127 protein-coding genes, 3 tRNA genes and 3 pseudogenes (1 of these 133 only partly in view) are annotated in these 104,964 nt (G+C 68.4%); 59 read left to right on the forward strand and 74 right to left on the reverse strand.

What is annotated here, in order from left to right; translation table 11 throughout:
• A pseudogene (locus LPA46_RS14845) lies at positions 1–115 on the forward strand (IS630 family transposase); the annotation flags it as partial.
• Positions 116–125: 10 nt separating this feature from the next.
• Here LPA46_RS14845 and LPA46_RS19265 read toward each other — a convergent pair.
• The 3 genes and pseudogenes from LPA46_RS19265 to LPA46_RS14855 form a co-directional block, all read right to left on the reverse strand.
• A pseudogene (locus LPA46_RS19265) lies at positions 126–254 on the reverse strand (transposase); the annotation flags it as partial.
• A 155-nt stretch (positions 255–409) separates the two neighbouring features.
• Entirely contained in the window at positions 410–1,312 is a 903-nt protein-coding gene (locus LPA46_RS14850) for a Vms1/Ankzf1 family peptidyl-tRNA hydrolase (RefSeq protein WP_230893162.1), read from the reverse strand.
• A gap of 246 nt (positions 1,313–1,558) precedes the next feature.
• Positions 1,559–2,893 (reverse strand): NAD(P)/FAD-dependent oxidoreductase, encoded by a 1,335-nt coding sequence (locus LPA46_RS14855; RefSeq protein ID WP_230893163.1) that lies wholly within the window; start codon positions 2,891–2,893, stop codon positions 1,559–1,561.
• 81 nt (positions 2,894–2,974) lie between these two features.
• Here LPA46_RS14855 and LPA46_RS14860 point away from each other — a divergent pair, with 81 nt between their 5' ends.
• Entirely contained in the window at positions 2,975–3,151 is a 177-nt protein-coding gene (locus LPA46_RS14860; protein WP_230893164.1) for a hypothetical protein, read from the forward strand.
• A gap of 1 nt (position 3,152) precedes the next feature.
• Here the strand turns inward: LPA46_RS14860 and LPA46_RS14865 are convergent, their stop codons facing one another.
• The gene (locus LPA46_RS14865; RefSeq protein ID WP_230893165.1) at positions 3,153–3,491 is read right to left on the reverse strand and encodes a DUF5802 family protein; all 339 of its coding nucleotides are present in this window, start codon (positions 3,489–3,491) and stop codon (positions 3,153–3,155) included.
• Between the two features lie 116 nt (positions 3,492–3,607).
• Between LPA46_RS14865 and LPA46_RS14870 the strand changes: the two genes are divergently transcribed.
• The 4 genes from LPA46_RS14870 to LPA46_RS14885 are packed head-to-tail and all read left to right on the forward strand — an operon-like array spanning position 3,608 to position 8,205.
• A complete protein-coding gene (locus tag LPA46_RS14870; protein ID WP_230889290.1) occupies positions 3,608–4,258 on the forward strand; it encodes an ArsR/SmtB family transcription factor in 651 nt (216 codons plus the stop codon).
• Positions 4,259–4,305: 47 nt separating this feature from the next.
• On the forward strand, positions 4,306–5,595 hold the full coding sequence (gatD, locus tag LPA46_RS14875) for a Glu-tRNA(Gln) amidotransferase subunit GatD (protein ID WP_230893166.1): 1,290 nt from the start codon (positions 4,306–4,308) through the stop codon (positions 5,593–5,595).
• A complete protein-coding gene (locus LPA46_RS14880) occupies positions 5,592–6,515 on the forward strand; it encodes a GNAT family N-acetyltransferase (protein WP_230893167.1) in 924 nt (307 codons plus the stop codon). The genes gatD and LPA46_RS14880 overlap by 4 nt, the downstream gene beginning before the upstream one ends.
• A gap of 46 nt (positions 6,516–6,561) precedes the next feature.
• Positions 6,562–8,205, forward strand: coding sequence for a potassium channel family protein (locus tag LPA46_RS14885; protein WP_230893168.1), 1,644 nt, complete (start codon positions 6,562–6,564; stop codon positions 8,203–8,205).
• On the opposite strand, the gene LPA46_RS14890 is transcribed toward LPA46_RS14885, so the two are convergent.
• From LPA46_RS14890 to LPA46_RS14905, 4 genes are read right to left on the reverse strand one after another with little or no spacing between them, the layout of a single operon-like run.
• Positions 8,206–8,961 (reverse strand): glycerophosphodiester phosphodiesterase, encoded by a 756-nt coding sequence (locus LPA46_RS14890; RefSeq protein WP_230893169.1) that lies wholly within the window; start codon positions 8,959–8,961, stop codon positions 8,206–8,208.
• Positions 8,961–9,233, reverse strand: coding sequence for a ubiquitin-like small modifier protein 1 (locus LPA46_RS14895; RefSeq protein ID WP_230893170.1), 273 nt, complete (start codon positions 9,231–9,233; stop codon positions 8,961–8,963). The genes LPA46_RS14890 and LPA46_RS14895 overlap by 1 nt, the downstream gene beginning before the upstream one ends.
• Positions 9,234–9,293: 60 nt before the next feature.
• A complete protein-coding gene (locus tag LPA46_RS14900; RefSeq protein WP_230893171.1) occupies positions 9,294–10,445 on the reverse strand; it encodes a potassium transporter TrkA in 1,152 nt (383 codons plus the stop codon).
• Complete coding sequence (locus tag LPA46_RS14905) at positions 10,445–11,662, reverse strand: potassium channel family protein (RefSeq protein ID WP_230893172.1); 1,218 nt, start codon at positions 11,660–11,662, stop codon at positions 10,445–10,447. The genes LPA46_RS14900 and LPA46_RS14905 overlap by 1 nt, the downstream gene beginning before the upstream one ends.
• 82 nt (positions 11,663–11,744) lie before the next feature.
• On the opposite strand from LPA46_RS14905, the gene LPA46_RS14910 reads away from it, so the two are divergent.
• A complete protein-coding gene (locus LPA46_RS14910; RefSeq protein WP_230893173.1) occupies positions 11,745–12,908 on the forward strand; it encodes an NAD-binding protein in 1,164 nt (387 codons plus the stop codon).
• Here LPA46_RS14910 and LPA46_RS14915 read toward each other — a convergent pair whose 3' ends face one another.
• Genes LPA46_RS14915 through LPA46_RS14940 form a run of 6 tightly spaced genes read right to left on the reverse strand, consistent with a single transcriptional unit; the run spans position 12,909 to position 18,853 of the window.
• On the reverse strand, positions 12,909–14,351 hold the full coding sequence (locus LPA46_RS14915) for an HPP family protein (protein ID WP_230893174.1): 1,443 nt from the start codon (positions 14,349–14,351) through the stop codon (positions 12,909–12,911). It abuts the gene before it with no gap.
• A 45-nt stretch (positions 14,352–14,396) separates the two neighbouring features.
• Positions 14,397–15,125: a nucleoside phosphorylase gene (locus tag LPA46_RS14920; RefSeq protein WP_230893175.1), complete on the reverse strand. Its 729-nt coding sequence runs from the start codon at positions 15,123–15,125 to the stop codon at positions 14,397–14,399.
• Positions 15,126–15,169: 44 nt separating this feature from the next.
• Positions 15,170–16,105: a WD40/YVTN/BNR-like repeat-containing protein gene (locus LPA46_RS14925; RefSeq protein ID WP_230893176.1), complete on the reverse strand. Its 936-nt coding sequence runs from the start codon at positions 16,103–16,105 to the stop codon at positions 15,170–15,172.
• A gap of 36 nt (positions 16,106–16,141) precedes the next feature.
• Positions 16,142–17,032, reverse strand: coding sequence for a carbohydrate kinase family protein (locus LPA46_RS14930; RefSeq protein WP_230893177.1), 891 nt, complete (start codon positions 17,030–17,032; stop codon positions 16,142–16,144).
• 23 nt (positions 17,033–17,055) lie between these two features.
• Positions 17,056–17,874 carry a DUF63 family protein gene (locus tag LPA46_RS14935; protein ID WP_230893178.1) on the reverse strand — a complete coding sequence of 273 codons (819 nt, stop codon included), beginning with the start codon at positions 17,872–17,874 and terminating at the stop codon, positions 17,056–17,058.
• A 34-nt stretch (positions 17,875–17,908) separates the two neighbouring features.
• Positions 17,909–18,853 (reverse strand): ribose 1,5-bisphosphate isomerase, encoded by a 945-nt coding sequence (locus LPA46_RS14940; protein ID WP_230893179.1) that lies wholly within the window; start codon positions 18,851–18,853, stop codon positions 17,909–17,911.
• 79 nt (positions 18,854–18,932) lie between these two features.
• On the opposite strand from LPA46_RS14940, the gene deoC reads away from it, so the two are divergent.
• Complete coding sequence (deoC, locus tag LPA46_RS14945; RefSeq protein WP_230893180.1) at positions 18,933–19,571, forward strand: deoxyribose-phosphate aldolase; 639 nt, start codon at positions 18,933–18,935, stop codon at positions 19,569–19,571.
• Positions 19,572–19,644: 73 nt separating this feature from the next.
• Complete coding sequence (locus tag LPA46_RS14950) at positions 19,645–20,898, forward strand: tRNA (N(6)-L-threonylcarbamoyladenosine(37)-C(2))-methylthiotransferase (protein WP_230893181.1); 1,254 nt, start codon at positions 19,645–19,647, stop codon at positions 20,896–20,898.
• A 9-nt stretch (positions 20,899–20,907) separates the two neighbouring features.
• Here the strand turns inward: LPA46_RS14950 and LPA46_RS14955 are convergent, their stop codons facing one another.
• The gene (locus tag LPA46_RS14955; protein WP_230893182.1) at positions 20,908–21,054 is read right to left on the reverse strand and encodes a hypothetical protein; all 147 of its coding nucleotides are present in this window, start codon (positions 21,052–21,054) and stop codon (positions 20,908–20,910) included.
• Between the two features lie 101 nt (positions 21,055–21,155).
• On the opposite strand from LPA46_RS14955, the gene LPA46_RS14960 reads away from it, so the two are divergent.
• Entirely contained in the window at positions 21,156–21,428 is a 273-nt protein-coding gene (locus LPA46_RS14960) for a hypothetical protein (protein WP_230893183.1), read from the forward strand.
• Here LPA46_RS14960 and LPA46_RS14965 read toward each other — a convergent pair whose 3' ends face one another.
• Entirely contained in the window at positions 21,429–22,322 is an 894-nt protein-coding gene (locus tag LPA46_RS14965) for a cation diffusion facilitator family transporter (RefSeq protein ID WP_230893184.1), read from the reverse strand. It abuts the gene before it with no gap.
• Between the two features lie 40 nt (positions 22,323–22,362).
• Entirely contained in the window at positions 22,363–22,905 is a 543-nt protein-coding gene (locus tag LPA46_RS14970; protein ID WP_230893185.1) for an HIT family protein, read from the reverse strand.
• A gap of 121 nt (positions 22,906–23,026) precedes the next feature.
• Here LPA46_RS14970 and LPA46_RS14975 point away from each other — a divergent pair, with 121 nt between their 5' ends.
• A complete protein-coding gene (locus tag LPA46_RS14975; RefSeq protein ID WP_230893186.1) occupies positions 23,027–23,227 on the forward strand; it encodes a DUF7835 family putative zinc beta-ribbon protein in 201 nt (66 codons plus the stop codon).
• Here LPA46_RS14975 and map read toward each other — a convergent pair.
• From map to LPA46_RS14990, 3 genes are all read right to left on the reverse strand, one after another.
• Positions 23,224–24,114, reverse strand: a complete 891-nt coding sequence (gene map, locus LPA46_RS14980; RefSeq protein WP_230893187.1) for a type II methionyl aminopeptidase — start codon at positions 24,112–24,114, stop codon at positions 23,224–23,226. The two genes, LPA46_RS14975 and map, sit on opposite strands and share 4 nt — an antisense overlap.
• A gap of 59 nt (positions 24,115–24,173) precedes the next feature.
• The gene (locus tag LPA46_RS14985) at positions 24,174–24,725 is read right to left on the reverse strand and encodes an NUDIX hydrolase (protein WP_230893188.1); all 552 of its coding nucleotides are present in this window, start codon (positions 24,723–24,725) and stop codon (positions 24,174–24,176) included.
• Between the two features lie 288 nt (positions 24,726–25,013).
• Positions 25,014–25,904, reverse strand: coding sequence for an isoaspartyl peptidase/L-asparaginase (locus tag LPA46_RS14990; RefSeq protein WP_230893189.1), 891 nt, complete (start codon positions 25,902–25,904; stop codon positions 25,014–25,016).
• 153 nt (positions 25,905–26,057) lie between these two features.
• Here LPA46_RS14990 and icd point away from each other — a divergent pair, with 153 nt between their 5' ends.
• Both icd and LPA46_RS15000 read left to right on the forward strand, forming a co-directional pair.
• Positions 26,058–27,317 (forward strand): isocitrate dehydrogenase (NADP(+)), encoded by a 1,260-nt coding sequence (gene icd, locus LPA46_RS14995; protein ID WP_442908263.1) that lies wholly within the window; start codon positions 26,058–26,060, stop codon positions 27,315–27,317.
• 158 nt (positions 27,318–27,475) lie between these two features.
• Positions 27,476–27,763, forward strand: a complete 288-nt coding sequence (locus LPA46_RS15000) for a translation initiation factor (RefSeq protein ID WP_230893191.1) — start codon at positions 27,476–27,478, stop codon at positions 27,761–27,763.
• Between the two features lie 4 nt (positions 27,764–27,767).
• Here LPA46_RS15000 and LPA46_RS15005 read toward each other — a convergent pair whose 3' ends face one another.
• Positions 27,768–28,115, reverse strand: a complete 348-nt coding sequence (locus LPA46_RS15005; protein WP_230893192.1) for a hypothetical protein — start codon at positions 28,113–28,115, stop codon at positions 27,768–27,770.
• 106 nt (positions 28,116–28,221) lie between these two features.
• On the opposite strand from LPA46_RS15005, the gene LPA46_RS15010 reads away from it, so the two are divergent.
• Both LPA46_RS15010 and LPA46_RS15015 read left to right on the forward strand, forming a co-directional pair.
• On the forward strand, positions 28,222–28,746 hold the full coding sequence (locus LPA46_RS15010) for a DUF5817 domain-containing protein (RefSeq protein WP_230893193.1): 525 nt from the start codon (positions 28,222–28,224) through the stop codon (positions 28,744–28,746).
• A gap of 46 nt (positions 28,747–28,792) precedes the next feature.
• On the forward strand, positions 28,793–29,134 hold the full coding sequence (locus LPA46_RS15015) for a hypothetical protein (protein ID WP_058984080.1): 342 nt from the start codon (positions 28,793–28,795) through the stop codon (positions 29,132–29,134).
• Here the strand turns inward: LPA46_RS15015 and LPA46_RS18885 are convergent.
• From LPA46_RS18885 to hmgA, 3 genes are read right to left on the reverse strand one after another with little or no spacing between them, the layout of a single operon-like run.
• On the reverse strand, positions 29,131–29,265 hold the full coding sequence (locus LPA46_RS18885) for a hypothetical protein (protein ID WP_269073718.1): 135 nt from the start codon (positions 29,263–29,265) through the stop codon (positions 29,131–29,133). The genes LPA46_RS15015 and LPA46_RS18885 overlap by 4 nt on opposite strands.
• Positions 29,262–29,672 (reverse strand): hypothetical protein, encoded by a 411-nt coding sequence (locus LPA46_RS15020; protein WP_230893194.1) that lies wholly within the window; start codon positions 29,670–29,672, stop codon positions 29,262–29,264. The genes LPA46_RS18885 and LPA46_RS15020 overlap by 4 nt, the downstream gene beginning before the upstream one ends.
• Before the next feature lie 46 nt (positions 29,673–29,718).
• Positions 29,719–30,930, reverse strand: a complete 1,212-nt coding sequence (hmgA, locus tag LPA46_RS15025) for a hydroxymethylglutaryl-CoA reductase (NADPH) (protein ID WP_230893195.1) — start codon at positions 30,928–30,930, stop codon at positions 29,719–29,721.
• Positions 30,931–31,039: 109 nt separating this feature from the next.
• Between hmgA and LPA46_RS15030 the strand changes: the two genes are divergently transcribed.
• The 4 genes from LPA46_RS15030 to LPA46_RS15045 are packed head-to-tail and all read left to right on the forward strand — an operon-like array spanning position 31,040 to position 34,303.
• Complete coding sequence (locus LPA46_RS15030) at positions 31,040–31,381, forward strand: thiamine-binding protein (RefSeq protein WP_230893196.1); 342 nt, start codon at positions 31,040–31,042, stop codon at positions 31,379–31,381.
• Positions 31,378–32,529 (forward strand): thiamine ABC transporter substrate-binding protein, encoded by a 1,152-nt coding sequence (locus tag LPA46_RS15035; protein ID WP_230893197.1) that lies wholly within the window; start codon positions 31,378–31,380, stop codon positions 32,527–32,529. Before LPA46_RS15030 ends, LPA46_RS15035 begins: the two co-directional genes overlap by 4 nt.
• A 57-nt stretch (positions 32,530–32,586) precedes the next feature.
• Entirely contained in the window at positions 32,587–34,104 is a 1,518-nt protein-coding gene (locus LPA46_RS15040) for an amidohydrolase (protein ID WP_230893198.1), read from the forward strand.
• A gap of 37 nt (positions 34,105–34,141) precedes the next feature.
• On the forward strand, positions 34,142–34,303 hold the full coding sequence (locus LPA46_RS15045) for a hypothetical protein (protein ID WP_230893199.1): 162 nt from the start codon (positions 34,142–34,144) through the stop codon (positions 34,301–34,303).
• A 6-nt stretch (positions 34,304–34,309) separates the two neighbouring features.
• On the opposite strand, the gene gpmI is transcribed toward LPA46_RS15045, so the two are convergent.
• Together gpmI and LPA46_RS15055 are read right to left on the reverse strand one after the other, a co-directional pair.
• Positions 34,310–35,839 (reverse strand): 2,3-bisphosphoglycerate-independent phosphoglycerate mutase, encoded by a 1,530-nt coding sequence (gene gpmI, locus LPA46_RS15050; RefSeq protein ID WP_230893200.1) that lies wholly within the window; start codon positions 35,837–35,839, stop codon positions 34,310–34,312.
• A gap of 52 nt (positions 35,840–35,891) precedes the next feature.
• The gene (locus LPA46_RS15055; protein WP_230893201.1) at positions 35,892–36,155 is read right to left on the reverse strand and encodes a hypothetical protein; all 264 of its coding nucleotides are present in this window, start codon (positions 36,153–36,155) and stop codon (positions 35,892–35,894) included.
• 160 nt (positions 36,156–36,315) lie between these two features.
• Between LPA46_RS15055 and LPA46_RS15060 the strand changes: the two genes are divergently transcribed.
• The 3 genes from LPA46_RS15060 to LPA46_RS15070 are packed head-to-tail and all read left to right on the forward strand — an operon-like array spanning position 36,316 to position 39,988.
• The gene (locus LPA46_RS15060; RefSeq protein WP_230893202.1) at positions 36,316–37,560 is read left to right on the forward strand and encodes a DNA double-strand break repair nuclease NurA; all 1,245 of its coding nucleotides are present in this window, start codon (positions 36,316–36,318) and stop codon (positions 37,558–37,560) included.
• Positions 37,561–37,620: 60 nt separating this feature from the next.
• Positions 37,621–38,379 (forward strand): ABC transporter ATP-binding protein, encoded by a 759-nt coding sequence (locus LPA46_RS15065; RefSeq protein ID WP_230893203.1) that lies wholly within the window; start codon positions 37,621–37,623, stop codon positions 38,377–38,379.
• Between the two features lies 1 nt (position 38,380).
• Positions 38,381–39,988 carry a hypothetical protein gene (locus tag LPA46_RS15070; RefSeq protein ID WP_230893204.1) on the forward strand — a complete coding sequence of 536 codons (1,608 nt, stop codon included), beginning with the start codon at positions 38,381–38,383 and terminating at the stop codon, positions 39,986–39,988.
• On the opposite strand, the gene LPA46_RS15075 is transcribed toward LPA46_RS15070, so the two are convergent.
• On the reverse strand, positions 39,985–40,326 hold the full coding sequence (locus tag LPA46_RS15075) for a DUF7113 family protein (protein WP_230893205.1): 342 nt from the start codon (positions 40,324–40,326) through the stop codon (positions 39,985–39,987). The two genes, LPA46_RS15070 and LPA46_RS15075, sit on opposite strands and share 4 nt — an antisense overlap.
• Positions 40,327–40,372: 46 nt before the next feature.
• Positions 40,373–41,128: an inositol monophosphatase family protein gene (locus tag LPA46_RS15080; RefSeq protein WP_230893206.1), complete on the reverse strand. Its 756-nt coding sequence runs from the start codon at positions 41,126–41,128 to the stop codon at positions 40,373–40,375.
• Between the two features lie 81 nt (positions 41,129–41,209).
• Between LPA46_RS15080 and LPA46_RS15085 the strand changes: the two genes are divergently transcribed.
• On the forward strand, positions 41,210–42,997 hold the full coding sequence (locus tag LPA46_RS15085; RefSeq protein ID WP_230893207.1) for an ATP-binding protein: 1,788 nt from the start codon (positions 41,210–41,212) through the stop codon (positions 42,995–42,997).
• Positions 42,998–43,070: 73 nt separating this feature from the next.
• On the forward strand, positions 43,071–43,496 hold the full coding sequence (locus tag LPA46_RS15090) for a universal stress protein (protein WP_230889597.1): 426 nt from the start codon (positions 43,071–43,073) through the stop codon (positions 43,494–43,496).
• Positions 43,497–43,805: 309 nt separating this feature from the next.
• Here LPA46_RS15090 and LPA46_RS15095 read toward each other — a convergent pair whose 3' ends face one another.
• Positions 43,806–44,978, reverse strand: coding sequence for a KaiC domain-containing protein (locus tag LPA46_RS15095; RefSeq protein ID WP_442908264.1), 1,173 nt, complete (start codon positions 44,976–44,978; stop codon positions 43,806–43,808).
• Between the two features lie 118 nt (positions 44,979–45,096).
• On the opposite strand from LPA46_RS15095, the gene LPA46_RS15100 reads away from it, so the two are divergent.
• The gene (locus LPA46_RS15100) at positions 45,097–45,924 is read left to right on the forward strand and encodes an NAD(+)/NADH kinase (RefSeq protein ID WP_230889595.1); all 828 of its coding nucleotides are present in this window, start codon (positions 45,097–45,099) and stop codon (positions 45,922–45,924) included.
• A gap of 70 nt (positions 45,925–45,994) precedes the next feature.
• A complete protein-coding gene (mptA, locus tag LPA46_RS15105; protein ID WP_230893209.1) occupies positions 45,995–46,927 on the forward strand; it encodes a GTP cyclohydrolase MptA in 933 nt (310 codons plus the stop codon).
• Here the strand turns inward: mptA and LPA46_RS15110 are convergent, their stop codons facing one another.
• Together LPA46_RS15110 and LPA46_RS15115 are read right to left on the reverse strand one after the other, a co-directional pair.
• A complete protein-coding gene (locus tag LPA46_RS15110; protein WP_230893210.1) occupies positions 46,928–47,728 on the reverse strand; it encodes a TrmB family transcriptional regulator in 801 nt (266 codons plus the stop codon). It abuts the gene before it with no gap.
• A gap of 232 nt (positions 47,729–47,960) precedes the next feature.
• On the reverse strand, positions 47,961–49,583 hold the full coding sequence (locus LPA46_RS15115; protein ID WP_230893211.1) for a DUF255 domain-containing protein: 1,623 nt from the start codon (positions 49,581–49,583) through the stop codon (positions 47,961–47,963).
• Between the two features lie 99 nt (positions 49,584–49,682).
• Between LPA46_RS15115 and LPA46_RS15120 the strand changes: the two genes are divergently transcribed.
• From LPA46_RS15120 to LPA46_RS15145, 6 genes are all read left to right on the forward strand, one after another.
• Positions 49,683–50,279 carry an FxsA family protein gene (locus LPA46_RS15120; RefSeq protein ID WP_230893212.1) on the forward strand — a complete coding sequence of 199 codons (597 nt, stop codon included), beginning with the start codon at positions 49,683–49,685 and terminating at the stop codon, positions 50,277–50,279.
• 65 nt (positions 50,280–50,344) lie between these two features.
• Positions 50,345–50,418, forward strand: a tRNA-Ile gene (locus LPA46_RS15125).
• Between the two features lie 148 nt (positions 50,419–50,566).
• Positions 50,567–50,824: a hypothetical protein gene (locus tag LPA46_RS15130; protein WP_230893213.1), complete on the forward strand. Its 258-nt coding sequence runs from the start codon at positions 50,567–50,569 to the stop codon at positions 50,822–50,824.
• A gap of 96 nt (positions 50,825–50,920) precedes the next feature.
• Entirely contained in the window at positions 50,921–51,223 is a 303-nt protein-coding gene (locus tag LPA46_RS15135) for a hypothetical protein (protein WP_230893214.1), read from the forward strand.
• Between the two features lie 316 nt (positions 51,224–51,539).
• Positions 51,540–51,746 carry a hypothetical protein gene (locus LPA46_RS15140; RefSeq protein ID WP_230889589.1) on the forward strand — a complete coding sequence of 69 codons (207 nt, stop codon included), beginning with the start codon at positions 51,540–51,542 and terminating at the stop codon, positions 51,744–51,746.
• A 30-nt stretch (positions 51,747–51,776) separates the two neighbouring features.
• The gene (locus tag LPA46_RS15145) at positions 51,777–52,043 is read left to right on the forward strand and encodes a hypothetical protein (protein WP_230893215.1); all 267 of its coding nucleotides are present in this window, start codon (positions 51,777–51,779) and stop codon (positions 52,041–52,043) included.
• A gap of 94 nt (positions 52,044–52,137) precedes the next feature.
• On the opposite strand, the gene ahbB is transcribed toward LPA46_RS15145, so the two are convergent.
• The gene (gene ahbB / locus LPA46_RS15150; protein ID WP_269073719.1) at positions 52,138–53,169 is read right to left on the reverse strand and encodes a siroheme decarboxylase subunit beta; all 1,032 of its coding nucleotides are present in this window, start codon (positions 53,167–53,169) and stop codon (positions 52,138–52,140) included.
• A 115-nt stretch (positions 53,170–53,284) separates the two neighbouring features.
• Between ahbB and LPA46_RS15155 the strand changes: the two genes are divergently transcribed.
• From LPA46_RS15155 to LPA46_RS15170, 4 genes are all read left to right on the forward strand, one after another.
• Positions 53,285–54,343, forward strand: a complete 1,059-nt coding sequence (locus LPA46_RS15155) for an anthranilate phosphoribosyltransferase (RefSeq protein ID WP_230893217.1) — start codon at positions 53,285–53,287, stop codon at positions 54,341–54,343.
• Between the two features lie 39 nt (positions 54,344–54,382).
• Positions 54,383–54,925, forward strand: a complete 543-nt coding sequence (locus LPA46_RS15160; RefSeq protein ID WP_230893218.1) for a peptidylprolyl isomerase — start codon at positions 54,383–54,385, stop codon at positions 54,923–54,925.
• Positions 54,926–54,976: 51 nt separating this feature from the next.
• A complete protein-coding gene (locus tag LPA46_RS15165; RefSeq protein ID WP_230889584.1) occupies positions 54,977–55,318 on the forward strand; it encodes a ferredoxin in 342 nt (113 codons plus the stop codon).
• Between the two features lie 40 nt (positions 55,319–55,358).
• Positions 55,359–55,441: transfer RNA gene (locus LPA46_RS15170), tRNA-Leu, on the forward strand.
• Positions 55,442–55,630: 189 nt separating this feature from the next.
• On the opposite strand, the gene crcB is transcribed toward LPA46_RS15170, so the two are convergent.
• Together crcB and LPA46_RS15180 are read right to left on the reverse strand one after the other, a co-directional pair.
• Positions 55,631–55,987 (reverse strand): fluoride efflux transporter CrcB, encoded by a 357-nt coding sequence (crcB, locus tag LPA46_RS15175; protein ID WP_269073720.1) that lies wholly within the window; start codon positions 55,985–55,987, stop codon positions 55,631–55,633.
• The gene (locus LPA46_RS15180; RefSeq protein ID WP_230893220.1) at positions 55,987–56,367 is read right to left on the reverse strand and encodes a CrcB family protein; all 381 of its coding nucleotides are present in this window, start codon (positions 56,365–56,367) and stop codon (positions 55,987–55,989) included. The genes crcB and LPA46_RS15180 overlap by 1 nt, the downstream gene beginning before the upstream one ends.
• A 100-nt stretch (positions 56,368–56,467) precedes the next feature.
• Between LPA46_RS15180 and LPA46_RS15185 the strand changes: the two genes are divergently transcribed.
• Positions 56,468–56,941 (forward strand): DUF5813 family protein, encoded by a 474-nt coding sequence (locus LPA46_RS15185; RefSeq protein WP_230893221.1) that lies wholly within the window; start codon positions 56,468–56,470, stop codon positions 56,939–56,941.
• Positions 56,942–57,123: 182 nt separating this feature from the next.
• Here LPA46_RS15185 and LPA46_RS15190 read toward each other — a convergent pair whose 3' ends face one another.
• Both LPA46_RS15190 and LPA46_RS15195 read right to left on the reverse strand, forming a co-directional pair.
• Complete coding sequence (locus LPA46_RS15190; RefSeq protein WP_230889580.1) at positions 57,124–57,993, reverse strand: DUF106 domain-containing protein; 870 nt, start codon at positions 57,991–57,993, stop codon at positions 57,124–57,126.
• Between the two features lie 94 nt (positions 57,994–58,087).
• Positions 58,088–58,738 (reverse strand): adenylate kinase, encoded by a 651-nt coding sequence (locus LPA46_RS15195; RefSeq protein ID WP_230893222.1) that lies wholly within the window; start codon positions 58,736–58,738, stop codon positions 58,088–58,090.
• 98 nt (positions 58,739–58,836) lie between these two features.
• On the opposite strand from LPA46_RS15195, the gene LPA46_RS15200 reads away from it, so the two are divergent.
• The 3 genes from LPA46_RS15200 (at position 58,837) to LPA46_RS15210 (ending at position 62,033) form a co-directional block, all read left to right on the forward strand.
• The gene (locus LPA46_RS15200) at positions 58,837–59,247 is read left to right on the forward strand and encodes a hypothetical protein (RefSeq protein WP_230893223.1); all 411 of its coding nucleotides are present in this window, start codon (positions 58,837–58,839) and stop codon (positions 59,245–59,247) included.
• A gap of 121 nt (positions 59,248–59,368) precedes the next feature.
• The gene (locus LPA46_RS15205) at positions 59,369–59,806 is read left to right on the forward strand and encodes a universal stress protein (RefSeq protein WP_230893224.1); all 438 of its coding nucleotides are present in this window, start codon (positions 59,369–59,371) and stop codon (positions 59,804–59,806) included.
• A complete protein-coding gene (locus LPA46_RS15210) occupies positions 59,799–62,033 on the forward strand; it encodes an amino acid permease (RefSeq protein WP_230893225.1) in 2,235 nt (744 codons plus the stop codon). Before LPA46_RS15205 ends, LPA46_RS15210 begins: the two co-directional genes overlap by 8 nt.
• Before the next feature lie 6 nt (positions 62,034–62,039).
• Here the strand turns inward: LPA46_RS15210 and LPA46_RS15215 are convergent, their stop codons facing one another.
• Both LPA46_RS15215 and trkA read right to left on the reverse strand, forming a co-directional pair.
• Positions 62,040–63,608, reverse strand: coding sequence for a TrkH family potassium uptake protein (locus tag LPA46_RS15215; protein ID WP_230893226.1), 1,569 nt, complete (start codon positions 63,606–63,608; stop codon positions 62,040–62,042).
• A 16-nt stretch (positions 63,609–63,624) separates the two neighbouring features.
• Positions 63,625–64,968, reverse strand: a complete 1,344-nt coding sequence (trkA, locus tag LPA46_RS15220) for a Trk system potassium transporter TrkA (protein WP_230893227.1) — start codon at positions 64,966–64,968, stop codon at positions 63,625–63,627.
• A 149-nt stretch (positions 64,969–65,117) separates the two neighbouring features.
• Between trkA and LPA46_RS15225 the strand changes: the two genes are divergently transcribed.
• Positions 65,118–66,044: a M48 family metallopeptidase gene (locus LPA46_RS15225; RefSeq protein ID WP_230893228.1), complete on the forward strand. Its 927-nt coding sequence runs from the start codon at positions 65,118–65,120 to the stop codon at positions 66,042–66,044.
• Here LPA46_RS15225 and LPA46_RS15230 read toward each other — a convergent pair.
• Positions 66,028–67,242, reverse strand: a complete 1,215-nt coding sequence (locus LPA46_RS15230) for an ABC transporter substrate-binding protein (RefSeq protein WP_230893229.1) — start codon at positions 67,240–67,242, stop codon at positions 66,028–66,030. The genes LPA46_RS15225 and LPA46_RS15230 overlap by 17 nt on opposite strands.
• 163 nt (positions 67,243–67,405) lie before the next feature.
• On the opposite strand from LPA46_RS15230, the gene LPA46_RS15235 reads away from it, so the two are divergent.
• The 5 genes and pseudogenes from LPA46_RS15235 (at position 67,406) to phoU (ending at position 72,921) form a co-directional block, all read left to right on the forward strand.
• Complete coding sequence (locus LPA46_RS15235) at positions 67,406–68,557, forward strand: PstS family phosphate ABC transporter substrate-binding protein (RefSeq protein ID WP_230893287.1); 1,152 nt, start codon at positions 67,406–67,408, stop codon at positions 68,555–68,557.
• 48 nt (positions 68,558–68,605) lie between these two features.
• On the forward strand, positions 68,606–69,739 hold the full coding sequence (gene pstC, locus LPA46_RS15240; RefSeq protein ID WP_230893230.1) for a phosphate ABC transporter permease subunit PstC: 1,134 nt from the start codon (positions 68,606–68,608) through the stop codon (positions 69,737–69,739).
• Positions 69,739–71,343: a phosphate ABC transporter permease PstA gene (gene pstA, locus LPA46_RS15245; RefSeq protein ID WP_230893231.1), complete on the forward strand. Its 1,605-nt coding sequence runs from the start codon at positions 69,739–69,741 to the stop codon at positions 71,341–71,343. Before pstC ends, pstA begins: the two co-directional genes overlap by 1 nt.
• 46 nt (positions 71,344–71,389) lie before the next feature.
• Positions 71,390–72,241 (forward strand): annotated as a pseudogene (pstB, locus tag LPA46_RS15250) (phosphate ABC transporter ATP-binding protein PstB); the annotation flags it as partial.
• A gap of 5 nt (positions 72,242–72,246) precedes the next feature.
• Positions 72,247–72,921: a phosphate signaling complex protein PhoU gene (gene phoU / locus LPA46_RS15255; RefSeq protein WP_230893233.1), complete on the forward strand. Its 675-nt coding sequence runs from the start codon at positions 72,247–72,249 to the stop codon at positions 72,919–72,921.
• 117 nt (positions 72,922–73,038) lie between these two features.
• On the opposite strand, the gene secY is transcribed toward phoU, so the two are convergent.
• Genes secY through LPA46_RS15380 form a run of 25 tightly spaced genes read right to left on the reverse strand, consistent with a single transcriptional unit; the run spans position 73,039 to position 87,322 of the window.
• Positions 73,039–74,514, reverse strand: a complete 1,476-nt coding sequence (gene secY / locus LPA46_RS15260) for a preprotein translocase subunit SecY (RefSeq protein WP_230893234.1) — start codon at positions 74,512–74,514, stop codon at positions 73,039–73,041.
• Positions 74,515–74,517: 3 nt separating this feature from the next.
• Positions 74,518–74,979: an uL15m family ribosomal protein gene (locus tag LPA46_RS15265; RefSeq protein WP_230889565.1), complete on the reverse strand. Its 462-nt coding sequence runs from the start codon at positions 74,977–74,979 to the stop codon at positions 74,518–74,520.
• Between the two features lie 2 nt (positions 74,980–74,981).
• Entirely contained in the window at positions 74,982–75,446 is a 465-nt protein-coding gene (rpmD, locus tag LPA46_RS15270) for a 50S ribosomal protein L30 (RefSeq protein WP_230893235.1), read from the reverse strand.
• The gene (locus LPA46_RS15275; protein ID WP_230889563.1) at positions 75,446–76,084 is read right to left on the reverse strand and encodes a 30S ribosomal protein S5; all 639 of its coding nucleotides are present in this window, start codon (positions 76,082–76,084) and stop codon (positions 75,446–75,448) included. The genes rpmD and LPA46_RS15275 overlap by 1 nt, the downstream gene beginning before the upstream one ends.
• Positions 76,081–76,638, reverse strand: coding sequence for a 50S ribosomal protein L18 (locus LPA46_RS15280; RefSeq protein ID WP_230893236.1), 558 nt, complete (start codon positions 76,636–76,638; stop codon positions 76,081–76,083). The genes LPA46_RS15275 and LPA46_RS15280 overlap by 4 nt, the downstream gene beginning before the upstream one ends.
• Positions 76,638–77,087, reverse strand: coding sequence for a 50S ribosomal protein L19e (locus tag LPA46_RS15285; RefSeq protein WP_230893237.1), 450 nt, complete (start codon positions 77,085–77,087; stop codon positions 76,638–76,640). Before LPA46_RS15285 ends, LPA46_RS15280 begins: the two co-directional genes overlap by 1 nt.
• Positions 77,084–77,803 (reverse strand): 50S ribosomal protein L32e, encoded by a 720-nt coding sequence (locus tag LPA46_RS15290; RefSeq protein WP_230893238.1) that lies wholly within the window; start codon positions 77,801–77,803, stop codon positions 77,084–77,086. Before LPA46_RS15290 ends, LPA46_RS15285 begins: the two co-directional genes overlap by 4 nt.
• A 3-nt stretch (positions 77,804–77,806) precedes the next feature.
• Entirely contained in the window at positions 77,807–78,343 is a 537-nt protein-coding gene (locus tag LPA46_RS15295; protein WP_230893239.1) for a 50S ribosomal protein L6, read from the reverse strand.
• A gap of 2 nt (positions 78,344–78,345) precedes the next feature.
• A complete protein-coding gene (locus tag LPA46_RS15300) occupies positions 78,346–78,738 on the reverse strand; it encodes a 30S ribosomal protein S8 (protein WP_230889558.1) in 393 nt (130 codons plus the stop codon).
• A 2-nt stretch (positions 78,739–78,740) separates the two neighbouring features.
• Positions 78,741–78,896 carry a 30S ribosomal protein S14 gene (locus tag LPA46_RS15305; RefSeq protein ID WP_230889557.1) on the reverse strand — a complete coding sequence of 52 codons (156 nt, stop codon included), beginning with the start codon at positions 78,894–78,896 and terminating at the stop codon, positions 78,741–78,743.
• Positions 78,893–79,417 carry a 50S ribosomal protein L5 gene (locus tag LPA46_RS15310; protein ID WP_230893240.1) on the reverse strand — a complete coding sequence of 175 codons (525 nt, stop codon included), beginning with the start codon at positions 79,415–79,417 and terminating at the stop codon, positions 78,893–78,895. The genes LPA46_RS15305 and LPA46_RS15310 overlap by 4 nt, the downstream gene beginning before the upstream one ends.
• The gene (locus tag LPA46_RS15315; RefSeq protein WP_230893241.1) at positions 79,414–80,133 is read right to left on the reverse strand and encodes a 30S ribosomal protein S4e; all 720 of its coding nucleotides are present in this window, start codon (positions 80,131–80,133) and stop codon (positions 79,414–79,416) included. The genes LPA46_RS15310 and LPA46_RS15315 overlap by 4 nt, the downstream gene beginning before the upstream one ends.
• Positions 80,130–80,486 (reverse strand): 50S ribosomal protein L24, encoded by a 357-nt coding sequence (gene rplX / locus LPA46_RS15320; RefSeq protein ID WP_230893242.1) that lies wholly within the window; start codon positions 80,484–80,486, stop codon positions 80,130–80,132. Before rplX ends, LPA46_RS15315 begins: the two co-directional genes overlap by 4 nt.
• 2 nt (positions 80,487–80,488) lie before the next feature.
• On the reverse strand, positions 80,489–80,887 hold the full coding sequence (locus tag LPA46_RS15325) for a 50S ribosomal protein L14 (RefSeq protein WP_230889553.1): 399 nt from the start codon (positions 80,885–80,887) through the stop codon (positions 80,489–80,491).
• Positions 80,887–81,216 carry a 30S ribosomal protein S17 gene (locus LPA46_RS15330; protein WP_230889552.1) on the reverse strand — a complete coding sequence of 110 codons (330 nt, stop codon included), beginning with the start codon at positions 81,214–81,216 and terminating at the stop codon, positions 80,887–80,889. Before LPA46_RS15330 ends, LPA46_RS15325 begins: the two co-directional genes overlap by 1 nt.
• Positions 81,207–81,572 (reverse strand): ribonuclease P protein component 1, encoded by a 366-nt coding sequence (locus LPA46_RS15335; protein ID WP_230893243.1) that lies wholly within the window; start codon positions 81,570–81,572, stop codon positions 81,207–81,209. Before LPA46_RS15335 ends, LPA46_RS15330 begins: the two co-directional genes overlap by 10 nt.
• A 1-nt stretch (position 81,573) precedes the next feature.
• Positions 81,574–81,804, reverse strand: coding sequence for a 50S ribosomal protein L29 (gene rpmC, locus LPA46_RS15340; protein WP_230889550.1), 231 nt, complete (start codon positions 81,802–81,804; stop codon positions 81,574–81,576).
• The gene (locus LPA46_RS15345; protein WP_230889549.1) at positions 81,804–82,817 is read right to left on the reverse strand and encodes a 30S ribosomal protein S3; all 1,014 of its coding nucleotides are present in this window, start codon (positions 82,815–82,817) and stop codon (positions 81,804–81,806) included. Before LPA46_RS15345 ends, rpmC begins: the two co-directional genes overlap by 1 nt.
• Positions 82,817–83,293 (reverse strand): 50S ribosomal protein L22, encoded by a 477-nt coding sequence (locus LPA46_RS15350; protein WP_230889548.1) that lies wholly within the window; start codon positions 83,291–83,293, stop codon positions 82,817–82,819. Before LPA46_RS15350 ends, LPA46_RS15345 begins: the two co-directional genes overlap by 1 nt.
• A 3-nt stretch (positions 83,294–83,296) precedes the next feature.
• The gene (locus LPA46_RS15355; RefSeq protein ID WP_230889547.1) at positions 83,297–83,719 is read right to left on the reverse strand and encodes a 30S ribosomal protein S19; all 423 of its coding nucleotides are present in this window, start codon (positions 83,717–83,719) and stop codon (positions 83,297–83,299) included.
• A gap of 2 nt (positions 83,720–83,721) precedes the next feature.
• Complete coding sequence (locus LPA46_RS15360) at positions 83,722–84,444, reverse strand: 50S ribosomal protein L2 (protein WP_230889546.1); 723 nt, start codon at positions 84,442–84,444, stop codon at positions 83,722–83,724.
• A 2-nt stretch (positions 84,445–84,446) separates the two neighbouring features.
• Entirely contained in the window at positions 84,447–84,701 is a 255-nt protein-coding gene (locus tag LPA46_RS15365) for a 50S ribosomal protein L23 (RefSeq protein WP_230889545.1), read from the reverse strand.
• The gene (gene rpl4p, locus LPA46_RS15370) at positions 84,698–85,450 is read right to left on the reverse strand and encodes a 50S ribosomal protein L4 (RefSeq protein ID WP_230889544.1); all 753 of its coding nucleotides are present in this window, start codon (positions 85,448–85,450) and stop codon (positions 84,698–84,700) included. The genes LPA46_RS15365 and rpl4p overlap by 4 nt, the downstream gene beginning before the upstream one ends.
• 2 nt (positions 85,451–85,452) lie before the next feature.
• Positions 85,453–86,466, reverse strand: coding sequence for a 50S ribosomal protein L3 (locus LPA46_RS15375; RefSeq protein WP_230893244.1), 1,014 nt, complete (start codon positions 86,464–86,466; stop codon positions 85,453–85,455).
• 4 nt (positions 86,467–86,470) lie between these two features.
• On the reverse strand, positions 86,471–87,322 hold the full coding sequence (locus LPA46_RS15380; protein WP_230893245.1) for a putative RNA uridine N3 methyltransferase: 852 nt from the start codon (positions 87,320–87,322) through the stop codon (positions 86,471–86,473).
• Between the two features lie 295 nt (positions 87,323–87,617).
• Between LPA46_RS15380 and LPA46_RS15385 the strand changes: the two genes are divergently transcribed.
• Positions 87,618–87,688: transfer RNA gene (locus LPA46_RS15385), tRNA-Gly, on the forward strand.
• Between the two features lie 86 nt (positions 87,689–87,774).
• Here the strand turns inward: LPA46_RS15385 and LPA46_RS15390 are convergent.
• Both LPA46_RS15390 and LPA46_RS15395 read right to left on the reverse strand, forming a co-directional pair.
• Positions 87,775–87,945 carry a DUF1059 domain-containing protein gene (locus tag LPA46_RS15390; RefSeq protein WP_230889540.1) on the reverse strand — a complete coding sequence of 57 codons (171 nt, stop codon included), beginning with the start codon at positions 87,943–87,945 and terminating at the stop codon, positions 87,775–87,777.
• Between the two features lie 42 nt (positions 87,946–87,987).
• The gene (locus LPA46_RS15395; RefSeq protein ID WP_230893246.1) at positions 87,988–88,167 is read right to left on the reverse strand and encodes a hypothetical protein; all 180 of its coding nucleotides are present in this window, start codon (positions 88,165–88,167) and stop codon (positions 87,988–87,990) included.
• A 227-nt stretch (positions 88,168–88,394) separates the two neighbouring features.
• On the opposite strand from LPA46_RS15395, the gene LPA46_RS15400 reads away from it, so the two are divergent.
• The 7 genes from LPA46_RS15400 to cruF all read left to right on the forward strand — a co-directional run bounded on the left by LPA46_RS15400 (position 88,395) and on the right by cruF (position 94,603).
• Positions 88,395–89,672, forward strand: coding sequence for an MFS transporter (locus LPA46_RS15400; protein ID WP_230893247.1), 1,278 nt, complete (start codon positions 88,395–88,397; stop codon positions 89,670–89,672).
• A gap of 43 nt (positions 89,673–89,715) precedes the next feature.
• On the forward strand, positions 89,716–90,030 hold the full coding sequence (locus tag LPA46_RS15405) for an MTH1187 family thiamine-binding protein (protein ID WP_230893248.1): 315 nt from the start codon (positions 89,716–89,718) through the stop codon (positions 90,028–90,030).
• 42 nt (positions 90,031–90,072) lie between these two features.
• Positions 90,073–90,321: a hypothetical protein gene (locus LPA46_RS15410; protein ID WP_230893249.1), complete on the forward strand. Its 249-nt coding sequence runs from the start codon at positions 90,073–90,075 to the stop codon at positions 90,319–90,321.
• A gap of 84 nt (positions 90,322–90,405) precedes the next feature.
• A complete protein-coding gene (gene mch, locus LPA46_RS15415; RefSeq protein WP_230893250.1) occupies positions 90,406–91,341 on the forward strand; it encodes a methenyltetrahydromethanopterin cyclohydrolase in 936 nt (311 codons plus the stop codon).
• Between the two features lie 67 nt (positions 91,342–91,408).
• Positions 91,409–92,944 carry a phytoene desaturase family protein gene (locus LPA46_RS15420; protein ID WP_230893251.1) on the forward strand — a complete coding sequence of 512 codons (1,536 nt, stop codon included), beginning with the start codon at positions 91,409–91,411 and terminating at the stop codon, positions 92,942–92,944.
• Positions 92,944–93,771 (forward strand): prenyltransferase, encoded by an 828-nt coding sequence (locus LPA46_RS15425; RefSeq protein WP_230893252.1) that lies wholly within the window; start codon positions 92,944–92,946, stop codon positions 93,769–93,771. The genes LPA46_RS15420 and LPA46_RS15425 overlap by 1 nt, the downstream gene beginning before the upstream one ends.
• Positions 93,764–94,603, forward strand: a complete 840-nt coding sequence (gene cruF, locus LPA46_RS15430; RefSeq protein WP_230893253.1) for a bisanhydrobacterioruberin hydratase — start codon at positions 93,764–93,766, stop codon at positions 94,601–94,603. The genes LPA46_RS15425 and cruF overlap by 8 nt, the downstream gene beginning before the upstream one ends.
• Here the strand turns inward: cruF and LPA46_RS15435 are convergent, their stop codons facing one another.
• Complete coding sequence (locus tag LPA46_RS15435) at positions 94,604–95,572, reverse strand: phytoene/squalene synthase family protein (protein ID WP_230893254.1); 969 nt, start codon at positions 95,570–95,572, stop codon at positions 94,604–94,606.
• Between the two features lie 86 nt (positions 95,573–95,658).
• Between LPA46_RS15435 and LPA46_RS15440 the strand changes: the two genes are divergently transcribed.
• Positions 95,659–96,213 carry a hypothetical protein gene (locus LPA46_RS15440; RefSeq protein ID WP_230893255.1) on the forward strand — a complete coding sequence of 185 codons (555 nt, stop codon included), beginning with the start codon at positions 95,659–95,661 and terminating at the stop codon, positions 96,211–96,213.
• On the opposite strand, the gene LPA46_RS15445 is transcribed toward LPA46_RS15440, so the two are convergent.
• The 3 genes from LPA46_RS15445 to LPA46_RS15455 all read right to left on the reverse strand — a co-directional run bounded on the left by LPA46_RS15445 (position 96,214) and on the right by LPA46_RS15455 (position 98,829).
• Positions 96,214–96,582, reverse strand: coding sequence for a hypothetical protein (locus LPA46_RS15445; RefSeq protein WP_230893256.1), 369 nt, complete (start codon positions 96,580–96,582; stop codon positions 96,214–96,216).
• Positions 96,583–96,618: 36 nt separating this feature from the next.
• Positions 96,619–98,244 (reverse strand): GTPBP1 family GTP-binding protein, encoded by a 1,626-nt coding sequence (locus LPA46_RS15450; protein WP_230893257.1) that lies wholly within the window; start codon positions 98,242–98,244, stop codon positions 96,619–96,621.
• A 72-nt stretch (positions 98,245–98,316) separates the two neighbouring features.
• Entirely contained in the window at positions 98,317–98,829 is a 513-nt protein-coding gene (locus LPA46_RS15455) for a J domain-containing protein (RefSeq protein ID WP_230893258.1), read from the reverse strand.
• Positions 98,830–98,906: 77 nt separating this feature from the next.
• Here LPA46_RS15455 and LPA46_RS15460 point away from each other — a divergent pair, with 77 nt between their 5' ends.
• Positions 98,907–99,071, forward strand: a complete 165-nt coding sequence (locus LPA46_RS15460; RefSeq protein ID WP_230893259.1) for a hypothetical protein — start codon at positions 98,907–98,909, stop codon at positions 99,069–99,071.
• Here LPA46_RS15460 and pyrF read toward each other — a convergent pair whose 3' ends face one another.
• Positions 99,072–99,875, reverse strand: coding sequence for an orotidine-5'-phosphate decarboxylase (gene pyrF, locus LPA46_RS15465; protein WP_230893260.1), 804 nt, complete (start codon positions 99,873–99,875; stop codon positions 99,072–99,074). It lies immediately after the preceding gene.
• Positions 99,876–99,963: 88 nt separating this feature from the next.
• Between pyrF and LPA46_RS15470 the strand changes: the two genes are divergently transcribed.
• Positions 99,964–100,401, forward strand: a complete 438-nt coding sequence (locus tag LPA46_RS15470) for a hypothetical protein (protein WP_230893261.1) — start codon at positions 99,964–99,966, stop codon at positions 100,399–100,401.
• On the opposite strand, the gene LPA46_RS15475 is transcribed toward LPA46_RS15470, so the two are convergent.
• Together LPA46_RS15475 and LPA46_RS15480 are read right to left on the reverse strand one after the other, a co-directional pair.
• Positions 100,398–100,775, reverse strand: coding sequence for a hypothetical protein (locus LPA46_RS15475; protein ID WP_230893262.1), 378 nt, complete (start codon positions 100,773–100,775; stop codon positions 100,398–100,400). The genes LPA46_RS15470 and LPA46_RS15475 overlap by 4 nt on opposite strands.
• Position 100,776: 1 nt before the next feature.
• Positions 100,777–101,223, reverse strand: a complete 447-nt coding sequence (locus LPA46_RS15480) for a DUF2240 family protein (RefSeq protein ID WP_230893263.1) — start codon at positions 101,221–101,223, stop codon at positions 100,777–100,779.
• Positions 101,224–101,310: 87 nt separating this feature from the next.
• Between LPA46_RS15480 and LPA46_RS15485 the strand changes: the two genes are divergently transcribed.
• Together LPA46_RS15485 and LPA46_RS15490 are read left to right on the forward strand one after the other, a co-directional pair.
• Entirely contained in the window at positions 101,311–101,682 is a 372-nt protein-coding gene (locus LPA46_RS15485) for a 30S ribosomal protein S8e (RefSeq protein ID WP_230893264.1), read from the forward strand.
• A gap of 152 nt (positions 101,683–101,834) precedes the next feature.
• Positions 101,835–102,764 (forward strand): DMT family transporter, encoded by a 930-nt coding sequence (locus LPA46_RS15490; protein ID WP_230893265.1) that lies wholly within the window; start codon positions 101,835–101,837, stop codon positions 102,762–102,764.
• A 155-nt stretch (positions 102,765–102,919) separates the two neighbouring features.
• Here the strand turns inward: LPA46_RS15490 and LPA46_RS15495 are convergent, their stop codons facing one another.
• Positions 102,920–104,964: the 3' portion of a CDC48 family AAA ATPase gene (locus LPA46_RS15495; RefSeq protein WP_230893266.1), read on the reverse strand. Its footprint extends 181 nt past the window's final position; the window shows 2,045 of its 2,226 coding nt (coding positions 182–2,226); the start codon falls outside the window, past its right edge; it ends in the stop codon at positions 102,920–102,922.

The following is a 104,964-nucleotide window of genomic DNA, read 5'->3' on the forward strand; positions in this document are numbered from 1 at the left end:
ACAGCTGCAAAAGGCACTGAGCAACCGATTCTTTGACTCACTCGACGAGCTAACAACAGCGATCGACACCGCTCTCGACAAACTCTCCGTCCCTAAAGTGAGCAATTACTTCTAGTGTCTACTATAGTGTTGTCCCAACAGTAGTCGCTGGCTTCGTTCGCGCAGTAGAGGAATTGTTCGGCGGTTTCGTGGAGGTCGTCGTGGTACTCGTCGGGAAAAACGAGCTTGACGGGTGCGGTACGTCGGACCTCCATATCTCAGATATGAAGGTATCGGTACTTAATATCTGGCAGGAGGGATGCTACAGCACCGTGGTTTAATTGGTAGTGCGTAGGCCTACTCGCTCACTCCTTAAGACCAAAGGCTCCACCTCAAACCTAAAGTCGCGGGCAACCCGGACATCATCGAGTCACAGGAGCGACAGCGGCACTGTCCAGAACGTGTCGTGGGCGTCGTCGAGCGCGGCTTCGGGCTTCCCGGTGGCGTCGACGGCGGCGGTGGCGTCGGCGTCGAACTCGTCCAGCAGCGTGCCCTCGCCGACGACGAACACGTGCTCGGCCTCGACGCCCTCCAGCGCGCGCTGGCACTTCTGGAGGTGTTCAGTAATCTGGCTCTCGCGGCGGCGCTCGAAGCGGTCCTGCGAGAACCCGCCCTTCGAGTGCTTGCCCTTCACGTCGCTCTCGAACCCCTCGAAGTGGACGCGCTCGGGCTGCGGCCCCTCGCCCATCTCGGCTTCGTAGACGCCGAGCGCGAACAGGTCCGCGCGCACGACGGCGAGCGCGTACCGCCCGGTCGGCGCGAGCCACTCGCGATCCACCTGCACCGTGGAGTCCCACGCCTCGAACGCCGCCGGCGGGTTCGGCGGGCGGAGCGCCGCGGAAAGCAGGCCTTCCCGGTCGCGGACGACGAGACAGGGCGCGGCGCGCTCCACGAGCGGCGCGCGGTCGCCGAACGCCTCCCGCACGTCCTCGGGCGGGTCGTTTGGCACGTACGCCGTGAGCACGCCCTCCTCGGTGCTCTCGATGCTGTCGAGGAGCGCGACGACGCGCTCGCGACGCTCCCCGCGGAGGTCCCGACGCCCCCGGAATTCGGGGCCGCCGTCCTCGCCGCCCAGCCGCTCGACGCGATCCTCCAACTCGATAATCCTGTCCTCGAGTTCGTTGACGCGCTGCTCGGCTTCCTGCTTGTCGCGGACCGCCTCGCTGCGGCGCTCGCTCTCGGCCTCCAGTTGCGCCTGCAGGGACTCTTTTTCGTCTTCCAGTTCCTCGATGCGCTCCTTGAGTGCCGCGCGCCCGAGGAGTCTGTCCAGCATGGACGAATGGCGACAGCCCGGCCGCTTAGGCGTTTCCCACCTACGGTCGGAGTGTTCGGACGGGCAGACGAAACTAGCGGAGACGACTCGGCCTTGTGAAAGCCCTCGGCGCGCTCGCGGTCGTTCGCTCGCTGCGCTCGTTCCTGTGGTGCTTACGTCGCGAAGCGACCATGTGAACGCGAGCGCGCCTCGCCCTTTCGACCCGCCAGGAAACCGGATTCTCAGCCCGCTAACGCTAGCGTCGTCCTACGGGCGAAGCACACGAGCCGCTACTCCGGGTCGCAGCAGCGCGGTCGGTGGAACCTCCATGCTGAGCACGCGGCCGTACGTCGAGGACACCTCGCCGTCGTCGTGTGCGGTGTCGACGACGCGGGAGACGTAGCGGTCGAACAGGCGCGTCGGGAGCGAGCGCGAGCCCTCCGTCTCGTCGAACGCGAGGTCCGCGGTCGTGGCGAGCAGCCACGCGACGTCGACGACGTCGCTGGCGCTGTCGAAGAAGCGGCGTGGGAGGTCGTCGGTGCCGTCGGCGAGCGCGTGGCCGAGCAGGACGGCTTCGAGGCACGCGACGGACATCCCCTGCCCGTAGACGGGGTTGAAACTCGCGACGGCGTCGCCGAGCACGACGAGGCCGTCCGGGAACTCGTCGAGCGCCTCGTAGCGCCGCCGGCGGGTCGCCGGGAACGGGTAGTGCGCGACCTCCTCGACGAGTGGCTGCGTGGCGAGAATGTCGGCGAGGTCGTCGATGGGGAGCGTGCGCGCGAACTCGCGGAGCGCGTCGACGTCCGTGGGTGGGTCGTCGCCGTGGACGCCTTGGAGCGTGACGAGCCAGCGGTCGCCTTCCACGGGAAACACGCCGCCCCCGCGGGGTTGCTGGGGCGACGGCGGCACGAAGTACGCGCGGCGGTCGTCGGGCGGACGCTCCACGACGGCGGTGCTGTACGCCACGTCCACGGTGAGGTCGTCACCCGGCGGGGCGTCGTAGCCGTGGGATTCGAGCCACGACGGCGTCGAACTCGCGCGGCCCGTCGCGTCCACGACGAGGTCCGCTCGGAGCTCGTCCGTGTCGTCTCCCTCCCTAATTTCGATGCCCGTCACGTCGTTTGTGTCGTCGGCGAGGTAGTCAACGACCTGCGTCTCGCCGCGGAGCGTAACGCCATCGCGGGCGGCGAGCCGCTGGCGAATCGCGTGCTCGAACAGCGGGCGGCTCGCCGAGTACAGCACCTTCGGCTGCGGGCCCGTGGCGAGCACGCCACCCTGCTGGTAGTACGTGAGGTCCGTCGTCCAGTCCAGCATCAACCCGCCGGCCTCGACGAGCGTCTCGCCGTAGCCGGGGAAGAGGTCTTCGAGGGTCGCGCGCCCGGCTTCAAGGAGGACGTGGGGCTGACGGGACTGCGGGACGCCGCGGCGCGCGCTCGCGTCGGCGGGGAGCGGGTCGCGGTCGATGACGGTCACGCGGTCGAACGCGTCGTCGAGCACGCGCGCCGCGACCATACCGGCGACACTCGCGCCGACGACGACCGCGTGGTCGCCGACGGCGGGAATCGCGTCGGGGTCGTACCGTGGGACGGACGCCAGCGTCACTGGTCGGGTGGTGCGTGGCAGGCGGGTTAAGCGTTCCCGGTCGGCCTCAACGCTTTTGCGCTTTGTGAGGAAAGATAACACGTGACGATTGCACTGACGGACTGGGTCGACATCGACGACGCCTCGCCAGCCGAGCGGCTGGTCGTCGAGTCTGTCGTCGCGCCCGGGCCGCGGGTGTCGGCGGGCCCAGTGTCAGTGCGAGAACTCGTGGAGCCGCGCGTTCCGACGGCCGAACTCGCGTGGGAGAACGAGGAGTAACTCAGACTGCGCCCATGTCGAACAGGCGGGCGGCGTGGTCGCGTTTCGCGAGTAGGACTTCCTCCAGCGACGGCGGGTTCTCGACGTCGACGTTCTCGAGGACGTCCTCGGGGACGGCGAGCGTGCGCTCGGGCACGTCGTCCTCGCCGTGGACCGAGAGGTGTGCGGGGCCGATTTTCATCACGAGCGGGAGGTCTGTCCGGGAGATGCCCTCGTCGTCGGCGTAGAGCTGCTCGTTGACCCGTTCGTGGTGACGGCTGTTGATGGCGGCGCGGTCGCCGCGCGTCGGTTCGACGTACAACCGTCCGAGGTAGTAGCCGCTGGAGAATGCCTCGAACATGTATGCTAACGTTTGCCACGGGAGCACATAAGCGCTCCGGCGAACCCTGAAGTCGTCGCGCAATTCCACCGAGAGCAGACACCCTTATCCGGGCTCGCCGCTAACTCAGGGTGAATATGGACTCGGGGGCACTGCTCGACATACTCGGCAACGAGAACCGGCGACGCATCCTCCGACTGCTCGCGCGCAAACCCTGTTACGTCACGGAAATCTCGGAGTACCTCGGGGTCAGCCCGAAGGCGGTCATCGACCACCTCCGCCGGCTGGAGGACGCCGGCCTCGTGGAGTCGGAGGTCGACGACCAGCGCCGGAAGTACTTCCACATCGCCGAGAACCTCCGACTGGAGGTGCGGCTGTCGCCGTTCGACTTCGGGGCGAAGTCCGCGTATCCCGCGAGCGCGGACCTCGACCTGACGCGGTGCCAGCACGTCTCCATTCGAATCCGCCAGGACCGCAACGACGACGTCGCGGACCTCGCGGGGAAACTTCAGGAACTCAAGGACCTCGAACGCGAGCTGTCGCTGGCCCAGCGCTGGGTGCAGGGCCGGCTCGCGGACGTCCAGGACCAACTCGGGGAAGCCGTCGGCGACGGGAACGAACGCCTCTACGCGGACGTGCTCGCGGCGCTGGCGTCCGGCGAGCGCTCCGCGAGCGCGGTCGCCGCCACCCTCGACGCACCCGAGCCGCTCGTGGAGGGCGTCCTCGAGACGCTGCGCGAGCAGGACGTCGTCGAGCGCGCGGACGGCGAGTGGCACATCGCCGAGTAGCACGCGAGTAGCAACCTTTTCGTCGGCGCGCCCGGAAGCAGCTCGACATGAACCAAGGGGACCGCGTGCGCGTCGACCGCGACGGCACGACCCACGAGGGCGTGCTGTTGCCGTCGGCCGAACCCGACCACCTCGTCGTGAAACTCGACTCCGGCTACAACATTGGCGTCGAGCGCGACGCGGCCGACGTCGAAGTACTGGAGCGAGACGTCTACGACGTCGAGAGCGAATCCGAGGAGGGGGCCGCCTCCGAGGTCGAATTCGACGACGATCTGCCGACCATCGCGCTCATCTCGACTGGTGGCACCATCGCCTCCACCGTGGACTACCGCACGGGCGCCGTCACCGCGCAGTTCGACGCCGAGGACGTGCTGCGGGCGGTGCCGGACCTCGCGGGTCGCGCGAACTACCGCGGCCGCGTCGTGGCGAACATCCTCTCGGAGAACATGGAGCCGCCCATCTGGCAGGAGCTCGCCGACGCCGTCCGCGAGGAAATCGAGGCGGGCGCGGACGGCGTCGTCGTGATGCACGGCACGGACACGATGCAGTACTCCGCGAGCGCGCTATCGTTCATCCTCGACACGCCCGTCCCCATCGTCTTCACGGGCAGCCAGCGCTCCGCGGACCGTCCCTCCTCGGACAACGTGATGAACGCGGTCTGCTCGGTGGAGGCCGCGAAGGCCGAGGCCGCCGAGGTGATGGTCTGCATGCACGCCTCCGAGAGCGACGACCGCTGCGCGCTCCACCGCGGCACGCGCGTGCGGAAGAACCACACGAGCCGCCGGGACGCCTTCGAGACGGTCGGCGCGGAGCCGCTCGGCTACGTCGACTACGACGAGGCCAGCGAGGAAGCAGCCGCCGAATCCCGTGGCGTCCAATTCACGAAGGCGTACGCCGAGCGCGGCGAGACCGACCTCGACAGCAGCCCGGACCTCGACAGCAGCCCGGACCTCGACTCGGACGTCGAACTCGTAAAATTCACGCCGGGGATGGACGACACGTTCTTCGACCTCTGCGAGGGCAAGTCCGGTGTGATTATCGAGGGGACGGGGCTCGGCCACGTGCACACGGACTTCATCGACCGCATCGAGGAACTCGTCGAGGACGGCACGACGGTCGTGATGACCAGCCAGTGTCTCGACGGTCGGGTCTGCGACCGCGTCTACGACACGGGCCGGGACCTCCTCGACGCCGGCGTCGTCGAGGGCGAGGACATGCTCCCCGGCACCGCGAAGGTGAAACTGATGTGGGCGCTCGCGAACACGGAGAGCGTCGCGGAGACGATGCGGACGCCGCTCGCGGGCGAAATCACGGACCGCTCGGTCCCGTGGGAATGACCGGGGACGTCGAGATTCGGCCGGCGGAACTCGCGGACTACGACGACGTGGTGGCGTTCGCAAGCGACACGTGGGCCGACCGCCGCGAGGACGGCGACTACATCCCGCAGGTCTTCGAGGACTGGGTCGAGAGTGACGGCCCGCGCCAGCGCACGCTCGTCGCGGACACTGGCGACGATATCGCCGCAATCGCGCAGTTCGTCCTGCTCTCCGAGCACGAGGCGTGGGCGCAGGGGATGCGCACGAACCCCGACTACCGCGGGCAGGGCGTCGGCTCGACGCTCGTCCACGACGGCTTCGACTGGGCGCGCGAGCAGGGCGCGACGGTCGCGCGCAACATGGTGTTCTCGTGGAACGTGATGGGGCTCGGGCACTCCCGCGCGACCGGCTTCGAGCCCGCGACGGAGTTCCGCTGGGTCCACCCCGAACCCAACGACGAAGCCACCCCGGAGCACGAACTCACGAGCGACGCGTACGCCGCGTGGCAGTTCTGGCAGGACAGCGCGGCCCGCGACCACCTGCGTGGGCTCACGCTCCACACCGGGGAGTCGTGGGCGCTCTCGGAGCTCACGCGCGACCGCCTCGCCGCGACCGCCGACCGCGACGCCCTCCAGGTCGTGCAGGACGACGCGGGCACCCAGGGGTTCGCGTTCCGCTCGCGCACGTACGAACGCGAAGAAGACGGAGAAGCACAGACGTACGCGGAGTACGGCGTCGCGGCGTGGGCCGACCAATTTGCCTGTGCCTCGCTGCTCGACGCGATTGCCGCGGACGCCGCGAGCGTCGACGCCGACCGCACTCGCGTGCTCATTCCCGAGACCGCGGCAGCGGTCAGCGACGTCGCGGTCACACGCACCGAAATCGGCGAGGAACCGGACTTCGTGATGGCGGCCGACCTCACCGCCGACTACCGGGCGTGAGCAGCGAAACGTTTTGTCGCCGGGCGCGGTAGCCCCGGGCACTCGAATGCGCGAACTCCGCGGCATCTCCTTGGACCCCTCGGACTTGACGTACCGCCAGCGCCTGATTCTCGCGTACGCCGGCGGCCTCGTCTCGGTCGTGCTCGTGTTCACGGGCCTCTACTACTGGGGGATGGCCGTCCTGGAGGCGCGCCCGCGGTCGCCGTACCAGGCGTTCAACACGGTCATCGAGGTGATGACGACGACCGGGTTCGGCGCGGACTCGCCGTGGGAGACGCCGCTGATGAACCTCTTCGTGGCGGGGATGCAGGTCTCGGGCGTCGCCGTCGGGTTCGTGACGCTACGCGTGCTCGTCATCTCGCTGTTCGAGCGCACGCCCGTGAACCTCGACGACCAACTCACGGCCAAGGACGGCCACGTCGTCGTCGCGGAGTACCGCCGCGACAGCGAGGTGCTGCTGGACGAACTCGAAGCGATGGACGTCGACTACGTGCTCGTGGAGTCCGACCGCGAGGAAGCCATGCGGCTCTCCGACGACGGCTACCAGGCCATTGACGGCGACCCGGAGGACAGCGAGGACCTCAAACGCGCGAGCATCGGGAAGGCGGACGTGCTCATCACGGACACCGACGACCGGACGGCTAGCGTCGTGTTGACCGCGCTGGAGCACAACGAAGACCTCCGGGTCGTGAGTTTCACGGCGTCGACCAGACGGAAGGCCGCGCTCGCGGAGGTCGGCGTCGACCGCAGCGTCGCGCCGCACGCGCTCATCGGCCAGCGGCTCGCGGAGAAGGCGACGACGCCGGTCTCGGTCGGCGAGGAGGCGACCGACGAGGTCGCCATCCGGGAGCTGCTGGTGCGCCGGGACAGCCCGCTGCACGGCGTCCGCGTCCGGGAGTCGCCGCTCGCCAGCCACCCCGAGTTGACGCTCGTCGCGGGCTGGTTCGACGGCGAGTTGCGAATCCCGCCGTCGCCCGAGGAGCGGCTCACGCCGAACACCGTCCTCGTCGTCGCGGGGCCGGCGGCCGTCATCGACGAGGTCGCCGGCGAAATCGCGGGCGTCCAGCGCTCGCGGATGCGCGACCACTCGCGGGTCGTCGTCGCTGGCCTCGACGAGGGCGGTGCCGCAGCCGTCGAGTCGCTGCCCGACGACGTCGAGGTGACGACCGTCGACGAATCCTCGGAGGCGAACCCGGACGTCGTCGGCGACGCCACCGAGCCGGAGACGCTGGAAGCCGCGAACGTCGCGGACGCGACCGCGTTGGTCGTCACGGTGAACGACGACGCGACCGCGCTGCTGACCGTCGCGATGGCGCGCTCGCTGTCCAGCGACGTGGAGGTTCTCGTGCGCGTGACGGACACGGAGAAGGCCTCGGCGGCGTTCCGCGCGGGCGCCGACTACGTGCTCTCCGTCCAGCGCGTGAGTGCGCGCCTCGTCGCCGCGGAGGTGCACGGCGAGCGCGTGATGGACCCGGTTGGGCAGATTCGTCTCGTCCGCGCAGACGCGGCGCCGTTCGTCGGCCAGACGGTCGCGACGGCGAGCGACCCGGAGAAAGGGTGGACAGTCGTCGGCGTGGTCCACGACGGCGAGGTGAACACGAATCAGGCCGCCGCAATCGAGGCCGGCGACGAGGTGTTCGTCGCGGGCAGCGACCGCGCCATCCGCGGGTTCGAGCAGTCCGTGGACTAATTATGCGAGCCGCGCCGGGTCACCCGCGTAGTCGGCGACGCCCGGGTAGTCGGTGATGACGCCGTCCACACCCGCATCACTGCACGCGACGGCGTCCTGCCAGTCCGTGACGGTCCACGCGTTGACGGTGCGGCCGTCGCGGTGCGCGTGCTCCACGAGGTCTTCGCTGAGGCCGTCGACCGGTGCGTGGAGCGAGCGGCAGTCGAACTCGCTGGCGCGCGTGAGTCCGCGGTCGGTGTCGAGGCACAGCGCCGCGCGCAGCGTGTCCGGCAGCACTTCGGTGGCGGCTTCGAGCGCGCCGTCGAAGAAGGAAGAGAGCACGACCGGCGCGTCGCAGTCCGCGAGCGCGTCCGCGACGGACTCGACGAACGGCCGCCAGACGGCTGCGTCCGGTCCCGAAAGACCGAGGCGGGCGTCCTTGTGGCCCGGGTTCTTCAGTTCGACGTGGAACTCCACGCCGGCAGGCACGAGGTCCGCGACGTCGGCCAATGTCGGCACACCCTCGCCACTCCCGAGTACGTCTACGTCCGCGAGCGTGCTCGGGTCCGCGTCCCAGACGAAGCCCTCGGCGTCAGTGACGCCGCGCGAGTCGCCGTCGTCGTCGAGGCGCTGGTCGTGGAAGACGACCGGCGTGCCGTCGGCTGCGGGCTGGACGTCTACTTCGATGCCGTCCGCGCGCTCGCGGGCCGCGCGGACCGCCGCTGCGGTGTTCTCGGGCGCGACGCCGGCGAACCCGCGGTGGGCGATGGTGAACATCAGCCGCCGCTCACCGGCGGGAACAGCGCGAGCTCGTCGTCCGGGTCGAGTTCCGTGTCGAGGCCGTCCGCGTGGGCGACGTTCTCGCCGTTGCGCAGGACGTTGATGTGCTCGCGAACGTCGCCGTCGTCGGTCAGCACGCGGTCTCGGAGCGCGGGGCGGTCGGCGAGCAGGGCGTCGAGGGCGTCGCCGACCGTCTGGGCCGACTCGTCGACGGTGATTCGGCGGTCGCCGCCGACCTCCGCGAGGTCCGCGAACAGCTTCCACTCCATGCACGACCCTCGGCGACGGCGACGCATAGGTGCTACGGGGTCGGCAGCGCGTGCGACGAGCTACTGGCTCGGCGACTCCTCGGCCGGTTCTTCGGCCACGGCTGCGGCGGTGTCGACGCGGCGCGCGACGTCCGGCCGCGCGACCACGTAGAGCGTGTCGCCGGCGGCGAGCGTCCGCGACGCGCTCGGGATGGCGGAGACGCCCGCTTCGCCGCGGACCGCGACGACGGTCCCCTCCACTGTCGCGACGGTCGCGCCGTCGAGGCTACTGCCGGCTTCGACGGTGACGACGACCATCGTCTCGTCGGCGGCCCGCAGCAGGGACGCGAATTGGCGGTCCGCGCCCGGCTCGTACGGCAGCGTGAGCAGCCGGTAGTCGCCGCCCGCGAGCTTGCGAGCGTCGTACTCGTCCAGCGACAGCGTCACGGTGTCCTCGCGGGTCGCGCGAATCTCGGCGGTGGCGACGCGCTCGGCGGCCTGGTCTTCCGTGCTCGGCTGCCACACCTGCACGAGGTCGCCGGGGCCGGCCGCGTTCGGCGGGTCCGCGTGCACGCCGACGGCCGCAGTTCCGGGCGGGAGCGTCGGGCCGATGCCGGCGGTGCGACTCCCGAGCGCGAGGTAGGTCGCGGTGCCGTCGTCGGCGAGTTCGACGTCGACGTAGCCCACCTCGTAGTCGTCTTTCAGCCGCGTGACGACGCGCTCGCGGAGCTCCTCGACGGTGAGCCGGCGCGGGAAGATGAGCGTCTTCCCCGACAGCTCGGCTTTGACGTCGTCGGCGACCGGGTCGTACCCCTCGATGTCCTCGATTTCCTCGGGGAGTTCGACCGCGACCGCGCGCCCCACGGCTTTCACGAGCCGGCCGACGTCGCCTTCGAGCTCGCGGACGCCGGTCGCGGCCAGAATCTGGATGCCGACGCGGTCCCCGCCGCGACGCGCGGCGGGCGCGACGAGCACCGCAGCGCCGAACACGGCGAGGTTGAACACGACCGCTTCGAGGGAGAGCACGTCCGTTCGACCGGCGATGGCCTGCCCGAGCGCGACCCGCGTGTTGAGGTAGAACGCGACCACGGAGACGTTCACGAGCAGCGCCACGCCGGACGGGAGCTCCTGCCGGAAGTACCACCGGAACGCGGCCGCGAGCACGGCGACAGAGACACCGGCAGCGAGGATGACGCCGCCGCCCTGCGCGATTTCGGTCGTCGACACCGGCATCACTTCGCCACCTCCTCGAAGGCGTCGAGTTCACGGCGCGGCCCGGCGACGAACAGTTCGTCGCCGGCCGACAGCGCGACGTCGCCGTTCGGAGCGACCGTCCACGAGCCGTCGTGCCGGACCGCCAGCACCGTGATACCGTACGTCTCTCGGACGTTCGCCTCGCCGAGCGTGGTGCCGACGACGGGGGCGTCCGCGCGGAGCGTGAGCCGACGAACGCGCTGGCCGCCCCGGCGCAACAGCCCGAGGAGTTCGTACTCGCGGCGGGTACCACGGGCGCGCACGACGATGCGCGTTCGGTCGGCGGCGAGTAGGGACTCCGCCTCCGGCCGTTGCACGGCGACGGTGACGCGGCCCTCGCCACCAGTCGTCGTCGGCGCGGGCGTCGCCACGGGTTCGGCCTCCTCCGCTTCCTCGGCCGCGGGCGCGGTCGGTTCCGTCGTGGGTTTCGTGCCGGACTTCGCGGAGACGACGGTGCCGTCGACGCGCTCCTCGCCCGCCAGCACCGAGACCTCGTCGCCGCGCGCGATGCCCGTGGGAACGAGCGCGGGCACCGACACCGCGCGCTTCCCGACTGGCGTGCGCTTGGAGACGCCCGCGGCGGGCGGCGCTGCGGCGACGGTCGCGCGACCGTGCTCGTCGACAGTGACGGTCGCTTCCTCGACGTCGAAGTCCGACCGCAGGCGGTCGACGAACCGCGTCTCCAACTCCGAGAGCGGGAGGTCGGCGGGGAACCGCCACTCCGCGTCGTGAATCGACGTGCGCAGCGACTCCGGCAGCGGCGGGTAGCCTTCGAGGTCGCGGACGCCGCCGACGACGCTCACCGTGACCTCGTTGCGGCCGCCGACGAATTCGATGGCGTCGGTGTGGAGCGTGCGCTCGCGCAGCGACTTCAGGCTGAGCCGGCGCGGGAGCGACGCGCCCATCTTGTCGCCGACCGAGTGCGTGTAGAACGTCAACATCGCGACGACCAGCAGCGCCACCACCAGCGTCGTCGAATTCGCCGCCTGCGTAATTGTCGGGTCCGCGAACGCGAGGAAACCGCCGTTGACCCCCGCGAGCGCGACGCCCAGCACCACGACACCGAACGCAGGCACGGAGAGCCCGGTGACGTACCGGAAGAGGAAGCCGAACCCGAACGACACCAGCGCCGGAATCACGCCAGCCAGCAGTCCGAGATAGATGCCGTGCAGCGCTTGCACGGGAGTGGAAGTCATACGACCGAGCACTCGCGCCCGGGACAAAACGCTACCGACGCGTGCCGCCGTGTTTAAGACGGGCGACCACGCCCGTGGTGACATGGACGTACCGGGCGTGAAGCGAGTGACCGGACGGGTCGCGGTCGCGTTGACCCTCGCAGTCGCCGCGCTGTCGGTCGGCGTCGGCATCCTCGGCATTGTCAACCCGACCGCGAATTTTGGGCCGTTCGCCCAGCACATCCCGCCCGCAATCAGTCAGACCGCCGGGTTCACCGGCTCACTCACCGGCTTCCTGATGGTGATGAGCGCGTTCGGCCTGCGCCGCGGCCTCCGGGTGGCGTGGTACTCGACGATGGTGTTGCTCCCGGTCACCGCTGGCCAGGGGCTCGTGCAGGCGACACCGTACTCGGTGCCGCTGGTCGTGTTGTCGGTCGTCGCGTTCCCCGTGCTCGCCGTCGCGCGCAGTCGCTTCGACGAGCCGATTTCGCTGTCCACCAGCCAGTTGGCGGCGGGCGGCGCGCTTGCCGGCGTGCAGGCGTACGGCACCATCGGCACGTACGCGCTCCGCGGCGAGCGCGGGTTCACGGGCGTGAACACGATGCTGGACGCGTTCTACTACACGCTCGTCACCTCCAGCACCGTCGGCTACGGCGACCTCACCCCGACCACGCAGGAGGCGCGGCTGTTCTCGCTGTCCGTGCTCGTGCTCGGCACCGCGAGTTTCGCCGTCGCGCTCGGCGCGCTGCTCGGCCCCGCCCTCGAAGCCCGGTTCGCGAGCGCCCTCGGACGCATGACACAGAGCGACCTAGAGTCCCTCGACGGCCACGTGGTCGTCGCGGGCTACGGCGACCTGACGGAACCGATTCTGACCGAACTCGCTGCCAGCGGCCGCCAGTTCCTCGTGGTGGCCCGCGGTGGCACCGACACCTCGGAACTCCGCGACCGCGACATCGACGTCCTCGCCGGCGACCCCGCCGACGAGAAGGTGCTCGAACGAGCGGGCGTCGAGCGCGCGCGAGCGGTCGTCGCGGCGACCAACGACGACGGCGAGGACGCGCTCGCGATTCTCACCGTCACCGAGGCGTTCCCCGACGTTCGCGTGGTCGCCGCCGCCACCGAGCAGGAGAACGAGCCGAAACTCCGCCGCGCGGGCGCGAACACCGTCATCAGCCCGATGGTCATCGGCGGTCGGCTGTTGGCCCGCTCCGCGCTCGGCGACGACCAGGCCGAGCAGGACGCCGCCGACGTCGTCGACGAAGTGTAGTCAGGCGGTGTGGACGACTGCGATGTCCGTCTCGAGGTCGCGGACGCGCTCGTAGGTCGGCCGCGAGAAGAACTTCGAGGCGGCCGAGCGGTCGGTGCTCGCGCCGAGGAAGACGAGGTCGTAGTGGGCGTCGTTGCGCTCGACGAACTCCTCGATTGACGACCGCGAGACGCGCGTCTCGCAGCGCGTGCCCACGGTCTCCGTGAGGTTGGCGAGCATCGACTCGGTGCGGCGGCGCTCGCGCTCGGTGTCGATGCACGAGCAGACGCTGATGGAGCCGTTGCGGCCGGCGAGGCGCTCGGCGTAGTCCAGCATCGCGTGCGCGACGTCGGAGGCGCTGCGCACGGGGACCATGATGCGCTTCCAGCGCGTGCGCTCGCCGGTCGACTGGAGCGCGACGACGTCGACGTCGCTCCCGAACAGCGTCCGCAGGAACGGCGTCAGCGTGCCGTCCTCGTCGCACTCGAAGGGCGTGACGACGAGGTCGCAGTTCGCCTCGTCGGCGGTCGAGAGCACCGTCCCCGCGGGGTTGCCGTTCGCCACCGCGACCGCCACGTCGCAGGGGACGCCGACACTCGTCTCGATGCGCGCGGCCTGCTGTTCGAGTTCGCGCGCGGCGGCGTCGGCGGCCCGCTCCTCGGCGGTGGACTCGGCGTCCTCGACGTAGTCCGCGCCCTCACCGCCGATACACTCGCGCTCGGCGGCCGCAATTTCCTCGTCGTCGACGACGTCCAGCAGCACGACCTTCCCGGCGTCGTGGGCGGCCGCGATGCGCGCGCCCAGCATCGCGGTCTGCTCGGCGGTCTCCCCGCGCATCGGCACGACGACGTGGTCGTCGGCCTCCGTCGTCCGGTAGAGGTAGCGGGCGCGCTCCTCGTAGAACTCGCGGCGCCACAGCACGAACACGACCGCGACCAGCGACGCCGACAGCGCGACGGCGACGACGTACGCGAACTGCGCGGTGCCCGTGACGAGCACGAGCAGCGCCGTCGAGAACGCGGTCGGGAGTTCGAGGTCCAGCGCCCACGTCACGCCGGCCGTGAGGAAGACGCCGAGCGCGGCCGCGCCCGCGTCGAGGCCGATTGCGGACGTCGGGACGCCGTACGCGAGCGCGGTGAGTTCGACGGCGCCCCAGCCGCAGAGCGCGCCGACGGTCAGCCCGCCGACGAACGTCCGCGGGTTCGAGTAGCGGCCCTCCGGTTCGGCGAACAGCGTGTACGTTCCGGATGCCAGCGGCGGGAACAGGAGGAACGAGACGACGTCGACCGTCTCCGAGAGCAGCGTCACGAGCCCCACGAGCAGCGGCACGAACAACAGCACGGAGACGTGGAGGAGGTTGCTCGTCGTCTCCAGCCACTTCCGGAACGAGCGGAGTTCGCGGCGCTCGATGCGCGCGGCGCGCTGCCGGGCCGCCGCGAGCCGCCGCCGCAACTCCGAGAACATGTGCACGCAGTCGGCGAGCCCGGCAGTTGGGTGTTTCGGCTGCGCCTACGCCAGTCGCGTCACGGCGTCCAGCGAGATGTCGATGGCGCGCGCGACGTTGTTCTTCGCCTTCTCGGGGAGTTCGTCGTCGCTGTCCGCGCCCTTCTGCGTGCCGGCGACGAGGTTGCCGTCGACCGTGCAGATGGCGCCCGCGGCGAGGCCCTTGCGGCGCGCCAGCGAGAAGACGGTCGCGGCCTCCATCTCGACGGCGAGCAGGCCGGCGTCGTTCCAGTCGTCGACGAAGTCCTCGTCCTCGTTGTAGAACGCGTCGTCGCTCACAATCGGGCCGACGTGCACCTCCTCGTCGTTGGCTTCGGCGGAGTCGACGACGCTGGTGAGTACGTCGTAGTCCGGGACGGCGGGGTAGACGGCGGACTCGTAGCGCTTGCTCGTGCCCTCCTCTTTAGCGGCGCCGGTCGCGACGATCATGTCGCCGACCTCGATGTCCGCCTGGAGCGCGCCGATGGTGCCGACGCGGAGGAACGTCTCCACGCCCACGCGCGAGAGTTCCTCGACGGCGATGGCTGCCGAGGGACAGCCGATGCCGGTCGAGGAGATAGTGAGGTCGACGCCGTCGTAGGTGGCGTTGACGACCTTGTACTCGCGGTTCTCGGCGACGACCTCGCTGTCGTCGCAGTGGCTGGCGATGCGGTCGACGCGGCCCGGGTCACCGGGCAGCAGCGCGATGTCGTGGACGTCGCCTTCCTCGACTAGCAGGTGGGGCTGTTTGGCCATGCCAGCGATTCGACGCTCGCGGAGAAAAAGAGCGGGGATTGCGGTCAGCGTGTGACGAGCCCGCGGGGTCGCTCGGATTCCAGCGCAGCGGGCCACTCCGTGTCGATTTCAGTCCACGACGCGCCCCAGTCGTCGGTCTCGAAGAACCCGCGGTTCGTCGCAGCGACGGCTTCCCCAGGGCCAGTCGTCGCGAGCACGGACGCGAGCAGTCCGTTCGGGCCGGGCAGGTCGTCGCAGCGTTCCCAATCAGCATCTGCGCCGTCCTTCCGGAAGACCGCGCTGCTCGCGGTCCCGGCGTCGTGCGCGCTGCGCGGGCCGTTCGCGGCGGAGACGAGCACGCGCTCGGGGTCGCCCGGGTCGCAGACGACGCTCCAGCAGTACGTGCGGTCGAGGCCCGCTTCCACGGTGCGCCAGGAGTCGCCGCCATCCTCGGTGACGTAGAAGCCGTCGCCGGCGGCCGAGTACGCGAGGTCCGGGCGGTCGTCGTGGGTCGCCATCGAGTGCGTGTCGTACGGACCCGACGGAACGCGGTCCCGCCACGTCTCGCCGCCGTCCGGCGACCGGACGAGCGCGCCGGCTTCGACGGCGACGTAGAGCCGCTCGGGCGTGGGTTCGAGCCACCGAACGTGGTGCGTGGAGGGACGTGGTGGGAACGCCCAGTCGTCGCTGGACGGCAGGTCGGTGAGTCCTTCGCACTCGGCGAACGTCTCGCCGCCGGGCGCGTGGTAGACCGCGCTCGGCTCGGTTCCCGCCCAGACGCCCGACTCGTGGACGGCGACTGCGGTCACGTCGCCGACGTCCGCGACGCGCATCCAGTCCGCCGAGTCGGTGTCGGACTGGCGGTAGACGCCGTCGCTGGTCCCGCAGTAGACGCCGAACGGGCCAGCATCGAGACACTGCACGTCGCCGGAGAAAACGGTCTGGAGGCTGCCGTCGTCGAACGAGAGCACGCGGTCGGGGAACGCCGCGAGGAGTCGCATACAGTCGGCTACACGAGCCACCCACCTAAACGTGGGTCAGAACTGCTGGTCGAGGAACGCCTCGACTTCCGGGTACGTCGGCGCGGTGCGCGCGCCCTCGGCCTGGGCGGCGAGCGCGCCGCAGGCGTTCGCGAACTCCAGCGCGCGCTCGTAGTCGTCGGGGTGGTCGAGGAGGACGGCGATGAAGCCGGCGGCGAAGGCGTCGCCGGCGCCCGTCGTGTCCACGGGTTCGACGTCGAAGCCGGGGTGCTCGAACGAGCCCGTGGGCGTGTGGACGGTCGCGCCCTCCGCGCCGTGTTTCACGACGACGACGCGGTCGCCGACGTCCGATTCGGCGTAGGTGGCGTCCTCCTCCAGGATTTCGAGGGCTTCGCGGTCGTTGACGAAGAGGACGTCGCAGCGCTCGATGGTCGCGGCGTAGTCGCGCTCGTCGAGGCGGCGGCCGGGGTCGAACGAGACCGTCGCGCCGGCTTCGGTGGCGAGTTCGGCGATGCGCGTGGCGGTCTCGGGGCGCTGGCTTGTGAGGTGGACGTGGTCGGCGGCCTGGACGTAGTCGGCGTCGACGTCCCCGGGCGCGATGGCTTCGTTGGCACCGTCGTTGCCGAGCACCATCACCTCGCCGTCGCCGTCCACGACGAGGTACTTCACGCTCGTCTCGGCGTCGTCGACGACGCGGAGGCCGTCGAGGTCGACGCCGACGCGGTCGAGTTCCCGGCGCGCGAGCAGCCCGTTCTCGTCGTCGCCGACGCTCCCGACGAGCCCGGTGTCGACGTCGAAGCCCGCGAGCGCGACCGCGGCGTTGGCGGCACTCCCGCCCCCGGAGCGGCGCTGGGAGACGATGCGGGCTTCGCCGTCGGGCTCGGGGAGGGCGTCGACGCGGAGCGTGACGTCCCAGTTGACGTGGCCGGCGGCGACGACACGAACCATGGCCGGCGGTTGGGTCGGTCGCGCTAAAACCCTGCGGGATTCGCGGCGACGAAGAGCAAGACGTTGTGCGCGCCGGGACCGAGGCCGACGGCGGCGACGACCGCGAGCAGGAGGTTCCCCTCGACGGGGTCCTCGCGGACGTACTCGGCGAGCAGGAGGACGACCGCGGCGCCGAGCGCGGTCTTCACGAGGACGAATAGCCAGCCGACGCCGATGAGGGAGGCAGTGGGGAGTTCGGCGGCGGCGTGCATGATAGCGGCGGAGAGCGGCGTCTGCTCGCCGAACCCGAGCACGTCCACGCCGACCGCGGTGGAGGTGCCGTCGAGGACGTGTGCGAAGACGGCGAGTGCGCCGGCACCACCGACGGCGGCGACGTCGTCAGGGCGCAGTCGCTCGACCACCCACCACGCGACGTGCCCGAGGACTGCGGCGGCAACGACGGCAGCGAGCGGCCACGCCAGCGTCAGCGTGTCGTTCGCGAGGCCGTAGCCGACGGCGGCAGCGGTGGGGAAGACGGCGAGCACGCCGCCGAGAGCTGCGGTGGCGAGCAGCGGGCGAGCGGTGCGTCGCGCGGCGAGCCACGTCGCGCCCGCGACGGCGAACGTCGTCGCGTAGACGGTCGGGGAACCGAAGAAGGGCGCGACTGTGTCGGGGAAGCGGTCGAGTTGGAAACAGACGTACAGCGTCGACCCGAGCACCATCCACGGGGCGAACGCGAGGACGGTGCGGTCGGTGACGGGCGGCGCTTCGCGGACGAGCAGCCACCCGACCGCGAGCACAGCGGCAGCGACGACCGCGAGGTACGGGAGCGACGGGAGCGCGAACCCCGAGGGCAAGACCATACCGAGACGGTGGACGCGCCGCGTGAAAACCTTGTTATTCCTCGGCCCAGGGCTCGCTGGTGCCCTCGCCGTACAGTTCCCGCATCAGCGTGACGACGCTCTCCGGCGGGAACTGGCCGCGCTCGGTGACGATGGCGTCGACGTAGCGCGGCGGCGTCACGTCGAACGCGGGGTTCTCCACGTCCGGGTCCCCCATCTCCGCACGCTCCTCGTCGCTGAGGACTTCGGTCTCGTCGCGCATCTCGATTTCGACGGTGTGGCCGGTGAGTGTGTCCGGGTGGAGCTTGAGCGTCTGCGCGGCAACCATCACGGGGACGCCGCGCTCGCGGGCGGAGACGGCGAGCATGCTGGTCCCGATTTTGTTGACGACGGAGCCGTCGGCGGCGATGGAGTCCGCGCCCACGAGCACGTGGTCGACGTCGTCGAGGTAGCGCCGCGCGGCGTTGTCCACGACCATCGTCACCGGGACGTCCCACTCGCGGAGCTGTTTTGCAGTGATGTGGCCCTGCTTGCGCGGGCGCGTCTCCTTGACGACGGCCTCGATTTCCTTGCCGTCGTCGAGGGCGGCTTCGACGCACGCCAGCGCGTCCGTGGAGTGGCAGTGCGTCATGATGGTGTCGCCGTCCCGCAGGCGGTTCGCGCCGATTGCGCCGAGGTCGTCCTGCGCGCGGTCCAGCTGGTCGCGGAAGCGCTCGGTCGCCTCGATAGTGGACGCGCGGAGGGCCGCCACGGAGTCGCCGTCGACCTCGTTGAGCACGTAGCGGAGCGCGTTCGGCAGGCTGACCGCGGTCGGACGGGTGTTCCGCAGGCGGCGCGCGGCCGCCCGGAGTTCCTCGCGGAAGCCCGCGGGCGTGTCGGCGTCGCTGTCGCGGGCCTGCGCTTCCAGCGCCTCCGCGGCGGCGCGCGCGATGGTCGCCGCGCCCCTGACTTCCATCTCCGCGATGTCCTCGGCGGTGGTCTCGACCTCCGGTGCGAGCATGCCCCTCGGTTCGTGCCGCGGGTAAAAGGGGTTGGCGTCCACCGGCCGACTTTTCACGTGGCCCCGCCTCGCCTCACGTATGAACCGCGAGGAGCTCGCCGCCCGCATCGACCACACCGTGCTCGGCCCCGTGACGACGCCCGCGGACGTCGAGCGCGTCGTCGAGGAGGCCACCGAGTACGGGATGAACGTCTGCATCCCGCCGTGTTACGTCGCCGACGTGCGGAGTTACGCGCCCGACGACCTCACCGTCGCGACCGTCGTCGGGTTCCCGCACGGCCAGCACGCCACGGCGGCGAAGGTCAGCGAGGCCCGCATCGCGCACGCCGACGGCGCGGACGAACTCGACGTCGTGACGAACGTCGGCCGCCTGAAGGCTGGCGAGCTGGACGCCGTGCGCGAGGACCTCGAAGCGGTCGTGGACGCCACGCCGCTGCCCGTGAAGGTCATCATCGAGACGCCGCTGCTCGACGACGAAGAGAAACACGACGCGTGCCAGGCCGCCGAAGACGCGGGCGCGGACATGGTGAAGACCGCGACCGGGTTCTCCGACGGCGGCGCGACCGTGCCGGACGTGGAACTGATGAGCGAGTACCTCCCCGTGAAGGCCAGCGGCGGCGTCGGCGACTACGCGGACGCGCAGGCGATGTTCGAGGCGGGCGCCGAGCGCATCGGTGCGAGTTCCGGCGTGAACATCGTGGAGACGTTCGACGAGTAGGCAGTCCTCGCCGGGAGCGTCGCCGGCTATCGTCGTACTTTTGCCCGCGGGCGGCCAACGATTGAGTCAACGCATGGCCCAGTACCACATCGAGACGTACGGGTGTACCTCGAACCGCGGCGAGAGCCGCGAAATCGAGCGACGCCTCCGCGACGCCGGCCACCACAAGGTCGAGGGGGCCGACGAGGCGGACGTCGCCATCCTCAACACCTGTACGGTGGTCGAGAAGACGGAGCGCAACATGCTCCGGCGGGCCGAGGAACTCGAAGACGAAACGGCCGACCTCATCGTCACCGGTTGCATGGCGCTCGCGCAGGGCGAAGAGTTCGCCGACGCGGAGGTCGACGCTCAGGTCCTGCACTGGGACGACGTGCCGGAAGCCGTGACGAACGGCGAGTGCCCGACGACGACGCCGGACGCCGAACCCATCCTGGACGGTGTCATCGGCATCCTCCCCATCGCCCGCGGCTGCATGAGCAACTGCTCGTACTGCATCACGAAGCAGGCGACCGGGCGCGTGGACTCCCCGCCCGTCGAGGAGAACGTCGAGAAGGCGCGCGCACTCGTCCACGCCGGCGCGGAGGAGATTCGCATCACCGGCCAGGACACCGGCGTCTACGGCTGGGACAAGGGCGAACGGAAGCTCCCCGAACTACTGGAGCGCATCGCCACCGAAATCGAGGGCGACTTCCGCGTTCGCGTCGGGATGGCCAACCCCGGCGGCGTCCACGGCATCCGCGAGGAACTCGCGGAAGTGTTCGCCGAGCACGACGAAATCTACAACTTCCTGCACGCGCCCGTGCAGTCCGGCAGCGACGACGTGCTCGAAGACATGCGCCGCCAGCACGAAGTCGAGCAGTACGTCGACATCGTGGAGACGTTCGACGACTACCTCGAGGAGTGGACGCTCTCGACGGACTTCATCGTCGGCTTCCCCACGGAGACTGAGCACGACCACGAGCAGTCGATGGCGCTCCTGCGTGAGACCCGCCCGGAGAAAATCAACGTCACGCGGTTCTCCAAGCGCCCCGGCACCGACGCAGCCGAGATGAAGGGCCTCGGCGGGCAGACGAAGAAGGACCGCTCGAAGGCGATGACCGACCTCAAGATGGACGTGGTCGGGGACGCCCACGAGTCGATGGTCGGCACCGAGCGCGAGGTCCTCGTCACCGAGCAGGGGACCGGCGACTCCGTGAAGTGCTACGACGGCAGCTACCGTCAGATTATCGTCCAGAACGCCTCCGACTACGGGTTGGAACCCGGCGACTTCGCCACTGTGGAGGTCACCGGCCACCAGACCGTCTACGCGTTCGGCGACCCCGTCTGAGGCCTCGTTCTACCGCTTCGTCTGGACGTTCGTGCTCCCACACTCGGGGCACTTCGTCATCGACCCGAGCGTGGGATGGGTCCCGGACTCCCAGTTTCCGTTCGGCGGGTCTGTACGGCCGCATTCGAGACACTGGAGCTGTCGGGCCTCGCTCATGGGAGAGGCTTCGGTAGACCCCCTCATAGAACTTCCCGCCGAACGGTCCTGACAGCCACAGTACCTTTGTGGCTGTGAATAAGTGTCACAACTGACCAGCGATGGTAGCACTCGTCGAACAACTCTACGACGTGCGACCCGGCGACGACGTCGTCGTCGAGACGGACGACGGCACGCGTGTCGCGGGACGGCCGTCGCGTATCGAGCGCGACCAGGCCGGCGTCCGAATCGAACTCTGTCCGGGGCCGCGGAATGCCCCACAGTACCGGGTGCGCGCTGTCAGAACGCCGGGCGGCTGGGAATCGCCGCGCGTCGAACGCCGGCCGATGGGCGGCGAGTGGACGGACTGTGGTGAACTCGCGGCGCTGGCGTAGTCACTCGGTGTCGGCGGCCTTCCACTCGCCGAGTTCTTTCGGGTCGACGTGGACGAACACGTCGTCGACCTCCGGAATCTCGCGCACCGACTCGATGATTTCGGTCTCGATGCCGTGGGCCTCGTAGAGGCTCATCTCGCCCTCGACCTCGACGTGGAGGCTGACGTCGACCTCCGGGCCGACGTAGTGGGCGACGACGTCGTGTGCGCCCTCCACTTTGGGGTGGGCGAGCGCGCGGTCGAGAATCTCCTCGCGGAGGTTCTCGGGAGGCGCGGCGCCGACGAGGTAGTTGACGTTGTCGCGGACGATTTCGTAGCCCGTGTAGAGGATGCCGAGCGCGACCACGAGCGCCGCCACCGGGTCCAGAATCGGGTAGCCCGCGGCGGAGCCGACGACGCCCGCCAGCGCCGCGCCCGCGGTGAGGATGTCGTTGCGGTTGTCGAGGGCGGTCGCGCGAATCGCCGGCGAGTGGTGGCGCTCGGCGACGTCCAGACAGTAGTAGTAGAGCACGTACTTCGCGACCGCAGTGCCTGTGAGCACGACGACGCCCGCGAGCCCGGCGCTGCGGCCGTACGTCCCCGCCAACAGGGAGGTCGACGCCGACCAGATGACGGCGGCACCGGCTGCGAGCACGCCGACGGCGACGAACAGCGAGACGAACGGCTCGATGCGCTCGTGGCCGTGCGGGTGCTCGAAGTCCGGCGGCTGCGTCGTGAGGTAGAGCCCGCCGAGCACGACCAGCGAGTACGCGACGTCCGCGAGGCTGTTGACTGCCTCGGAGCCGACCGCGATGCTGCCGGTCGTCCACCAGACGACGGCTTTCGCGGCGACGAGGGCGAGGTTCGCGGCGAAGACGACGCCGCCGACCCGCCGGACCGCGCGTCTCCGGTCCATCGACACGACCTACCCCGCCCGGGTGGTTCGGTGTTTCGATTCAGTCGAAATCGAGGCGCGGCGCCCCCGAGTCCGTCTCGACGGCGGCAGGATGGTCGGCGAACGCCTCGTGGAGGCGGTCGTAGGACTCGTCGAGGGCTTCGACGATGACCTTCGTGTCGCTGATGACTGGCATGAAGTTGGTGTCGCCGCTCCAGCGCGGCACGACGTGCGTGTGGAGGTGGTCGTCGATGCTGCCGCCGGCCGCGCCGCCGCCGAGGTTGAGACCGGCGTTGAAGCCGTCGGGCGCGAACGCGTCGTCGAGGGCGTCGAACGTCGCCTGCTTGAGGCGCGCGTGGCTGAGCAGCGTCTCGTCGTCGAGGTCGGTGTAGTCGCCGGTGTGCGTGTGCGGGACGACCATGCAGTGCCCGGGGCTGTACGGGTAGTTGTTCAGCATCACGAACGCGTGCTCGGCGCGCGCGACGACGAGGTGTTCGCGGTCGTCCCCGCGCTCGGGATACTCGCAGAACACGCAGTCGACGTCCTCGTTCTTCTCCTCGCGTTCCACCCACTCGATGCGCCACGGCGCGAACACCTGGTCCATAGGCGGGAGTTGGGAGCCCGCGTCAGGTGCTTTTCGGTGCCAGGTGTGTCAGTTGTTCACATTCACCACTTTAGTCGGTTATTTACTGGTAGCGACGAAAATGACAATTGGAGTGGTACCGATGGCCAGAAAGACTCCCCAGGCCGACGCGATGACGGAGCCGTGTCAGAACTGTGGGTACGAGACCCCGCACACGGTCACCGTCGAACTCCGGACGGAGAGTGCCGACGACCAGAACGCGGCGTTCTCCCGGGAGCCCTATCGGGTAGCGACCTGCCGCGAGTGCGGCGACGTGCGGGCCAAGCGGATGAACGACGCCTAGTTCGTCGTGATTTCGCAGCCGTCCTCGGTGACGATGAGCGTGTGCTCGTCTTGGCTGACGAGCGCGCCCTCGCTCTCCTTCAACACCGGGTACGACCGAACGATGTCCGCCATCTCGAGGCGTCGAAGACTCATCTCCGCGCGTGGCGCGTCGACCCAGCGCGCGGCGAACGGCAGCCCGTCGAACTGTTCGAGGTCGTCTAGGAGTTGGCGCGCGCGGCGGTCCCGGACGCTGCCCTCGCCGACGACCTCGTAGATTTCGGTGGCCGAGCCCTCCGAGACCTTCCCCGTCCCGTCGGTGGCGAACGGCTCGATGGCGAGCACGTCCCCGACCTGCAGTTCGGTGCCGGATTCGACCGAGCGGTTCGGGACGTTCGGCCCCGTGTGCGCGTCGTAGACGTCGACGCCGTGGCCCGTCAGGTTCACGACAGGATTGTAGCCGTACGCCTCGATGACGTCCTGAATCTCGGCGCCGATTTCGCCCGTGTGGACGCCCGGCTCGACGGCGTCGACGGCAGCATTGAGGGCTTCCTCGGCGGCCTCCACGAGTTCGGGGTTACCGGAAAGGTCGACGGTCGTCGCGGCGTCCGCGATGTGGCCGTCGACGTGCACGCCGACGTCCAGGCACACCATCTCCTCGCCGAACTCCGTGTCGTCGTCCGCGCCCGGCGCGGCGTGGCTGGCCTCCTCGTCGACGCTGATGTTCACGGGGAACGCCGGCTCGCCGCCGAGTTCGCGGATGCGCTCCTCGGCGAACTCCGCGACCTCCAGTTGCGTGACGCCGACCTCGACGCGGTCGGCGGCCTCCTCCATCACGTCCGTCAGAATGTCGCCGGCTTCCACGTACTTCTCGTACGCCTCGGAGCCGACTTCGACGCTGTCTGCCATGCCGTAGTCTTGGCCCGAACGCGGGAAAGAGGTTGCGGGATTGCGCGCTCGACGCCGAATTACTCCTCGAGGAACCACTCGACGTCGCCCCGGAACGCGTCGTCGGCGGCGCGCTCGGGCACGCTCGCGAACCAGTCGTCGGCCCACTCGTCGCGCTCGCTACTCCGCTTCGCTTCGAGGTGGTCCATCGGTGTCGGCTCGTCCAACGGCCGCGCACGAAACACCACGTCGTAGCCCGTGGTCTGTCGCGTCGCCGACCCGGCGAGCCGGTAGCTCGTCCGCTGGACGCGCTCCACGCGGTCGAGGTCGACGGCCAGCCCGGTCTTCTGGGCGACCCAGCGCCGCGCCACTGCCGCCCAGTCGTCGCCCGCCTTCACCGGACTCGCAGGTAGTCGCCACCCATCCGGCCCGTTCACGAGTAATACGTCGCCGTCGTCGTTCAGCACCACGACCGCAGCCGTCCCCGCCCACGTCTCGTGGCCGTTGAACGCGCCGCGGTCGTCGACCACCTCGGTCTCCTCGCGGAACAACACGTCCGTGCGCTCGCGGCACTGCTCGGGGTCCAGCAGACACGTCTTCGAGAAGCCGTCGTACGTGGGGCGGAGGGGCATGGTGAAGTGCTGGCGGCGTGCCAGCGTGGCAATCGCGTACGACGCGAGAGGTAAAGAACGCTGTGCCGGTTCGGGCGGTGCGACAGGCGGCTGGGCGTTACTCTGTGTCGCTCACGAGTCGCTTCGCTCCGCGTTCGCCGCAACGAGAGCCCACCCTACGGTCGCGCTCTCGCCGCTCGCGGGTCGCTCGTGTTCACGGCTCCCGCCGGTCGCCGTTCACTCTTCCCGTGGCCTCGCTCCGCTCGGCCACGCGCTCCCCGCTCGCAATTCCGAGACGCTTCGCTTCGCTCAGCGTCTCGCTGTCTGCATCTGCTCGGAGTTGAACGCCTCCCCGACCGTCCCGTCGCTCCCGAGCACGATGACGCCCGCAGACGACCCCGTGAGTTCGCCGAACTCCTCGATGGCGCGGTCGGCCGCTTCCTGCGCGTCGAGCCCCGATTCGAGGTGGCGGACGGCGCGCCGCGTCAGCGTCGCCTTCGCGATGTCCTCACCCGCACCGGTCGCGGAGGCGGCACCCGCGGGCGCCGCGTAGAACCCCGAGCCGATTTGCGGGACGTCGCCGACCCGGCCCGCGAGCGCGAGCCAGCGGCCACCGGTCGACGTCGCCGCAGCCAGTTTTTCTCCGTCGAATGCGACCGCGCCGACGGTGTCGTGGTCCTTCGAGGACGCTTCGCCATCCCTCCCCTCGGGGTCTGTCGTGCCGAATTTGTCCTGAATCCACTCCAGGTGGTCGAGCGGGCTGCCCTCGGGGTGGTCGTCGAGGTCGTCCCAGCGCTGCTGAGTATCCTCACTCCAGAGGTCGCACTCCACGTCGACGCCGACGTCCGCGGCGAAGTCGACTGCGTGGACGCCGTTCAGGAGGACGTGGGGCGTCTCTTCCATCACGGCGCGTGCGACCGAGATAGCAGCCTCCACCCCGGGCATCGACGCCGCTGCGCCCGCGTCGCGGTCACTCGTCATCACACCCGCATCCGTGCGAATCACGCCGTCAGACTGGACCGCGCCGCCCGTGCCGGCGTTGAACCGGGTGTCGGCTTCGAGCACGCGAATCGCGGCTTCGACCGCGTCTACGGGGTCGTCCGCGCTCGCGCCCGCGTCGGCTGCCTCGTCGAGTGTCGCCTGGCGCGGCACTGGTTCGTCCACGCTCGTGCCCGCGCCGCCGTGTACGATGACCTGCATACGGCGACCTGCCGGGCCCGGACGCTTAGTGTGTGGGGATTCGGACGGCGTACCGCGGGATGGCGGCGGGTCGGCCGCGAGCCACGTCATGTGTTGACGTACCTGCGCGAAACAGCAGTCCTTTTAGGCGCATCGGATGACCTGCATATGACTATGAGCTACGAGAACGTCGACATCCCCGAGAGTGGGGAGAAGATTACCTACGACGAGGACGCCGACGAAATCGAGGTTCCGGACAACCCGATTATCCCCATCATCTTCGGGGACGGTATCGGGAAGGACGTAGCACCCGCTGCACAGAAAGTACTCGACGCCGCCGCGGAAGCGACGGGACGAAACATCGAGTGGGCGCGCGTCCTCGCTGGAGAGTCCGCACGTGAGGAGTACGGCGAGAATCTCCCCGAGGAGACCGTCGAAGCCATCCGCGAGCACCGCGTCGCCATCAAGGGCCCGCTGACGACGCCCGTCGGCGCCGGCTTCCGCAGCCTCAACGTCGCGCTCCGCAAGAAGCTCGACCTCTACGCGAACGTCCGCCCGACCTACTACCTCGACGGCGTCCCGTCCCCCGTGAAGAACCCCGAGGAGATGGACATGGTGAACTTCCGGGAGAACACCGAGGACGTCTACGCCGGCATCGAGTGGGAGGCCGGCACCGACGACGTCGAGGAGGTACGCGACTTCGTCGAGGACGAGATGGGCTTCGACGAGACCATCCACCAGGGCGACGTCGGCATCGGCATCAAGCCCATCTCGGAATTCGGCACGAAGCGCCTCGTTCGCCGCGCCATCGAGTACGCCATCGAGAACGACCGTGACTCCGTCACGCTCGTCCACAAGGGCAACATCATGAAATTCACCGAGGGCGCGTTCCGCGACTGGGGCTACGAGGTCGCCGCCGAGGAGTTCCCCGAGGAGACCATCGACGAGGACACCCTCTGGGAGGAGTACGACGGCGAAGCCCCCGAGGATCAGGTCGTCGTCAAGGACCGCATCGCGGACAACATGCTCCAGCAGCTGCTGACGCGCACGGAGAACTACGATGTCCTCGCGATGCCGAACCTCAACGGCGACTACCTCAGCGACGCCGCGGGCGCCCAGATTGGCGGCCTCGGCATCGCACCCGGCGCGAACTTCGGCGACGGCCGCGTGCTCGCCGAGCCCGTGCACGGCTCCGCGCCTAAGCACGCCGGCAAGGACAAGGCGAACCCCACCGCGCTGATTCTCTCCGGTAAACTGATGCTGGAGTCCATCGGCTGGGACGACGCCGCCGACCTCGTCCACGAAGCCGTCGAGGCCCAGATTAGCGAGCACCGCGTCACCTACGACCTCGAACGGCAGGTCGAGGGCGGCGTCAAGCTCTCCACCTCCGAGTACGCCGAGGAAGTCGTCGAGCGCATCGAAGAACTCGCCTGAGGCGAGTTCTTCGGGCCCTCGGCTCGCGCCGAGGATATCGAGGACCTCGCGTAACGAGGTCTTCGCGCCGTCTCTAACTCGTTTTTTCTTTCGACGCGCTACTCGTCAGCGACGCATCGGCGACAACGCATATGCGTCTCGGTAGCGTACTTCGGGGCGTGCCAGAGGACGACGACTTCGGCGGCATCGACGTACCGGGGATGGAAGATATCGCGCGGGCCGAGCAAGAACTCTCGGTCCACGTCGAGCGCCGCACGTACGACAAGCCCGTCACCGTGGTCGAAGGGTTCGACCCGGAGGTCACCGACGTCGGCGACGTGGCGACCACGCTGAAGAAGCGCCTCGGCGCGGGCGGCACGGCCAAAGAGACCAGCGTCGAGGTGCAGGGCGACCACGAGGACCGCGTGAAAGACATTCTCGAGGAGGAAGGCTTCACCGTCGAGTAGCGGGTCAGTCCGCGAGCGGATTCGCGGGTACGCCGACCTGTTCGTGGCGTCGATAGACGTAGGCGGCGGCGACCAGCGGCGCGACGAGCGGGACGACCATCAGGAAGTACAGCGCCGATGGGTTCCACGCTCCCGTGGCGGCGAGGTACTGTTTGTCGAAGTAGACGAACGCCGGCGAGCACAGCGCAAGCAGGAAGCCGAGCGCGACGACGGCGAACACCGGGAGCATCGCGACCGCGTCCGGCGGGAGGACGATGCTGAGCGCGAGCGTGACGGGGAACGTCGCCGCGAGGAGTGCAATCGGCACCCACCAGCGGTCGCTGCGTCCCGTGTCGGCGGGTGAGTCGGTCACGGCGGAGACGACGACACGGGCCGGTATCAGTATTGTCCACGTTCGCGCCGACAGCGAGCGCGTGGGGACGGGACGTTTATCAGCGAAGCCGCCCGAATCGGAGGTGATGACGTACGCGGTCGTCGGCTGCACGGACTGTGGCGCGCTGTGGGTCGTGGAGGGACGCCCCGACACCTCGGGCTGTCCGCGCTGTGAGCGGCGCCACCAGTTCTCAAAACTCCGGAAGTTCGTCCAGACCGACGACGAGGACCACGCTCGCGAGGTGCGGGCGTCGATGCTCGCGAACCGCGCGGGCCACGGCGACGCGTTCGCAGAGCTGGACGACTTCACGACGCTCGGCGACTTCGCCGAGGACGCCGGGATGAGCGACGAGGAGTTCCTCGACTCGGCAGGCGTGGACGTCGAGGAGGTGTCGGCCGTCGAGGAGCGCGTCGAGCAGTCCGGGCGCAGCCTCGGGAAGCGCGAGGCCGTGCGGACGGCGTTGCGCGAACTCGACGAACCCACGGAAGCGGAGGTGAAGGCGTTCGCGGCCGAGCACGGCGTCGACGGGGACTACGTCGAGCGCGCGCTCGACAAACTCCGGCGTGCTGGCGACGTCACCGAGTCCGGCGACGGGTTCCGGCTACTGTAGCTGGCGACCCACACGTTCTTGCCGGTGGCTGTGCGAGGTTCCGACGATGGACGGACGGCTGGCGCGAGTCTGGCAGGTCGTCGTCGGTGTGACGCTCGTGAGCGCAGCGGTCGTGGTCGTGCTGGCGAGCACGGACCCGTCGTGGCCGGTGCCCGGCGTGTCGACGCTGGCGGCGCTGGCTGGCGTGTTCGTGGCCGGGTTCACGCTCGCCGCAATTCTGCGCGTGCTCGCCGGCGAACACGACTACGGCGTCGGGAACCTGCTCGCAGTTATCGGCTGGCTTCTCCTGCTGTTCGGCGAACTGTTCGAGAGCGAGGCCGCGACTGTCGGCGGTATCGCGGTCGTGCTCGCGGCGGGCTCGTACCTCGTCTGGCTGGCCCTCGATTAGAGCGGGCCGCTGGGGAGTGCGCGCAGCAGCGTCAGCGCGAGGACGAGCACCGTCAACAGCAGCTTCAGCACCCGGAGCACGCGCACCGCCCGCGACCGCCCCTCCGGCTCGTCACCCGAGTGTGCGTTCATATTCCAGTGAAGGAAGTGCGGTAAAATAACTCCGTGTCTGCCGCGGGGTGAAACTGAAAGTGCTCAGAAGGTGGCGGCCAACAGGACCGCGCCGGCGACGCCGACGCCGGACAGCCAGCACACGACGTCGAGCGGGTTCGGAACGGGGGGATGCGGTCTGGCTGGTGGTCCGACGGGTCGCCGGCCTCGGCCCCGACGAGGGCGCTTCCAGCCGCGGTCTCGATGCCGGCGTCCGTGGCACCGACGACGGCAGGGACGACCAGTAGCGGGACGCCGAGCGTCAGCACGCCGAGCAGTTTCAGGGGGAAGTCCACGAGCACGGCGACGCCCGCCAGCAGCGCGACGGTGACGGGGCCAGCGACGACGCCGTAGCGCAGCGCCGCCGTACGGAGGGAGTCGCTCGCCATGCGCGGCGAATCGCGGCGCCGCCAGAAATGTCTTCTCCTGAACAGTTCAGCGGCCGAGTTCGGCGTGCGCCGAGGAGAGGTGGCGGGACGCGAGCGCGGCGAGCAGGCTGAGCTCACCGGCGAGCGCACCCGCCGCGATGATTTCCGCGAGCGCGTCGGCGTTCGCCCCGGCCGGGTCGCCGCCCCCACGCACACCGAGCACGTCCAGCGCCTCGCGCTGCGTCGGGAGTTTCGTGCCGCCGCCGACGGTCCCGACTTCGAGGCTCGCCAGGTTCACCGAGGCGTACAGTTCGTCGCCCCTGTCTTCGACGGTCGTGATGGCGTTCGAGCCCTCGACGACCTGCGCGGCGTCCTGCCCGGTCGCGAGGAAGACGGCGGCGACGGTGTTCGCGGCGTGCGCGTTGAACCCGAGGCTGCCGGCCTTCGCGGAGCCAATCAAGTTCTTGCGCGTGTTCGCTTCCTCGATGGCCTCGGGCGTGGTGTCGAAGCGCTCCTCGACGACGTCCCGGGGGATGGTGACGTCCGCGGTGACGGTGCGGCCGCGGCCCTCGACGGCGTTGATGGCGGCGGGCTTCTTGTCCGAGCAAAGGTTCCCGGAGAGCGCGACCAATTCGGCGGGCGTCTCCGCCTCCACGACGTCGGCGGCGGCCTCGGTGGCGATGGTGGCCATGTTCATCCCCATCGCGTCCTTCGTGTCGTAGGCGAACCGGAGGAAGACGCTGTCGCCGACGACGTACGGCGTGACTTCGGTGAGTTCGCCGTGGCTCGTGGTGCTCTCGGCAGCCTCGCGGAGCGCGTCGACGTTGTCCTCCACCCACTCCGCGACTTCCGCGCCCTCGGTGATGTCCTCGACGCGGAAGACGGGTGCGCGCGTCATCCCGACTTTCGTCACGCGGGCGTTCGCGCCGCCTGCCGCCGTAATCGCCGAGCAGCCGCGGTTGACGGAAGCGACCAGCGCGCCCTCCGTCGTCGCCAGAGGGAGGTAGAACTCGTCGTCGGCAGCGCCGCCATTGACCGCGATAGGTCCGGCGACGCCGAGCGGGAGCTGGGTGCCGCCTGCGAGGTTCTCGATGTTCGGGTCGACCTCGTCGGCGTCGAACGCGAACGCGCCCGTGGCGTCGAGGCTGGCGTCGGTCTCGCGTTCGAGAATTTCGCGGCGCGCGGCCGCCGCGGTGTCGGCGTCGGCGTGGCCTTCCAATTCGTAGAGCCGGAGGTCGCCGTCCTGCACGCGGTCGGCGAGGTCGCTGGCGTCGGTCATACCGGGGCGTCGTCGGCGCGACGCCCTGAAGGTTGCCCTTTCACGTGCGACGGCCGACTCGCCGCGGTAAATAGTGGGTTATATCACTCCGTAATCGAGAGTCGCGGGTATGACAGTCACCGCGATGCTGTCGGTCGCACCGCTGGACAGCCCGGACGTCGACTTCGACGCGCAGATAGCGAAGGCCATCGACGCGCTCGACGACTACGACGTGCGCTACGAGACCAACCCCATGGAGACCACCATCGAGGCCGACGGCCTCGACGAGGTGTTCGCCGCGGCGCAGGGCGCGACCGAGGCCGTGGACGCGAGCCGCGTCACCACGAACCTCAAAATCGACCACTTCCGCGAGGAGGACCTCGCCGTCGAGGAGAAAGTCGACCGCGTGGAGGCACACCTCGGGCGCGACGCTGCCAGTCCCGGCGCGCGCAACGGAGGGGCCGAGCAGTGAGCCGAGGGAGCGACGAGCGTTCGTCGTCGCGCCGCGAATTCGTGGCAGCCATCGGGAGCGCAACCGCACTCGGGCTCGCGGGCTGCATCGAATCCACGGACGCGAGCGAACCGTCGACCACCGAAGGAACGACCACGACGACCGGCGGGACGACGGCGACCACGTCGGGCGAGCCGCAGTCGTTGAAGATTGGGACGACGCAGGCGTACGTCGACGCGGTGTCGACGAGCGCGGGCGACTGGGTGAAGTCGACGTTCGAGTCGGAGTACGACGTCGACTTCGAGTGGGTCGTCCGCGAGAACGAACTCAACGACTTCGTCCAGCGCAAACAGCAGGGCGTCGACCTCGGCGCGGACGGCTACGTCGGCGTCACGCCGACCGGACTGGTGCGCGCGGACCGTAACCTCGACGAGTCGCTGTTCGCGGCGTTCGACACCTCGCGCATCTCGAACAGCGACGACGTCGTGGACGCCTACCGCTTCGACCCCCAGCAGCGCGTGCTCCCGACGGGGTCGTCGTACGTCTGCATCGTCTACGACGAGAACGAGGTGGACGCCCCCGAGACCCTCGAGGACCTCACGAAGGACGCGTGGGCGGACAGCCTCGTCCTCGCGAACCCGCAGAACACGGTGACGGGCCTGAGTTTCCTGCTGTGGACGGTCCAGGAGTACGGGCCGGACGGCTACCTCGACTACTGGGACCGCCTCGTGGACAACGGCCTCCAGACCTCGGGGTCGTGGAACGCCGCCTACACCGCGTACTCGAACCAGGAGGCGTCGATGGTCGTCTCCTACAGCACCGACCAGGTGTACGCCTCCCAGAGCGAGGACACCGACATGGCGCGCCACCAGATTGCGTTCCCGAACGACCAGGGGTACGCGTACGTCTCCGGCGTCGCGCAGTTCGCGGACAGCGAGAACGACGACCTCCTGCACACGTTCGCGGACTTCATGCTGGAGGCCGAGACCCAGCGCGAGGTCGCGGTGAAGAACGTCGGCATCCCGACGGTGTCGGACGCCAGCCTCCCCGAGGGGATGCAACAGTACGCTCACGTCCCCGAGAACAAACTCCAGTACGGCTACGAGATGTTGCGGGACAACGCCGACGAGTGGCGCGAGGACGTGTCGCGTCGCATCGCCACGCAGTAGCCAGTCGCGGCGACCGCTTCCCGAACGTCTAAGCGGCCGGCCGCCCGCTTTCGAGACATGACTGCGGCAGCCGACCTCGTGTTGCGCAACGGCGAGGTCCATACGCTCGACGACGCCGAGGAGACCTACGACGCGCTGGCGATTCGGGACGGGCGCGTCGTCCAGCTCGCCAACGACTACGACGTCGGATTCCTCGTCGGAACCGGCACCGAAGTAATCGACCTCGACGGCGGCGTCGTCCTCCCTGGGTTCGTGGACGCGCACACGCACATGGAGACCGTCGGTCAGTACGGCGTGCACGCGGACCTCCGCGGCGCGAGCGGCCCCGAGGAGGTCACGGACCGCCTGCAGGAGCGAGCAGCGGAGACGGACGACGAGTGGATTCTGGGCTACGGCTACGACGAGTCCGCCTGGGACGCCGACGACCTCCAGCAGTCTGACCTCGACGCCGTTAGCGAGGACCGTCCGGTGGCGGCCATCCGCGAGGACATGCACACCGCGACCGTGAACGCCGTCGCGCTCGACGCGTACGGCGACGAGATGCCCATCGGGGACGTGCTCGGCGACGGCCGAATCGTCGAGGACGCCGTCGAAGTCGTCTACGAGGCGACCGAACCCGACCCCGAGGAGACCGAGTCGCTGCTGCGCGCGGCCCAGCGCGAAGCCAACGAGCAGGGCGTGACGTGCGTCCACGACATGGTGCGGCAGTCCCACTCGCCGCGGGCGTTCCGCGAATTGGACCTCGCCGACGAACTGACCGTCCGCGTGCGCCTGAACTACTGGAGCGACCACCTCGACGCCCTCCTCGAAACCGGCCTGCGGACGAACCACGGCTCCGAGATGGTCGAAGTCGGCGGCGTGAAGACCTACACGGACGGCAGCCTCGGCGGCCACACTGCGAAACTCTCCGAGCCGTACGCGGACGCCCCCGAGGAGACCGGGCAGTGGGTCGTCGACCCCGAGGAACTCCGGGAGTTCGTGACGCGCGCGGACGACGCGGGCCTCCAGGTGACCGCGCACGCCATCGGCGACGAGGCAATCGACGCCGTACTGGATGCTTACGAGGAGTGCGCAGACGCCGAAGCGAGCCGTCACCGAATCGAGCACTCCGAACTCGCCAGCGACGACGCCATCGAGCGCATGAGCGAGTTGGGCGTGGTGGCGTCGATGCAGCCGAACTTCCTCAAGTGGGCCGGCAGCGAGGGACTCTACGAGGACCGCATCGGCGCGGAGCGCCGCGAGGCGAGCAACCGCTTCCCCGCCTACCGCGACGCGGACGTGCCGCTCGCGTTCGGCAGCGACTGCATGCCCCTGGACCCCCTCTTGGGCGTGCACTACAGCGTGAACCCGCCCGCCGAGTCGCAAGCGCTCTCGGTCACGGACGCGCTGCGCGCGTACACCGCTGGCGGCGCGTACGCCGGCTTCCGCGAGGACGAAATGGGGACAATCGAGGCGGGCGCGCTCGCTGACCTCGTCGTGCTCGACGAGTCGCCGTGGGAGCAGCCCGAAGCAATCCGGGACATCGACGTGCAGGCGACTGTCGTGGCCGGCGAGGTCGTCTACCGCGCGGACTGACACAACGAATACGTGACTGGGCGGGCTACGGCCGCCCATGTCCGCAGCCGCCCTGTTCGTGCTGTTCGCCCTCCTCGCGGTCGTCGCGCCGCTCGTGCTGTACTCGCTGGTGCGTTCGGAGGCAGAAGACACCGACCGGATGAGCCGCGATGAAGCCCGCCAGCGCGTGTCCCGCGAACAGGACGACGACCGCCGGTAGCGCCCGCTACTCCAGCAGCGTCTCGCCGGTCATCGCGGTCGGTTTCTCGATTTCGAGCAGGTCCAGTAGCGTCGGCGCGACGTCCCGGAGCGCGCCGTCGTCGCGGACGTCGCTGGCGTCCTCCTCGCGCTCCTCGGCGGGGAGGTGGACGAACGGGACGGGGTTGAACGTGTGCGCGGTGTGGGGGTCCTCCTGGGTGCCCATGTCGTCGGCGTTGCCGTGGTCGGCGGTGACGCAGACGTCGGCACCGGCGTCGCGGAGCGCGGGGACGAGCCGTGCGAGTTGGCTGTCGACGGTTTCGACGGCCTCAATGGCGGCCTCGTAGTCGCCGGTGTGGCCGACCATGTCGGGGTTCGCGTAGTTCAACACGAGCACGTCCGGGTCGTCGGCGTCGAGGACGTCGAGCGCGACGTCGGTGACGCCCTCGGCGCTCATCTCGGGCGCGAGGTCGTACGTGGGGACGTCCGGGCTCTCGACGATTTCGCGGCGTTCGCCCGCGAACTCGACCTCGCGGCCGCCGTTCAGGAAGTACGTCACGTGGGGGTACTTCTCGGACTCGGCGACCCGCAGTTGGGTGAGGGAGTGCTCGGCGAGTACTTCGCCGAGCGTGTCCGCGGGGCGCTCGGACTCGAACGCGACCGGGAGGTCGAACGTCTCGTCGTACTCGGTCATCGTCGCCACCGGCACCTCCGGTGGGTCCGTCGAGACGCCTTCTTCCTCCCAGTCCTCGGGGCGGATGTCCGCGAGCATGCGGACGAGTTGGCGCGCGCGGTCCGCGCGGAAGTTGAAAAAGACGACCGCGTCACCCTCGCTGAGCGCGTCCCCACCGCTGACAATCGTGGGTTCGACGAACTCGTCGGTGTCGCCCCGGTCGTAGCTCTGTTGGACTGCTTCGACCGCGGACTCGGCGTGGTGGTCGCCGTTCCGGTTGACGATGGCGTCGTACGCGCGCTTCGTGCGTTCCCAGTTCTGGTCGCGGTCCATCGCGTAGTACCGGCCGACGACGGTGGCGACGTCGCCGGTGTCGTACTCGTCGGTGACCTCCTGGAGGGTCTGGAGGTAGTTCTCGCCGCCGTGGGGCGCGGTGTCGCGGCCGTCCGTGAACGCGTGCGTGGTCGCGGGGAGGTCGCGGCTCGCCGCGCACTCGAGGAGTGCGTGGAGGTGTTCGTGGTCGGAGTGGACGCCGCCGTCGCTGACGAGGCCCACGAAGTGGACGCGGCCGCCCGTGCGTTCGACGTGGTCGAGCGCGCCGCCGATGGCGTCGTTCTGGCAGAGTTCTCCCTCCGCGATGGCGTCGTTGATGCGGGTGTACTCCTGGAGGACGACCCGCCCGGAGCCGATGGTGAGGTGGCCGACTTCGCTGTTGCCCATCTGGCCGCGCGGGAGGCCGACCTCGCGGCCGTGCGTGGTGAGCGTGCCGGAGCCGCCGCGGCGCGAGTACTCGTCGAGATTCGGCGTGTCCGCCGCGAGCACGGCGTTCAGTCTGTCGTGGTCGGCGAGCCCCCAGCCGTCGAGAATCACCAGCGCGGCCTGCATGTTCGGGCGTCCGCGGGCCGCCCGTATTTACGTGTCGTCTCCGGCCAGTGCGTCAGTCGCCGTCGGGCGCCCGGGCGTCCGCCGTCGCGTCGACGTCGAACTCGGCGCCGCAGTCCGCGCACACCATGTGGCGACCGGGGACGGTGCGTTGGGCCGCGACGAGCCCGCACTCGGAGCAGACGCTGTACGGTCGCTCTTCGGCGGGCGCGCCGGGCTCTACGGCCATCCGAATCCAGGCGTCGGAGTCGGCTTCGTCGTAGAGTTCCACGCCGTCGTCGGTGCGTCGCCAGTTGACCGTGGAGTCGCCCTGCGACATCTACCCCACCCTCTCTCCCCCGGCCATTTAACTATTCTGACAAAACTTACCTCGTACGCGAGTAAACGCCGCCATCTGGCGATTAGTGCAAGTAAAGAAATCGCGCCTCGGGACCGCGCGAACGACGGACTATTTGACCCTCCGCGCCCGAGGGGAGGCCATGACCCTCGACCCCGTCCACTTCGACGGCATCGCGGAACTCGCGAGCCAGATTCGCCACGAGGTGGACGCCGAGGAGCACCGCGACGTCGCCGAAGAGACGTGGGCGAACTACCTCGACCCGCTCTACGGCGACGACGGCCCCGTCCTGGAACCGCTCGCCGAACAGCGCCGCTCGGCCGCGGACGTCGAGGAGTTGGCGCTCCAGCCGTCGCCGTTCGACACCGCCCACGGCCTCGACTCGGGCACTATCAACCCGAAGACGTTCAAGAACGGGCTCGTGCTCGACCTCGCGCAGGCCGCGATGAGCGCGACGCCCAGCGACCTCGACCTCCACCGCTCGCGCACGGTCATCACGAGCGTCCACTCCAACGACGCCACCGTCCGCACCGACACCGACTGGCGCAAGTGGGACGAGGGGTACAGCCGCGGCCGCATCGTCCATACCACGCCGCTCGCCCGTGACCAAGAGCGCGTCGTCCACGGCCTCGCGCTCTACCTCGCGGAGAGCCACCACGCCCTCGAACACGCCGACGACGTGGGCGACTTGCTGTTGCTGGACGGTCCAGTCTACCCGAAGCAGTTGGTGAATTGGGCGGACCGCCACGCGAGCCTCGCGGACCTCGTCACCGAGAACGAACTCGTCGGCGAAGTGCTGGAGAACTACGTGCGGCTCGTCGAGCGCTTCGCTGACAAGGACGTGCCGCTGGCGGGGTTCGTGAAGAGCCCGGCGAGCCAGGCGCTCGTACGCGCGCTCCGCGACCGCGGCCGGCCGACGCCGTGGGCCAGCGACGCCGCGTTCTTCGGGCAGGTGCTCGAACGCCGGGAGTTCGACGGGCAGGACTACCACCGCATCACGGACGAACTGGCGTGGACGGGCTGGTTCACGTCCACGCTCGGCGCCGACGGCGTATTCGCCGACGCGAGCGAACTCGGCGTCGAACGCGAACTCCCCGCGGAGGCCTACGAGGTCGCGTTCTTCGTCGTCTACGACCCGCGCACCGACCTCGTGCACAAGGTCGAGTTGCCGTGCGCGTTCGCCGACAGCGAGGACTGCCGGGACGCCGTCGAGCGCTACGTCATCAGCCAGGTCGCCGCGGAAGCCGGGCCGCCCAAGCCTGTTGGGAAAGCCGACGAACTCGCGCGCATCGGTGCGACCGAGAAGGAAGAACTCGTCCGGAAACTGGAACGCTCCTTCGACAGCCGGCGGGACGAGAACTACGACGACCAGCGCTGGGACACCTGATTGCGCGGCCCGCGAACCCGCGTCCACCTTTAAGGCGAGCGAACCAGCAGTTCCGGGTGAATGACCGACCGCGCCATCGAGACGCGCAACCTCACGAAGCGGTACGGCGACGAGACCGCCGTCGAGGGACTGGAACTCGCCATTCCCGCCGGCAGCGTCTACGGCTTCCTCGGCCCGAATGGAGCCGGGAAGACCACCACGATGCGGATGCTCACGACGCTCACGAAACCCAGCGACGGCACCGCGACGGTCGCGGGCGCGGACGTCGCGAATCGCGACGCCGTCGTCTCGAACGTCGGCTACCTTCCCGAAGAGCCGCCGCTGCACGCCGAACTCACGGGCCGCGAGCAACTCCGCTACATCGCCGGCCTCCGCGACCTCCCCGAGGCGGAAGCAGAAACCAGAATCGACGACCTACTCGGCCGATTCTCGCTGGCCGGCGACGCCGACAAGCGCATCTCGGCGTACTCCAAGGGGATGAAACAGAAGGTCGGCATCATCCAGGCGATGCTCCACGACCCGGCCGTGCTCTTCCTCGACGAACCGACGTCGGGACTGGACCCGCGAGCCGCTCGCACCGTCCGCGACACCATCGCTGACCTCACCGAGGGCGACGCCACGGTCTTCCTCTCGACGCACATCCTCCCGGTCGTCGACGAACTCGCGGACACCGTCGGCGTGCTCTACGACGGCCGCCTCGTCACCGAGGGCTCGCCGGAACACCTCAAGACCCGCGCGGAAGCCGGCGACGAGCGCACGCTCGAAGACGTCTTCCTCGAAGTCACCGGCGGCATCGGGGACGCTGCCGAGGAGGCCTGAGATGGTCGCGTTCCCGGACCCGAACCACGCCGTCCGCATCGCCGCCAACGAGCTCCGCATCGCGTGGCGGACGCTCCGCGGGAAGAGCACCGCCCAACTCGCGTCCGTCGGCATCGTCGTCGTGTTCGGTGCCGCGTTCACCGCGGCGGCCGCCTACGGCGCGTACCTGGGCGGCCGCGGCCTCGCCGAGAATCCCGGTGAACTGAGCCAACTCGTCAGCCTCGTACCCGCCGGCCTCGCCACCATCACGCTGTTCATGGCGGCGTACCTGACCGTCGTCCAACTCGGCGACATCGACGTCCGCGACGGCTACCTCACCACGGTCCCCGCCCGCGACGTGGTAGGTGGCCTGCTGCTCTCGGGCTACGTGCGCGCCGCCGGCCTGTTCACCGCGCCACTATTGGTCGCGTCGGCTGCGTTCGCGGTCGGCGCGGGCTCCCCGCTGGCGTTCCCGCTCGCAGCGCTCGCCGTGCTCGCGCTCACTGCGACCGCGTTCCTCGTCGGCTTCCCAATCGGCGTCGGCATCGCCTACCTCGCCAGTCGGTCCGCCATCGTCGCGCGGTTCAAGACGCTCATCGGTGCCGCCGCGTTCCTCGCGTACTTCGGACTCATCGTCTCCGGCACGTTCGACGAGGCCATCGACCCGATTCTCGGCGTCGCACAGGCCTCGCCTGTCTCGTGGTACGCCGACCTCGCCGTGCTCGCGGTCGTTCCCTCCGCGAGCGCCGCGAAAGCCGGCGTCGTTCTCGCTGGCTCCGTCGTCCTCGGTGCGGGTGGCGTGCTCGCTAGCGTCCGGCTCTCCGAGCGCCGCTGGTACACCGAGAGCGTCGAAGCCAGCGAACGCGAGACCGACTCCGTCTCCAGCGGCCGCCTCGACCGCCTCGTCGGGCGGCGGCCCGCGTGGGTCGCACGGAAGAGTTGGCTACGCGCCCGTCGCGCCCCCATCAAACTCGTCTTCGTCGCGTACCCCGCGTTCCTGCTCGTGACGCCCGTGCAGGCGAGCGTCGAAGCCGGCCACGTCACTTCTTCACTTCCGCCCTCTATCGCGCTGTACGGCGCGTGGATGACCGGCGCCGCGTTCACCCTCAATCCGCTCGGCGACGAGGGTGCAGTGCTCCCGGTCACCGCGATTTCGGGCATTTCGGGCCGCGACTTCGTCGGCGGGCTCGTCGTCGCGAGCGCCGTCTTCGGCGTCCCGCTGACGGTCGCCGTTGCCGGCGGGCTCGCCGTCCTCAGCCCGCTCCCGCCAGTCGCGCTCGCGTGTACGGTCGTCGCGGCCGCCGTCCTGCCCGTGCTCGCCGCGGCGCTGGCGGCTGGCGTGGGCACGACCTACCCGAAGTACGACGCCACCAGTATCAGCCGCAGCCGAGAGGTCGTCGTCCCCTCGATGTGGGCGTTCGGCGTCTACACGCTCGCGTTCCTGCTCACTGCCGGCATCGCCACTGCCGTGCAGGTCCCTGCGGCTGCCGGCGCGCTCGCGAACCTCCTCGGCGTCGCCGACGCCGCCGTCCACGTCGGCGCGCTCGCTGTCGGCGTGCTCCTCGCAGGAATCCTCGCGACTGTCTCCGTCCGAATCGCGGTGCGCGCGTTCGACGACTACACCGCCTAAATTTCGGCTTCGTGCTCGGGCTCGACCTCGATGTCGACGTCCGCAGGGTCGACGCCGATGCGCGCGAACTGCGTGCGGACGTGCTCGCGGGCCGCGTCCAGCGCCTGCTCGCGCGTGTCGAACCCGCGCGGCATCGGCGACTCGAAGGCGACGTTGACGTCCTGCCCGCCGACCTCCTGGGTGCTCCCACCGCTCTCTACCGCGTAGAACTCGTCGCAGACCCAGACGTACGGCGCTGCCTCGTCGGGCGCTCCCTTGAACGACGGCGCTTCCTCGCCGCGCTCGTACAGCGTCCCCGTCAACGTCGTCCCGGCCGCCGAACCGCGCACCAGCAACATGCACGACCGTACGGACGCGACGGGCATAAGCACGCGGACGTGAGAACTACCGCACCGCGTCCACGAGGTCCTCGCGGATCGCCGGCGTCGTCGCCGCGACGTACACACCGTCCCCGGGTTCTGCGGTCGACGCGCCGGCTTCCGACGCGAGCAGTTCGCCGACGTGCTGCTCCTCGTCGTCCGGGTGGAAACACACCATTCCGTCAATGCGCCCCCGAGCGAGTGCGCCCCAGTGGACGCACGGCGACCAGCTATCGACGACGCGCTTCGTGACGTCTCCCAGCGCGGCCTGCATCGACGCCGCCTCATCCATCCGGTTGTCCCGTTTCACGTCGTGCCCGATGACGAACGCGATGGTCGCCTTCGCCGTCGGAACATCGCCGTCCGCTGAAACCGGGTCGCCGTCGTGGCGGGCGCCCTCGCCGCGGCGCGCCACGTAGAGGTCGTCGCTGACGGGAACGTACACGCAGCCGACGACCGGACCGTCGTCGTCGAGCACGGCGGCGGCAGTCGCGAACGACGGCAGCCCCGAGACGAAGTTGTTCGTGCCGTCTAGCGGGTCGACGACCCAGCGGTAGTCGCCCTCGGTCGCGACGTCCCCGGACTCCTCGGCGTACACCGCGTGGTCGGGGTGTGTGCCGCGAATCACGTCCAGCATCCGCTGTTCGCTCGCGCGGTCAGCCGCGGCCTTCACGTCGTGTCGAGAGAACTCCGCGTCGACCTCGCGGCCGAACCGCTCGCGGAGGTGGCGACCGCCTGCGAGACACGCCCGAACCGCCGTGTTCTCGACTGTGGAGAGCATCGCCGGACGGCGTCCGACCAGTTCCTAAGCCCTTGCGGTTCGAGGGAAAGGGGTTAGTGCGCGGCCCGCCACTCCGAGAGCATGAGCGACCTCGGGGACTTCGCGGACCACGACCACGGCGACGACGCGGACGCCGCCGAGAGCGACGCCGACGACTTCGAGCGCCCGGACCTCGACGACACCGGCAGCGACGACGGGCTCGGCGCGCTCACCGTCTCGGAAGGCCTGCGCATCCACGAGGACGGCCAGGAGACCGCGCTGAAGGCGTACGTCACCGCGAGCAACCGGTCGTCGGTCCGGCTCGGCTCGTACCTCGTCGCGCCGTACCCCGGCGGCGAGAAACTGTTCTGCAAGATTACCGGCCTGGAGTACGTGCAGGCGTTCCAGAGCGACGACGCCACCGAGATTCACGCCCGGCGCGCGATGCGCTCGGAGAGCGTCGACGAGCAGGACTACAAATTCCTCGCGGAACTGGACCCCGTCGCCGTCCTCTACCGCGATGGAGACGACCTCAAGCGCCGGATGGCCGACCGCGTGCCCAAGCCGGAGACGGTCGTGCGGGCTGCCGACGACGCCACCGAGATCAAGACCGGGCTGAAGATTCCCGAGGACGGCGTCTTCCTCGGCCACCTCTCGGTCGGCGGCGAGAAGGTGCGGACTGCGGCAGAGCCGCCGACCATCGACTACCGCGTGAAAGACGACTACGAGGCCGGCGACCCGCTCGTCTTCCGGCACACGCTGGTCGCGGGTGGGACGGGGTCGGGGAAGACCCACTCCGCGAAGAACGTGCTCCGGCAGTACCTCCACGAGGACCGCCGCTACCCCGTGGACACGGGCGGCGCGGAGCGCCGGATGGCAGTCGTCCAGTTCGACCCGCAGGACGAGTACGCGCAGATGCACGACGACAACCCCGAAGCCGACGCTAGCGACGAGCGTCGCTGGGAGACGCAGGGGCTCGCGCACGGCGGCCACGACGACACGGTCGCGTTCGTGCCGAAGGTCGGGTCGGCGACGTACGCTGCCGACCACCACGACGCCGAACGCGTCGAATTCACGATTCCGTTCTCGATGGTGCGCTCGAACCCGTGGCTGGTCGCCTCCAGCGGCCTCAACGACAACCAGTACGGCGCACTCCACCTGCTGCTCGACCGGTTCTTCGGGCAGTACGGGCAGGGCGGCACGTACGAGGAGTTCTGCTCGTTCCTCGACGACCCCGCACTCAAGGAGGAACTCGACGAGTCCGGGCGCGTCCACGAGGCGACCTACGAGGCCGTGCTCCGTCGTGTTCACGGGATGCCGTCGGGGCTGTTCGACCAGGACGCGCGCCCGATTACGGAGCTCGTGGAGGACCGGCAGTTCGTCCGTCCGGGCCGGCTGTCGGTGGTCCCGACCTACCACATCAGCAACTCGCGGGCCGCCGAGACGGTGGTGCTGGCGGTGTCGAGCCTGCTCGTCGACCAGAAGCTCTCGAACGACCCGCGCTACGAGACCATCAAGGAGACGCCGCTCGTGGTCGGGATGGACGAAGCCCACAACTTCCTCGCGGACGCCGACAGCGTGCAGGCGAACAAGGTCGTCGGGAAATTCACGGAAGCGGCCAAACAGGGCCGCAAGGAGCGCCTCGGGCTGTTCCTCATCACGCAGGACCCCCAGGACATCGCCGACCCCGTGTTCAAGCAAGTGAACACGACGGTCGTGTTGAACCTCGGGGACGAGGACGCCATCAACGCCGTGAACATCCCGTCGTCGCTGCAGTCGAAGGTCCCCTACATGGAGAAGGGTCAGATGGTCGTCTACTCGCCGGACAACTCCGAGCCCGTCGAGATTCAGGGGCTGCCGACGTGCCTCACGCGGCACGGCCGGGACTGACCACGGTCGCCACGTCGGGCGGTCCGCGGCCCATAGAATTTTCACCCGGGCTGGTCAATTTCGAGCCGACACCATGACGAAGATTCTCGTTCCCGTCGACGGCTCCGAGCAGTCGAAGGAAGCCCTGGAGTACGCCCTCGAACACTTCAAGGACGCCGAAATCACGGCCATCAACGTCATCGACCCCATCGAGGCCGGGTACACGGCGCAGGCGACCGTGCCGGGCTACTCGGAGGAGTGGTTCGAACAGGCCAAAGACGCCGCCGAGGAGCTGTTCGACGACGCCAAACAGACCGCCGACGAGTACGACAAGGACATCGACACGACGACCGAAGTCGGGCGACCGAGCCGCGCCATCGTCGACTACGCCGAGGAGAACGACTTCGACCACGTCGTAATGGGGAGTCACGGGCGCTCCGGCGTCTCCCGCATCCTCCTCGGCAGCGTCGCCGAGAGCGTCGTACGGCGCTCGCCGGTCCCAGTGACGATCGTCAGGTAGGGTTGACAGGCGGCGCGAAGTACGCAGGCCAGTTCGCCGCGCTCCCGCCTCGACCGACCTGCGCCGGATTCAGGTCACTGTCGGGGGTTGGTCCCGCTCTCCTACTTGAACCTACGCAGCCGGTAGCGACCAGCATCCGCGAGTGAGCGGTCCGAAGGACCCGAACGAAGCGGTTCACCGCGAGCCGGTGGCTCGCGGGCCGACGACTGAGGGGAGTGAGCGTAGCGAACGAACCGAAGGAGGAGTGCTTTTAGTGCAGGTTTTGCCGAGCGAGGCGGCGAAGCCGCCGAGCGCAGCGCAAAACGTGCGCTAGAAGATATTCGCTTGCCGATAGACGCTGATACCCTGGTGGGTAATCTCGTAGGGCTTCGTCTCGCGGGAGTGGTTGGCGTCCCGAATCTTCTGGATTTCGACGGCGAGGCGGGTCTCCCGGAAGTCCTCGGGGCGGATGTAGCGGAGGACGACGACGGCGTCGGTGAGGTATTCGATGATGCCGTGGCGGGAGGCGAAGGGGTTGTCTTCAGAGGCTTCGCTGGTGAGCATCGTGGTGACGCCGGCGTCCTTGAGCGCTTTCGTGAAGTCGTAGATTTCTGTACGGCGGACAGACTGGTCGTCGTACATCATCTCCAGCAGGGAGACGGAGTCTAGGACGAGGCGGCTGGCGCCGAACTCCTCGACGAGCCGCGGGAGTTCGTTGCGGATGCTGGTGAGGGAGTTGGCCATCTCGATGGGGTCGATGTCGACGACCGCGAGGTTGCCTTCCTCGGTGTGGCGGTCGAACTCCCAGCCTTTCTCCGTGGCGCTCTGGACGACGCGCTGCTGGGACTCCTCGAGCGTGATGTAGACGGCGCGTTCGCCGTTCTGGATGGCTTCGTGGAGGAACTGGAGGCCGAACGTCGTCTTCCCGGTCCCGGCGCCGCCGATGGCGACGATGAGCGAGCGCTCGGGGACGCCGCCTTGCACCATCTCGTCGAGGCCCTCGATGCCGAAGTCGATGCGCGGGATGTCGGACTCGTACTCCTCGTCCTCCTCGAAGCCGCCGGGGCCGCCCGCGCCGACGTCGGCGTCGAGGTCGAACCCGAAGTCGTCCTCGCTGCCGGACGGGGCGGCACCGGGACCACCGCCGCCGCCACCGCCGAACGCGGCCGCGAAGTCGTCCTCGAAGAGGTCTTCTTCGCCGCCCGCGGGTTCGCCACCACCACCGCCGCCGCCGAACGCTTCGGCGAACTCGTCGACCTCGCTCTCGGGGCCCGGCTCCGCTTCGTCCTCGGGCCCGGCTGGCGTCGGCGACTCGGAGGGCTCGGACGGTTCCTCGCCGGACTCCCCCGGGAATTCCTCGCCAAATTCCGACGGCGGCTCGGCTGTCGGCTCCTCGGATTCGGACTCCGACGGCTCTTCGTCGGGTGCCTCTTCGGATTCCGCCTCGGTCTCCTCTTCGAAGGCTTTCTCGAACCAGTCTTCGTCCTCCTCGTCAGCCACGATGACGCCTCCGTACCGCGGCGCACTGCGCCGTCGGCTCCATGTCCGGGTGGTCGGGACACAGCGAAAAGTAGTTTCCGCCGCCCGCGGGTTTTTCAAGCACGGCTCCCCGAGTGAGCGTATGCGCGTTGGAATCGTCGCACAGCGGGGGAACTCGCGGGCCGCGTATCTCGCCGCGGACGTCCGCGAGATGCTCGCTGGCGAGGACGTGGAGGTGTGGCTGGACACGGCGACGGCGGACGCTCTCGACGGTGACGGCCACGAGGTCGCGGAGTTCGACGCCTGCGACCTCGTGGTGAGTATCGGCGGGGACGGCACGTTCCTGTTCGCGGCGCGGGGCGCGGGGTCGACGCCGGTGCTCGGTGTGAACCTCGGGGAGGTCGGCTTCCTGAACGCGGTCGCGCCGGAGGACGCCGTCTCGGCAGTGCGCCGGGAGGTGGAACGCTACCGGGAGACCGACGAGGTGCGCCACCGCGAGGTGCCGCGAGCGGCGGCCTCCGGGGAGCGCGAGTGGTCGTTGACGCCGGCACTCAACGAGGTCGTGATTCAGGGCGACCAGCGCGGCCACGGCCACGGTATCGACCTCGAAGTGCGCGTGGACGGGTCGCTGTTCGAGGCGACGCACGCCGACGGCGTCCTGATTGCGACGCCCACCGGGAGCACCGCGTACAACCTCAGCGAGGGCGGCCCGCTCGTGCAGCCGGGCGTCGGCGCGTTCGTCGTCAACGGCATGTGTGCGGACGAGGCGATGCCGCCGCTGCTGACGCCGGTCGGCGGCGAGGTCACGGTGCGCGTGGACGGCCCGGAGTACGCCGTCGTCTCCAGCGACGGGTCGAACCGACAGCGCGTGAAGACGCCCGAGGTAATCACCGTCGAGGCGGCCGACGAACCGGCGCGCGTCGCGGGCCCGGACTCGGATTTCTTCCAGGCGCTGAACAAACTCAAGTAGCCCCTCGACGAACGGGAGCGGGTCGCCGGAACGGAAAGGGTTAGTGAGCCACCAGCCGTACCGCGGGACAATGAGCCAGCAGCTGCCGGACGTACAGGCGACGGAGCCGGAGGTTGCCGTGGGGTTGAGTCAGGTCGGGGTGACGGGCGTCGAGAAGCTCGTGAAAATCGCCCGCGAGGACAAGCGCCCCATCGTGTTGACTGCGGAGTTCGAGGTGTACGTCGACCTCCCGCAGGGCCGGAAGGGCATCGACATGAGCCGGAACATGGAGGTCATCGACGAGACCCTCGAAGACGCCGTCTCTGAGCCCGTCTACCGCGTCGAGGAGATGTGCGGGGAGACCGCCGAGCGCCTGCTCGACAAACACGAGTACACGACGACGGCGACCGTGAAGATGGAGGCCGAGTTGATGATTCAGGACGAGACGCCCGCCAGCGGCCGCCCGACGCAGGGCACCGTCGACATCGTCGCCTCCGCGACTGCCGAGGAGGGCGAGCCGACACGCGAGGAAATCGGCGCGCGCGTCGTCGGCATGACGGTGTGTCCGTGCAGCCAGCAGATGATGAGCCAGCACGCCCGCGAGAAACTCCAGGAGCTCGACGTCGGCGAGGAGAACGTCCGTGAGTTCCTCCAGGAGGTGCCCCAGGCCGGGCACAGCCAGCGCGGGCACGCGACGCTCACCATCGAGACCTCCGGGGACCCGGACGTCGACCTGATGGACGTCGTGGAGGTCGCGCGGGACTCGATGAGCGCGCGCATCTACAACCTCGCGAAGCGCCCGGACGAGGACCACATGACCTACGCCGCCCACGCGAACGCGAAATTCGTGGAGGACTGCGTGCGCTCGATGGCGGAGGGTGTCGTCGCGGAGTTCGACCACCTCGACGACGACGCGATTGTCACGATGAAGCAGTCCAACGACGAATCCATCCACCAGCACAACGCCCACGCCGAGCGCATCGCGGAGTTCGGCGCGCTGAAGCAGGAAGTCGACGGCGAGTAGTCAGTCCAGCGTCGCGGCGTCGGTCCACGTCTCCGCAAACACCTCGAAAACATCCGCGGCGAACGTCGAATCGTGGAGGTCTATCATCGCGAACGACTCGTCGGGTTCGACGGGGTTCGTCACTTCTAAGCAGACTTCGGCGTCGTCGACGATGGTGACGTTGCCCTCGACGACGGGGCCGATGCGGACCTCGTAGCCGGGGTGTTCGGCGAGCACGGCGACGTAGCGCTCGTTGACCTCGTCGGGGATGTTCGAGGAGAGGTCCTGGGAGATGAGCACGGAGACGTCGACGCCGCGTTCGAGAGCGTCTTCGAGGTGGTCGACGATGCGGCTGGTGGTGTCTGCGACGTCGAAACTCGTGGACTCGAAGCCCGCCAGCAGCCGGATGGAGTCGTCGGCGGTGTCGATGCGTTCGAGCAGGAGGTCCAGGGAGTCCGCGGGGCCGAGCGCGGCCGTCCAGAACCCCTCCTCGGGTTCGGAGGGTGTCTGGAGGTCGGCTTCGAGTTCGTCGACGACAGCCTCGTATTGGTCGGCTTTCTCCCGGAGTTCGCGCTTGCGGTCCTCCAGTAGGCGGTCGAGCGCGGTCTCCGGTTCGACGGCGACGTACTTCTTCGGGCGGCTGGCAGCCTGACTGCGCACGAGGTGCTGGGATTCGATGCTGCCGAGCACGTCGTAGATGCGGCCCATCGGCACGCCGCTCTCCTCGGACAACTCCTTGGCAGTTGCCGGCCCGGTTCGGAGGAGTGCACGGTACGCACTGGCTTCGTACTCGGAGAGGCCGAGGTCCCGCAAGTCAGCCATGTCGTTGTCGATTCGACAGCCGACGTGAAAAACGCTGCCCCAGTTTACGGCCCACGAGACTCACTCGGGTGGGTCCGGCGGCCGGGCCTCGATGTACGGGAGTTCGTCGAGCAGTTCGTCGAGGTCGACCGGAGAATCAGGTTGTTCGCGCGCCATCACCTGAGGATACGCCGCGAGCCGCCTTGAAACCCGATTTAGAGGAGTTCGGTGGATGCCGGTGGCCTCCCGAGTGCTATTGAGCGTTCGCCACGAGGTCCGCGAGCGCTTCGGGGGAGTCGACGGCCTCGCTCGTGCCGTCGGCCTCGACGAGCCACGCGGTCCCCGGCTCGCCGTCGGCGTCCGGGACGACGACTTTCTCGTGGTCGGCCATCCGGAGCGCGGCGCGGTGGAGGTCTCTGCCGGCCTCGTCCGCGACTTCGACGACGAGCGGGTCGCCGACGACCCGGGACGCGGCGGTGCCGTACGCCGCGACCTGCGCGCCCATGCGCTCGGCGGCGCCGGCGAACGCGCCGACGGCGTCCGACGCGGCCTCGTGGTAGCGCGCGTCCCGTGTGAGGTAGTGGAGGTCGACGAGCGCGTCCGCCATCACGGCGGTGTCGTCGATGGGGCGCAGCGGCTGGTCGAGCAAGCCCGCGCCCTCCAAGGGGCCGTCGAGGAACGCGCCAGTCGCGTCCTGCAGGTCGTCGATGGTGGCGTCGGCGACCGTGACTGCAGTGTCGAGGTAGTCGCCGCCGAGGACCTGGGCGGCCGACGCGAACGCCTGCACGACGCGTGCACGGTCCGCGAGCAAGCCCGTCGGTGCGTCCGGTTCGTCGAAGTGCCGGACGGTCGCGCCGTCGACGAGCGTCTCTCGGAGGTAGTCGAGCGTGCGCTCGGCGTACCGGGTCGCGGTGTCGTCGTCAGTGTACGCCGCGAACGCGAGCAGGGCGTCGGCGGTGAGCGCGTTCACGTCCGCGTACGCCGTCTCGTCGACCGGCGGTTCCGCGTGGCTCGCGCGCTCGTCGGCGGACTGCTCGAAGTACTCGCCGGCGGCCTGACTCCCGCCGAACGCCTCGCCCGTCCACAGCGTCCCCGTCGCGTAGTCGATGGTGTGCTCGGCGGGCTCGCGGTAGTCCTCGCTGCCCGTGTGGAGGTACGCCGACGCGAACGCGCGCAGGAGGCTGGCGTTCTCCGCGAGCACCTTCTCGCGCTGCGGGTCCGACCAGTCGCGGCCGTGCGCGAACCGGAAGAACCCGCCGTCGACGTCGTCCGCGAGGTTGCGGCGGACTGCGTCGAGCGTGCGCAGCGCCTGGTCGCGCTCGCGCTTGAGCGCGAACTCGACGGTCGCCGGCAGCGGGAACTTCTCGTCGGTCCCCCAGCCGCCGTGCTCGGGGTCGAACTGCTCGCCGAGCTGGCCCGCGAGCAGCCGCTCGATGTCACCGTTCACGGGACCGACCGGCGGCTCGCCGCCGCGGAGCGCGCGCGGCACGCTCCCCGCATCCTCGCCCTGCTCGTCCCACGTCTCGCGGACGCGCTGGAGCACCTGCCGGAACCCCTCGGGTTCGAGGAACGTCGCGCCAGCGAGGTGGTCGCCCTCGGGCGTCACGAACACCGTCGACGGGAACCCGCCCATGTTGTAGCGCTCCCGCACCCGAGGGTGGCGGTCGGCGTCCACGCGCACCGGCACGAAGTCGTCGTTGACGTTCGCGGCGATGCGCGGCTCGGCGTACGTCCGTTCGTCCATCTGCCGGCACCAGTCGCTCCACGACGTCACCAGCGACACCAAGAGCGGCACGTCGCGCTCGGCGGCCTCCGCGAAGGCCTCCTCGCCCCACTCGCGCCACTCCACGCGCGTCGCGTCGGCGGACTCGTCCATACGTTCGCTGCGCGGCGAACCCGGGAAACCGTTTCGACACGGGCGAACGCCTCCCCGTGCAACAGAAAGGCTATGAATCGCGGACGGCTACCCCGGCGTATGCCCCGACTCCGGTGGCTGTTCCTCGCGCTCCTCGTGATTCCGCTGGCGGACGCCCTGTTCCTGGTGTTCGTCGCGGGGCAGGTCGGCTGGCAGGTGACGGTCGCGCTCGTCGTCCTCACCGCCCTGCTCGGCACGCTGTTCGTGCGCGCGGAAGGCCGCCACACCCTCCGACGCATCCAGCGCTCGCTCGCGCAAGGGAAGACGCCGACCGACGAACTCGTCGACGGCGGGCTGCTCATCGCCGCCGGCGCGTTCCTCCTCACGCCCGGTCTGCTGACCGACGCGCTGGGCTTCCTGCTCGTCTTCCCGCTCACACGCTACCCGTTCCGCTACGCCGTCAAGGAGTGGGTCATCAAGCCCAAGCTCGACCAGAAGACGGGCGGGTTCGCCACCGGGAACGTCTACACGTTCGGCTTCCCCGGCGACGACGACAGCGGCGGCCCGTTCGCCGGCGCGGGCGGCGACGGCGGCCCCGGCGGTAGCGGGCCGTTCGGCCCGGGCGCAGCGGGCGGCAGCGACGACGACACCATCGACCTCGACGAGGATTCCTACGACGTGGAATTCGAGGACGGCGACGACACCGACACCCGGTAACGCACGACGGCGCGCTGTAGAAAGGAAACCCTTAATTGTACCAGCGGCAAACGTCGGGATGCGTTGGGCCAGTAGCTCAATTAGGTAGAGCGCCACTCTGATAAGGTGGAAGCTTCCGGTTCAAATCCGGACTGGCCCATTCCGTTTTCGCACGCTCCCCTCTTCGCCCGTTAATTCTTCTACGACGCCACAGCCTCGCTTGTGCTGAAATGTTTTTCAGCAAAACCGCTTACAGAAATATCATTCAGATTACCACTAAGGGGTTATAGGCCATCTATCCAACTGAGATGACCCAACCGACTCCCCACCGACCGCTCGAAGCGTACAGCCTACAAGCAGTAGCCAAAACAACTGCGTTGCTCGTCGTTGGCAACCTCGCGGCCCTCGCAGCAGTGTCCGAACCTGCGACCGCAGCCACCGTCGCGATGACGATCCTCGCGGTACTTGGCGGACAGCGAGCGCTGGCAGTCTGGCGTACCTACAAAGATACGGCGACACCACAGACCAGCGTGCACCGACCCCGACAACCAGGCCCCAGCGACTAGGCACGCTCCCACAGCCTCTGCCAACGACCCCCGACGGAAATTTCTCTTCGTTGCTGCTCCCGAACGGTTTTGCTCTCCCGCTACGACTACTCGTGTATGACTGAGGATGTGACCGGGCTCGTGGACGACCTCCATGAGCGGGCGGCGGCGCTGAGCGGTGACGACGGGGCGCTCGGCGAACTGTTCACGCCGGGGTTCATGGAGCGACACACGGACGCGGCGACGTTCCGGGGGTTCCTCGACGACAGCGACTGGGAGGTGGCGACGCGGTCGGACTTCGCGGCCATCGACGAGGCGGCGTTCGACGAGTATGTCGCGGCGCGCACGTCGTTCCCGGACTGGGAGACGATGCTCGGGCAGGCCAGCGAGGAGTGGATGGCGCGCCAACTCGTCGACTGAGAGGGTTTTTGCACGCGCTGCGACTGCGCGCCGCTTTGAGTAGGGATGGGCGGGTACGGGGACGTGGGCATCGAGACCCAACCCGGTGCCCGTTGGTCCCCTCCCCCGCTGACCGTCGAGGCCGACTGCCCCCACGCCCCACTCGATTCGGCCTCGACGTCGCGGGCTTCAGTGTCCCCGCTGGCGCGTCGCCACACGTCGCGGCCCAGCACTTTCCTGCGTCGAACGACGAACAGAGCGACGGCACCGCGAGCGCGTTCGTCGGGGCGAGCGCGGAACCGGGGCTTTGACGCGGGCGGAGCGCGAACGCTCTGGTATGGATTCACGCGTGGCGCTCGGACTCGTCATCGCCGCCGGGGTCGTGGTCCCCGGGGTCGCGAACTACTTCCTGCACCAGGCCGGCTTCTCGACGGTTGGCGCGGCGGTGTGGGCCGTCGGCTACGCGTCGATGGTGCTGGTCGTGTGGTACGGGTGGATTCGCCCCCTCGACCTCACCGGACCGGACGGCGGAACGGAACCTTAAAGGGGATTTCGCGGCGAAATCCAGCCAGCAATGGCGTTCACACCGCTGCCCCTCGTCGACGACTTCCTCGTGAATTACCACGTCGGGCACGCGCTCCTCGTTCTGTTCGCGTTGTCCATCGTCGGCAGTATCCCACTCGGCTCCCGGAAGGTCGTGGCTCTGAACGCGTCGCTGTTCGGCGTCCTCTTCTTCGTGACGCCCGCCTCACAGCTCGGCAGCGACCCGTTCACGTACCGGTTCCTCGGCGTCGCGCTGCTCGTCGTCGCGCCGATTCTGTACACCACCGCGCGCGAGTAGCGAGCGAGGTCGCCGACCGCATCGGCGTCGGACGCCACTCGAATTCTCCTTTCGACCGCCTCGAAAACAGTAACGACTCCCGACCGAACGCTCGCTACTCGCCCACCAGGTCGTCGTAGCGCGCGCCCGTCTGCTTCAGGGTCTCTTCGGAGTAGAGGCGCTCGTGGTCGAACGGCAGGTACTCGTCGGCGAGTTCGTCGATTTTCTCGTCGACGGCGTCGCTCTCGCGGCCGTGAATCATCGTGAAGAGGTTGTACGGCCAGTCCTGGTCGGGGCGGCGCGGGCGGTGATAACAGAGCGTGACGTAGGGGAGTTCGCCGACGCTGACGCCGCGCTCGTCGAGTTCGTCGTCGGGGACGTCCCAGACGACCATGCAGTTGGCGTCGAAGCCGGTGACGACGTGGTTGACGACGCAGCCCACGCGCTTGATGCAGCCGTCCGCGAGCAGGCGCTCGGTGGCGTCGAGGACGTCCTTGACGGGCGCGCCGATGGCGTCCGCGATGTCCCGGTACGGCGTCGCCGACAGCGGGAAGCCGTCCTGAATCGCGAGCAGGAGGTCGGCGTCCAGCGTCGAGAGGTTGCCCGCCGCGCTCTCGCTGATTCGGGTCGCGGAGACCTCGGTGCTGTCGAGACTCTCCCGCGCAAATTTGTCGCCGTTCACGACCGGGAACTCGAGGTCGATGTAGTAGTCGGTGAGCATCGGGAGGTTCAGCACCTCGCAGCCTGTTCGTTCCTCGATTTCCGCGAGAATCTCGTCGCGCTTCTCGCGGCTGCCGGCGGTGACGACGAACCACTGGTTGTACTCGTGGTCCCGGCGGTAGTTGTGGTTGACCTGCTGGTAGCCGTTGATGACGTCGGCGACCTCCTCGTCGCGGTCGGCGGGCGCGCGCACGGCGGCGAGCGTCGACGACCCGATGACGGGCGGGTTGAGGACGGCGCCGAACCGCCGGAAGACGCCCTCCTCGTGGAGGCGTTGGACGCGTTCGAGCGCGTCGGCTTCGGTGACGCCGAGGTCGTCGGCGACGACTTCGAACGGGCGCTCCCGAATCGGGAACCCGCTCTGGTACTCGTCGATGAGGCGTGCGTCCACGTCGTCGACGCGTTCGCGCCAGTCGGCGGCGGCCATTACCACGCGGTTGGGACTGCGTCGGCTACTGTTTACCGGTTCGTCGGCGGGCCGATTTCGGGTGCGCTCGCCGAAACCGGGTGGATTTACGCCGGTGGAAATCCAATACGTCGACATGAGTGATTCGCACGGCGAGTGGCCGCTACAGCGCCTGATGACGGAGGTCGTCGGCTCCGGGCCGAAGTCCGCCGAGGACATGTCCCGCGAGCAGGCGATGGAGGCGTTCGAGCGCATCCTCGATTTGACGCCCGACCAGACGACGCTGGGCGCGTTCTGGCTGGCGAACCGCTGGAAGCGCAACAACGGCGAGGAACTGGGCGCGTACGTCGACGCGATGCGTCGGGAGAGCGTCGTCGACGCCGAACCCGACGCCGACCCCGTGGACTGCGGCGCGAACTACGACGGGAAAGGCGACTCCGCGATTCTTGGCGTCGCCGCCGGCGTCGTCGCGGCCGCCGCCGGGACGCCCGTCGTCGTCCACTCCGGCGACCGCGTGCCGACGCAGAAGCAGGACGCCTACAAGCACGTTCTCGACGAGCTCGGCGTGCGCACTGACCTCGAGCCCGAGGAGTCCGCCGAGATGGTCGACGAGCACGGCTTCGGCTTCTACTACCAGCCGAACTTCAATCCCGTCGTGGACGCGCTCTGGGACCGCCGCGACAACATGGGCGTGCGGACGTTCGTGAACACCGTCGAGACGCTCGCGAACCCCGCGAACGCCGACACCCACCTCGGCTCGTTTTACCACCTCGCGTTCGCGAAGAAGGTCGTCGAGACTGCCCGCGAGAGCGAGGACGTCGGTTTCGACCGCGTGCTCATGTTTCAGGGGATGGAGGGTTACGACGACATTCGCCCCGGCTCCACGACAGTCGCCGAGTGGTCGGAGGGCTCGGACCTGGAGGACTTCACCATCGAGACGGAGGACTACGGCATGGACATCGAGAGCGCGGACCTTGACGTCGACGACGTCGCCAAAGAGTCCGCCGAGATTACGGCGGACGTGCTCGCGGGCGACCACCGCGACCAATTCGCGGACGCCGTCAAACTCAACGCCGCGCTCCGCATGTACGCCGGCGAGGACGTCGACTCCATCGACGAGGGCATCGAAGCCGCGACGGACGTCATCGCCAGCGGGCGTGCGGAGAGCCTCCTCGCGGACCTCTGCTCGTTCTGAGTAGGTAGCGTTATCCGGCGCGACGGCGTTCTCTGGAGTATGACCAAGAAGGCGACCCTCCACACGAGCGAGGGCGACATTACGGTCGAGCTGTACGACGAGAAAGCACCGAAGACGGTCGAGAACTTCGTCAAGCTCGCGAAGGACGACCCCGCCGCTGGTGCCGACCCCGCGCCGGACACGAAGACGTGGGAGGACCCCGAGAGCGGCGAGGTTCGGGGCGACTCGCTGTACCGCGACGTCGCGTTCCACCGCGTCATCGAGGACTTCATGATTCAGGGCGGCGACCCGACCGAGACCGGTCGCGGCGGCCCCGGCTACCAATTCGAGGACGAGTTCCACGACGACCTCCGCCACGACGACGCCGGCGTGCTCTCGATGGCGAACTCCGGCCCGGACACGAACGGCAGCCAGTTCTTCATCACGCTGGACGCCCAGCCCCACCTCGACGACCGCCACGCGGTCTTCGGGAAGGTCACGGACGGCATGGACGTCGTCGAGGAAATCGGCAACGTCGACACCGACCGCAACGACCAGCCCAAGCGCGACGTCGTCCTCGAATCCGTCGAGATTCACGACTAATCGGGCTCCGGCGACCGACACTTCAAAGCCCTCCAGCACTAATTTCTGCGTATGACTGACGACGCGGACGCCGTCGACCCCAGCGACATCGGCGAGACCGACGCCCCGCCAGTCGACGAGAAACCCTACAAACTCGTCTTCGAGGCGAACAAGTGCTTCGGCGCGGGCAAGTGCGCGGAAGTCTCCGCGAATTGGGAGATGGACCTCGCCTCCGGCATGGCCAAGCCCGTCTCGTACTTCTTCGACGAGGACGACCTCGACCACAACGTCGCCGCCGCCGACGCCTGCCCCGCGAAGAAAGGCGACGGCGTCATCCACGTCGTCGACCGCCGCACGAACGAGGAAATCGCGCCCGACCCCCACGGCGACGGCACGCTCTCCGTCGACTGGTAGGACCGTAACGGACTTCTCCCCGCGGCCTCCACGACGTAATGCGAGGATGGCCGAGCGGCCAAAGGCGGCGGGCTTAAGACCCGCTCCCGTAGGGGTTCGTGGGTTCGAATCCCACTCCTCGCACGTACCTTTTGCTGCGCTCGTTCGCTTCGCTCACTCGCTGGCAAAAGCTACGCCAAAAGCACTCCTCCCTCCCGTTGGTCGGTCGTCGGCCCGCGCTCCCTTCGGTCGCGCGGTGAATCGCGGACCCACCGGGTCCTTCGGACCGCTCGGTCCGCGAATGCAACCTGTGGCGAACTCAGTCGCTACGAGCTACCCCACCAACAGCCACGCCAATCCAATCGCCACACCAGCGCCGACCAGATTCCCGAGCGCGTGGAACGCGGCCGCGCCGAATCGCTCGTTCTCCACGAGGCCGACGACGTCCACGCTGAACGAGGAGAACGTCGTGAACGCGCCGCAGGCTCCCGTGCCGAGCAGCAGCATCGCGTCGTCGCTCGCCCCGGCGAACGTGAGTGCGGCGAGCACGAACGTCCCCAGAACGTTCACGACGAGCGTGCCCGTTGGGTAGCCCTCAGTCCGGACGGCCTCGCCGACCGCGTACCTGAGGACAGCGCCGAGCGCGCCACCGACGCCGACGAGCATCGAGGGCGGTAGCAGGAGGTCCATCACGCGCCACCTCCGTAGCGAACGACGAGTGCGCGCCCGGCGACCACGCCGAGGAAGCCGAGCGAGTAGTTCGCGACGACGTTCGCGACCATCAGTTCGGGCGAGACGCCCGCGGTCTGAACGGCGAACGTGCTGTAGGTCGTCAGCGAGGAGAGGAAGCCAGTGCCGAGGAGTCGTTGGGTGCGCTCCCCGAGGGCGTCGCTGTCGGCGGCTACGTAGACGAGCACACCGAGCGCGAGGCTGCCGGCTGCGTTCACGACGAGCGTACCGGGCAGGCCGGGCGCGAGCAGCGAGACCGCGTACCGGAGGTTCGCGCCGGCGAACCCGCCGACTGTGACGAGCGCGACCACGGTCAGCGAGCGGCGGTAGTTCAGTCCCATGCCACGAGCGAATCGCCGGAACGTGCGCGACAGTCCCACTTACGGGCGTCGAAGTCCCGGAGCGCAACACCCAACTGCGAGCGTCACCTCCTAGCTCGTAATGACTGACATCGAGCAGGAACTCGCCGACCACGGGCGCTTCACCCGTGACGATGGCGAGTTCGTCCCGACGACGAACGACTGGGACGCCACGGTCACAGTCGGCGACGACACGGTCGAAATCACGGTCGTCGTGCCGACACTGGACGCCGCGACGAACGACAACGTGGCGGACGTCGTCGAGGACGGCTGGTACGACACGTTCGAGCGCCGCGTCGTCGACGCCGACAGCGTCACGCTCGCGAACGACGTCGAGGTCGAATCCGTCTCCCGCGAGGACGGCGACATCACCGTCGAAATCACGTTCTCCCCCCGCACTGGGAAGGCGGCCGACGACGCGCTCGCGCTCGTGAATTACGTCGAAGGCACGTGGTTCCAGGGCGTCATCCCCGGCTACGACTACGTCGAGAAGGTCGACCAGATGCGCCAGCAGGCCGCGCAGAACGCCCAGGGCACGGAAGGCACGCCGCTCTAGTCGCGGCTTCGGGCTTCGTTCTTTCAGCGACTACTCTGCCGACGCGAGGCGCTACGCGCCTCGAAATGCGCGAACGGCGTCGCCGTGAGCGCGAAGCGGACCGAAGGAGGAGTGTCTTTTTCGCGGCTTTTGCCGAGTGAGGCGCGCTCCGTGCGTCCCACGTAGCGCAAAGAGTGGCGGCGCTAGGTCGGCGTCGTCTGGATGTTCAGCGCCTTCCGGATGACGTTCGAGAAGCTGAACGAGCAGACCATGTACCAGATGATCCAGACGGGGAACACGAACGCGCGGCCCGTGTTGAAGTTGACCTCGCCCATCAGCGGGAGGACCATCTGGACCTCCTCGCCGGTGACTTGGCCGGTGCCGAGCTTCCAGTACATCCAGAGGAACGCCGGGATGGTCAGGAGCATAATCCACGCCATCGGGCGGAACTGCTCTTTGAGCATGCCGGCCTGGTCGCCGAACGCCTCCATCTGCTCCTCGCGGAGGCGCTCGATTTCGGCTTCGTCGCCGCGCTCTTTGGCGTCGGACATCTTGTCCTGGAGCTTCTGGGCGCGCTCCTGGTACTTCGACATCTTGCTCATGTCCGTGAGGTTCGCCTGCAGGAGCGTGGAGTACAGGCCCGTGAGGACGGCCAGGGCCATCACGACGACGTAGAACGGGAGCATCGCGTCCAGCGGCCCGAGCACGACCTCGACGGCTCCGCCGATGGTGTTCTGAATCGGCTGGAAGTTGTAGCCGAGAATCGCGGCGAACGACCCGACCGCCGCGAGCTTGTCCCACTTCGACCACGACGAGGATTCCGGGCTCTCGTCGAGTTCCTCCTCGGGTTCGAGTCCCTCGCGGACGCCGTCTGGGTCCGCGAATTCGAAGCCCTCGCCCGACTCCACGAGAACGTCTTTCTCCAGTAGGCGTCCCCACTGGCCGCTGGAGACGTCGCCCTTGACGTCCCGCCAGCGAATCTCACCCTCGTGGTCGAGGAGGTCTTCGAGTACGTCGGCCAGTTCGGGGTCCTCGCGGACCAGCGAGCGGACTTTCTCCGCGGTTCGAGACATCTTCTTGGCTGTTCTTTGCGGTGGCCGCTTGAACCTCTTACGGAACTACCGACGAGTCGTTCGGCGAGAAAAACGCGTTCCAGCGGTCCGTCCGTCAGTTCGCGCGCGCTTCGACGGTGGCCTTGACGTCCTCCCAGACCTCGTCGGGGGTCTGTTCGCCGTCGATTTCTTCGAGCACGCCCTGGTCGCGGAAGTACTCCACAACGGGCGCGGTGTTCTCCTCGTACACCTCGATGCGTTCGCGGGCGGTCTCCTCGGTGTCGTCCTCGCGCTGGTAGAGGTCGCCGCCGCACTCGTCGCAGACGCCTTCCTCCTCGGGCGGGTTGAAGTCGACGTGGTAGGTCGCGCCGCAGTCCTCGCAGACGCGGCGGCCGGTCAGCCGGCGCACGAGTTCGTCCTCGTCGACGTCGAGGTAGAGCACGACGTCGAGGTCCGTGATGGAGTCGAGGTACTCCGTCTGGCTCTCGTTGCGCGGGTAGCCGTCGAGGACGAAGCCGTCGGCCTCCTCCAGGGCGGTCTTGACGATTTCGTTGACGACCTCGTCCGGGACGAGTTCGCCGGCGTCCATGTACTCGCCGGGCGTGTCGTACTCCAGGTCAAGGTGGCTGATGTCCATTCCCTTGTTCTCGCGGAGCGCGTCCCCCGTCGTGATGTGCTCGATGCCGAATTCCTCGGCGAGACGGCGGCTCTGCGTGCCCTTGCCAGCGCCCGGCGCGCCCAGAATCAGGATTCGCGGGTTACTCATACCGTCCCGTTTCCGGGCCTCGATTAAGGAGGTGTTGTTTCCGGCCGAACTGACTCGCACATCCGACCTGCTTTGTGGGCGGGCCGCCAACCCCACGTATGACCAGATTCGACGCCGACACGGACGCCGGCCGCATCGAACTCGTCGCGGACGCCATCGTCGCCCACCGCGAGCGCGACAGCGCGTTCTGCACGCTGGAAGCCGACGAGGACCCCAGCGGCGACCCCGAGTTCCTGCCGCCGTGGGTGCAGTTCGCCGACGGCACGCTCAACCTCGACTGCACCGACGAGGAGCTCGACCGGCTGGCGACGGTCGTCTCCCGGTTCGGCGCGTTCACCATCGAAGAACGCGAGACCATCCCCGCCGAGTCCGCCGAGGAGTCTCCCGGGACGAACGTCCGCATCGAGGCGCGCGCCGACGACGACCGCGTCGGCCAGTTCGTCGACGCGCTCTTCCAGAACGTCTACGACCTCCCTGCGGACTTCAAACTGTGGGCGGTCGAACTCTGAGACTCGCGGCGTGGGAGTCGAAAGTATAAGGGTACGCGGTACACACCCGCGAATATGAGATTCTCACGCCCAACACCCGTAGGAGCGGGTTTCCACGCGCCGTTCGAAACGGGTGGTTGCGATGGGTGACCTCCTCGAATTGGTCGTCGTTCCGGTCGCCAGCGAGGCCGACGCGGAGACGACGATGGACGCAGTCCTGCCGCGCGTCCGAGAAGCCGGCGGGTCGGTCGTCGCCGTCCACGTCGTCGAGAAGGGCGGCGGCACGATAGACAAGGCCAGCGTCGAACAGCGCGAACTGTACGCCGAGGACGTCTTCGCGGTCGTCGAGGACGCCTGCGCGGACGCCGGCGTCGCCTGCGAGACGGACCTCCGGTTCGCCGAGGACGTCGTCGACGGCATCTTCACCGCCGCCCGCGACCACGGCGCGAGCGCGGTCGCGTTCACGCCCCGCGAGAGCAACCGCTGGCTCGACCTGCTGGCCGGCGACCACGCCCGCGACATCGTGAATCGAGCAGACCTCCCGGTCGTCGTGTTCCCGGCGGAGGACGCCGATGAGTGACCAGGAGCTCGCGAAAGACCTCGGGCCGCTGGCCGCGCTGACCATCGGCGTCGGGACGATGATTGGCGCCGGCATCTTCGTGCTGCCGGGCGCCGCCGTCGAGACCTCCGGCCCGCTGTCCGCGCTCGCGTTCCTCGTCGGCGGCGGCATCGCGCTGCTGACCGCACTGGCCGCCTCGGAACTCGGCACCGCGATGCCGAAAGCCGGCGGCGCGTACTACTACATCAACCACGCGATGGGCCCGATGTTCGGCTCCATCGCCGGGTGGGCGAACTGGATGGGGCTGGCGTTCGCCTCGGCGTTCTATATGTTCGGCCTCGGCCAGTACGTCATCACGTTCCTCGCGGTGCCCAGCATCGACCTCTGGGTGCTCTCGCTGCCGCCCGCGAAGGTCGTCGCACTCGCCGGCGCGGCGTTCTTCGTCGGCGTGAATTACGTCGGCGCGAAGGAGACCGGCGGCCTCCAGAACGTCATCGTCGTCACGCTCGTCGCCATCCTCGCGGTGTTCACGGCCGTCGGCGCGTGGAATGCGGACCTGAACTCGCTGCTCCCGCTCGTCCGCGAGGGGAAGGGCTTCTCGACGGTGCTGCCCGTCACCGGGCTCGTCTTCGTCTCCTACCTCGGGTTCGTCCAGATTACGAGCGTCGCCGAGGAGGTCAAAGACCCCGGGAAGAACCTCCCACGGGCTATCATCGGCAGCGTCGTCCTCGTCACGCTCATCTACGCGCTCGTCCTGCTGGTCGTGCTCGCGGCGGTGCCGAACGAACTCGTCGCCGGCAACGACACCGCGGTCGTGGACGTCGCCCGCCGACTGCTCGGGCCCGCGGGGGCCGTCGCATTGCTGTTCGGCGGCCTGCTCGCGACCGCCTCGTCGGCGAACGCGTCCATCCTCGCGTCCTCGCGCATCAACTTTGCGATGGGGCGGGACAAGCTCGTCTCCGACAGCCTGAACACGATTCACGACCGGTTCGCGACGCCGTACCGCGCAATCGGGCTCACCGGCGTCTTCATCCTCGTGTTCGTGCTGTTCGGCAACCTCGAAACGCTCTCGACGATGGGGAGCACGCTCCACCTTGTCATCTACGGGCTGTTGAACGTCGCGCTCGTCGTGATGCGGACCGTCGACCCGCCAGAGTACCAGCCCGACTTCCGCGTCCCGTTCTACCCGGTGACGCCGATTCTCGGCGCAATCACGTCGTTCGCGCTCATCGCGTTCATCAACCCGACCATCGTCGCGGCGACCGCGGCGTTCGTCGTCTTCGCCGTCGCCTGGTACCTCGTCTACGCGCGCTCGCGGGCGACCAAGACCGGCATCCTCTCGCAGTACCTCCAGGCGAACCCCGACACCGCGCCCGACGCCGCCGTCTCCGCCGCGGAGTCGATTGCACCGGACGGGTCGGACTACCGCGTGCTCGTGCCGCTGGCGAACCCCGAACACGAGACCGACCTCATCACGCTCGGCGCAGCCGCGGCGAAGGCCAACGCCGGCCGCGTCGTCGCCGTCCACGTCGTGCAGGTGCCCGACCAGACCAGCCTCGCGTACGCCGACGAACACCTCGACGAATTCACGGACGCCGCCGAGAGCGAGCGACTGCTCGAGAACGCGCGCGCCGACGCCGAGGACTTCGGCGTCCCCGTCGAGACCCACACCATCCTCTCGCACCGCTCCTTCGAGGAACTGTTCGACGCCGCCGAGACCCACGACGCCGACCTGCTCGTCATGGGCTGGGGGCCGGACAGCCACGGGTCGCCGGGCCGCGCGGAGTCCGCCGTCGACGAACTCGCCGGCGACCTGCCGTGTGACGTGCTCGTGTTCAAGGACCGCGGGTTCGACCCCTCGCGCGTCGTCGTCCCGACCGCGGGCGGCCCGGACAGCGAACTCAGCGCCGCCATCGCGCGCTACCTCCGCGAACAGTTCGGCAGCGAGGTCACGCTGCTGCACGTCGCCGACGACACCGAGGCCGGCCGCGACTTCCTCGAAGCGTGGGCCGACGAACAGGGCCTCTCGGACGCCGAGTTGCGCGTCGAGTCCGGTGACGTCGAGACCGCCATCGCGGCCGCCGCCGAAGACGCGTCGATGCTCGTCGTCGGCGCGACCGAGCGCGGCCTCCTCGGGCGTCTCGTCACGGGGTCGCTCGTGCTCGACGTCGTCAACGAGGTGGACTGCTCGGTCGTACTCGCGGAGAAACAGCGCAGCCGGTCGCTGCTCGAACGGCTGCTCGGCTGACCGGCGTCAGGACTTCCAGTACGCCCGCGTCAGCAACACGAGCACGGGCAGCACTTCCAGCCGGCCAATCCACATCAGCACGACCATCGCGAGTTTCGTCGTCTCGGGGAGGAACTCGTAGAACCCCATCGGGCCGACGAGCCCGAACCCGGGACCGACGTTCCCGAGGGTCGCGGCGACCGAACTCATCACTTCCAGCGCGGTCAGCGATTGTTCGATGCGCGTGACGTCGATGGCGACGAAGATTGTGCCGGCGACGAACAGCGCGAAGTAGACGGCGGTGAACGCGTAGATGCCCCGGACCGCCTTCTCGTCGAGCGCGCGGCCGCCCAGGCGGACGGGTTTCACGGCCTCGGGGTGGATGGTCACGAACAGTTCGCGCTTGAGGCTCTTGAGGATGACCAGCCAGCGCACCATCTTCACCGCGCCACCCGTGCTGCCCGCGCTCCCACCGAGGAAGATGGCGATGAACAGGACGTACTGGCTGGCGTTGCCCCACTCCGCGAAGTCCATGCTCGCGTACCCGGTCGTGGTGACGATGGACGCGGCCTGGAAGGCGGCGTGGCGTAGCGACGCTTCGAGGTTGCCGGCGACGGGGCCGACCGCGTCCCGGACGCCGAGCACCGGCCCCGTGAACAGGAGGCCGGCCAGCAGCGCGGTGACGGTGCCGACAACGCCGAGGTAGAAGCGGAACTCGGAGTCGCCGAACAGCGCCTCCGTGTCGCCGGTCAGCGCCTGCCAGATGAGCGCGAAGTTCGTCCCCGCCGCGAACATGAACGGGACGATGACCCACTGGACGATGCCGGAGAACGCCTCGATGGAGCGCGCCTCCGGGCTGAACCCGCCGGTCGCCATCGTCGTGAGGCCGTGCGCGACGGCGTTGTACAGCCCCATGTTGGGCGCGTAGCCGGTGCGGTGGAGGCCGTACAGCAACAGGACTTCGAGGAGGGTGATGCCCGCGTACGCCAGCCACAACGCCCGCGCGGTCTCCGCGATGCGGGGCGTGAGCTTCTCGATGCTCGGGCCGGGCGCTTCGGCTTCCATCAGTTGCGCGCCACCAACCGAGAGTTCGGGGAGGATGGCGACCGCGAGCACGACGATACCCATGCCGCCGAGCCACTGGGTGAGCTGGCGCCACAGCAACACCGCGTGGGAGTGCGTGTCGAAGGAGATGTCACCCATTACCGTCGCCCCCGTGGTGGTGAACCCGCTCATCGTCTCGAACAGCGCGTTCACGGGGTTACCGAGCGTGGAGCCGGGCGCGGACGCGGCCACGACGCCCGGGATGCCGTGAGCCGCGAACAGGTACGGCAGTGCGCCGACGATGCTCGCCGCGAGCCACGTCAACGCGACCATCAGGAACCCCTCGCGTGCGCCGAGGTCCGTCGGGTCGCCGACGGTCTCCAGCGCCGACCCCGCGGCGAACGCGACGATAATGGTGGCGACGAACGCCGCCAACCCGCCGTCGCCGTAGTAGAGCGCGACCGCCACCGGCGCGAGCAGTGGCACGGTCAGCCACTTCACGACCGTGCCGACGAGCGCGAGGCTGTCCCGCCAGTCGACGCGAATGGTCATAGACCCGGCCTCGCGGTCATAGTTTCGACGTCACCTCTTCGAGGGCGTCGGCCTGCACGAACGCGACGACGTGGTCGCCGGCTTCGACGACCGTACTCCCGCGCGGGGTCACGTACTCCCCGCCGCGCGTGATGGCGCCCACGACCACGCCACCGGGCAGGTCTGCCATCACGTCCTGGATGGAGCGACCCGCGAGCACGCTATCCTCGTCGACTTCCACCTCGACGACTTCCGCGCCGCCGGGTTCGATGATGGCGACGTTCTCCGCGCGGCGCTCCCGCGTGAACCGCGTAATCTCTTCGGCGGTCACCCGGCGGGGGTTGACCGCGACGTCCACGCCGACCGTCTCGAAGAGGTCGACGTAGCGCGCCTGCTCGACGACGGCGATGGTGCGCTGGGCCCCCTCGCGTTTCGCGAGCAGCGCCGCCAGGAGGCTGCGCTCGTCGCTGCCGACCGTCGCGATGACCACGTCCGCGTCCTTGATGTGCTCCCGGGAGAGGAACTCGGGGTCGGTGGCGTCGTGGGAGTACACCGTCACGGACGGCAGCAACTCCGCGAGTTCGCGCGCGCGGTCCTCGTCGAATTCGATGATGCGCACCGAGATGCCGCGCTCGACGAGCGACTCGGCGGTGAGTTGTCCGGTCGTCGACCCGCCGACGATGACGACGTCCTCGACCTCGCTGGCCGCGCTGGCGGGGTCGATAGAGCGCGCGAACTCGCGCACGCTGGCCGGTCGCCCGACGACGACCACGCGAGCGTTCCCCTCGATGACGGTGTCACCGCGCGGGACGCTGGCGTGGTCGGCGCCCTCCGGAATGACGGCGACGAACGTCAGCTCGTCGAAGCGGTCGGCTTCCGCGACCGTTTCCCCGGCTATCGGGCTGTCCTCGGGCACCTCGAACTCCGCCATCTGAATCGACCCGCCCGCGAACGGGTCGACGTCACGCGCGGTCGGCAGGCCGACGACGCGGACGATGGCTTCCGCCGCCAGCAGGTCCGTGCACACCATGAAGTCCACGCCGAACGCGCCGTGGTGTTCGCGCCACGTGTCGAGGTAGTTCGTGTCCTCCACACGCGCGATGGTGAACGCGTCACTGATGGTGTCCACGGTCGCGCACGTCGCGAGGTTCGTCTCGTCGTCGTCCGTGCTCGCGATGACGACGTCGGCCTTCTCGACTTCGGCTTCCCTGAGGACGTCGAGGTCCGTGCCGTCCCCGGTGACCGCGAGCACGTCCTCCGAGTAGGTCAGCGATTCGACGCGCTCCGGGTCGACGTCCACGACCACGACTTCGTGGGCGTCGGAGAGGCTGCTGGCGATACTCGACCCGACCTCGCCAGCGCCGACGACGAGAATGCGCATCAGTTCGCCACCCCTTCGTACATGCCCGGTAGGTGAATCCCCTCCGTGAATAGCGCTTCGGAACGGCCAGCGTCGTCGTACGCGCGTCGTCGGGGTGCGACGTCCCGGCCGCCGACAGCCGTTTGTGGGCTCCGAAACTACCCCCGAGCATGGGTCTGGGCCGCCGCCTCCTGATGGTGCTCGTCGGCGTTGCCTCCCTCGTCTGGCACGTCGTCGCCGCGGCGGTCGTGCTCTGGGCGCTGGTCGTCGTCTTCTCCGCGGACGTCTCCCCGGTGACCGCGCTCGGCGTCGTCGCCACGGTCACCGTCGTGTTCGGCTACCTCAGCTACCGCGTCGGCACCGCGCGCGTGCTCGCACAACTGCACGCCGTCCCGCTGGAACCCCGGAACGCGCCCCGCGCCTACCGCGTGCTCGAGTCGCTGGCGGACCGTATGGGCGTCGAGGCGCCGACGCTGTACGTCGCCCGGATGCCGGTCCCGAACGCCATCAGCCTCGGCGGGCCCGGCGGCGCGGTCGTCTTCGACGAGTCGCTGTTCCGCATTCTCGATGCTGCCGAGTTCGAGGCCGTGCTCGCGCACGAACTCGCGCACATCGAGCGCCGGGACAGCCTCGTGCAGTCGCTGGCGTTCGCCGTCGGCCGCACGCTCGTGGGCTTCCTCGCGGTGCTCGTGTTGCCGGTCGCGTTGCTCGCCCGTGGCTGCAACCGACTGCTCGCGTGGGCACGCGGCCGACCGGGCGCAGACTCGGGGCTGGCGTTCCACGAGCGCATCGGCCGGCTGGTGCTCGTCGCGTTCGTCGCGCTCACGCTGGTCGTCCGCGCGCGTTCCCGGAAGCGCGAATTCGAAGCCGACGACCGCGCGGTCGACGTCACCGGCGCGCCGCTCGTACTGGCGTCCGCGCTCCGGAAGATTCAGCGCGCCAGCGAGCCGCGCGGCCTGTTCGCGCCGCTGTCCCGGCGTCGCAACGAAGAAGACGGCGTCGAGCGGTGGTTCTCCACGCACCCCGCGATGGACGACCGCATCGAGCGCCTCCGCGAGCAAGCAGAGACGGAGGGCGGCGTTACGCGCCGTCGGTGACGATGCTGGCGACGCGCTCGCGGTCGAACAGCTGTTCGTCGGCCGGAATCTCGGGGTAGTGGTCGCCGTTCTGGTAGTCGGGCCACTCGCCGAACGTCTCCGGGTAGAGCTGCTTGGCGGTCATCTCCAGCTGGAAGAGGTTCATCAGCGGGCCCTGGTAGCGCATCCCGGAGGCGTAGACGCGGTCGTTCTCCAGCGCGGAGAGCCGGCCGCCCGCGTCGCTGTTCCGGAGTTGTTCGCGCACCGACGCCATGTCGTAGTTCGGCGTCGCGCCCCAGAGGTGGAGGATGACGTCGGGGTCGGCGTCGAGCATCGCCTCGTAGCCCACGGTCCCCCAGAGGCTCGACCAGTCCTTCTCCGCGAACGCGTCGTGGGCGCCCAGCGGGCGGGTGTCGGCCAGCCAGTAGCCGGGCTTGTTGAGGTGGTACGTGTAGAAGTTGCCGTCGCTGTACGTCACGCGGACCGCCGTCGGGCGGTCTTCCTCGGGCGGGAGGTCGGCCTCGATGGTCGCGAGGAGGTCGTCGTGGACCTCGCGGAGCGCCTCGGCGCGCTCGCGCTCCCCGAAGACATCGGCGACGTGGCCGAACAGCTCCCAGAGCGTGTAGTACTCGTAGGCGTCGCGGTACTGCTCGGGCGCCGGGGCGTGGGTGCCGCTGTAGAAGTTCCCGAAGAACGGCGCGACGTTCGTCGTGATGTCCTCGATGTCGTCGACCGCCCAGTTGTCCTGCGTGACGAGGTACGCGGGGTCGAGGAAGTGCACGTCGCTGTCGAGGTTGTACAGCTGTTCTTTGCCGATGCCGTCGCCGAACGGGTCCGGAAGGCCCTCCCACTCGAAGGAGACGCCGTCGAGGCGCTCGTAGTAGTGGTTCATCGTCGTGCCGGACATCTCCGGGACGTAGAGGGAGTTGACGGCGTCGCCGCGACCGAGCGCGACGGCCATGTCGGCGTACTGCGGGAACAGCACGAACGCGCTCTCCGGCGGCTCGTCGAACGTGACGTCGCCGACCGGCGCCAGCGACGCGCTGGTGGACGTGTCCACCGTCGTGGTGCTCGTCGCGTCCGTGTTCGCGTTCGTGGTCGTGGCGTCCCCGTCACCGCTGTCGGGGCTGGCGCAGCCCGCGAACAGGCCGGCGGCAGCTGCCGCGCTCGCTCCCTTGAGATACTGTCGACGCGTGAACGGCTCGCGTTTCTCGCCCATGGATTTTAGGCTGCCCTAAACGAATATAGGGGTTTGGATTCCGTCCGGACGGCTATATAGCGCTCGTTGGGAGACCTTCACAAACAGACGGCTACGCCGACCTCACAGTCGTATATATCACTCATATTATAGTTCATATAGTGGAATGTCTTCCGTCCACGTGATGGCGCAGGATTCGACGCGTCTGTCCGACCTCGTATCGCGGCGGAAATTCATCGCGACTGCCGGCGCAGCAGGCGTCGCAACGGTCGCAGGCTGTTCGAGTGGGGGCGACAGCGACGGCGACACCAGCGAGCCGACCACTGCGGACCCGAGCAGCGACCAGGAGACGACCGCCGGCCAACAGTCCAACGAGATGGACACCAGCGTGCTCACCGGCGACGGCTCCTCGACGGTGTTCCCGATTACGAACACCGCCGCGAGCTACTGGAACTCCAACCCCGAAGCCGGCGACGGCGACTACTGGCCGACCGACTGGGCCGACCAGTACGGCACCGAGATGCGGCTCGCGGACTACTTCGCCAGCCAGTACGGTTACGAGCCGACCGGCGAGCGCTCGAACCCGCCGTTCCGCGTGAGCATCGCGCTCAGCCACTCCGGAACGGGCATCGAGGGCGTCATGGAGGGCCGCGTCGACATCGGCGACTCCAGCGCCTCCGCACAAGCGGAACTCGCCGGCAGCGACCCCTCCGAGGAGACCCTGAACAACTTCGTCGACCACGTGGTCGGCGTCGACGGCCAGCCCATCGTCGTCAGCAACGAAATCGCGGACGCTGGCGTTGAGAGCATCACCATCGAGGAACTCCGCTCCATCTACCGCCAGGAGATTACGAACTGGTCGGAGCTCGGCGGCCCGGACCGCGACATCCTCGCGCTCGGCCGCGCCGAGGGCTCCGGGACGGACACCGCGTTCCGCGCGAACGTCTTCGGTGACCCGAACGCCTCCATCAGCCCCGACCAGCGCTTCGGCCAGAACCAGCAGCTCCAGCAGGCGATTACGCAGGCCGACAACGCCATCTCCTACATCGCGCTGGCGTTCGTCGAGCCCGACGGCGGCACGCCGCCGCTCGACCTCGTCATCGACGGCACAACGTACTCCTACGGCGACAACCTCGGCGCGGCAGAGTACCCGCTCTCCCGCGACCTCCACGCCTACACCTGGGAAGACACGTCCCGGAAGGAAGCCGCGTTCATCAACTTCGTCCTGAGCGACTTCGGCCAGGAGACGTTCGTCAAGTCGAACAACTACTTCGCGCTGCCCGACGACCGGCTCCAGACCCAGCGCGAGAAGGTCGCGCCGTCGAAGTACGAGTAAGCGCCGACCGCCGCGTGCGCGGTCTTCTCGACACACGATTTATTACACATGACCCAGTTACTCGGCCGGACGCGGGAGTTGCCGACACGGCTCCGCGCGTTCGTGACCCGGCGCGTCGAAGCGACCAGACAGTGGGCACACAACTACCGGTCCCGAACGCAGGACGGCGCTATCGTGATGCACGTGCTCGTCTTCGCGTCTCTGCTCGCGACGTTCCTGTTGTTCCTCGCCGGCTCGGCGTGGACCGTCGTCCCGGTTCTCGCCTTCCTCGTCGTGATGGGCGTCGGCTGGTACCGCTACCAGGCCGAGGCCGCGAAGGCGTTGACGTTCCTGACGACCGTCGTGACGGTGTCGATACTCTCGCTCATCGTCGCGTTCCTCCTGATTCGGTCCGAACCCATCGTCGCGCACATGGGCCTCGACGTCCTCACGCGCATCGAACAGCCGCTGTGGACGTCCAACCAGAACGGCGTCTACTCGCTGACGCCGATGATGGTCGGCACCGCCGTGACGACGGTCATCGCGACGCTCGTCGCCGCCCCGGTCGGCATCGCGGGCGCGGTGTTCGTCAGCGAAATCGCGCCCCGGCGCGTCCGCGAAGTGGTCAAACCCGGCATCGAACTGATGGCCGGCATCCCCTCGATTACGTACGGGTTCATCGGGCTCACCATCCTCAACCAGTACTTCTACGCGGAGTTCCGGACGCCGACGATTGGGACGTACTTCGCGGCCGGCCTGATGATTGGCATCATGGCGCTCCCGACCGTCGTCACCGTCGCCGAGGACGCCCTGAACGCCGTCCCCGAATCCATCAAGAGCGGCGCGCTCGCGATGGGGTCGACGCCGTGGCAGACCACCAAGAGCGTCACCATCCCCGCGGGGCTGTCCGGCGTCTCGGCGGGCGTCCTGCTCGGCGTCGGCCGCGCGATGGGTGAGACGATGGCAGCGACCGTGATGCTCACGCACACGAAGGGGTTCCCGTCGCCGGTGTTCGACGTGTTCTCGAACTACGGCGAGACGCTCACGACCGTCATCGCCTTCGAGGGTGGGAACGCCAGCGGCCTCCACATGAGCGCGCTGTTCGCGGGCGGCGTCGTGCTGTTCGTGATGGTGATGCTGCTCAGCGTCGGCTCCCAGTACGTCGAGTGGCGGATGCACCAGAAGCTCGGGGGTGAGCGCTGATGAGCAACGTCCGCCGCAACCGCCTCGTCGCCGGCGACTCGGGGACGAGTACGCTCGTCTCCCGCGGCGTGCTCGCCGTGTCCGCGCTGGCGTTTCTCGCGTCGTGGCTGGTCGTCTTCCAGTGGGTCGACGAAACGGCCCCAATCGCCGGCGTCCACGTCCTGAAGCTCCTCGGTGTCGCCCTCGTCGCGGCTGGCGTCGGTCTCACTGTCGTCGGCGTCGGCTCCCGCCTCGAATACTTCGAGAGCACGCCGTCGTCGAGCGCCGGTCTCCCGGTCGGCTTCGTCTTCGGCCTGCTCTGGGCGGTCCTCGGCGGCCTCGTCGCCACGCGACTACTCGGGAACGCGCTCGCGATGTGGCTCCCCGTCGCCGCCGTGTTCGGTATCGTCGGCCTCCTCGTGTCGGTGCTCCCGCGCGAGGACGTCGGGTCGACGCTCCCCGTCGCCGCGATTCTCGTGCTGCTCGGCGGCTACGTCGCCGTCGGCGGCGTCAACGCCGGCTGGACGTGGTCGCCGTCGTGGTCGTCGGCGGTGTTCCCCGGGAGCGAACTCGTGCCGCTGCTCGTCGTCTTCGGCGCGCTGCTGAGCGCGTGGAGTGCCGCGAAAGCCAGGGACGGCTTCGGCGCAGAGGGCCGTCAGGCTGGCGCGTACTACCTCGTCGGCTCGGTCGTCTTCGCCATGCTCGGCGTGCTCGCGCTCCTCGTCGCGTTCATCGTCAAGAACGGCCTCGAAACCATGCTCACGGGAACGAGCCTGACGGGCGGCCACCTCACGCTCCCGTTCGTCGGCAGCGTGCCGTGGGCGGAGTTCCCGTTCCTGCTGAACCAGACCGGCGGCCTCTTCGTCGAGGTGCCCGGCGTCCTCCCCGCCGTCATCGGGACGCTGTGGCTCGTGTTCGGCGCGGTCCTGTTCGCCGTCCCGCTCGGCATCGGGGCCGCCGTCTTCCTCACCGAGTACGCCGAACGCGGCCGATTCACGCAGGTCGTCGAAGTGGCGACCAACGGCCTCTGGAGCACCCCGAGCATCGTCTTCGGGCTGTTCGGACTGGCGTTCCTCGTCCCGCGCATCAGCGGCGGGAACTCCATCTTCGTCGGCCAGCTCGTGCTCGGATTCATGCTGTTGCCGCTCGTGCTCATCACGAGCCGGGAAGCCATCCTCGCGGTGCCCGACGCACACCGCGACGCCAGCGCCGCGCTCGGCGTGACGAAGTGGGAGACCATCCGCAGCGTCGTGCTCCCTGCCGCGATGCCCGGCACCATCACGGGCGTCATCCTCGGCGTCGGCCGCATCGCCGGCGAAACCGCGCCGCTGCTGTTGGTGTTCGGCGGGTCGCCGTACCCCAGCAGCTACCCGAACGTCCTCGGGAGCTTCGAGGTCAGCACCCAGCCGCCGTTCGTCACCAACGAAGCGCTGCTGTCGCCGGCGAGCGCGCTCCCCTACCAGCTGTACTCGACGATAACTGCGGGCGTGTTCCCCAAGGAGATATTCACCAACACCGAGTTCGGCTGGGGGACCGCGCTCGTCCTCCTGCTCGTCGTCCTCGGCCTCTACGCAATCGGCGTCGGCAGCCGCCTCTACTTCCGGAGGAAGCTACACCATGAGTAACACCGAAGCAGTCCACGAACCCAGCGAGCCCGCACAGCAACTGACTACCACCGGCGAGAGCGACGAGCACGTCCGCGAGGAGTGGACCGACTACGGCTTCGACGGCGACGCCAAACTCGCTGTCGAGGACCTCGACGTGTTCTACGGCGAGGAACAGGCCCTCCAGAGCGTCTCCCTGAACGTCCCCGAGGAGAGCGTCACCGCGCTCATCGGCCCCTCCGGCTGCGGGAAGTCGACGTTCCTGCGGTGTCTGAACCGCATGAACGACCGCGTGAAGAGCGCCCGCATCGAGGGCTCCGTGAAACTCGACGACGAGGAGATTTACACCGACGGCGTCAACCTCGTGGAACTCCGCAAGCGCATCGGCATGGTGTTCCAGGAGCCCAACCCGTTCCCGAAGTCCATCCGGGACAACATCTCCTACGGCCCCCGCAAGCACGGCGACCTCGACACCGGCTTGCTCGCGCGCTTGCTCGGCCGCGACGACCGCGAGGACGAACACGCACTCGTCGAGCGCGCGCTCGAGCGCGCGGCGCTCTGGGACGAGGTGAAAGACCGCCTCGACGACAACGCACTCGGCCTCTCGGGCGGCCAGCAACAGCGCCTCTGCATCGCGCGCTGTCTCGCCGTCGACCCGGACGTCATCCTGATGGACGAACCCGCGTCGGCGCTCGACCCGATTGCGACCGCGAAAATCGAGGACCTCATCGAGGAGCTCGCCGAGGATTACACCGTCGTCGTCGTCACGCACAACATGCAGCAGGCCGCCCGCATCAGCGACCAGACAGCGGTCTTCCTCACGGGCGGCGAGCTCGTGGAGTACGGCGACACCGACCAGATATTCGAGAACCCCGAGAGCCAGCGCGTCGAGGACTACATCACCGGTAAATTCGGGTGATTACGTTGCCACGCGAGGAGTTCCAGCGGTCCCTCGACGACCTCCGTGCTAGCGTCTCCGAGATGGGCGACCTTGTGTTGGGTCGCCTCGACGACGGCCTTGACGCCCTGGAAGCCGGCGACGACGGCCTCGCGCGGGCCGTCATCCACGGCGACGACGAAGTCAACGAGCGCTACCTCGCTCTGGAGAGTGAGTGCATCGACCTGTTCGCGCTCCAGCAGCCCGTCGCCGGCGACCTCCGGTTCGTCGCCGCGTCGTTCAAAATCCTCACCGACCTCGAGCGCGTCGGCGACCTCGCGACGAACTTCGGCCGGTACGCGCTCGCCACCGACGACGCCCGCCGCGTGGACGTCGACGTCGTCGACGTCGGCCGGGACGCTCGCGACCTCGTCGCGGACGCTCTCGACGCGTACGCCCAGAGCGACACCGACGCCTGCTACGATATCTCCGAGCGCGACGACGACATCGACGCGCTCTGTCAGGCCGCCAGCGAGCGCGTCGTCCGCGACCTCATCGAACGCGAAGCCGGCGACGACCCCTGGCAGACCGAAGCGCTGATGGACGACGTCTCCCGGCTGCTGTTGACGATTCGGGACGTCGAACGCGTCGCCGACCACGCCGTCAACGTCGCGGCGCGCACGCTGTACGCCGTCGAGAGCGACCCGGAGCTCGTCTACTGACGCCGCAGGCTCTTCTCGATTCGTCGCTGTCTAGCGTAGCACGCGAAGAAAGTGTGGTCGTTGCGTGGTGGTCGATGCGAGTGCCGGTGGGCCGTCCACCGAGCGTTCGGCGCGAGGTCAGTCGCCGCCGCCGAACATGTCCCGCATCATCGGGTGCATCTCCATCATCTGCTCTTCGGCAATCTCCTCGTAGAGCTTGTACGTGATGGATATCGTCAGCAGCAGGCCCGTCCCGGTGACGTTCCCGATGGTGCCGAGCATGTTCGCCATGACGGCGAGCAGCCCGACGAGCGCGCCGCCGAGCACGGTCACCTGCGGGATGTACCGTTCGAGGACCTTCTCGATGACCCCGAGGTTCTTCCGGAACCCGGGAATCTGCATCCCCGAGTTCTGAATCTGTTTCGCGGTGGCCTCCGGGCCCATGTCCGTCGTCTCCACCCAGAAGATGGCGAAGATGGCGCCGCCGACGATCATGAACGTCAGGTCGACCCCGATGCGAACCATGATCTGCCAGGGCTCGATGGTCGCGGGCGTGCCGCCCAGCCACCACATCCAGCTCTCCCGGTTGTACACCGGCGAGAGGTAGTAGAACAGCCCGCCGATGGCGGTGCCGTCCGAGTAGACACCCAGCCAGGACGGGAGGTTCGTCGTCGAGTTCAGAATCTGCCCGATGAATTGGATGTTCGCCTGCAGCGCACGAACGAGGATCATCGGCAGGACGCTCGCGTAGATGAGCTTCACGGGGAACCGACCGCGCGCGCCCTTCACGCGTGCGTGGCTCAACGGAATCTCGACGCGAACGCTCTCGGCGTACACGACGGTGACGTAGATGAGCAGCGTCGTGAACAACCCGAGGATGCCGCCCTGGATGAGCAGGAACGACAGCCCGTCGACCGAGAGCATCGGTGGGATGTTCGAGACGTTGCCCAGTGCCAGGTCGACCCAATTCGGGAGCAGCCCCTGGTTCGGGAACTGCCCCTCCCAGAAGATGAACCCGCCGACGAGGCTCTGGCTCACGCCTGCCACGATGAACAGGCCGATACCGGAGCCGACGCCCCATTTCGAGATGACCTCGTCCATGAACAACAGGAGAATGCCACCGGCGGCAATCTGGGCGAACAACAGCACCTGCACGCCCAGCGAGCCGATGCCGAGGCTCTGCGCGACCGCTGCGCTAGGCTGCAGGAAGTTCCCGAAGAACACCATCGGGATGCCCGTCAGGAACACCATTACGATGACCAGCAGCTTCTGCAGGCCCTGGTAGAGTGCCTGGTCGCGGGGGTCGTTCGTGTCCAGTCCCAGCAGGTTCGCCCCGCCGAGCAGCTGGAGCACGATGCTCCCCGTGACGATGGGGCCGATGCCGAGTTGGAGCACTGTACCCTGGCCACCGGCGAGCAGGCTTCGGAACTGTGCGAAGAGGTCCTGACTCGCGCCGGTGTCGAGCCCCCAGAGCGTGACGTTCGTCAGGAAGAAGTACAGGACGAGCACGCCGGCCGTCCAGTACATCTTGCGGCGGAACGGCACGTGTCCTTCCGGACGCTGGACTGCGGGCATCCGCGTGAGGACCGGTGCGGCAGTCTCCTTCCATCCCATGGGTTACTCCTCGCTGTCCTCGGTACCGCGCTCGGAGACGACGGCGTCGCCGCCCTCGCTCTCGATGAGTTCGACGGCGCCCGCGGAGAACGCGTCCGCCGTCACTTCGAGCTGTTCGTGGACCTGTCCGCCACCGAGCACTTTCACGACGTCGGCTTCCCAGCCGTCCTCGGCGACGTCGCGGGCGTCGACGCGGTAGCCGAACTCCGTCTCCTCGGCGACCTCGTCTGCGGCGAGCAGCGCGATGTCCTCGTCCAGCTTCTGGACGGAGACCTCGCGGACGTCACGGTCGGTCTTCTCCGGGCGCTTGAAGCCGGACTTGCCGACGTCCTCGTAGTTGTGTTGCTCGTGCTTCTTGCGACCTGCCCGACCGCGGCCACCGCGGTTACCGGCACCGCGCCGGTTCTTGTGTGTGCCGCCGCCGTGCGTGCGGGAGCCGCGCTGTCGTCGTTTCTTGCTCGTCATAGTTAGTGCATGTCGGTGAGGAGGTCGTCGATCTCCTCGGTGGTGTGTTTGCCGAGCTGGCCGCCGTCACTGACCGGCTTCTTGATGCCGTCGTGGCCGCCACGCGGCGGGTGCAGACGGAGCGCGGGTGCCAGACCGGCGTCGCGGAGCGTCGTCTCCTCGTCGAGGAGCGCGCCCGCGAGGTCGGCGACGTCGTCGTACTCGGTGTTCTCGGCGACCCACTCGTCGTCGATGTCCGCGGAGCCCGTCTCGGGCTCGCCGCGGGCTTCGATGAGGTCGACGAGCACGTCCTCGCTCGGTTCGCCGAACGCGACGAAGTCGTTGACCTTCGCGACCATCCCCTCGTACGCGTCCGTCTCGGGGACGAGCGCGCAGTGGTTGACGCTGTGGATGTTCAGCATCTCGAACGTGTCGACGACGTCTTCGCTGATGTTGACCTCGCCGCGCAGTTGGACGACTGCCTGCATCACTCGATCACCTCACGCTGCTCGTGAGCATGCTGGGGGACGCGGGCTTCCGCGGTCTTCCGGAGCGCGTTGAACGTCGCTTTCGCGAAATTCACGGTCGTCCGGGTTTTCCCCGAGGAGCGCGTCCACACGTCCTCGATACCTGCGAGGTCGAGGACGTGGCGCACAGTTTCGCCGCCCGCGAGGCCGAGGCCACGCGGCGCGGGAATCAGTTCGACTTCGACGCTCCCGGCCTGCCCGGTCGTCTTGAGTGCGACGGTGTGGGGGCGCCCACAGCCACACTCCCAGGACCCACAGCCGCGGGAGACGTCGATGATGTTCAGTTTCGCGACCTCGATCGCCTTCTGGATGGCGCCGCCGACCTGGTCGTCGCGGCCTTCCGCGTAGCCGACGTAGCCGTCGCGGTTGCCGACGACGACAACGCAGCGGAACTTCACGCGTCGACCGGAGTCGGTCATGCGCTGGACCATGTTGATGTCCAGCACTTCGTCGTCGAGTCCCGGCAGCAGGTTGTCGACGATCTCCGGCTCCTTGAGCGGGAGTCCGCTGTCGAGGGCGTCGGACATCGAATCGATGTCGCCGTCCTTGACGAGGCGACCCAGGCGTGTCTTCGGTTCCCAGGTGTCGTTGTAGCTCATTCGTTGTCCTCCAAGATGGCCTCCCGCACTTCGTCGAAGTGCTCGGGAAGCTCCGTTGCGTCGAACTCGCCGCTGTACAGCGGCTCGTCGAGAGACTCAGCGTACTCCGCGATATGTTCGCCGCGCGTCCGCGACCAGTCCGCGAAGACTGTGTCGTTGTGCGGAACGTCCAGGCCGGCGTCGATTGCGCCCTCCTGAATTGCGAACACCTTCGAACCCGGGGTCGCGGTGTTGAGGCCGATGTCGAGCACGCCCTCGTCCGCGTCCGTGTCCTGTGCGCGCACTCCGGCGAGCAGCCCCGTCAGGTACGCTGCAGGCAGGTTCCCCGTGGGAGCCTCCCAGCCGTACTCTTCGAGGTCGCTGGAGTGTGCACTCGCGATCGTTTCGTCGCCGTCGGGGCCGGTCGCGACCAGCTGCGCCGTGACGTGCTTGTTGCTCTTCCGAGCAACGAGCCGAGGTTTCCCTGACTTCAGGAGGCGCAACCTCTGATGGTAGTCGGTCCGGACCTCGCGGCGGCGCCGCATCGGTACCTTATATCGTGGTCCTGTCGCCATTAGCTATCACCGTAGTGTTCTTCGACGTATTTCTCGAGGCGTCGGACGCTGTCGAACTCGCCACCGTTGGCCATGTTGTACAGCTTCCGGTACTGACTCTGGGTAATCGTCCCTTCGTCGCGGAGTTCCCGGAGCGTCCGCCGCTGCGCGCGAATCCGGCCCATGTAGGACTCCTTCTCGTTCTCACGAGCGCCCGACTTCCCTTTGCGGGAACCGGGACCCTTCTGGTGTCCGTAGGCCTTCTTCTCGTCACGCTCGCGTGCGCGACCGCGCGAATTTCCGTGCTTTTCCTCTGCCGCAATCGTCCCTTCGTCGACGAGCTCGCGGATGTCCTCTCGGGTAATCGCGTCCGCGATTTCGGCCTGCGCCTCGGGGTCGAACCAGACGCGGTTCTTCCCGACGTCGAGGACGTCGGCCGCGAGTCGCTTCTGTGCGCTCAGGTCGCTCATTGGTCAACCTCCACTTCGACGTAGGTCGGATTCAGGACGCGGATGCCCGCTTCTTCGGCCTGCTCCTCGATGCGTTCGCGCTTGCGTGCGCCAACCTTCGAGGCGATGCGGGCTGCTTCCGTGTCCGGGTCGATGCCGTCGAGGTCGTCCGTGTTGTGCACGCGGACTTCCTCGAAACCACTGGGGTGCTTGCCGCGAATCGCTTCCGGCGTCCGGAAGCCAGCTTCGACGGTGTCGCCTTTCCCCTTGATGCCGCGGCGCTGCTTGGACAGCGTGCCCTTCGGGCGACGCCACGACTTCGGCGTCCGCTTCTTCTTGTGGTAGTCCTGCCGGTTGAACTGCGGCTTGCCCTCGCGACGGCGCTTGTTCAACAAGCGCTGCTCGTCGTCGCTGAGCTCCGGCGTCTTCTCGGTGAGGCCGCGGGGACGGAGCTCCGTCTCCACTTCCTCTTCGGCTGCTTCTTCTTCCTCCTCGGGTGCGGCTTCCTCGACTTCGGCTTCGGTCTCCTCTTCGACTTCGAGACCGCCGACGTCGGCTTTGATACGCGCGGCGAGCGCGTTGCCGATGCCGGAGACGTCCGCGAGTTCGCTCTGGCTCGCTGCCCGCATGTCCTCGACGGTGTCGTAGCCGGCCTCGCGGAGCGCTTCCGCCTTCGAGGGGCCGACGCCCGAGATGTCTTCCAGCGTCTGTGGCGTGTCGTTGTTCTCTTCTGCCATCTATCAGGCACCTCCCTTCGTGGGTTTCTCGACGATGTACACGCCGTCCTGGAACACGCGCGTGTCCTTGTCGGTGACGCGCGTGAGCTGTTCGATGTCGGCCGCCGTCTGGCCGACGTCCTCGATACTCGGGCCGTTGAGCGTCACTTCCTCGCCATCGACAGAGACCTCGGTGTCACCGCGAACGGGCGTCCGTCGCGGTGCCTTCTCGCCGAGGAAGTTCTGGATGACGACTTCGCCGCCCTCGACTTCCACCTGCATCGGGAAGTGAGAGTAGTGCACTTCGAGCTGGTACTCCCAGCCCTCGGTGACGCCGTGGAACATGTTCTCCACGTGGCTCTCGAAGGTACCGACCGTCGAGAGCGTCTTCGCGTCGTCGACGTCGCTGGTCACGACGACGGCGTCGTCCTCGACGGAGACGCTGACGTCCGGATACCAGAGGCGGCGCGACACGGACCCTTCGGGGCCTTCGACGGTGAGGTCGAGGTGGTCGACCTCCGCCGTCACGTCGTCCGGAATTTCGATTTCGACTCGTGCCATGATTAGTATACGTACGCGATCACTTGGCCACCGATGCCCTTCTCGCGGGCCTCGTAGTGACTCATGATGCCGTGGCTCGTCGTGACGACGAGCGCGCCGTAGTCACGAGCGGGGAGATAGCGCTTCTCCCACTTCTCGTAACCGTCGGCTGCCACGGAGTACCGTGGGTTCACGGGGCCACACTCGTTGATGGCACCTTTCAGTTCGACCTCGAACCTGCCGGCCTTCCCGTCGTCGACGAACTCGAAGCCGTCGATGTACCCGCGGTCGTAGAAGACCTCGAGGACGGAGCCGACCATGTTGGAGGCGGGCTCTACTGTGTGCGTGAGGTGCCCGACGCTCTCGGCGTTGTCGATGCCGGAGACTGCGTCGGACAGGGGATCGTTTGCCGTCATTGTTAGCTGTACTTCTTGAAGCCCATCGAACGGGCAATCTCCCGGAAGCACTGTCGACAGAGCCAGATGTCGTACTTGCCGACGAGGCCCTGTTCGCGGCCACAGCGCCGACACTCGTGTGTCTGGCCCGTCTCTTCTGCTTGTTCGCTCTCGCTCATTCGTTGACCTCCACGTCGAAATTCGATTCGAGGAACGCGACTGCGTCCTCGGGGTTGAGTCGGTGGTTCGACGGAATCTGTCGGCTGACCTGGTCGCGCTTCGCGACCCGGTAACCCGGGCGCACGAGGTTCACGGTCACGTCGAGGCCGTAGATACCGATGTCGGGGTCGTACTCCTGACTCGGGAAGTCGGTGTGCTCTTCGATGCCGAAGCTCACGTTCCCCGTGTCGTCGAACTGGCGCTCGGCCAGGTCGACGTTCGGGAGCGCGCGGTCGAGGAAGTCGTACGCGTCCTCGCCGCGGAGCGTGACCTTCGCGCCAATCGGGTCGCCCTGACGGATACCGAACTCGGGCTCGGTGCGCTTGGCGGTGGTCCGGACCGTCTGCTGGCCCGTAATCTCCTCGAGGATGCCTTCGGCGTTCTGGAGGTCGACACCACCCTGGCCGACGCCCATGTGGGCGACGACCTTCTCGATGCGCGGCTCGCGCATCTCGTGGAAGTCGGCTTCAGTCTCGCTCATTCACCATCACCCGGAAGGTCGGCGTCGTCCTCGACGAACTGCTCGTCGATGACGACGACGTACTGTTCGACCGTCTCGAAGCTACCGTCGGCGGTCTCCACGTAGACGGTGTTGTCGGCGCTGCCCGGCTGCACCGAAATCTCGTCGATGCGGCCGATGTCGCCGGCGTGCTGGCCCGCGACTGCGGTGACCAGCGCGCCCTCGCCGTACTCGAAGTGGGCGACCACGTCGTTGGACTCGTTGTCAACGACGATGGAGTCGTCCCCGCTGTAGACGTCCTCCTCGACGATGAGGTTCGTGCCGTCGTGGAGGTTCAGCTGGGTTCGCCCGCCGGAGACGGTGGTCTTGTCCTCGACCTTGCTGAGCTTGCTGTCCGCCGCGTCCGCGTCGATCGGCGTGAGACCGAGTCGGCCCCCTTCGTCGGGGAAGACCCGGTAGTGTTCGTCGCGCTCGGGGAACGCCAGGATGTCGAACATCCCGATGGGGCGGTTGACGTCGCCGACCGAGCCACCGTTGACGAGCACGCCGTCAGTGTTGATGGCGTACTGCGCTTCGCTGGTGTCGTCGACGTAGCCCAGGACGTCCCGGAGCACGACGACGAGCGGTACGCCCGACTCGCCGTGCGGACCGGCCCCGGCCTTCGCGGTGAACGTCTCCGTCTTCCGCTCGACCGGCCAGGATTTCGGTACCGAGAGTCGCTTCTGGTGGTTCGTCATTCGTTGTCACCTTCGAGCCGCGCGGCGCGCACGTCGTCTTCGAGGTCGAGCTCGGTGACGCGGAGGTTGCTGGCGTCGAGGGGCTTGGGCAGCTCCTCGCCGTCGGCCTTCTCCACGGTGACGTCCTCAACCCTGACGGTCTCGTCGCGCAGGTCGACGTCGACGACCTCGCCGGTCTCGCCGGCGTCGTCGCCGCGCATCACTTCGACGGTGTCGCCGACGTTGACGCGAACGCGTCGCTGGTCGTACTCCTCGCGGAGGTCGTCGGACAGCGTCGCGTGGACCTGCTTCTGTCGCTCGTGAAGCGGCGCGCGCTCCGTGCGGTTTCGCTGTTTGTGTGGTTGTTCGCTCATGTCTATACAATCATCGTGGCGGTACTCGCGATGGTACCGTACCGTTCCGCCACTTCGCGCGAAATCGGACCCTTGATTTCGGTCCCGCGAGGCTCACCGAGGTCGTCGATGATGACCGCGGCGTTGTCCTCGAACTTCACGCGAGTGCCGTCCGGCCGTCGGATGGGCTTGCGCTGGCGCACGATGACCGCTTCGAGGACCTGGCGACGCATCTCCGGCGTCCCCTTGGTCACCGAAACGGTGATGGTGTCGCCGAGCCCGGCCTTCGGGTGGCGGTTCTTGGTTCCTTGATAACCCTTCACGCTCGTGATTTTGAGCTCGCGTGCGCCAGTGTTGTCGGCGCAGTTGATGAGCGAGCCCTTCTCCAGACCCTGCGTGACGTCTGCCTTGATGGCTTCCATCAGGCGTCACCTCCGTCGGTGACTTCGACGACCACGTGGGATTTGGTCTTCGAGAGCGGTCGGGTTTCTGCGATACTGACCGTGTCGCCAACCTCAACGTCGAGGCAGTCCGGCTGGTGTGCCGGGACGCGCGACCGCCGCTTCATGTAGCGGTCGTACTTCGGCACGAATACGTCGTATTCGCGCTCGACGACGATGGTCTTGTCCATGTCGGTGGAAGCCACTTCACCCTCGATGACCTGACCGCGCACGGAAAGATTTCCGTGGAACGGGCAGTCCTCGTGGGAGCACGTGCCTTCCGGTTCTGTTACGTTCAGTCCTATCGCCATTTCGAATCAACTCCGGTTTCGGAGCGTGTAGCGGGTCGCGAGAGCAACTCGACCCCATCCACCGTAACGTAGGCCACGCCCTCGCCAGTGGTTTGGCTCTCGCCACCTGCAGGTTGAGACGCGGTCCCGGTCTCCTTCGCGGAGACCGCAGCTTCATCTGTGAGTCGGAACTCGAATTTCGTCCCCCGCTTGGGGACCTGTTTGACGCCCGAGTCCGTATCGAGGACGAGTGTCCGCATCGTCTCGCGGACGACCTCGCCCTCGATGCCGACCCGCGACGGGTCCGTCGACTCGACGACCCGCGCGTGCAGGCCGACGAGTTCGTGTCGTGGCAGTGTCTCGGGCGTCACTTGCATCTTATTCGCTCTCCGTTTCCGCTGCTGCTTCGAGGTCGCCTTCCTCGCGCTGAATCGTCTTGATTCGCGCGACGGTACGACGGAGTTCGCCGATGCGGCCCGGGTTGTCCGGGGCGCCGCCAGCGGCCTTGACGGCCTTGGCGTTCAGCAGCTCCGTCTCGATGTCTTCGAGCTCTGCTTCGCGTTCCGCGGGGGTCATGTCCCGAATCTCTTCGGTGTGGAGAATCGCCATTATTCCTCACCCTCCTCGGACTCTTCTTCGGTCTCCATCTCTTCGAGGAGTTCTTCGGCGGTCTCCTCCGCGTCGGACTCCAGCTCGTCGAAGTCCTCGGTGTCGACGTCCTCGGCCTCGGCTTCCACGTCGGCGGCGAGTTCGTCGAGGTCCTCCTCGACGTCCGCGTCCGTGGAGTCCGGCGGCGAGGTCGACGACTTGCCTTCCTCGTCGTGGCGCTCGGGGCGCGCACCGCCCTCGGGCTCTTCCTCGACGATTTCTTCCTGCGCGAGGTCGTCGGCGGCTTCCGTGGTGGCTTCCTCGCCGGGCGCTTCGCCCTCGGGGCCACCGGCCTCGATTTCCTCGCCTTCGCCTTCGAGCAGCTCTTCGAGCTCCTCGCTGGCTTCCTCTTCCTCGACGATGAGGTCCTCGATGTCGGCGTCCTCGTGGATCTCGAAGTCGTCGGGGAGCTTCGCTTCCGGCGGAATGATCTTGACACTCACGCCGATGGTGCCGAGCTTCATCACGGCGACGCCTTTGCCGTGGTCGACGATTTCCTCGGCGGGCTCGCCGTTGTGCTTGATGTAGCCGCGGTTGAACTTCTCGACGCGGCCACGGTTGCCGGTGACCTTCCCGCTCAGGACGATTTCGGCGCCGAGTGCGCCGGCTTCCATGATGCGGTCGATGGTCGTGTGTCCGGCCTTGCGGAAGTACCAGCCACGCTCGAGCGCGTTCGCGAGGCGGTCCGCGACAATCTGTGCGTTCAGGTCGGGTTCGTCGACCTCCTGAACGTCGATCTGCGGGTCCTCCAGGTCGAATCGCTCCTCGAGCTGGGTGGTGATCTTCCGGATGTTCTTCCCGCCCTTGCCGATGACCATCCCGGGCTTCTCGGCCTTGAGGACGATCTGCATGCCCATCGGGGTCGGGGCGAGTTCCATGCCGCCGTAGCCGGCACGCGCCAGCTCTTCGGCGAAGAACTCGTCGATTTGGGAGCGCTGGAGGCCCTGCTCGATGAACTCCATCTCGTCGGCCATTACGCGCTCACCTCCTCGGCGTCGGGTTCGACGACCACGAGTTCGACGTCACAGAGGGTCGTGTTCCACGGGTCCGCCTTCCCCATCGCACGGGGTTTGCGGCCGCGGCTCTCGTCGACCTTGTGCGGGGCGACGTGTTCGATGACCATCTGGTCCGCGTCGAAGCCCTGCTGGTCGGCGTTGTTTGCCACGTTCTCGAGGAGCTTCAGGAAGTCCTTCGAGGCCTTCTCCGGGTACCGTCCCGCGTCCCAGCCTTCGATGTCGTTCCGGTGACCGACGCCGCTGTTGTGCTGCTTGAACGGCACGGACTGCTCCTCGTTGATGACGGCGTCGAGGTACTCGCGTGCCTCGGCGACCGTCTTGCCCTTGACTTCGCGGGCGATGGCTTTGCTGTGCTTCAGGCTGATGGGCCGCTCCCGGAGCATCGCTTTCGCGGTGGCGTCCGGGTCGGTGTCCACGCTGTAGCTGATTCCCATAGTTTACTTGAGCGGCACGAACTTCGAGGAGCGGGTCGCGCCGATGCCCGCCTGCCCGTGTTCGACCGAGTTTCGTGTGAGCTGGAACTCGCCGAGGTAGTGCCCGATCATCTCGGGCTGAATCTCGACGCGTTCGAACTCCTGTCCGGTGTACACCGCGAACGTCAGCCCGACGAAATCCGGCAGCACCGGCATGTCGCGCAGGTGCGTCCGGATGGGGTCGTTTGCCGTCTCCTCGGGCGTCGATTCGCGGGCTTCCTCGAGCACCTTCTGGTGGTCGTCGGACAGCCCACGGGTGATGGTTCGCCGCTGGCGTGCGGGGAGCAGTTCCGCGACTTCGTCCAGGCTCATCTCCTGGAGTTCGTCGAGGTCGTAGCCGCGGTAGGTGAACTCACCCTCGCGGCCGGTTCGGTATTCCGTACTCATGGTTACTTGTTGCCTCCGCGGCCAGTCCGCTTGGAGGCGATGTCGCCGACTTTCCGGCCCGGCGGCGCGTTACGCGAAACGCTCTTCGGTCGGCCGGGGTGCTGGCGGCCACCGCCACCGAACGGGTGGTCGACGGCGTTCATCGCAACACCACGGACGATGGGCCACTTGCCGCCGCGGGTCTTCATCTTGTGGTGTTTGTTGCCTGCCTTCACGAACGGCTTGTCCGTGCGACCGCCACCGGCGACGACGCCGATGGTGGCGCGGCAGTCCGGCGAGAGTCGCTTGACTTCGCCGCTGGGCAGCTGCACGACCGCGGCGTCGCGCTCGTGCGTGACGAGGTCGGCGTTGACCCCGCTCGCGCGAGCGAACTTGCCGCCGTCGCCCGGCTGACTCTCGACGTTACAGATGGGCACGCCCTCGGGAATCTCCCCGAGCGGCAGCGTGTTGCCCTCCTCGATGGACGCCGAGATGCCGACTTCGAGGGTGTCGCCGACGGCGACGCCCTCGCTGGCGAGCACGAGGCGCTGGTCGCCGTCCTCGAATTGGACGTTCGCGACCGGCGCACTGCGGGCGGGGTCGTGTTCGATGTCGACGACCTCGCCGGCCAGCACGTCAGTCTCCTCGGTCTTGCGGTGCGAGAGCTCTGCTTTGTACCGGTGGGACGGCGCGCGGAACGTCGACGTACCGCGGCCGCGCCGTTGGCCTTGAATTCTTCGTCCCATGTTCAGAACACCCCGATGCGGGAGGCGACGTCCTGTGCGTCGTCCTCGTCGGACAGCGTGACGGTCGCCTTCTTGTTCGCTTCCGGCGTGATCTGCGTGTTCACGTTCGTGACCGTCACGTCGTACTGCTCTTCGACGGCGTCGCGAATCTCGGGTTTGGCGGCGTCGATGTCGACGACGAACTGGAGCTTGTTCTGGAAGTCCATCTCGTCCATCGCCTTCTCCGTCACGATGGGGTAGTCGATGATGCCGCTCATCGGTCGGCCACCTCCTCGACGGCGCTCTCCGTCCAGACGGTCAGTCGGCCGGGCTCGGCGCCCGGCGCGAGGTCCTCTGCGTTGACTTCGCGGCCCGTCGCGACGTCGACGCCCGCGAGGTTCCGTGCCGCCTTCGACGGCCCGGTCTCGCTGGAGGTCACGACCAGCAGCGACGAGGGCTCCTGGTACTTCCGGCCGCGGAGCGTCCCCTGGCCGGCGCGGACGTTGCGTCCGTCGTCGGCGCGCTCGACGTCCGAGTGGACGCCGACCGATTCCAGGAACTCCACGACGTCCTGGGTCTTCACGAGGTCCTCGAAGTCGTCGCTGACGACCAGCGGGAGCTCGGTGTCGTCGTCGAACGCGTGACCGCGCTCGGCGACGACGTCGGCGTCCGTGGTCGCCGCGATGGCGCTCCGGACGGCCGCTTTCCGCTCCTTGTCGTTGACGTCGAGACCCGGGTCTTTCTCGGCTTTCGGCGGGTGCGCTTTGCGACCGCCGACGGTCTGCGGGACGCGCGCGCCACGGCCTTCCGTCTTCGGGACGTGAGCCATGCCGCGTCCGCTACCGTGGGACTCGGCGGAAGTGCGCAGGCCCGCGTACTCGTCGGAGCCGTGCTTCTGGGTTCGGTTGGCCTGAGCGGCGAGGACGGCACGCTTGACGAGGTCTGGTCGGACGGGTTCCGAGAACACGTCCGGCAGGTCGAGCGTCCCGGCGTCGTCGCCGTTCAGGTCGCGTACAGTTGCCTGCATAGTTATCCTTGGTTAGATTCGGTGCTCACGTAGCGCACCTCGGGGTCGAGGCGCGGCGACTCGCTCGGCCGGACGGCCGGGCGGAATCGCACGAGGCGCTGCTCCGGACCGGGCACCGAGCCCTTGACGAGCGTGTAGTTGCCGTCGACTTCGCCGTAATTCGGGAAGCCGCCGGCCGCACTCACGGCATCGTCGTCGCCATTACCGATGTCGATGACGCGCTTGTTGAGTTCGGTGCGCTGGTGGTAGCCTGTCTGCCCGAGCTGGGGGACCGTCGAGCGAACCCGGGAGGGGTTCCACGGTCCGAGGTTCCCGATGCGGCGCCGCCAGCCCTGACGGGCGTGCTTGCCTTTCCGCTTCTGCACGCCCCAGCGCTTGACGGGCCCCTGGGTCCCTTTGCCCTTCGTGACGCCGGCGACGTCGGTGAATTCGCCGGCACGGAAGACGTCGCCGAATTCGTGTGCGCCGCCGTCCTCGAGGAGGTCCGCGGCGAAGTCGACGCGCTCCTGGAGGGAGCCGCCGCCGACGCGCGTCTCCATGATGTCGGGCTGTTTCTTCGGCACGCTCGAAAGCTCGCCGGGCACCGTGTGGGTAACCACACGGACGTCGGCGATGTCTTCGGATTCGAGCGCTTCGGTCAATTCGTCTGTCTCTCCGCCCGTTTCCGGGACGGAGAGCGCGCGGTCGAGAGACTCGTGGGTGTCGTCGGCCCAGACTTCCGTTAGCGGCTTCTTGCCGTACGGCGTGTCCTCGTAGAGGCGGACGGCCGCCGCCCGCATGGGCGGCGTTTCGACGACGGTGACGGGCACGGTCGTCTCCATGCCCTCCGTCGGCGCGTTCGCCTTGTCGTCGACGAGGACGACGTGGGTCATGCCGGCTTTGTAGCCAGCGAAGCCCTGAAGGCCAACTTGGCCGTCGTCTTCGGGCCACGAGTTGAAGCGCGGTACTTCACTCTCCGCGCGCTTGCGGGGACTGAACCCCATCGAGCCTTTGCGTGGTCGGTTTGGCTGTGGCATCGTATCACTCCGTGAGCGTCAGACAGCCGAGGGAGGCGAACATCGCTTCTTCAGTTCGCACAACCTCGCTGCCCTGCGACGGGATGGTGTTGAGCCAGGCGTCGAATCGCGCGGGTGCGTCGGTAGATGGGTCGGCGACCGCCTCGCTGACCTCGTCTCCGGTGAGCCCGAGCATGGGCGGAAGCCCGCGCTTGGGTGCACCGAAGGCGACGGTCAGTCCGTCCCGGGCGGCACGTTCGACGTACCCCTCGAGGGAGGCCGCGGCAAGCGGCGTCCCGTGGCGAGAGGTGGCGATGCGAACGCCCGCGTCGGGTCGGTCGAGAGCGTCACCGAGGCCCGTGCGTTCGACCGAGAACCCCGGGAGGGGTTCGTCGACCAGTTTTGCACGGACCGGTCGTCGCGAAGAGACCCTGATGGTCACGCGCTCCCCCTCCTCGACCTCCATACCGGGAGGCGTCTGGAGCGAGATTGGGTGTTGCATGCCGCAATTGACCCGAACGCGCCCTTCAGATCCGACCTGGGTCACGATTCCCTGTCGTAACGACCCAGACCCGCTCGAGTCTGAGCCGGTCCATGACGAGAGACGGAGCGGCGGCAGGACACCGGCGTACTCCAGTTCGTCGCGCGTGTCGAAGGCCTCCTTTCGGAGGTACGGTGGCGTTGCGGCGTACCGCAACACCGTTTCGACGAACCCGCCGCCCCAGTGCCGTTCGCCGTCTTCGTCCGGGAAGACGACGAGCCGGTCCATCCGGAAGACCGCCGCCGCGCGGGCGACGTAACCGAGCTTGCGAGTTGCCTCGCGTTTGTCCTCGGCTTCCCGGACGAGGGACGACGGCACGAGTACGCTGCGTGTCATGCCGTGTCGCGTCCGTGTCTCGTCACGAGACTGTAGCGTAGATACCGACCCCTCCTGTAAAAGGGTGGCGTTTCCCCTTCCACCCTGTGTGACCGTTTCACGCCTGTCTACGGCCCGAATCGCGTGCGAGACGTTCCCACTCTCGGCCGTATCGGTGACGTACTATATTTCACTACGCGCACGCGACCCGCGAACCCCACGCGGGCGGCAGCCTGTCGGTGCCTCTCACGGTCGGTCGCAAAGAACGGATTTATATGTGACCCCGCCGTTCGTTCGAATGCGAACGAAGGCACGCGCGCTGGTAGTGTAGTGGTATCACGTGACCTTGCCATGGTCACAACCTGGGTTCAAATCCCAGCCAGCGCACTTCTCTACTAACTCTCACCGACGAGCGCTTCGGTTAGCGTTCGTCTCGCCAAATAATCCGTCCGAGAGCGACGGCTATGTCACCTCTATCCCTGCACTTCGGTGACGTGGTCTTCGACGTCCGCGCGGGAGAGTTCGCGGTCGTGTTTCCGTTCGGCGTGATCCTGGACGTGGTGGACGAGCTCGTCGATGTCGCCCGATTCGAGGAAGAAGGCGCAGTCGTGGCCGGTGTCTCGGCAGCTGAACTGGTGTACCATGCGTGGGTCGTCGGCCGTGTCCGGAAAGAGGATTGTGGCAGATTACAGGTTGTCGCGGGCGGTGGCGGCGACCGCGAACGCGACGGCGACGAGTGCGACGGCGAACGCGATGGAGTCGGTGGTGCCGTCGCCGAACCGCCAGCCGAAGACGACGTAGCCGACGATACCGAGGGCGCACGCGAGCGCGGCGACGAGCGGGAAGCGGCTGTCACGACCGAGCATACGTAGACCGACTCGTGGGAGCCACTTCAACGCTGGTTCCGCGTTGCACACCGCTCGGACGAACGTATCAACGACTGGACTGTAACCCGCTTCACGAAGTCGTCGGTCCGGGAACGGTGGAAGTGCCGGTTCCCGGGTTGGTGGCCCGTCTCTTCGAGTCGTTCGGGATTGATAACCACAGTCTCGGTGGTTATATGTCTGATTAGGATAACAGTCGGCTGTCCCCTATGAGCCGCCTGTCGAAGGCCGCGGTCGTCCGCCGGTACTACCTCTACCGGGCGACCGCGCGGCCGAACTTCCACTACCCCGTCTACACGCTGTTCCTCCTGTTCAACGGGCTCTCACTCCCCCAAATCGGACTCATCGCGACCATCCAGTCTATCGTCGTCGTCGCCGGCGAGATTCCCACCGGTTACGTCGGCGACCGCATCGGCCGGCGGAACAGCCTCGCCGTCGGCGGGTTCTTGATGCTGATTTCGAACGCGTCCTACCTCGTGGCGACCGACTTCGTCGGGTTCACGTTCACGTTCGTGATGCTGTCGTTCGGCGGAACGTTCCTCTCCGGCAGCGGGAGCGCGTGGCTCTACGACACGCTCAAAGAGCACGACGTCGAGGACAAGTACACGCACGTCTCCGGGCGCTCGCGCGCGCTCTCGCGGTGGGTGCAGGTCGTCACCATCCCCGTCGGCGGCGTGCTCTACTCCATCGACCGGTTCTACCCGTTCTACGCGGGCGTCGCCGCCGCGGCGCTCAGCCTCGTCTTCGTGCTCCGCCTCCCGAAGAACCGGATGTACGCCGACGGCGTCGACGAGGGCGACCTGGACGCCGACGAGGACGACGAACTCACCATCGTGGACGCGCTCCCGGTCATCCGCGACCAGTTGCGCGCGCCCGACCTCCGGTGGTTCGTCGTCTACCTCGCGCTGTTCGCGGGTGCCATCCTCACGATGGACATGTGGATTCAGCCCATCGCCCAGGAGTCGTTGCGCGCATCGTTCGGTCCGACACTGGAGTCGTGGGGGCTCACCGAGGGTGTCATCCTCGGGCTGCTGTACTCGGCGTTCACACTCGTCTCCGCGGTCGTCAGCGACTACGCCAGCGACGTCGAGGAACTCCTCGGCGTCCGCAAGGCGATGATGCTGATTCCCGCCTTCATCGCCGTCTCGTACGTGTTCGCCGGAATGTGGGCGATACTCGCGTTCCCGATGTTCTTCGTCATGAAGGGCGGCGGCGCGCTGATGGGCCCCATCCAGAATCGCTACATCAACGACCAGGTGCAGTCCGTCGGCCGCGCCACGCTGCTGTCGTCGGTGAACATGCTCCGGCAGGTCGCGGGCATCCCGTTCCGCGTCGGCAGCGGCATCCTCGCGGGGATGTTCACGACCATCACCTCGGTCGCCATCCTCGGTGCCATCTTCCTCGTCGCGTCGTTCGTCCTCTGGTCGGTCGTCCCGCCCGTGAGCGCGGACTACGAGCCACCAGACGCGACCGACGCCGAGGACTGACCGCGCCGCTGCCGCTAAGTACGGGCCCGACGCAGTACCGTCCGTGACAGTCATCGCACTCCTCAGCGTCGCACCGGTCACCGAAGAGAGCATGGCGAGCGACGTCGCGGACGCCGTCGCCGCGCTCGACGACTTCGACGTCACCTACGAGACGAATCCGATGGGCACGGTCATCGAAGCCGAGGACGTCGACACCCTGCTGGACGCGGTCGGCGCCGCCCACAAAGCTGTCGAGGGCGACCGCGTGAGCACGTTCCTGAAAATCGACGACAAGCGCACGAGCGACCAGACCGCCCGCGAGAAGGTCGACGCCGTCGAGCGCGAACTCGGCCACGAGGCGCGCTCCGACCGCGACTGAGTCACCCGAAGACACTTACCGAATTCTGGCGTCGACTCGGACGTGCGCGCCGGGACACTCGCGCTCCTCGTGCTCGCTCTTCTGGGACTCGCGGCAATTGGTGGCGGCCTCGTTCTGGGTGACAACCCACCCACGTGCGACGAGACGCCGCCCGCTGGAGACGTCGAATCAACCGCCGAGAGCGGATGCACGGCGCCGAACACGGTCCCCGCCGTCGCGCTCCTTCTCGCCGGCGGCGCGCTGCTCGTGTTCGCGGGATTCGGCGCTGTGCTGCGGGCGGTCGTGGACTGAGACGCGTGCAGACCGTGGGCCGAGACGCCGCTGACCGCGGGTGGACTGAGAAACCTCTTGTGTCGGGGCGCCGAATCCGGCGGCATGGACAGTCTCAACCGGATGGCGCTGGAGCTCGCCGACGAAGCCCTCGAATTCACCGAGGAGCTGGACATCGGCGCGTTCGAGTTGGACAACGGCGCGACGGTCATCGACTTCGGCGTGGAGCACCGCGGCGGCCTCGAAGCCGGCCTGCTGCTGGCTGAACTCCAGACCGCGGGCTTGGCGACCGTACAGACGCGCGTCGACGATGTCGCGGGCGCGACGTTCCCGCACGTCGAACTCGCCTGCGACCGCCCCGCCGTCGCCCTGCTGGGCGCGCAGAAGGCGGGCTGGGAGCTCACCGTCGACGATTACGAGGGGCTCGGCAGCGGACCCGCCCGTGCGCTGGTCGCTCGCGAGGGCGAGTATGAGGCCATCGACTACGTCGACGCCTTCGAATTCGCGGTGCTCGCGCTGGAGAGCGACGCGTTCCCTACCGAGGCCGCCGCCGAGCAGGTCGCGGAACTCGCGGACGTGAACGCGGAGAGCGTCTACCTGCCCGCGTACCGCACCGCGAGCGTCGCCGGCAGCGTCACAGCGGCGTCGCGCGCCGCCGAACTCGCGCTGTTCCGTCTGTTCGAACTCGGCTACGACCCGACGAACGTCCTCACCGCCTCCGGCAGCGCGCCCGTCGCGCCCGTCGCAGGTGACGAGGAAGCGGCCATCGGCCGCACGAACGACGCGCTCGCGTACGGCGGCCGCGTCCACCTCACCGTCACCGATGACTTCGACGAGTTCGAGGCGGTGCCGTCCTCCGCCGCCGACCGCTACGGGAAGCCGTTCGCGGATATCTTCGCGGACGCCGACTGGGACGCCAGCGCCGTCGACGAGGGCGTCTTCGGGCCCGCGCAGGTCACCATCGACGTCACGGGCGGCCCGACGTACGCGCTCGGCGACGTCCACGAGGACCTGCTCGCCGAGGGCTTCGACGTCGCGTAACTCGCTCGTTGCAGCCGTAGCCGCCGGAGGGCGTCGTTTTATCTTCCACGCGACTAACGTTGCGTGCATGAACGCCCTGTCGGGTCAGTCGGTCGCCGTAATCGGCGCGGGCTTCGGCGGCCTCTCGACGGCCTGTTACCTCGCGGACGCGGGCGCGGACGTCACCGTCGTGGAGAAGAACGAACAGGTCGGCGGGCGCGCGAGCGCGCTCGAACGCGACGGCTTCACCTTCGACATGGGGCCGTCGTGGTACCTGATGCCCGATGTCTTCGAGCGGTTCTTCGCGGACTTCGACAGGGAACCTTCTGAGTACTACTCGCTGGAACGCCTCGACCCCCACTACCGCATCTTCTTCAAGGACAACGCCGGCCGCCGCCCGGGCCGTGACGCGCCCGGCCTCGACGTGAACGCGGACGGCGACGTCGTCGACGTGACGCCGGACCGCGAGCAGGTCAAGGAGGTGTTCGACGCCTACGAGCCCGGCGCGGGCGACCGGCTCGACGACTACCTCGCGCAGGCGAAGGAGAACTACGAGGTGGGGATGGAGCACTTCGTCTACGAGGACCGCCCCCGAATCCGGGACTGGCTCGACCCCGACCTCGCGGAGTACGCCCGCGGGCTCACCCTGCTCGGGTCGATGCAGGACCACGTCGAGAACTACTTCGACCACCCGAAACTCCAGCAGATAATGCAGTACACGCTGGTGTTCCTCGGCGGCGCACCGAACACGACACCCGCGCTCTACAACCTGATGAGTCACGTGGACTTCAACCTCGGCGTCTACTACCCCGAGGGGGGCATGTCCGGGGTCGCCGACGGCATCGCCGAACTCGCCGAAGAACTCGGCGTGGAGTTCCGCACGGACCACCCGGTCACGAAGATTCACGGCTACCGCGGCGGATTCAAGGTCGAGACGAGCGGCGAGACGGACGTACTCGCGGACGTCGTGGTCTCGGACGCCGACTACGCCCACACCGAGCAGGAACTCCTTCCACCCGAGAAGCGCCAGTACGACGCCGACTACTGGAAGTCCCGGACCTACGCGCCGTCGGCGTTCCTGCTCTACCTCGGCGTGGAGGGCGACGTCGAACCGCTCGCCCACCACACGCTCGTGCTCCCCTCCGACTGGGAGGAGCACTTCGGCCAGATTTTCGACGACCCCGCGTGGCCCGACGACCCCGCGTACTACCTCTGCGTCCCCTCGAAGACCGACGACGCGGTCGCGCCCGACGGCCACAGCAACCTGTTCGCGCTCGTCCCCGTCGCGCCCGGCCTCGACGACACCCCCGAGGTCCGCGACGAGTACCGCGACCTCGTGCTCGACGACATCGCACGGAACACGGGCGTGGACCTCCGCGACCGCATCGTCGTCGAGGAGCGCTTCTCCGTCTCCGAATTCGCGGAGCGCTACAACAGTTATCAGGGTACTGCGCTCGGCCTCGCGCACACGCTCCGGCAGACGTCGCTGTTCCGGCCGCCCCACCGCTCGACGGCCCTCGACGGCCTCTACTTCACGGGCGCGTTCACGACCCCGGGCATCGGCGTGCCGATGTGTCTCATCAGCGGCGAAATCACCGCCGACTACGTCCTCGAAGACGCGTAATGCTGCGCTACCTCCTCGTTCTCTCCCGGCCGCGGTTCTGGTTCTACCTCGCCGGCCCCGTCGTCGTCGGCGTCGCGTACGCCGCCGACACCGTCCCCGACCTGTTCTCGCTGCCCGCGGTCGCGCTGTTCGCGTACTTCCTCGTGCCCGCGAACGTCTTCCTCTACGGCGTCAACGACGCCTTCGACCGCGATATCGACGAAGTGAACCCGAAGAAGGAGGACAAGGAGGCACGATTCAGAGGCGGTCGTGCTGTCTCGGCGGTCGTCGTCGCCTCGGGACTGTTGCTCGTCCCCGTTGCCGCCCTCCTGCCGGCGGTCGCGTACCCGTGGCTCGTCGCGTGGGCGCTCCTCTCCGTGGAGTACAGCGCGCCGCCGTTCCGCTTCAAGACGACGCCGCTGCTGGACTCCCTCTCGAACGGCCTCTACGTCCTCCCGGGCGCGGCCGCGTACGCCGCCGTCGCGGGCCACCAGCCCCCGCTACTGGCGGTCGCTGGCGGCTGGCTGTGGGCGATGGGGATGCACACGTTCTCCGCCATCCACGACATCGAGCCCGATCGCGAAGCCAACATTACGACTACCGCCACCGCGCTCGGCGAGCGCCGCACGTACGCCTACTGCGCGGCGTGCTGGCTCGCGTCTGCCGCCGTCTTCGCCGTCGTCGACTGGCGGCTCGGCGCGGTCCTGCTCACGTACCCCGTCCTCGTCGCCGGCATCGTCGCCGCCGACGTCGCGGTCGACCGCGCGTACTGGTGGTTCCCAATCGTGAACACGGTCGTCGGCGCCGCGCTCACCATCGGCGCGCTCTGGAGGCTCACAAATGTCTGAAGCCTCAGCGCGCGCTCGCGTCGAGCGCCGCCTCGACGAACTCGTCGCCGGCCACCGCTTCGAAATCGCCGTCGTGTTCCCCGTCGTCGGCGCCGTTCTCCTGCTCGCCTCGGCGTGGGGGTGGCTCCCCGAGCCGCTGGCGTTCAACCCTTACCTCGTGCTCGCGGGCGTCGCCGTGATGCGCCTCCCCCTGATTGCGGGCCTACTCCCGCTGACGGACCGCAAGGCTGCGGTAGCGGTGCTCGCGCTCGTCGCGTACGCCTTCGCCATCGAGTTCGTCGGCATCGCGACCGGCTGGCCGTACGGCCACTTCGAGTACCTCGTCGAACTCGGGCCGATGCTCGCCGGCAGCGTCCCGCTCGGCCTCCCGGTGTTCTTCCTGCCGCTGGTCGTCAACAGCTACCTTCTCGTCCTGTTGCTGTTCGGCCGCCACACCCGCCGCGCGGTCGTCCGCCTGCCCGCGGTCGCGGCGGTCGTCGTCTGGATGGACGTCGTCCTCGACCCCGGCGCGGTCGCGCTCGGCTTCTGGGCGTACGACGCCGCCGGCGCGTACTACGGCGTCCCGCTGTCGAACTACCTCGGCTGGGTGCTCTCCGCGACCGTCTCCGTCGCCGTCCTTGACTGGGGGTTCGACCGCGCCGCGCTCCGCGACCGCCTCACGCAGTGTCCCTTTTTCCTCGACGACCTCGTGAGCTTCGTGCTGCTGTGGGGTGCGGTGAACCTCGCGTTCGGCCAACTCGTCCCCGCGCTGGCGGCGGGGCTGCTCGGCGTCGCGCTCGTCGAAACAGACCGCTTCGACTTCAGCGTGCTCCGGCGGAACCCCGCGCGGTAACTACGGCGCGGGGTGGGGTTCGCCGTGGCCGCGCCGGTGGTCGCTCGACGACGCGATGCAGCTCACGCGGTAGAACACGTACTCGGGGTCCTCGTAGAACGTCCACAGCGCCCGCGTCTTCGCCAGCAGCCAGAGCTTCCGCGTCGTCGAGAGGCTCGGCGTCTCCGTGAGCACGTCGTAGTTCCGGCGCCGAATCTCGCGGTGGTGGTCGGCGTACAGCACTGCCGACAGCAACACCGCGAATTGGCAGTCCTCGGGCAGGTACTTGATGCCCGCGACGCCCTCCCGGTACTTCGTCTCCGTGCGCGCCAACTCCGCGCGCATCGCGTCCCGGAAGCCCGCCGTCACCTCTCCGCGGCGCAACTGCTCGACGGTGACGCCGTGCTCGCGCCGCGTCTCCCCGGGAAGGTAGACGCGGTCGTAGTCCTCGACGTCCTCCTTGACGTCCCGCAGGAAGTTGCTCAACTGGAACGCCTCCGCGAGCGCCGCCGCGTGCGGAGCCGCCGCCTCCGGGTCCTCGACCTCCATGATGGCGACCATCATGTTCCCGACCGCGACCGCCGAGCCTCGCATGTACGCCTCTAGGTCCTCGTGAGTGTCGTAGCGCGTCTGTTCGAGGTCGGTCAGCATCGCGTCCACGAACGTGTCCACGTCCTCGTCGGGGACGTCGTAGCGCTCGGCGAGTTCGGCGAACGCCGCTAGCACGTCCGCCGTCTCTTCGTCGAGGCGCGACCCGTCTACGTCCTCGCCGAGCGCCGCCGCGCGAATCGCCTCCAGTTCCGCGCGCTGGGCGTCCGGGTCGCGGTCCGCGGTCGTGTCCACGACGTCGTCGGCGACGCGGAAGAACGCGTACAGGACGTACGTCGCGTGGCGCACGCGCTCGGGGAGGAGCCGCGTCGCCAGGTGGAACGTCTTGCCCGTCCGCTGCTGTATCGCCTTGCTCGTCGATATCTGGGTGCTGTCGACCATTTGTTGGGGGCCAGATGCGGCACTCCGGCGCGTGCAGCTCCCGGCTGTGCTACTCCTGTGTTTGGTGTGAACAATCAAAAAACACGGTGGCAGGAGCGACCCCCGCCGCCTCTCGCCGCGACGTCGCCGAATTCAAGGCCGTCCGCGCCCGAGCCACCGGTATGCAGCGCAAACCCGTCCCGCCCGCGCCGGCGTCGCTGGCCCGTGTCCGCGAGGTCCGCGACGCGGTGCCGCTGGTCCCCGAGCCCGAGGACGACTGCTGTCGGCGGCTCGTCGAGCGCGCGGACGTCCACGACCGCGGGGAGGCGTCGGCGTGGCTCGTCTTCCTGAGCGCGCTCGGTGCCGTCGAGGAGACCGACCTCGGGTACGCGCGGGTGCGCGACGACATCGACCACGACGCGCTCGCCGCCAACTTCCGCGAGCACGTTTTCCTCGCACCCGAAGTGCTGGACGCGCTTGGCGACGACCCCCAGCCACCGGACGAAATCTTCGAAGCCGTCCGCGAGCGCGTGCCGCGCTGGGAGCGCACGAAACGACAGGACTGGGAGGGGTTCTGGACCGAGCGCGTCGAGCGCCGCCTCGACTGGGCCGTCCTGCTCGGTCTCGCCGAGCGTACCGACGGAGAATACCGCGCGGACTGATTACTCGGTGAACTCGCGGCTGCGTGCGTAGAACGCGACCTGCCCGGCGAGCACGCCCAGCGCCGCGACGGCCGCGGCCGCTATCGGGCCGTCGTAGCCGTTCGAGAGCGCGAGGTACGCCGCGACGAGGCCGACGACGAGCGTCGACCCGGCGGCGACCGTGCCGTCGACGACCTGCTCGGTGCTGGACTTCGCGGCGTCGTAGGCGTCGCGGTCGAGTCGTGCGCTCGTCCGGACCAGCGACGGCGTCCCCGCCGCCAGTCCGACCGCGAGCGCGTACGGCGTCGTCACGTACAACGAGAGGCCGCCGGTGACGGTGGCGGCTGCGACGACGCCGACGAGAAATTCGAGGGTGCGGCGGCTGACCATGCGTGGACTTCGAAATCCGGCCCCGAGAACGTTCCGTTAGTCGGAGACGCTGGTGACCGTGCCGACGCCCTTGCTCGCGCCCTCGCGGAAGACGAACCGCTGGCCCTCCTCGACGAGGTACGGCCGGAATTTGAACCGGACGCTCGTCTCGCCCGTGTCGCCCGGGAGCAACTGGCCGTTCGTCGGCTCGAAGCGCGCGGCCTCCCCGATGGTCTCGAGGTGGACGACGGGCTCGTAGCCCGCGTCGATTCGCGTGGGATGGTTCAACACCATCACCTCGGCCTCGAACTCCTTGACGGGGCTGGGCTTGGCGTCCGCCGGCAGCAGGACCATCCCGCGCTCGACGGCCGCCTCGCTGACGCCCTTCAGGGCGATGCCGACGATGCGGCCGGCCTGTGCCTGGTCCACGCGGTGGTAGTGCATCTCGATGGACCGCACCTCCACCTCGCGGAAGTCGCCGTTCGGGAACGGCCCCAGTAGGAGTTCGTCGCCCGCCTCTACGGTGCCGGATTTCACGGTGCCGGAGGCGACCGCGCCGACGCCCGTGACCTCGTACGAGCGGTCGATGTACATTCGGAACGGCCCGCTCGCAGCGGTCGTCTTCGGGAGCCGCCCGAAGCACTCGTCGAGGACGTCCAGACCCTCCATCGTCACCGCGCTCGTGCGCACGATGGGGACGACGTTGTCCCCGATTTCGTCGATGGCGGCGTCGACGCCGTGGCGTTCCACGGGGAGCGGGGTGCGGCCCGCGTTCCGGAGCAGGCGCTCGACCTCGCGTTCGACCTCGGCGACGCGCTCGTCGTCCACGAGGTCGGTCTTCGTGACGGCGACGATGGTCGGTAGGTCCGTCGCCAGCAGCACGCCGATGTGCTCGCGGGTGGTCTTCGTCGGGCCGTCGTCGGCGGCGACGGTCAACAGCCCGTAGTCGAGTTTCTGCCCGACCAGTCCGCGAATCGTCGTCGAGAGCCACGGCTCGTGGCCGACGGTGTCCACGAACGACACCACGCGGTCGGCGTTCTCCACGACGGCCGCGCGCTCGTCCTTCCGGTGGGGGTTGCGCACGCGCATCGGCCCGTCCTCGTCGAAGCCGTAGACGCCGTAGGAGAGGTCCGCCGAGAGCCCGCGTTCGACCTCGTGTGGCTGCACGTCGAGGAAGCCGCGGGTGTCGCCGTCGCCGTCGTCGGAGTCGCCGGTGACGAGGCTGCCGACGAGCGTCGACTTCCCGTGGTCGACGTGGCCCGCCGTCCCGACGATGATGTGGTCGTCGTCGGGCGCCAGCGACGCGCCGTCCCGGACGACCGCGACGCCGACGATGCCCTCTTCGGCGTCGCCGTCCCCGTCGCGGACGCTGTCGACGCTCCACGTCTGGACGTCCGCGATGTGTGCGCCGGCCTCCTCGGCGAGCAGGCTCAGCACGTCCATCGTCTCGGAGAACGTCTCCGGGGGGACCCCCGCGAGGCCGCCGTCGTCGGTGACGCCGAGGACGTACTCGGCCTCGCCGTCGCCGGAGAGCACGCGGTGCCGCAACTGCGCGGCGAGACTCTCCATGCGGCCGTCGGCGAGGTGTACGTCGCGGCTGAACCGTTCCTTGAATTCGACGCTGCCGCCCTCCTGTTCGCCGCGGTCGAGCGCGCGAACGAGGCGGGCACGGTCACGGCCCATGCCAGCGGGTTAGGGGGTAGTGAATAAAAAGCCTTCCCCGGGTATCGGTCCGGAGACGTACGGAGACGCCGATTAGTCGTCTTTCAGTCGTTCGTAGGCCTCGTTGACGCGCGCGAACTCGGCCTCGTCGCCGCCCCGGTCGGGGTGGAGTTCCCGCGCCTTCTCGCGGTATGCCGCCCGCACCGCCTCGGCGCTCGCGCCGGGTTCGACGCCGAGCACGCGGTAGTCCTCGCGGCGCGGCCCGGTCGCCGCTGCTCCGCCCGCGGTCTGTCGCTGGCTCGTCCGCCCGGCCCCCACACGCCCTCGGTTGCGTTCGCGGCTGCGCCCACTCGCCCGGCCCTGGTGTTGGCGGGACTGCTGGCGCTGCTCGCGTTCGTACTGCTCGCGGGAGACGCGGCGCTTGCGGAACGCCAACTCCGCGAGTCGGCCCGACGCGTGCAGGTAGAACACGCCCCCGGCGAGCGCGAACGGCACCGCCACGCCGAGCGCGACCGGGCTGTACACGACGCCCAGAATCCCGAACACGACGCCGAGCACGCCGAACGTGCCCGCCAGCCCCCAGACGATGCTCGCGTCGGTCCTCACGGTTACGCGCCAGTTCGTCGCGCGGACGTAAAGGCTGTTGGCCCACACTCTTGGGGTTCGGCGCCGAACGCGACGACATGAGCGTCACCGGCCTCTGCCAGATTTGCGAGAGCGAGCAAGCACAGTTCACCTGCGACCGGTGTGGCGCGCTCGTCTGCCAGGCCCACTACGACCCCTCGACGGGCTACTGCACGGAGTGCGCCGCCGAAGTCCGCGGCGGTCCCGGTCCGGGTCCGCGCTGACTATCGGTGCTCGTTCAGGCGGTTCTTCAGCCGGCGCGCGGCCTCGCCCGCCGCGCGCGCCCACTCGGGCGAGTCCTCGCCGGCGAAGATGATGCCGCGCGTGGAGTTCACGAGTCCGACGCCCTCGTCGTTCAGGCCGTACTGGACTGCGGCCTCCGCGTCGCCGCCCTGCGCACCCACGCCCGGCACGAGGAACGGGAGTTCGGGCACGCGGTCGCGTAGTTCTTCTAACTCTTCGGGCGCGGTCGCGCCGACGACGAGGCCGATGTTGTCGTACTCGTCGTTCCAGCCCGCGGCACGCTCGGCGACGTGCTCGTAGAGCCGGCGGTCGTACGCCGCGAGTTCGAGGTGCTGGAAGTCCATCCCGCCCGGGTTCGACGTCCGGCAGAGCACGAACACGCCCGCCTCCTCCTGGGAGAGGAACGGCTGGAGCGCGTCCTCGCCGAGGTAGGGGTTGACCGTGATGGCGTCCGCGTACTCCAGCACGTCGGCGTACTGGCGGGCCGTGTTCCCGATGTCCGCACGCTTGGCGTCCAGCAGGACCGGGACGTCCTTCCCGTGAGCGTACGCCACCGTCTCGCGGAGCGCGCGCCAGCCGTCCGCGTCCTCATAGAACGCCGCGTTCGGCTTGAAGACGGCCGCGTGCTCGTGGGTCGCGTCGATGATGCGGCGGTTGAACGCCCACCGCGGCAGGTCGTGGTCGCGTACCTCCTCGGGGAGCCGGTCGAGGTCCGGGTCGAGGCCGACGCTGACCACGGTGTCGGCGTCCTCGATGCGCGCCGCGAGGTCGTCGAAGAAGTTCATACGTCGCCGTCCCGGCAGACCGGCAAAAGCGATTCGCTTTCCGGGAATCGTGACAAGACACTTGCTGGACCCCTCACAGGGTCTACGCGTGCCCCCCGCTCGCTCGGTCGTCCGCGTCCTCCTCGCGGTGCTCGGCGTCGTGCTCGTCGCGCTCGGCGTCGCCATCGGCGTGCCGGCGCTCGGTCAAGAGGGGTTCCCGGTCGGCCTCGCCATCGGGCTCGCGGTCCTCCTGTTCGCCGTCGGTGGCGCTGCGCTCGGTGCCGCAGCGCTGCTCTCCGGGCGCGGCCTCCGGCCCGCACAGCGCACCGGCCTCAAACTCGCGGGCGTGCTCGCCGTGCTCGCGTTCGTCCTGCCCGCGACCGGGATGTTCGTCGTCCCCGAACTCCTCTACGACCAGTTCGGTGTCGCCGCGCCCGCAGCCGCAGTGATGGGCTGGCTGTACCTCTCGCTGGGCGCGCTCGCCGTCGCGGTGCTCGTGGCGCTCTGGCGCGCCGCCGAACTCGCGTACGCCGCGGTGACCGACTAAACTGCTTCCGCCGCCGCGCCGAGCACGTCCAGCGCGCGCTTGACTTCCGCGCCCGTGGTCACGAACACGAGTAGCCGCGGCGGCTGCCCGCCGACCGGCCGCGCGCGCAGGTCACCGTCCTCGGCTTTCTGCTCGGCGGCTTCGAGGCCGTCGTACAACTCCACTCGCGCCCGGTCGGGCTGCACGTAGACGCTCGCCAGTCGCTCGCCGTCGCGTTCGACGTCGTAGGCGCGCGCGCCGTCCGTCGTCGGCTCCACGTCCGGGGCCGCGTTCGTCACCGCGAGCGCGTCGTACGGCGCGTTCTCGTGGCCGGTGACTTCACTCGACAACAGTTCTGCCAATCGTTTGCCGTCTGTCTCGGTGTTCTCGACCATCTTAGCCCTCCAATTCGCTGCGTGCTTTCGCCGCCGCGTCGTCCACGTTGACGCCCTGCCGGCGCGCGTACACGACCGCCGCTGCGTCCGCCGTGACCCCGAGTTCCTGCTGGAGTTGGTTCACCGCGGCGACCGTCTCCTGTCGGTCGTGTCCCGCGTCGACCACGGCGTCGAGCGCGCGCTCGAACGCCGACCGCTCCTGGAACAGCGACGCCTCGGGCGTGAAGTCGTCCGGAATCTCCACGCTCTCGGGGTCGAAGTCCGCGACGAGTTCGCCGTCGGCGCGCTCGACGAGGCCTTCGCCGGTCGCGACGTCCAGCAGGCGCTTGGCCTGGTCGGGACTCATCCAATCGCGGTCCAGCGACAGCGCCACCACGAACGCCTGTTCAGGTATCCTGCGCTTGCCCTTCTGTTTGAACGGCGCGGCGACCGCGACCCGGAGGCTCATGGGAACCGCGACGGCGGCGACGCCGGTAAAACCCGCTATTCCCGTCCAACCGAGCCTTTCAAGTACGTCCTGCGCCACTTCCCGGGTATGCAATACCAAGGCCGCTCCAAGCGCTCGAAGACCGGCGCGCGACTCCGTCCCCAGAGCAAGAAGAAGAAGTCCAAGACGGGCCGCTCGCCCACGGAGACGACCGTCGGCGAACAGCGCTTCCGCACCGTCGACGCGCGCGGCGACAACGAGAAGGTCCGCGCGCTCTCCACGAACGTCGCCAACGTCGCCACCGACGACGGCGCCGTCCGCGCCACCATCGAGGACGTCGTCGAGAACGGCGCGAACCCGAACTACGCCCGCCGGAACATCATCACGAAGGGCGCTATCATCGAGACGGACGCCGGCCGCGCCCGCGTCACCTCCCGTCCCGGCCAGGACGGTCAGGTCAACGCCGTTCTCGTCGAATAACGCCCGACTTCTCTCTCCGTCTTCTCGCACCCACCAGCGGCCGCTGAATCGGTCGGCGGCCCGCGTGCCGTCGTTCCGGTTCAGCCGAACTTATCCTTGGCCGCGTCGTACCACGACCACACTCGAATGTCTGCCGCACGCTCTCCGTCGCCATGAACGCCGCTCGCTACCTGCACGCGGGGCTGTTCGTCCTGCTCGCCATCCTGTGGGGGTTCTCGTTCGTCGCCATCAAGACCGGACTGGACGCGCTCCCGCCGGTGTTCTTCGCCGCGCTCCGGTTCGACGTCGCCGTCCCCCTGCTGTTGGTGTTCGTCGCGTGGCGCTACGACACGTGGGTCCCGCAGAGCCGCGCCGACTACGCCGGCATCACCGTTGGCGCGGTCGCGCTCATCGCCGGGAACAACGGCTTCCTCTTCCTCGGCCAGCAGGCGATAACGCCGGCCGCCGCCTCGGTGATGTACGGCCTGAACCCGCTTCTCGCACCCGCGTTCGCGTTCTTCCTCCTCGACCAGCGCCTCGACGCGGTCAGCCTCCTCGGCATCGCCGTCGGACTGGTCGGCGTCGCTATCATCGTCCAGCCGTCCCCGGAGACGCTCACGTCCGGGTCGACCATCGGCCAGCTGCTCGTGCTCGCCGCGGCGGCCTCGGTCGCGCTCGGGAGCGTACTCTTGCGCCGCGTCGACGCCACGCTCGACAGCATTCCGCTGACTGCGTGGGCGATGGCGCTCGGTGCGTTCCTCCTCCACGTGGTGAGCCTCGGCATCGGCGAGTCGGCCGCCGACGCCGTCATCACGACGCCAATCCTCTACGCAGTACTCGTCTTGGGTGTGCTCTCGACGGCCGTCGCTTACCCCATCTTCTTCATCCTCATCCGAAGAATCGGCCCGGTCCGCACGAATCTCGTCGCGTACGCCGTTCCCATCTTCGCCGCCATCACGGCGTGGATTCTGTTCGGGGAAGGCGTCACCCCCTCGACTGCGGTCGGCTTCCTCGTCGTCGTCACCGGCGTCGCGGTGCTCGAACGACAGGTCGTCAGGGAGGAACTCGGACGCGTCTACCAGCGGGTCAGTCACGTAGCGTAGCTGTGCCGTAGCTGGTGTGAAGCATGCGTGCGGCGAAGCCGCACGTTTCCTCCGCGAGCGAACGAAGTGAGCGAGCGGGACGTTTTTAGCGTAGATTTTTGCGAGGAGCGGTGCGCGAGCGTAGCGAGCGCACCCGACGAAGTAAAAAGGTCCGACTACTGGAACCCGATGTGGCCGCCCTGCTCGCGGCGGGTTTCGGGGTTCTGACTGCCTTTGAATTGCTCTTCGACGCGGTCGTAGTAGTCCATGAGGTCTTCCGTGACGGTGGGACGGACGTCCTCCATGCCGCGGCGGAAGTGGCGCATCTCGACTTCTTCGGCGTCTTCGTCCTCGCGGAGCGCTTCGATGGCGGCTTCGCGGGTGATGTTCGCGAGGTCGCTGCCGACGTAGCCGTCAGTGACCTCGGCGAGTTCGCGGAGGCTGACGTCGGGCGCGAGCGGGATGTCCTGGGTGTGGATTTTCAGAATCTGCTCGCGGCCCTCGACGTCGGGCTGTCCGACTTGGACGAGGCGGTCGAAGCGCCCCGAGCGGATGAGCGCGGGGTCGATGATGTCGGGGCGGTTGGTCGCGGCGATGACCATCACTTCCTCCATCTCTTCGAGGCCGTCCAACTCCGTGAGCAGTTGGTTGACGACGCGCTCGGAGACGTTGTTCCCGACTTCCTGGCCGCGGCCGGGCGCGAGGCTGTCGAGCTCGTCGAAGAAGATGACCGTCGGGGAGACCTGGCGGGCCTTCCGGAACGTCTGCCGGATTGCCTTTTCGGACTCGCCGACCCACTTCGAGAGTAGTTGCGGGCCGCGGACGCTGATGAAGTTGGCGTTGGTCTCGTTGGCGACCGCTTTCGCCATCAGCGTCTTCCCGGTGCCCGGCGGCCCGTAGAGGAGCACGCCCGCAGGTGGGTCGATGCCCATGCGGGTGAACTTCTCGGGCTGGTTGAGCGGCCACTCGACGGCCTCCTTGATGTCGTTTTTCGCCTCGTCGAGGCCGCCGACGTCGTCCCACGAGAGCTTCGGGAGTTCGACGAGGACCTCCCGCATCGCGGAGGGTTCGACCTCGTTGAGCGCGCCCTTGAAGTCGTCGCGTTTGACGATCATGCGGTCGATGAGACTCGGCGGGATGTCCTCCTCGTCGAGGTCGATTTCGGGGAGGTAGCGCCGGAGCGCGCGCATCGCGGCCTCCTTGGTGAGGCTCTCGATGTCTGCGCCGACGAAGCCGTGGGTGTCGTCGGCCAGCGACGAGAGGTTCACGTCGTCGCTGAGGGGCATGCCGCGGGTGTGAATCTTCAGAATCTCCTCGCGGCCGACCTCGTCGGGGACCCCGATTTCGATTTCGCGGTCGAACCGGCCGGGGCGGCGGAGCGCGGGGTCGACGGCGTCGACGCGGTTGGTCGCCGCGATGACGATGACCTGGCCGCGCCCTTCGAGGCCGTCCATCATCGTCAGCAGTTGGGCGACGACGCGGCGCTCGACTTCGCCCGTGACGTCCTCGCGCTTGGGCGCGATAGAGTCCAATTCGTCGATGAAGATAATCGACGGCGAGTCGTCTTTGGCGTCCTCGAATATCTCCCGGAGTTGCTGTTCGGACTCGCCGTAGTACTTGGAGATAATCTCGGGGCCGGCGATGGAGAAGAAACTCGCCGACGTCTCGTTGGCGACGGCCTTCGCGAGCAGCGTCTTCCCGGTGCCCGGCGGCCCGTGCAGCAACACCCCCTGTGGCGGCTCGATGCCGAGCTTCTGGAAAATCTGGGGGTGTTTCATCGGGAGTTCGACCATCTCCCGGACGCGCTGAATCTCGCTCTCGAGACCGCCGATGTCCTCGTAGGTGATGCCGCCGCCCGTGCGCTCGAAGCCGCTGATGGGCTCCTCGCGAAGTTCGACGTCCGTGTCCTCCGTGATGAGGCAGACGCCCTCCGGCTCGGTCTCGACGGCGATGAGCGGGATGGCCTGCCCCGGCGAGCGCATGAACGGGTGGTTCGTGCTCGACATCACCGGCACGATGTCCCGCGAGACGACGGGGCGCTTGAGAATCTGGCGCTTGACCATGCCGGCGGCGTCGCTGCCGAACTGGACGCTGGCGTCCTCCGGGGGCGCGAGCACGAGCCGGTCGGCCTTCTGGGCGTCGGCCTTGCGAATCTTGACGCGCTCGCCGATGCCGACGTCGGCGTTCTGCCGAGTGAATCCGTCGATGCGGATGGTGTCGG

This window comes from Halobacterium sp. KA-6, from assembly GCF_021029015.1.
Classification (GTDB): Archaea; Halobacteriota; Halobacteria; order Halobacteriales; family Halobacteriaceae; genus Halobacterium.

Excerpts from the sequence above, each read along its gene's own strand:
- LPA46_RS15115 (WP_230893211.1), bottom strand. The coding sequence starts at position 49,583 with ATGGACGAGTCCGCCGACGCGACGCGCGTGGAGTGGCGCGAGTGGGGC.
- LPA46_RS14930 (WP_230893177.1), bottom strand. The coding sequence starts at position 17,032 with ATGGTTCGTGTCGTCGCCGCCGGCCACGTCAACTGGGACGTCACGCTC.
- hmgA (WP_230893195.1), bottom strand. The coding sequence starts at position 30,930 with ATGACCGACGCCAGCGACCTCGCCGACCGCGTGCAGGACGGCGACCTC.
- LPA46_RS15425 (WP_230893252.1), top strand. The coding sequence starts at position 92,944 with ATGCTGCGCTACCTCCTCGTTCTCTCCCGGCCGCGGTTCTGGTTCTAC.
- LPA46_RS15380 (WP_230893245.1), bottom strand. The coding sequence starts at position 87,322 with ATGACACGCAGCGTACTCGTGCCGTCGTCCCTCGTCCGGGAAGCCGAG.
- LPA46_RS14910 (WP_230893173.1), top strand. The coding sequence starts at position 11,745 with ATGGACGTACCGGGCGTGAAGCGAGTGACCGGACGGGTCGCGGTCGCG.
- LPA46_RS15355 (WP_230889547.1), bottom strand. The coding sequence starts at position 83,719 with ATGAGTACGGAATACCGAACCGGCCGCGAGGGTGAGTTCACCTACCGC.
- LPA46_RS15310 (WP_230893240.1), bottom strand. The coding sequence starts at position 79,417 with ATGAGCGAGACTGAAGCCGACTTCCACGAGATGCGCGAGCCGCGCATC.
- rplX (WP_230893242.1), bottom strand. The coding sequence starts at position 80,486 with ATGAGCGAACAACCACACAAACAGCGAAACCGCACGGAGCGCGCGCCG.
- LPA46_RS15480 (WP_230893263.1), bottom strand. The coding sequence starts at position 101,223 with ATGAGCCTCCGGGTCGCGGTCGCCGCGCCGTTCAAACAGAAGGGCAAG.
- LPA46_RS14920 (WP_230893175.1), bottom strand. The coding sequence starts at position 15,125 with ATGGCCAAACAGCCCCACCTGCTAGTCGAGGAAGGCGACGTCCACGAC.
- LPA46_RS15070 (WP_230893204.1), top strand. The coding sequence starts at position 38,381 with ATGGTCGCGTTCCCGGACCCGAACCACGCCGTCCGCATCGCCGCCAAC.
- LPA46_RS15215 (WP_230893226.1), bottom strand. The coding sequence starts at position 63,608 with ATGACCATTCGCGTCGACTGGCGGGACAGCCTCGCGCTCGTCGGCACG.
- LPA46_RS15120 (WP_230893212.1), top strand. The coding sequence starts at position 49,683 with ATGCCCCGACTCCGGTGGCTGTTCCTCGCGCTCCTCGTGATTCCGCTG.
- LPA46_RS15155 (WP_230893217.1), top strand. The coding sequence starts at position 53,285 with ATGAGTGATTCGCACGGCGAGTGGCCGCTACAGCGCCTGATGACGGAG.
- trkA (WP_230893227.1), bottom strand. The coding sequence starts at position 64,968 with ATGCGCATTCTCGTCGTCGGCGCTGGCGAGGTCGGGTCGAGTATCGCC.
- rpl4p (WP_230889544.1), bottom strand. The coding sequence starts at position 85,450 with ATGCAGGCAACTGTACGCGACCTGAACGGCGACGACGCCGGGACGCTC.
- LPA46_RS15080 (WP_230893206.1), bottom strand. The coding sequence starts at position 41,128 with ATGCTCTCCACAGTCGAGAACACGGCGGTTCGGGCGTGTCTCGCAGGC.
- LPA46_RS14905 (WP_230893172.1), bottom strand. The coding sequence starts at position 11,662 with ATGACTTCCACTCCCGTGCAAGCGCTGCACGGCATCTATCTCGGACTG.
- LPA46_RS15265 (WP_230889565.1), bottom strand. The coding sequence starts at position 74,979 with ATGACGAGCAAGAAACGACGACAGCGCGGCTCCCGCACGCACGGCGGC.
- LPA46_RS15140 (WP_230889589.1), top strand. The coding sequence starts at position 51,540 with ATGGATTCACGCGTGGCGCTCGGACTCGTCATCGCCGCCGGGGTCGTG.
- cruF (WP_230893253.1), top strand. The coding sequence starts at position 93,764 with ATGTCTGAAGCCTCAGCGCGCGCTCGCGTCGAGCGCCGCCTCGACGAA.
- LPA46_RS15490 (WP_230893265.1), top strand. The coding sequence starts at position 101,835 with ATGAACGCCGCTCGCTACCTGCACGCGGGGCTGTTCGTCCTGCTCGCC.
- gatD (WP_230893166.1), top strand. The coding sequence starts at position 4,306 with ATGAACCAAGGGGACCGCGTGCGCGTCGACCGCGACGGCACGACCCAC.
- LPA46_RS15090 (WP_230889597.1), top strand. The coding sequence starts at position 43,071 with ATGACGAAGATTCTCGTTCCCGTCGACGGCTCCGAGCAGTCGAAGGAA.
- map (WP_230893187.1), bottom strand. The coding sequence starts at position 24,114 with ATGGCAGACAGCGTCGAAGTCGGCTCCGAGGCGTACGAGAAGTACGTG.
- LPA46_RS15060 (WP_230893202.1), top strand. The coding sequence starts at position 36,316 with ATGACCCTCGACCCCGTCCACTTCGACGGCATCGCGGAACTCGCGAGC.
- LPA46_RS15160 (WP_230893218.1), top strand. The coding sequence starts at position 54,383 with ATGACCAAGAAGGCGACCCTCCACACGAGCGAGGGCGACATTACGGTC.
- ahbB (WP_269073719.1), bottom strand. The coding sequence starts at position 53,169 with ATGGCCGCCGCCGACTGGCGCGAACGCGTCGACGACGTGGACGCACGC.
- icd (WP_442908263.1), top strand. The coding sequence starts at position 26,058 with ATGAGCTACGAGAACGTCGACATCCCCGAGAGTGGGGAGAAGATTACC.
- LPA46_RS14865 (WP_230893165.1), bottom strand. The coding sequence starts at position 3,491 with ATGTTCGAGGCATTCTCCAGCGGCTACTACCTCGGACGGTTGTACGTC.
- LPA46_RS14940 (WP_230893179.1), bottom strand. The coding sequence starts at position 18,853 with ATGCTCGCACCGGAGGTCGAGACCACCGCCGAGGACATCGCGGAGATG.
- LPA46_RS14965 (WP_230893184.1), bottom strand. The coding sequence starts at position 22,322 with ATGGACCGGAGACGCGCGGTCCGGCGGGTCGGCGGCGTCGTCTTCGCC.
- LPA46_RS15185 (WP_230893221.1), top strand. The coding sequence starts at position 56,468 with ATGACTGACATCGAGCAGGAACTCGCCGACCACGGGCGCTTCACCCGT.
- deoC (WP_230893180.1), top strand. The coding sequence starts at position 18,933 with ATGAACCGCGAGGAGCTCGCCGCCCGCATCGACCACACCGTGCTCGGC.
- LPA46_RS15010 (WP_230893193.1), top strand. The coding sequence starts at position 28,222 with ATGACGTACGCGGTCGTCGGCTGCACGGACTGTGGCGCGCTGTGGGTC.
- LPA46_RS15305 (WP_230889557.1), bottom strand. The coding sequence starts at position 78,896 with ATGAGCGAGAGCGAACAAGCAGAAGAGACGGGCCAGACACACGAGTGT.
- LPA46_RS14870 (WP_230889290.1), top strand. The coding sequence starts at position 3,608 with ATGGACTCGGGGGCACTGCTCGACATACTCGGCAACGAGAACCGGCGA.
- LPA46_RS15145 (WP_230893215.1), top strand. The coding sequence starts at position 51,777 with ATGGCGTTCACACCGCTGCCCCTCGTCGACGACTTCCTCGTGAATTAC.
- LPA46_RS15040 (WP_230893198.1), top strand. The coding sequence starts at position 32,587 with ATGACTGCGGCAGCCGACCTCGTGTTGCGCAACGGCGAGGTCCATACG.
- LPA46_RS15375 (WP_230893244.1), bottom strand. The coding sequence starts at position 86,466 with ATGCCACAGCCAAACCGACCACGCAAAGGCTCGATGGGGTTCAGTCCC.
- LPA46_RS15435 (WP_230893254.1), bottom strand. The coding sequence starts at position 95,572 with ATGGTCGACAGCACCCAGATATCGACGAGCAAGGCGATACAGCAGCGG.
- LPA46_RS15285 (WP_230893237.1), bottom strand. The coding sequence starts at position 77,087 with ATGAGCGACCTGAGCGCACAGAAGCGACTCGCGGCCGACGTCCTCGAC.
- LPA46_RS15230 (WP_230893229.1), bottom strand. The coding sequence starts at position 67,242 with ATGGGCGAGAAACGCGAGCCGTTCACGCGTCGACAGTATCTCAAGGGA.
- LPA46_RS15015 (WP_058984080.1), top strand. The coding sequence starts at position 28,793 with ATGGACGGACGGCTGGCGCGAGTCTGGCAGGTCGTCGTCGGTGTGACG.
- LPA46_RS15450 (WP_230893257.1), bottom strand. The coding sequence starts at position 98,244 with ATGGGCCGTGACCGTGCCCGCCTCGTTCGCGCGCTCGACCGCGGCGAA.
- LPA46_RS15210 (WP_230893225.1), top strand. The coding sequence starts at position 59,799 with ATGAGTGACCAGGAGCTCGCGAAAGACCTCGGGCCGCTGGCCGCGCTG.
- mptA (WP_230893209.1), top strand. The coding sequence starts at position 45,995 with ATGAGCCAGCAGCTGCCGGACGTACAGGCGACGGAGCCGGAGGTTGCC.
- LPA46_RS15020 (WP_230893194.1), bottom strand. The coding sequence starts at position 29,672 with ATGGCGAGCGACTCCCTCCGTACGGCGGCGCTGCGCTACGGCGTCGTC.
- rpmC (WP_230889550.1), bottom strand. The coding sequence starts at position 81,804 with ATGGCGATTCTCCACACCGAAGAGATTCGGGACATGACCCCCGCGGAA.
- LPA46_RS15275 (WP_230889563.1), bottom strand. The coding sequence starts at position 76,084 with ATGAGCTACAACGACACCTGGGAACCGAAGACACGCCTGGGTCGCCTC.
- LPA46_RS15325 (WP_230889553.1), bottom strand. The coding sequence starts at position 80,887 with ATGGAAGCCATCAAGGCAGACGTCACGCAGGGTCTGGAGAAGGGCTCG.
- LPA46_RS15045 (WP_230893199.1), top strand. The coding sequence starts at position 34,142 with ATGTCCGCAGCCGCCCTGTTCGTGCTGTTCGCCCTCCTCGCGGTCGTC.
- LPA46_RS14900 (WP_230893171.1), bottom strand. The coding sequence starts at position 10,445 with ATGCCGGTGTCGACGACCGAAATCGCGCAGGGCGGCGGCGTCATCCTC.
- LPA46_RS15345 (WP_230889549.1), bottom strand. The coding sequence starts at position 82,817 with ATGGCCGACGAGATGGAGTTCATCGAGCAGGGCCTCCAGCGCTCCCAA.
- LPA46_RS14890 (WP_230893169.1), bottom strand. The coding sequence starts at position 8,961 with ATGTTCACCATCGCCCACCGCGGGTTCGCCGGCGTCGCGCCCGAGAAC.
- LPA46_RS15205 (WP_230893224.1), top strand. The coding sequence starts at position 59,369 with ATGGGTGACCTCCTCGAATTGGTCGTCGTTCCGGTCGCCAGCGAGGCC.
- LPA46_RS15130 (WP_230893213.1), top strand. The coding sequence starts at position 50,567 with ATGACCCAACCGACTCCCCACCGACCGCTCGAAGCGTACAGCCTACAA.
- LPA46_RS14885 (WP_230893168.1), top strand. The coding sequence starts at position 6,562 with ATGCGCGAACTCCGCGGCATCTCCTTGGACCCCTCGGACTTGACGTAC.
- gpmI (WP_230893200.1), bottom strand. The coding sequence starts at position 35,839 with ATGCAGGCCGCGCTGGTGATTCTCGACGGCTGGGGGCTCGCCGACCAC.
- crcB (WP_269073720.1), bottom strand. The coding sequence starts at position 55,987 with ATGGACCTCCTGCTACCGCCCTCGATGCTCGTCGGCGTCGGTGGCGCG.
- LPA46_RS15225 (WP_230893228.1), top strand. The coding sequence starts at position 65,118 with ATGGGTCTGGGCCGCCGCCTCCTGATGGTGCTCGTCGGCGTTGCCTCC.
- LPA46_RS15030 (WP_230893196.1), top strand. The coding sequence starts at position 31,040 with ATGACAGTCACCGCGATGCTGTCGGTCGCACCGCTGGACAGCCCGGAC.
- LPA46_RS15135 (WP_230893214.1), top strand. The coding sequence starts at position 50,921 with ATGACTGAGGATGTGACCGGGCTCGTGGACGACCTCCATGAGCGGGCG.
- LPA46_RS15180 (WP_230893220.1), bottom strand. The coding sequence starts at position 56,367 with ATGGGACTGAACTACCGCCGCTCGCTGACCGTGGTCGCGCTCGTCACA.
- LPA46_RS15315 (WP_230893241.1), bottom strand. The coding sequence starts at position 80,133 with ATGACGAACCACCAGAAGCGACTCTCGGTACCGAAATCCTGGCCGGTC.
- pyrF (WP_230893260.1), bottom strand. The coding sequence starts at position 99,875 with ATGAACTTCTTCGACGACCTCGCGGCGCGCATCGAGGACGCCGACACC.
- LPA46_RS15330 (WP_230889552.1), bottom strand. The coding sequence starts at position 81,216 with ATGGCGATAGGACTGAACGTAACAGAACCGGAAGGCACGTGCTCCCAC.
- LPA46_RS15200 (WP_230893223.1), top strand. The coding sequence starts at position 58,837 with ATGACCAGATTCGACGCCGACACGGACGCCGGCCGCATCGAACTCGTC.
- LPA46_RS15295 (WP_230893239.1), bottom strand. The coding sequence starts at position 78,343 with ATGGCACGAGTCGAAATCGAAATTCCGGACGACGTGACGGCGGAGGTC.
- LPA46_RS14850 (WP_230893162.1), bottom strand. The coding sequence starts at position 1,312 with ATGCTGGACAGACTCCTCGGGCGCGCGGCACTCAAGGAGCGCATCGAG.
- LPA46_RS15420 (WP_230893251.1), top strand. The coding sequence starts at position 91,409 with ATGAACGCCCTGTCGGGTCAGTCGGTCGCCGTAATCGGCGCGGGCTTC.
- LPA46_RS15110 (WP_230893210.1), bottom strand. The coding sequence starts at position 47,728 with ATGGCTGACTTGCGGGACCTCGGCCTCTCCGAGTACGAAGCCAGTGCG.
- LPA46_RS15335 (WP_230893243.1), bottom strand. The coding sequence starts at position 81,572 with ATGCAAGTGACGCCCGAGACACTGCCACGACACGAACTCGTCGGCCTG.
- LPA46_RS18885 (WP_269073718.1), bottom strand. The coding sequence starts at position 29,265 with ATGAACGCACACTCGGGTGACGAGCCGGAGGGGCGGTCGCGGGCGGTG.
- LPA46_RS14970 (WP_230893185.1), bottom strand. The coding sequence starts at position 22,905 with ATGGACCAGGTGTTCGCGCCGTGGCGCATCGAGTGGGTGGAACGCGAG.
- LPA46_RS15445 (WP_230893256.1), bottom strand. The coding sequence starts at position 96,582 with ATGGTCAGCCGCCGCACCCTCGAATTTCTCGTCGGCGTCGTCGCAGCC.
- LPA46_RS14985 (WP_230893188.1), bottom strand. The coding sequence starts at position 24,725 with ATGCCCCTCCGCCCCACGTACGACGGCTTCTCGAAGACGTGTCTGCTG.
- LPA46_RS15280 (WP_230893236.1), bottom strand. The coding sequence starts at position 76,638 with ATGGCGACAGGACCACGATATAAGGTACCGATGCGGCGCCGCCGCGAG.
- LPA46_RS15085 (WP_230893207.1), top strand. The coding sequence starts at position 41,210 with ATGAGCGACCTCGGGGACTTCGCGGACCACGACCACGGCGACGACGCG.
- LPA46_RS15065 (WP_230893203.1), top strand. The coding sequence starts at position 37,621 with ATGACCGACCGCGCCATCGAGACGCGCAACCTCACGAAGCGGTACGGC.
- LPA46_RS14935 (WP_230893178.1), bottom strand. The coding sequence starts at position 17,874 with ATGGTCTTGCCCTCGGGGTTCGCGCTCCCGTCGCTCCCGTACCTCGCG.
- LPA46_RS14950 (WP_230893181.1), top strand. The coding sequence starts at position 19,645 with ATGGCCCAGTACCACATCGAGACGTACGGGTGTACCTCGAACCGCGGC.
- LPA46_RS14975 (WP_230893186.1), top strand. The coding sequence starts at position 23,027 with ATGGCCAGAAAGACTCCCCAGGCCGACGCGATGACGGAGCCGTGTCAG.
- LPA46_RS15365 (WP_230889545.1), bottom strand. The coding sequence starts at position 84,701 with ATGAGCGGCATCATCGACTACCCCATCGTGACGGAGAAGGCGATGGAC.
- LPA46_RS15235 (WP_230893287.1), top strand. The coding sequence starts at position 67,406 with ATGGCGCAGGATTCGACGCGTCTGTCCGACCTCGTATCGCGGCGGAAA.
- LPA46_RS14990 (WP_230893189.1), bottom strand. The coding sequence starts at position 25,904 with ATGCAGGTCATCGTACACGGCGGCGCGGGCACGAGCGTGGACGAACCA.
- LPA46_RS14960 (WP_230893183.1), top strand. The coding sequence starts at position 21,156 with ATGGTAGCACTCGTCGAACAACTCTACGACGTGCGACCCGGCGACGAC.
- LPA46_RS15475 (WP_230893262.1), bottom strand. The coding sequence starts at position 100,775 with ATGGTCGAGAACACCGAGACAGACGGCAAACGATTGGCAGAACTGTTG.
- mch (WP_230893250.1), top strand. The coding sequence starts at position 90,406 with ATGGACAGTCTCAACCGGATGGCGCTGGAGCTCGCCGACGAAGCCCTC.
- LPA46_RS15290 (WP_230893238.1), bottom strand. The coding sequence starts at position 77,803 with ATGGCAGAAGAGAACAACGACACGCCACAGACGCTGGAAGACATCTCG.
- LPA46_RS14925 (WP_230893176.1), bottom strand. The coding sequence starts at position 16,105 with ATGCGACTCCTCGCGGCGTTCCCCGACCGCGTGCTCTCGTTCGACGAC.
- LPA46_RS14955 (WP_230893182.1), bottom strand. The coding sequence starts at position 21,054 with ATGAGCGAGGCCCGACAGCTCCAGTGTCTCGAATGCGGCCGTACAGAC.
- LPA46_RS15300 (WP_230889558.1), bottom strand. The coding sequence starts at position 78,738 with ATGACGGCAAACGATCCCCTGTCCGACGCAGTCTCCGGCATCGACAAC.
- LPA46_RS15350 (WP_230889548.1), bottom strand. The coding sequence starts at position 83,293 with ATGGGAATCAGCTACAGCGTGGACACCGACCCGGACGCCACCGCGAAA.
- LPA46_RS15485 (WP_230893264.1), top strand. The coding sequence starts at position 101,311 with ATGCAATACCAAGGCCGCTCCAAGCGCTCGAAGACCGGCGCGCGACTC.
- LPA46_RS14915 (WP_230893174.1), bottom strand. The coding sequence starts at position 14,351 with ATGTTCTCGGAGTTGCGGCGGCGGCTCGCGGCGGCCCGGCAGCGCGCC.
- pstC (WP_230893230.1), top strand. The coding sequence starts at position 68,606 with ATGACCCAGTTACTCGGCCGGACGCGGGAGTTGCCGACACGGCTCCGC.
- pstA (WP_230893231.1), top strand. The coding sequence starts at position 69,739 with ATGAGCAACGTCCGCCGCAACCGCCTCGTCGCCGGCGACTCGGGGACG.
- LPA46_RS15165 (WP_230889584.1), top strand. The coding sequence starts at position 54,977 with ATGACTGACGACGCGGACGCCGTCGACCCCAGCGACATCGGCGAGACC.
- LPA46_RS15390 (WP_230889540.1), bottom strand. The coding sequence starts at position 87,945 with ATGGTACACCAGTTCAGCTGCCGAGACACCGGCCACGACTGCGCCTTC.
- LPA46_RS14880 (WP_230893167.1), top strand. The coding sequence starts at position 5,592 with ATGACCGGGGACGTCGAGATTCGGCCGGCGGAACTCGCGGACTACGAC.
- LPA46_RS15055 (WP_230893201.1), bottom strand. The coding sequence starts at position 36,155 with ATGTCGCAGGGCGACTCCACGGTCAACTGGCGACGCACCGACGACGGC.
- LPA46_RS15075 (WP_230893205.1), bottom strand. The coding sequence starts at position 40,326 with ATGTTGCTGGTGCGCGGTTCGGCGGCCGGGACGACGTTGACGGGGACG.
- rpmD (WP_230893235.1), bottom strand. The coding sequence starts at position 75,446 with ATGCAGGCAGTCGTCCAACTGCGCGGCGAGGTCAACATCAGCGAAGAC.
- LPA46_RS14895 (WP_230893170.1), bottom strand. The coding sequence starts at position 9,233 with ATGGAGTGGAAGCTGTTCGCGGACCTCGCGGAGGTCGGCGGCGACCGC.
- LPA46_RS15195 (WP_230893222.1), bottom strand. The coding sequence starts at position 58,738 with ATGAGTAACCCGCGAATCCTGATTCTGGGCGCGCCGGGCGCTGGCAAG.
- LPA46_RS15400 (WP_230893247.1), top strand. The coding sequence starts at position 88,395 with ATGAGCCGCCTGTCGAAGGCCGCGGTCGTCCGCCGGTACTACCTCTAC.
- secY (WP_230893234.1), bottom strand. The coding sequence starts at position 74,514 with ATGGGATGGAAGGAGACTGCCGCACCGGTCCTCACGCGGATGCCCGCA.
- LPA46_RS15100 (WP_230889595.1), top strand. The coding sequence starts at position 45,097 with ATGCGCGTTGGAATCGTCGCACAGCGGGGGAACTCGCGGGCCGCGTAT.
- LPA46_RS15395 (WP_230893246.1), bottom strand. The coding sequence starts at position 88,167 with ATGCTCGGTCGTGACAGCCGCTTCCCGCTCGTCGCCGCGCTCGCGTGC.
- LPA46_RS15460 (WP_230893259.1), top strand. The coding sequence starts at position 98,907 with ATGAGCGTCACCGGCCTCTGCCAGATTTGCGAGAGCGAGCAAGCACAG.
- LPA46_RS15360 (WP_230889546.1), bottom strand. The coding sequence starts at position 84,444 with ATGGGACGAAGAATTCAAGGCCAACGGCGCGGCCGCGGTACGTCGACG.
- LPA46_RS15190 (WP_230889580.1), bottom strand. The coding sequence starts at position 57,993 with ATGTCTCGAACCGCGGAGAAAGTCCGCTCGCTGGTCCGCGAGGACCCC.